Annotated in this window: 102 protein-coding genes and 2 pseudogenes; 46 read left to right on the top strand and 58 right to left on the bottom strand. The window is 70.2% G+C overall.

All coding sequences use genetic code 11. The features are described from left to right. Nucleotides 1–264 precede the first annotated feature (264 nt). A pseudogene (locus tag ACQP2E_RS23520) lies at nt 265–726 on the bottom strand (hypothetical protein); the annotation flags it as partial. On the opposite strand from ACQP2E_RS23520, the gene ACQP2E_RS23525 reads away from it, so the two are divergent. From ACQP2E_RS23525 to ACQP2E_RS23555, 7 genes are read left to right on the top strand one after another with little or no spacing between them, the layout of a single operon-like run. Continuing rightward, entirely contained in the window at nt 725–1,294 is a 570-nt protein-coding gene (locus ACQP2E_RS23525) for an RNA polymerase sigma factor (RefSeq protein ID WP_433825101.1), read from the top strand. The pseudogene ACQP2E_RS23520 and the gene ACQP2E_RS23525 overlap by 2 nt on opposite strands. Beyond that, complete coding sequence (locus ACQP2E_RS23530; RefSeq protein WP_433825102.1) at nt 1,291–1,860, top strand: hypothetical protein; 570 nt, start codon at nt 1,291–1,293, stop codon at nt 1,858–1,860. Before ACQP2E_RS23525 ends, ACQP2E_RS23530 begins: the two co-directional genes overlap by 4 nt. Nucleotides 1,861–1,907: 47 nt before the next feature. After that, the gene (locus ACQP2E_RS23535; RefSeq protein ID WP_433825103.1) at nt 1,908–2,396 is read left to right on the top strand and encodes a flavin reductase family protein; all 489 of its coding nucleotides are present in this window, start codon (nt 1,908–1,910) and stop codon (nt 2,394–2,396) included. 32 nt (nt 2,397–2,428) lie between these two features. Further along, nucleotides 2,429–2,827: a superoxide dismutase, Ni gene (gene sodN, locus ACQP2E_RS23540; RefSeq protein WP_433825104.1), complete on the top strand. Its 399-nt coding sequence runs from the start codon at nt 2,429–2,431 to the stop codon at nt 2,825–2,827. Between the two features lie 34 nt (nt 2,828–2,861). Next, a complete protein-coding gene (locus tag ACQP2E_RS23545; RefSeq protein ID WP_433825105.1) occupies nt 2,862–4,292 on the top strand; it encodes a type II secretion system protein in 1,431 nt (476 codons plus the stop codon). Further along, complete coding sequence (locus tag ACQP2E_RS23550) at nt 4,289–4,882, top strand: type II secretion system protein (RefSeq protein ID WP_433825106.1); 594 nt, start codon at nt 4,289–4,291, stop codon at nt 4,880–4,882. The genes ACQP2E_RS23545 and ACQP2E_RS23550 overlap by 4 nt, the downstream gene beginning before the upstream one ends. Continuing rightward, nucleotides 4,879–6,357 (top strand): ricin-type beta-trefoil lectin domain protein, encoded by a 1,479-nt coding sequence (locus tag ACQP2E_RS23555; RefSeq protein WP_433825107.1) that lies wholly within the window; start codon nt 4,879–4,881, stop codon nt 6,355–6,357. The genes ACQP2E_RS23550 and ACQP2E_RS23555 overlap by 4 nt, the downstream gene beginning before the upstream one ends. A 1-nt stretch (nt 6,358) precedes the next feature. On the opposite strand, the gene ACQP2E_RS23560 is transcribed toward ACQP2E_RS23555, so the two are convergent. Together ACQP2E_RS23560 and ACQP2E_RS23565 are read right to left on the bottom strand one after the other, a co-directional pair. Continuing rightward, entirely contained in the window at nt 6,359–6,736 is a 378-nt protein-coding gene (locus tag ACQP2E_RS23560) for a hypothetical protein (protein ID WP_433825108.1), read from the bottom strand. Beyond that, entirely contained in the window at nt 6,733–7,083 is a 351-nt protein-coding gene (locus tag ACQP2E_RS23565; RefSeq protein WP_433825109.1) for a hypothetical protein, read from the bottom strand. The genes ACQP2E_RS23560 and ACQP2E_RS23565 overlap by 4 nt, the downstream gene beginning before the upstream one ends. Nucleotides 7,084–7,251: 168 nt before the next feature. Between ACQP2E_RS23565 and ACQP2E_RS23570 the strand changes: the two genes are divergently transcribed. Then, a complete protein-coding gene (locus ACQP2E_RS23570) occupies nt 7,252–8,355 on the top strand; it encodes a hypothetical protein (RefSeq protein WP_433825110.1) in 1,104 nt (367 codons plus the stop codon). Between the two features lie 67 nt (nt 8,356–8,422). Then, entirely contained in the window at nt 8,423–9,850 is a 1,428-nt protein-coding gene (locus ACQP2E_RS23575) for an FAD-binding oxidoreductase (RefSeq protein WP_433825111.1), read from the top strand. 50 nt (nt 9,851–9,900) lie between these two features. Here ACQP2E_RS23575 and ACQP2E_RS23580 read toward each other — a convergent pair whose 3' ends face one another. Genes ACQP2E_RS23580 through ACQP2E_RS23595 form a run of 4 tightly spaced genes read right to left on the bottom strand, consistent with a single transcriptional unit; the run spans nt 9,901 to nt 13,204 of the window. Next, nucleotides 9,901–10,833 (bottom strand): glycine betaine ABC transporter substrate-binding protein, encoded by a 933-nt coding sequence (locus ACQP2E_RS23580; protein ID WP_433825112.1) that lies wholly within the window; start codon nt 10,831–10,833, stop codon nt 9,901–9,903. 27 nt (nt 10,834–10,860) lie between these two features. Further along, nucleotides 10,861–11,553: an ABC transporter permease gene (locus ACQP2E_RS23585; RefSeq protein ID WP_433825113.1), complete on the bottom strand. Its 693-nt coding sequence runs from the start codon at nt 11,551–11,553 to the stop codon at nt 10,861–10,863. Further along, nucleotides 11,550–12,203 (bottom strand): ABC transporter permease, encoded by a 654-nt coding sequence (locus ACQP2E_RS23590; protein WP_433825114.1) that lies wholly within the window; start codon nt 12,201–12,203, stop codon nt 11,550–11,552. Before ACQP2E_RS23590 ends, ACQP2E_RS23585 begins: the two co-directional genes overlap by 4 nt. Continuing rightward, the gene (locus ACQP2E_RS23595; RefSeq protein ID WP_433825115.1) at nt 12,200–13,204 is read right to left on the bottom strand and encodes an ABC transporter ATP-binding protein; all 1,005 of its coding nucleotides are present in this window, start codon (nt 13,202–13,204) and stop codon (nt 12,200–12,202) included. The genes ACQP2E_RS23590 and ACQP2E_RS23595 overlap by 4 nt, the downstream gene beginning before the upstream one ends. A 185-nt stretch (nt 13,205–13,389) precedes the next feature. Here ACQP2E_RS23595 and ACQP2E_RS23600 point away from each other — a divergent pair, with 185 nt between their 5' ends. Then, a complete protein-coding gene (locus tag ACQP2E_RS23600) occupies nt 13,390–14,760 on the top strand; it encodes an aromatic amino acid lyase (RefSeq protein ID WP_433825116.1) in 1,371 nt (456 codons plus the stop codon). Between the two features lie 3 nt (nt 14,761–14,763). Here ACQP2E_RS23600 and ACQP2E_RS23605 read toward each other — a convergent pair whose 3' ends face one another. Together ACQP2E_RS23605 and ACQP2E_RS23610 are read right to left on the bottom strand one after the other, a co-directional pair. Further along, on the bottom strand, nt 14,764–15,282 hold the full coding sequence (locus ACQP2E_RS23605) for a cysteine dioxygenase (RefSeq protein ID WP_433825117.1): 519 nt from the start codon (nt 15,280–15,282) through the stop codon (nt 14,764–14,766). A gap of 60 nt (nt 15,283–15,342) precedes the next feature. Further along, the gene (locus tag ACQP2E_RS23610; RefSeq protein ID WP_433825118.1) at nt 15,343–16,272 is read right to left on the bottom strand and encodes an amidohydrolase family protein; all 930 of its coding nucleotides are present in this window, start codon (nt 16,270–16,272) and stop codon (nt 15,343–15,345) included. 72 nt (nt 16,273–16,344) lie between these two features. Here ACQP2E_RS23610 and ACQP2E_RS23615 point away from each other — a divergent pair, with 72 nt between their 5' ends. Beyond that, complete coding sequence (locus ACQP2E_RS23615; RefSeq protein ID WP_433825119.1) at nt 16,345–17,334, top strand: LacI family DNA-binding transcriptional regulator; 990 nt, start codon at nt 16,345–16,347, stop codon at nt 17,332–17,334. 235 nt (nt 17,335–17,569) lie between these two features. Here the strand turns inward: ACQP2E_RS23615 and ACQP2E_RS23620 are convergent, their stop codons facing one another. Beyond that, a complete protein-coding gene (locus ACQP2E_RS23620; protein WP_433825120.1) occupies nt 17,570–19,099 on the bottom strand; it encodes an aromatic amino acid lyase in 1,530 nt (509 codons plus the stop codon). After that, nucleotides 19,096–20,103, bottom strand: a complete 1,008-nt coding sequence (locus ACQP2E_RS23625) for an ornithine cyclodeaminase family protein (protein ID WP_433825121.1) — start codon at nt 20,101–20,103, stop codon at nt 19,096–19,098. Before ACQP2E_RS23625 ends, ACQP2E_RS23620 begins: the two co-directional genes overlap by 4 nt. A gap of 76 nt (nt 20,104–20,179) precedes the next feature. On the opposite strand from ACQP2E_RS23625, the gene ACQP2E_RS23630 reads away from it, so the two are divergent. Beyond that, entirely contained in the window at nt 20,180–21,025 is an 846-nt protein-coding gene (locus tag ACQP2E_RS23630; protein ID WP_433825122.1) for a MurR/RpiR family transcriptional regulator, read from the top strand. Between the two features lie 171 nt (nt 21,026–21,196). On the opposite strand, the gene ACQP2E_RS23635 is transcribed toward ACQP2E_RS23630, so the two are convergent. Further along, nucleotides 21,197–21,841 carry a TetR/AcrR family transcriptional regulator gene (locus ACQP2E_RS23635; RefSeq protein WP_433825123.1) on the bottom strand — a complete coding sequence of 215 codons (645 nt, stop codon included), beginning with the start codon at nt 21,839–21,841 and terminating at the stop codon, nt 21,197–21,199. 86 nt (nt 21,842–21,927) lie between these two features. Here ACQP2E_RS23635 and ACQP2E_RS23640 point away from each other — a divergent pair, with 86 nt between their 5' ends. Beyond that, nucleotides 21,928–23,319: an NAD(P)/FAD-dependent oxidoreductase gene (locus tag ACQP2E_RS23640; RefSeq protein WP_433825124.1), complete on the top strand. Its 1,392-nt coding sequence runs from the start codon at nt 21,928–21,930 to the stop codon at nt 23,317–23,319. A gap of 126 nt (nt 23,320–23,445) precedes the next feature. On the opposite strand, the gene ACQP2E_RS23645 is transcribed toward ACQP2E_RS23640, so the two are convergent. Beyond that, nucleotides 23,446–24,054: an MBL fold metallo-hydrolase gene (locus ACQP2E_RS23645; RefSeq protein WP_433825125.1), complete on the bottom strand. Its 609-nt coding sequence runs from the start codon at nt 24,052–24,054 to the stop codon at nt 23,446–23,448. Continuing rightward, on the bottom strand, nt 24,051–25,163 hold the full coding sequence (locus tag ACQP2E_RS23650) for an S-(hydroxymethyl)mycothiol dehydrogenase (protein ID WP_433825126.1): 1,113 nt from the start codon (nt 25,161–25,163) through the stop codon (nt 24,051–24,053). Before ACQP2E_RS23650 ends, ACQP2E_RS23645 begins: the two co-directional genes overlap by 4 nt. 76 nt (nt 25,164–25,239) lie before the next feature. Here ACQP2E_RS23650 and ACQP2E_RS23655 point away from each other — a divergent pair, with 76 nt between their 5' ends. From ACQP2E_RS23655 to ACQP2E_RS23665, 3 genes are all read left to right on the top strand, one after another. Further along, nucleotides 25,240–25,380, top strand: coding sequence for a hypothetical protein (locus ACQP2E_RS23655; protein ID WP_433825127.1), 141 nt, complete (start codon nt 25,240–25,242; stop codon nt 25,378–25,380). A gap of 90 nt (nt 25,381–25,470) precedes the next feature. Continuing rightward, a complete protein-coding gene (locus tag ACQP2E_RS23660) occupies nt 25,471–25,833 on the top strand; it encodes a hypothetical protein (protein ID WP_433825128.1) in 363 nt (120 codons plus the stop codon). 565 nt (nt 25,834–26,398) lie between these two features. Continuing rightward, nucleotides 26,399–26,974: a TetR family transcriptional regulator gene (locus ACQP2E_RS23665; protein ID WP_433825129.1), complete on the top strand. Its 576-nt coding sequence runs from the start codon at nt 26,399–26,401 to the stop codon at nt 26,972–26,974. On the opposite strand, the gene purU is transcribed toward ACQP2E_RS23665, so the two are convergent. The 3 genes from purU to ACQP2E_RS23680 all read right to left on the bottom strand — a co-directional run bounded on the left by purU (nt 26,971) and on the right by ACQP2E_RS23680 (nt 30,408). Continuing rightward, nucleotides 26,971–27,876: a formyltetrahydrofolate deformylase gene (purU, locus tag ACQP2E_RS23670; RefSeq protein WP_433825130.1), complete on the bottom strand. Its 906-nt coding sequence runs from the start codon at nt 27,874–27,876 to the stop codon at nt 26,971–26,973. The two genes, ACQP2E_RS23665 and purU, sit on opposite strands and share 4 nt — an antisense overlap. Nucleotides 27,877–27,967: 91 nt before the next feature. Next, the gene (locus ACQP2E_RS23675) at nt 27,968–29,722 is read right to left on the bottom strand and encodes a sensor histidine kinase (protein WP_433825131.1); all 1,755 of its coding nucleotides are present in this window, start codon (nt 29,720–29,722) and stop codon (nt 27,968–27,970) included. Continuing rightward, nucleotides 29,719–30,408 (bottom strand): response regulator transcription factor, encoded by a 690-nt coding sequence (locus ACQP2E_RS23680; protein ID WP_433825132.1) that lies wholly within the window; start codon nt 30,406–30,408, stop codon nt 29,719–29,721. The genes ACQP2E_RS23675 and ACQP2E_RS23680 overlap by 4 nt, the downstream gene beginning before the upstream one ends. Nucleotides 30,409–30,562: 154 nt before the next feature. Between ACQP2E_RS23680 and asnB the strand changes: the two genes are divergently transcribed. Then, a complete protein-coding gene (gene asnB / locus ACQP2E_RS23685; protein ID WP_433825133.1) occupies nt 30,563–32,476 on the top strand; it encodes an asparagine synthase (glutamine-hydrolyzing) in 1,914 nt (637 codons plus the stop codon). A 4-nt stretch (nt 32,477–32,480) separates the two neighbouring features. On the opposite strand, the gene ACQP2E_RS23690 is transcribed toward asnB, so the two are convergent. Beyond that, nucleotides 32,481–35,822: an NACHT domain-containing protein gene (locus ACQP2E_RS23690; protein ID WP_433825134.1), complete on the bottom strand. Its 3,342-nt coding sequence runs from the start codon at nt 35,820–35,822 to the stop codon at nt 32,481–32,483. A 206-nt stretch (nt 35,823–36,028) separates the two neighbouring features. On the opposite strand from ACQP2E_RS23690, the gene ACQP2E_RS23695 reads away from it, so the two are divergent. Further along, nucleotides 36,029–36,325, top strand: coding sequence for a hypothetical protein (locus ACQP2E_RS23695; protein ID WP_433825135.1), 297 nt, complete (start codon nt 36,029–36,031; stop codon nt 36,323–36,325). Nucleotides 36,326–36,328: 3 nt separating this feature from the next. Here ACQP2E_RS23695 and ACQP2E_RS23700 read toward each other — a convergent pair whose 3' ends face one another. Further along, the gene (locus ACQP2E_RS23700; protein WP_433825136.1) at nt 36,329–37,285 is read right to left on the bottom strand and encodes a sigma-70 family RNA polymerase sigma factor; all 957 of its coding nucleotides are present in this window, start codon (nt 37,283–37,285) and stop codon (nt 36,329–36,331) included. A 104-nt stretch (nt 37,286–37,389) separates the two neighbouring features. On the opposite strand from ACQP2E_RS23700, the gene ACQP2E_RS23705 reads away from it, so the two are divergent. Beyond that, nucleotides 37,390–38,181 carry an alpha/beta fold hydrolase gene (locus ACQP2E_RS23705; RefSeq protein WP_433825137.1) on the top strand — a complete coding sequence of 264 codons (792 nt, stop codon included), beginning with the start codon at nt 37,390–37,392 and terminating at the stop codon, nt 38,179–38,181. Nucleotides 38,182–38,232: 51 nt separating this feature from the next. Beyond that, nucleotides 38,233–45,813 carry a DUF7507 domain-containing protein gene (locus ACQP2E_RS23710; RefSeq protein WP_433825138.1) on the top strand — a complete coding sequence of 2,527 codons (7,581 nt, stop codon included), beginning with the start codon at nt 38,233–38,235 and terminating at the stop codon, nt 45,811–45,813. Here ACQP2E_RS23710 and ACQP2E_RS23715 read toward each other — a convergent pair. The 10 genes from ACQP2E_RS23715 to ACQP2E_RS23760 all read right to left on the bottom strand — a co-directional run bounded on the left by ACQP2E_RS23715 (nt 45,737) and on the right by ACQP2E_RS23760 (nt 53,881). After that, nucleotides 45,737–47,974, bottom strand: coding sequence for an ATP-binding cassette domain-containing protein (locus ACQP2E_RS23715; protein WP_433825139.1), 2,238 nt, complete (start codon nt 47,972–47,974; stop codon nt 45,737–45,739). The genes ACQP2E_RS23710 and ACQP2E_RS23715 overlap by 77 nt on opposite strands. Before the next feature lie 39 nt (nt 47,975–48,013). Beyond that, complete coding sequence (locus tag ACQP2E_RS23720) at nt 48,014–48,559, bottom strand: MerR family transcriptional regulator (RefSeq protein ID WP_433825140.1); 546 nt, start codon at nt 48,557–48,559, stop codon at nt 48,014–48,016. 171 nt (nt 48,560–48,730) lie between these two features. Next, nucleotides 48,731–49,195, bottom strand: a complete 465-nt coding sequence (locus ACQP2E_RS23725; RefSeq protein ID WP_111653035.1) for a bifunctional nuclease family protein — start codon at nt 49,193–49,195, stop codon at nt 48,731–48,733. A 124-nt stretch (nt 49,196–49,319) separates the two neighbouring features. Further along, the gene (gene ftsR, locus ACQP2E_RS23730; protein WP_111653036.1) at nt 49,320–49,988 is read right to left on the bottom strand and encodes a transcriptional regulator FtsR; all 669 of its coding nucleotides are present in this window, start codon (nt 49,986–49,988) and stop codon (nt 49,320–49,322) included. A 68-nt stretch (nt 49,989–50,056) separates the two neighbouring features. Continuing rightward, nucleotides 50,057–50,509 carry an oxoglutarate dehydrogenase inhibitor Odhl gene (gene odhI, locus ACQP2E_RS23735; RefSeq protein WP_014445292.1) on the bottom strand — a complete coding sequence of 151 codons (453 nt, stop codon included), beginning with the start codon at nt 50,507–50,509 and terminating at the stop codon, nt 50,057–50,059. Between the two features lie 157 nt (nt 50,510–50,666). Then, complete coding sequence (gcvH, locus tag ACQP2E_RS23740) at nt 50,667–51,047, bottom strand: glycine cleavage system protein GcvH (protein ID WP_111653037.1); 381 nt, start codon at nt 51,045–51,047, stop codon at nt 50,667–50,669. A gap of 15 nt (nt 51,048–51,062) precedes the next feature. Next, nucleotides 51,063–51,962, bottom strand: coding sequence for a DUF881 domain-containing protein (locus ACQP2E_RS23745; RefSeq protein ID WP_433825141.1), 900 nt, complete (start codon nt 51,960–51,962; stop codon nt 51,063–51,065). Between the two features lie 34 nt (nt 51,963–51,996). Next, nucleotides 51,997–52,329, bottom strand: a complete 333-nt coding sequence (locus tag ACQP2E_RS23750) for a small basic family protein (RefSeq protein WP_433825142.1) — start codon at nt 52,327–52,329, stop codon at nt 51,997–51,999. Next, on the bottom strand, nt 52,326–53,246 hold the full coding sequence (locus ACQP2E_RS23755) for a DUF881 domain-containing protein (protein WP_433825143.1): 921 nt from the start codon (nt 53,244–53,246) through the stop codon (nt 52,326–52,328). The genes ACQP2E_RS23750 and ACQP2E_RS23755 overlap by 4 nt, the downstream gene beginning before the upstream one ends. Beyond that, nucleotides 53,243–53,881 (bottom strand): CDP-alcohol phosphatidyltransferase family protein, encoded by a 639-nt coding sequence (locus ACQP2E_RS23760; RefSeq protein ID WP_433825144.1) that lies wholly within the window; start codon nt 53,879–53,881, stop codon nt 53,243–53,245. The genes ACQP2E_RS23755 and ACQP2E_RS23760 overlap by 4 nt, the downstream gene beginning before the upstream one ends. A 366-nt stretch (nt 53,882–54,247) precedes the next feature. Between ACQP2E_RS23760 and ACQP2E_RS23765 the strand changes: the two genes are divergently transcribed. After that, nucleotides 54,248–55,204 carry an AraC family transcriptional regulator gene (locus ACQP2E_RS23765; protein ID WP_433825145.1) on the top strand — a complete coding sequence of 319 codons (957 nt, stop codon included), beginning with the start codon at nt 54,248–54,250 and terminating at the stop codon, nt 55,202–55,204. Nucleotides 55,205–56,014: 810 nt separating this feature from the next. Here ACQP2E_RS23765 and ACQP2E_RS23770 read toward each other — a convergent pair. Beyond that, nucleotides 56,015–57,964: a vWA domain-containing protein gene (locus ACQP2E_RS23770; RefSeq protein WP_433825146.1), complete on the bottom strand. Its 1,950-nt coding sequence runs from the start codon at nt 57,962–57,964 to the stop codon at nt 56,015–56,017. Nucleotides 57,965–57,966: 2 nt separating this feature from the next. Continuing rightward, nucleotides 57,967–59,391: a sigma 54-interacting transcriptional regulator gene (locus ACQP2E_RS23775; RefSeq protein WP_433825147.1), complete on the bottom strand. Its 1,425-nt coding sequence runs from the start codon at nt 59,389–59,391 to the stop codon at nt 57,967–57,969. A gap of 114 nt (nt 59,392–59,505) precedes the next feature. Here ACQP2E_RS23775 and ACQP2E_RS23780 point away from each other — a divergent pair, with 114 nt between their 5' ends. The 3 genes from ACQP2E_RS23780 to ACQP2E_RS23790 are packed head-to-tail and all read left to right on the top strand — an operon-like array spanning nt 59,506 to nt 62,452. Then, nucleotides 59,506–60,333, top strand: a complete 828-nt coding sequence (locus ACQP2E_RS23780; protein ID WP_433825148.1) for a PhzF family phenazine biosynthesis protein — start codon at nt 59,506–59,508, stop codon at nt 60,331–60,333. A gap of 28 nt (nt 60,334–60,361) precedes the next feature. Further along, a complete protein-coding gene (locus ACQP2E_RS23785; protein ID WP_433825149.1) occupies nt 60,362–60,793 on the top strand; it encodes a PPOX class F420-dependent oxidoreductase in 432 nt (143 codons plus the stop codon). Between the two features lie 36 nt (nt 60,794–60,829). Then, a complete protein-coding gene (locus ACQP2E_RS23790; protein WP_433825150.1) occupies nt 60,830–62,452 on the top strand; it encodes an ABC-F family ATP-binding cassette domain-containing protein in 1,623 nt (540 codons plus the stop codon). Nucleotides 62,453–62,722: 270 nt separating this feature from the next. Here the strand turns inward: ACQP2E_RS23790 and ACQP2E_RS23795 are convergent, their stop codons facing one another. Further along, nucleotides 62,723–63,325, bottom strand: a complete 603-nt coding sequence (locus ACQP2E_RS23795) for a fascin domain-containing protein (RefSeq protein ID WP_433834284.1) — start codon at nt 63,323–63,325, stop codon at nt 62,723–62,725. 132 nt (nt 63,326–63,457) lie between these two features. After that, nucleotides 63,458–63,701: pseudogene (locus ACQP2E_RS23800) on the bottom strand (helix-turn-helix domain-containing protein); the annotation flags it as partial. Nucleotides 63,702–63,806: 105 nt separating this feature from the next. On the opposite strand from ACQP2E_RS23800, the gene ACQP2E_RS23805 reads away from it, so the two are divergent. After that, on the top strand, nt 63,807–64,097 hold the full coding sequence (locus ACQP2E_RS23805) for a hypothetical protein (RefSeq protein ID WP_433825151.1): 291 nt from the start codon (nt 63,807–63,809) through the stop codon (nt 64,095–64,097). Next, nucleotides 64,081–64,248, top strand: a complete 168-nt coding sequence (locus ACQP2E_RS23810; RefSeq protein WP_433825152.1) for a hypothetical protein — start codon at nt 64,081–64,083, stop codon at nt 64,246–64,248. Before ACQP2E_RS23805 ends, ACQP2E_RS23810 begins: the two co-directional genes overlap by 17 nt. Before the next feature lie 60 nt (nt 64,249–64,308). Here the strand turns inward: ACQP2E_RS23810 and ACQP2E_RS23815 are convergent, their stop codons facing one another. Genes ACQP2E_RS23815 through glgA form a run of 3 tightly spaced genes read right to left on the bottom strand, consistent with a single transcriptional unit; the run spans nt 64,309 to nt 68,408 of the window. Next, entirely contained in the window at nt 64,309–65,568 is a 1,260-nt protein-coding gene (locus ACQP2E_RS23815) for an alpha/beta fold hydrolase (RefSeq protein ID WP_433825153.1), read from the bottom strand. A 21-nt stretch (nt 65,569–65,589) separates the two neighbouring features. Further along, nucleotides 65,590–67,209, bottom strand: coding sequence for a glycoside hydrolase family 10 protein (locus ACQP2E_RS23820; RefSeq protein ID WP_433825154.1), 1,620 nt, complete (start codon nt 67,207–67,209; stop codon nt 65,590–65,592). Continuing rightward, complete coding sequence (gene glgA, locus ACQP2E_RS23825; protein ID WP_433825155.1) at nt 67,209–68,408, bottom strand: glycogen synthase; 1,200 nt, start codon at nt 68,406–68,408, stop codon at nt 67,209–67,211. The genes ACQP2E_RS23820 and glgA overlap by 1 nt, the downstream gene beginning before the upstream one ends. 64 nt (nt 68,409–68,472) lie before the next feature. Here glgA and ACQP2E_RS23830 point away from each other — a divergent pair, with 64 nt between their 5' ends. The 4 genes from ACQP2E_RS23830 (at nt 68,473) to ACQP2E_RS23845 (ending at nt 74,941) form a co-directional block, all read left to right on the top strand. Beyond that, nucleotides 68,473–70,038, top strand: a complete 1,566-nt coding sequence (locus tag ACQP2E_RS23830; RefSeq protein WP_433825156.1) for a diguanylate cyclase domain-containing protein — start codon at nt 68,473–68,475, stop codon at nt 70,036–70,038. A gap of 3 nt (nt 70,039–70,041) precedes the next feature. Further along, nucleotides 70,042–72,327, top strand: a complete 2,286-nt coding sequence (locus ACQP2E_RS23835) for a putative bifunctional diguanylate cyclase/phosphodiesterase (protein WP_433825157.1) — start codon at nt 70,042–70,044, stop codon at nt 72,325–72,327. 87 nt (nt 72,328–72,414) lie between these two features. Continuing rightward, nucleotides 72,415–73,647, top strand: a complete 1,233-nt coding sequence (gene glgC, locus ACQP2E_RS23840) for a glucose-1-phosphate adenylyltransferase (protein WP_433825158.1) — start codon at nt 72,415–72,417, stop codon at nt 73,645–73,647. Between the two features lie 52 nt (nt 73,648–73,699). Then, entirely contained in the window at nt 73,700–74,941 is a 1,242-nt protein-coding gene (locus ACQP2E_RS23845) for a hypothetical protein (protein WP_433825159.1), read from the top strand. Between the two features lie 42 nt (nt 74,942–74,983). Here the strand turns inward: ACQP2E_RS23845 and ACQP2E_RS23850 are convergent, their stop codons facing one another. The 5 genes from ACQP2E_RS23850 to ACQP2E_RS23870 all read right to left on the bottom strand — a co-directional run bounded on the left by ACQP2E_RS23850 (nt 74,984) and on the right by ACQP2E_RS23870 (nt 79,034). Then, entirely contained in the window at nt 74,984–75,997 is a 1,014-nt protein-coding gene (locus ACQP2E_RS23850; RefSeq protein ID WP_433825160.1) for an AraC family transcriptional regulator, read from the bottom strand. Between the two features lie 10 nt (nt 75,998–76,007). Further along, a complete protein-coding gene (locus ACQP2E_RS23855; RefSeq protein WP_433825161.1) occupies nt 76,008–76,379 on the bottom strand; it encodes a phospholipase in 372 nt (123 codons plus the stop codon). Then, nucleotides 76,376–77,767: a DUF4331 domain-containing protein gene (locus tag ACQP2E_RS23860; RefSeq protein WP_433825162.1), complete on the bottom strand. Its 1,392-nt coding sequence runs from the start codon at nt 77,765–77,767 to the stop codon at nt 76,376–76,378. Before ACQP2E_RS23860 ends, ACQP2E_RS23855 begins: the two co-directional genes overlap by 4 nt. A gap of 21 nt (nt 77,768–77,788) precedes the next feature. Next, entirely contained in the window at nt 77,789–78,064 is a 276-nt protein-coding gene (locus ACQP2E_RS23865; protein WP_433825163.1) for a hypothetical protein, read from the bottom strand. A gap of 85 nt (nt 78,065–78,149) precedes the next feature. Further along, nucleotides 78,150–79,034, bottom strand: coding sequence for a lytic polysaccharide monooxygenase (locus ACQP2E_RS23870; protein ID WP_433825164.1), 885 nt, complete (start codon nt 79,032–79,034; stop codon nt 78,150–78,152). Between the two features lie 132 nt (nt 79,035–79,166). Between ACQP2E_RS23870 and ACQP2E_RS23875 the strand changes: the two genes are divergently transcribed. The 4 genes from ACQP2E_RS23875 (at nt 79,167) to ACQP2E_RS23890 (ending at nt 80,437) form a co-directional block, all read left to right on the top strand. After that, nucleotides 79,167–79,535 carry an FKBP-type peptidyl-prolyl cis-trans isomerase gene (locus ACQP2E_RS23875; protein WP_433825165.1) on the top strand — a complete coding sequence of 123 codons (369 nt, stop codon included), beginning with the start codon at nt 79,167–79,169 and terminating at the stop codon, nt 79,533–79,535. Nucleotides 79,536–79,616: 81 nt separating this feature from the next. Next, a complete protein-coding gene (locus tag ACQP2E_RS23880; RefSeq protein ID WP_111653062.1) occupies nt 79,617–79,886 on the top strand; it encodes a hypothetical protein in 270 nt (89 codons plus the stop codon). Next, nucleotides 79,883–80,206: a hypothetical protein gene (locus tag ACQP2E_RS23885; protein ID WP_111653130.1), complete on the top strand. Its 324-nt coding sequence runs from the start codon at nt 79,883–79,885 to the stop codon at nt 80,204–80,206. The genes ACQP2E_RS23880 and ACQP2E_RS23885 overlap by 4 nt, the downstream gene beginning before the upstream one ends. Nucleotides 80,207–80,266: 60 nt before the next feature. Continuing rightward, nucleotides 80,267–80,437 (top strand): hypothetical protein, encoded by a 171-nt coding sequence (locus tag ACQP2E_RS23890; RefSeq protein ID WP_433825166.1) that lies wholly within the window; start codon nt 80,267–80,269, stop codon nt 80,435–80,437. A gap of 51 nt (nt 80,438–80,488) precedes the next feature. Here ACQP2E_RS23890 and ACQP2E_RS23895 read toward each other — a convergent pair whose 3' ends face one another. The 3 genes from ACQP2E_RS23895 to ACQP2E_RS23905 all read right to left on the bottom strand — a co-directional run bounded on the left by ACQP2E_RS23895 (nt 80,489) and on the right by ACQP2E_RS23905 (nt 81,774). Beyond that, nucleotides 80,489–80,617 (bottom strand): hypothetical protein, encoded by a 129-nt coding sequence (locus tag ACQP2E_RS23895; protein ID WP_433825167.1) that lies wholly within the window; start codon nt 80,615–80,617, stop codon nt 80,489–80,491. Further along, nucleotides 80,614–81,489: a hypothetical protein gene (locus ACQP2E_RS23900; RefSeq protein ID WP_433825168.1), complete on the bottom strand. Its 876-nt coding sequence runs from the start codon at nt 81,487–81,489 to the stop codon at nt 80,614–80,616. Before ACQP2E_RS23900 ends, ACQP2E_RS23895 begins: the two co-directional genes overlap by 4 nt. A gap of 75 nt (nt 81,490–81,564) precedes the next feature. Continuing rightward, on the bottom strand, nt 81,565–81,774 hold the full coding sequence (locus ACQP2E_RS23905) for an RNA-binding S4 domain-containing protein (protein ID WP_433825169.1): 210 nt from the start codon (nt 81,772–81,774) through the stop codon (nt 81,565–81,567). A gap of 86 nt (nt 81,775–81,860) precedes the next feature. On the opposite strand from ACQP2E_RS23905, the gene ACQP2E_RS23910 reads away from it, so the two are divergent. Further along, complete coding sequence (locus tag ACQP2E_RS23910) at nt 81,861–82,700, top strand: DUF1775 domain-containing protein (protein ID WP_433825170.1); 840 nt, start codon at nt 81,861–81,863, stop codon at nt 82,698–82,700. Between the two features lie 185 nt (nt 82,701–82,885). On the opposite strand, the gene ACQP2E_RS23915 is transcribed toward ACQP2E_RS23910, so the two are convergent. After that, on the bottom strand, nt 82,886–83,824 hold the full coding sequence (locus ACQP2E_RS23915) for an exopolyphosphatase (RefSeq protein ID WP_433825171.1): 939 nt from the start codon (nt 83,822–83,824) through the stop codon (nt 82,886–82,888). A gap of 152 nt (nt 83,825–83,976) precedes the next feature. On the opposite strand from ACQP2E_RS23915, the gene zwf reads away from it, so the two are divergent. Further along, nucleotides 83,977–85,470, top strand: coding sequence for a glucose-6-phosphate dehydrogenase (gene zwf, locus ACQP2E_RS23920; RefSeq protein ID WP_433825172.1), 1,494 nt, complete (start codon nt 83,977–83,979; stop codon nt 85,468–85,470). Nucleotides 85,471–85,561: 91 nt separating this feature from the next. After that, nucleotides 85,562–85,906: an STAS domain-containing protein gene (locus ACQP2E_RS23925; protein ID WP_433825173.1), complete on the top strand. Its 345-nt coding sequence runs from the start codon at nt 85,562–85,564 to the stop codon at nt 85,904–85,906. A gap of 28 nt (nt 85,907–85,934) precedes the next feature. Here the strand turns inward: ACQP2E_RS23925 and ACQP2E_RS23930 are convergent, their stop codons facing one another. Beyond that, a complete protein-coding gene (locus ACQP2E_RS23930; RefSeq protein WP_433825174.1) occupies nt 85,935–86,984 on the bottom strand; it encodes an ROK family protein in 1,050 nt (349 codons plus the stop codon). A gap of 115 nt (nt 86,985–87,099) precedes the next feature. Between ACQP2E_RS23930 and ACQP2E_RS23935 the strand changes: the two genes are divergently transcribed. Further along, the gene (locus tag ACQP2E_RS23935; protein WP_433825175.1) at nt 87,100–88,599 is read left to right on the top strand and encodes a DUF1800 domain-containing protein; all 1,500 of its coding nucleotides are present in this window, start codon (nt 87,100–87,102) and stop codon (nt 88,597–88,599) included. Between the two features lie 2 nt (nt 88,600–88,601). Continuing rightward, a complete protein-coding gene (locus tag ACQP2E_RS23940; protein WP_433825176.1) occupies nt 88,602–89,828 on the top strand; it encodes a DUF1501 domain-containing protein in 1,227 nt (408 codons plus the stop codon). 109 nt (nt 89,829–89,937) lie between these two features. Here ACQP2E_RS23940 and mmsB read toward each other — a convergent pair whose 3' ends face one another. The 5 genes from mmsB to ACQP2E_RS23965 all read right to left on the bottom strand — a co-directional run bounded on the left by mmsB (nt 89,938) and on the right by ACQP2E_RS23965 (nt 96,604). Then, nucleotides 89,938–91,188, bottom strand: a complete 1,251-nt coding sequence (gene mmsB, locus ACQP2E_RS23945) for a multiple monosaccharide ABC transporter permease (protein WP_433825177.1) — start codon at nt 91,186–91,188, stop codon at nt 89,938–89,940. Beyond that, nucleotides 91,185–92,720 carry a multiple monosaccharide ABC transporter ATP-binding protein gene (gene mmsA / locus ACQP2E_RS23950; RefSeq protein WP_433825178.1) on the bottom strand — a complete coding sequence of 512 codons (1,536 nt, stop codon included), beginning with the start codon at nt 92,718–92,720 and terminating at the stop codon, nt 91,185–91,187. The genes mmsB and mmsA overlap by 4 nt, the downstream gene beginning before the upstream one ends. 83 nt (nt 92,721–92,803) lie before the next feature. Then, complete coding sequence (gene chvE / locus ACQP2E_RS23955) at nt 92,804–93,934, bottom strand: multiple monosaccharide ABC transporter substrate-binding protein (RefSeq protein ID WP_433825179.1); 1,131 nt, start codon at nt 93,932–93,934, stop codon at nt 92,804–92,806. A gap of 30 nt (nt 93,935–93,964) precedes the next feature. Next, a complete protein-coding gene (araA, locus tag ACQP2E_RS23960) occupies nt 93,965–95,449 on the bottom strand; it encodes an L-arabinose isomerase (protein ID WP_433825180.1) in 1,485 nt (494 codons plus the stop codon). A 171-nt stretch (nt 95,450–95,620) separates the two neighbouring features. Beyond that, a complete protein-coding gene (locus tag ACQP2E_RS23965) occupies nt 95,621–96,604 on the bottom strand; it encodes a LacI family DNA-binding transcriptional regulator (protein WP_433834022.1) in 984 nt (327 codons plus the stop codon). Nucleotides 96,605–96,772: 168 nt separating this feature from the next. On the opposite strand from ACQP2E_RS23965, the gene ACQP2E_RS23970 reads away from it, so the two are divergent. Both ACQP2E_RS23970 and ACQP2E_RS23975 read left to right on the top strand, forming a co-directional pair. Beyond that, a complete protein-coding gene (locus ACQP2E_RS23970) occupies nt 96,773–98,194 on the top strand; it encodes a DUF2252 domain-containing protein (RefSeq protein WP_433825181.1) in 1,422 nt (473 codons plus the stop codon). A 21-nt stretch (nt 98,195–98,215) separates the two neighbouring features. Beyond that, entirely contained in the window at nt 98,216–98,623 is a 408-nt protein-coding gene (locus tag ACQP2E_RS23975; RefSeq protein WP_433825182.1) for a PPOX class F420-dependent oxidoreductase, read from the top strand. On the opposite strand, the gene ACQP2E_RS23980 is transcribed toward ACQP2E_RS23975, so the two are convergent. Further along, entirely contained in the window at nt 98,610–99,650 is a 1,041-nt protein-coding gene (locus ACQP2E_RS23980) for a M12 family metallopeptidase (RefSeq protein WP_433825183.1), read from the bottom strand. The genes ACQP2E_RS23975 and ACQP2E_RS23980 overlap by 14 nt on opposite strands. Before the next feature lie 1,181 nt (nt 99,651–100,831). Continuing rightward, the gene (locus ACQP2E_RS23985; RefSeq protein WP_433824481.1) at nt 100,832–102,205 is read right to left on the bottom strand and encodes an IS701 family transposase; all 1,374 of its coding nucleotides are present in this window, start codon (nt 102,203–102,205) and stop codon (nt 100,832–100,834) included. Nucleotides 102,206–102,584: 379 nt separating this feature from the next. On the opposite strand from ACQP2E_RS23985, the gene ACQP2E_RS23990 reads away from it, so the two are divergent. From ACQP2E_RS23990 to ACQP2E_RS24010, 5 genes are all read left to right on the top strand, one after another. Further along, a complete protein-coding gene (locus ACQP2E_RS23990; protein WP_433825184.1) occupies nt 102,585–103,406 on the top strand; it encodes a pirin family protein in 822 nt (273 codons plus the stop codon). 30 nt (nt 103,407–103,436) lie between these two features. After that, nucleotides 103,437–103,943, top strand: coding sequence for a hypothetical protein (locus ACQP2E_RS23995; protein ID WP_433825185.1), 507 nt, complete (start codon nt 103,437–103,439; stop codon nt 103,941–103,943). 1 nt (nt 103,944) lies between these two features. Then, complete coding sequence (locus ACQP2E_RS24000; protein WP_433825186.1) at nt 103,945–104,304, top strand: hypothetical protein; 360 nt, start codon at nt 103,945–103,947, stop codon at nt 104,302–104,304. 45 nt (nt 104,305–104,349) lie between these two features. Next, nucleotides 104,350–104,685: a hypothetical protein gene (locus ACQP2E_RS24005; protein WP_433825187.1), complete on the top strand. Its 336-nt coding sequence runs from the start codon at nt 104,350–104,352 to the stop codon at nt 104,683–104,685. A gap of 743 nt (nt 104,686–105,428) precedes the next feature. Further along, nucleotides 105,429–109,736 carry a hypothetical protein gene (locus ACQP2E_RS24010; RefSeq protein ID WP_433825188.1) on the top strand — a complete coding sequence of 1,436 codons (4,308 nt, stop codon included), beginning with the start codon at nt 105,429–105,431 and terminating at the stop codon, nt 109,734–109,736. On the opposite strand, the gene ACQP2E_RS24015 is transcribed toward ACQP2E_RS24010, so the two are convergent. The 5 genes from ACQP2E_RS24015 to ACQP2E_RS24035 form a co-directional block, all read right to left on the bottom strand. Continuing rightward, nucleotides 109,723–110,778 carry a diguanylate cyclase gene (locus ACQP2E_RS24015; RefSeq protein ID WP_433825189.1) on the bottom strand — a complete coding sequence of 352 codons (1,056 nt, stop codon included), beginning with the start codon at nt 110,776–110,778 and terminating at the stop codon, nt 109,723–109,725. The genes ACQP2E_RS24010 and ACQP2E_RS24015 overlap by 14 nt on opposite strands. Before the next feature lie 90 nt (nt 110,779–110,868). Beyond that, nucleotides 110,869–112,053, bottom strand: a complete 1,185-nt coding sequence (locus ACQP2E_RS24020; RefSeq protein WP_433825190.1) for an ABC transporter permease — start codon at nt 112,051–112,053, stop codon at nt 110,869–110,871. After that, the gene (locus ACQP2E_RS24025; RefSeq protein WP_433825191.1) at nt 112,050–112,715 is read right to left on the bottom strand and encodes an ABC transporter ATP-binding protein; all 666 of its coding nucleotides are present in this window, start codon (nt 112,713–112,715) and stop codon (nt 112,050–112,052) included. Before ACQP2E_RS24025 ends, ACQP2E_RS24020 begins: the two co-directional genes overlap by 4 nt. Next, complete coding sequence (locus ACQP2E_RS24030) at nt 112,712–114,004, bottom strand: efflux RND transporter periplasmic adaptor subunit (RefSeq protein ID WP_433825192.1); 1,293 nt, start codon at nt 114,002–114,004, stop codon at nt 112,712–112,714. Before ACQP2E_RS24030 ends, ACQP2E_RS24025 begins: the two co-directional genes overlap by 4 nt. Before the next feature lie 59 nt (nt 114,005–114,063). After that, nucleotides 114,064–114,801, bottom strand: coding sequence for a L,D-transpeptidase family protein (locus ACQP2E_RS24035; protein WP_433825193.1), 738 nt, complete (start codon nt 114,799–114,801; stop codon nt 114,064–114,066). Between the last annotated feature and the right edge of the window lie 37 nt (nt 114,802–114,838).

Raw genomic sequence — 114,838 nt, forward strand, 5'->3', positions numbered from 1 at the left:
ATCCGGGGCAGCGACCGTGGTGACGCTGAGCGACACGTCGGCGGATGCCGCCGACACTTTGCGTGCCTGCTCGGAGGCGGTCGCGGCGCCCTCGCTGATCTGGTTGGCGATCACCGAGGTCTCCTCGGCGGCGGCCGCGAGGCTCTGTGCCGCGGCGCCGACCGACGCCACCACGTCCCGGGTCTGTGTCTGCGCCCGGGAGAGCATGTGCGCCATCTGCCCGACCTCGTCGCGGCCGGCCACGTCGACGGTGTCGGTCAGGTCACCCTCCGCCATCGAGGTCAGCGTCCGTTTGACCCGTTCCAGGCGTTTGACGATGTATCGGGCGACGGAGAGACCGATGACGACAGCGGCGAGCACCCCGACGATGAGTACCCCGATCTGCAGGCGCTTGGCGTCCGCGGCGGAGGTGGCGCTCGCCGCGGCCCGCGTCGCGGCCTGGTCCATCTGCGCGGTGTTCTCCTCCTCGATGGCGTCCGAAGCGGTGATCATCAGAGGCAGGATGGTGTCGCGGTACGCGGTGGCGAACGACCTTGGTCTTCCGCTCGTTGATCTCATCCACCAGGGTCTCGCGGACGGCGGCGGTGGCCACGCCGTACTCCAGGTACCGCGCCCGGATCCCCTGCAGGTTGCGGCAACGGAGAAAACATCTGGCCGACCGGAAAGGATCAGGCCGACCGGGAAAGGATCAGGCCGCTGCCGGACATGAGCGAGGGTGGACTTCATGAACGCGGAGGTGCGGCGGGCGCGGTTCGAGGCGGTGGCGCCTGCGGTGATCGATGCCGTGCGCCGTTACCTCGCACGGCGGACCGATCCGGCGACCGCTGACGACGTGCTCTCCGAGACCCTGCTGACCTGCTGGCGCCGTCTTGAGGACATGCCCGCCGAACACGTGCTCTGGGCGTACGGAATCGCTCGTCTGAGCCTGGCCAACGCGGAGCGTGCGCGGCGTCGCCAAGCGCGCCTGGCCGCCAAGATCGCGGTTTTGGATCCGCCGGTGACGGTGACCGGCGCGCCTGCCGAGACCGATGACGATCTTGCGGCGGCGCTGGCCGCGCTGCGTGCCGAGGACGCCGAGCTGCTGCGCCTGTGGGCGTGGGAGGACCTGTCGCCCGGGCAGATCGCGGTGGTGCTCGACGTCTCGGTGAACGCGGTGAACATCCGCCTGCACCGGGCGAAGAGCAGATTGAGGGATCAGCTCGGAAAGCTCGCCGCCCCCGAAAAGCTCGCCGGCCCCGGAAAGCTTGATGACGCGGCCGGACATGAGGAGTCGACGGAAGGGAGACGGCGATGACCGATAACGATCTGCGAGCCCGGCTACGCCAGGCGGATCCGGCCGCGTCGATGGCGGCGGCGTCTCCCGACGAGGTGACGCGACTCCTGGAGAAGACTGTGACAACGACGACCGTGGTGAACAAGCAGCGGCGGCACTACGCTCTCGCCGCGGCGGCCCTGATCCTGATCGTGGCAGGCGTCGCGGGCTGGGCTCTCACCAGGCCGGATACCGCGACAACGGTGCAGCTCACCGGGCCTGGGGCAATCGCGGCCAAGTGCGTGGAGCCCTCCGCGGAGCGCCTCGCGGCCTCCGCCGACTTCGCCTTCGCGGGTACGGTCGCCGCGCTCACCGGCACGACGGTGACCCTCGATGTGACGCGCGTCTATCACGGCGCCGCCGCCGACCGGGTCGAGGTGACGCAGACCGGTGAGACGTCCGAGCAGCTGATGGGCACCGGGAAGTTCGAGTCCGGAAAGGATTACCTGGTCGCGTCGTCGGCCGGCGCCGTGATGATCTGCGGGTACAGCGGCGAGGCGAGCACGCCCGGGCTGAAGGAACTCTACGAGCAGGCTTTCCCCGGCTGAAAAAGATGCCTTGACCTCAAGTCCGCTTGAGGTTTTAGGGTTTCCTCGTGTTCCGAACCGGCATCGATGTCTCCCAGCTGTTCAAGGCGGCCTTCCGCCGGTACCCGACCGGGGTCGCGGTCATCACCGCGACCGGACCGGGCGGACCGGTGGGCCTGACCGCCTCCAGCGTCGCGTCGGTGTCGGTGGAGCCGCCCGCGTTGTCATTTTCGGTCATGGGCACCCGGTCGGCCCGCGCCATCGTGGAGGCGCCGAGCTTCGTGGTGAACATGCTCGGGCCCGGCCACGCCACCCTGGCGCACGACTTCGCCCATGCCGGACGGCCGCGGTTCACACCCGAGCAGGGCTGGGACGTGCTGCCCACCGGCGAGCCGGTCCTGGCCGGCGCCCTGGCCACGCTGCGCGGCACCCCGTTGCACCTCGTCGAGGTCGGCGATTCGACAGTGGTCGTCGCGGAGGTGCTCGAGGTCGTTCTCGGCACCGGCGGCGGCCGGCTGGTTTATCACGACCGCGAGTTCATTGCCCACCATCCGTGAAGTGAAGGACGCACCAAGTGAAGGACGCACCGATGTTCAGATTCCTCACCCCGTCCATCACGGTCAGCGCGCACTGCGATCTGCCCTGCGGCGTCTACGACCCAGCTCAGGCCCGGATCGAGGCCGAGTCGGTCAAGGCGATCGCGGAGAAGTACCAGGCCAGCTCCGACCCGGAGTTCCGTACCCGCGCGCTGATCATCAAGGAGCAGCGGTCCGAGCTGGTCAAGCACCACCTCTGGGTGCTCTGGACCGACTACTTCAAGGCGCCGCACTTCGAGAAGTACCCGCAGCTGCACTCGCTGTTCAACGAGGCCACCAAGCTGGCGGGGGCGAGCGGCGCGAAGGGATCGGCCGACCCGGAGGTCGCGGAGAAGCTGCTCGGCAAGATCGAGGAGATCTCCAAGATCTTCTGGGAGACAAAGCAGGCCTGACAGCTCAGGTTCGGCCCCTTTCTGACGATTCAGCGTGAGAAGAATCGTTTGTGAAGGGGCTGATCCGGTGCGCCGCTCCGGCGATCAAGACGGGTTCACCCTCGTCGAGGTCATCGTCGCGATCGCGATGGTCAGCGCCGTGCTCGCCGCGACCACTGTCTTCTACGTCCGGAGCCTGTCGCTCGGCAACCACTACGCCGGCCGCGAGGACGCCGTACGCGTCGCCACCTCCGCCCTGGAGGTGGCGACCGGTCTCGGCGGGGAGAACGTGCTCACCCGCCGGGACAGGGCCGCCGTCGCCGGGCAGACCCTGGTCACCGGGGTCGACGCGTACCTGGCCGACTCGGTGCAGGTCTGGGACACCGACGCGGGTGCCGGCGCCGGCGCCACCGCCTCGCTGCCCACCACGGCGGTCGCGGTCGTGCTGAACGGTCTCACCTACCAGCAGCATTGGTACGTCGTGAAGTGCTGGCGTGCGACAGGCACCGCCGGCGCCTGCACGGGCAGCGGCACCGGGACCGAGTTCCTGCGCGTTGTCGTCGCCGTGCAGTGGAAAGACGTGCAGTGCCCGGGCAGCACCTGCACCTATTTCCTCGCAACACTGCTGAACGCGGCCGACGACCCGGTCTTCCCGACCGCGCCGACCGCCGGGGTGACCACCAGCCCCACCGCGTCGGCCTCGGCGTCGGCCACCGTGTCGGCGTCCGCATCCGCGTCGGCCTCGCCGTCCGTGACGGCCTCACCGTCACCCTCGCCGTCGGCGAGTGCGACCAGCGGCGGCACCGCGATCTGGGCGAACCGCAGCAGCGGGTACACGAACCCGGCCGCGCTCTGGCTCTCCTCGTCGGCACTGACCGTCACCGGCCTGGTGCACACCAATTCGGACCTGCGCATCGAGGGCTCCTCGGTGACCCTCTCGCCCCGGATCGAGTACGTCTCCGATCAGTACATCGCAGGCGCCACCGCGCCCACGCCGGTGCAGGTGAGCGCGTCCGTGCCGACCGGCACCCGGGTGGTCGCCGACTACGCGCCCGGCGGCGCCGCGGCGGCGGCCGCCGGCACCGGGTACTACGCGGTCGCAGCCTCCGCCTGTTCCTCCGGCACCTGGACGTACGCCGCCGGCTCGGTCGCGTCCACCGCCACCGTCGTCTACGTGCCGTGCGCCGTGAACGTCACCACCGACGTGACGCCGCTGCTGGTCGCCACCGGCACGATCACCGTCGCCACCTCCAAGGTGACCATCGGCAGCAAAACCAGCCCGGCGACGACCGGCCTGCTCAGCGGCTCCACGTCCACGTCGGCGATCACCATCTCGGGCTCGTACGCGACCGTCTACGGCACCGTTCAGGCCCTGGGCGGCGGCATTGCCCTGCTCGGGTCGTACAGCGTGTTCCAGTGCGGGATCATCGGCGACACCGTGCAGGTGGGCGGCGCCGACATCACGATCACCGGAACGTGCTCGTGAGACCTCCACCAAAGACGATCAGGGACGCCGGCGTCACCCTCGTCGAACTCGTCGTCGCCATGTCGATCATGGGCTTCTTCACGGCGATCGTCGCGACCGCCGTGGCGCAGATGTACACCACCGCCAACAAGGCCGAGGCCACCCAGGCGTTGCAGAGCCGGCTCAACATCATCTTCGAGCGCTTGGACGCGGAGATCCGGTACGCCTCAGCGATCAGCAAGGCCGGCACCGGCACCGACGGCGCCGACCAGTACGTCGAATACCTCAACGTCAACGGCAGCACCCAGCTCTGCACCGAGCTGCGGCTGCGCGGCGACATCCTGGCACGCCGTACCTGGACCAGCGGCAGCACACCGCGCGGCGGCTGGAGCACCCTGGCCGGCGGGATCTCCAGCGCCACGCCGTTCACGGTGACCAGCACGGTCGGCGTACGCCAGCAACTGAAGCTGAGCCTGACCGCCACGCTCGCCTCAGCGGGCCCAGCCGCCGGGAGCCACACCGCCGAGTTCCTGTTCACGGCACTGAACTCGGATGCCACCGCGACATCGTCGAACGCGACGGTGTGCCAGGAAGGGCGGGCCGGGACATGAGGACTGACCGTGGTTCCCTGCCGATCGCCGTCCTGATCTCCATCCTGGCGCTGTCGATCAGCGGCCTGCTCAGCTCCGCGCTGCTCAGCCAGGTCAAGGACGTACGCCGGGTGGCCGACCGCGGGATGGCCCTGGGATCCGCCGAGGCCGGGCTGCAGGTGGCGATGGGCCAGATCCGGGCGGCCGTCGGCGCCGACGGCAAGGGCAAACCGTCGGCGCTGCCCTGCGGTTCGTTGCAGGGGACGATCTCGTCGGCGGCGGGGAACGCGTACCGGGTCGACATCACGTACCTGAGCTCGACCGGCGGCCAGCTCAGCTGCCCGCCGCTGTACGCACCGGCGACCGCGAGCCTGAAGGCCTGGGACGTCACCGACGGCTCGGCCGGCGGGACCGCGCGTACGTCGACGGTGAAGTCCCGGGTCCTGGAGGCGACGTACACGTTCCGGGTGCCGAACGCGCAGGTGCCGATGGGACTGATCCACAACTATCCGGGTGGCGAACTCTGCATGGACTCGCTCAAGGATCAGCCGGAGGCCGGCGACGAGGTGTGGATGATGCCGTGCGACTCGCAACGGCCGCACACCCAGATGTTCGCGTACGTGAAAAGCATGGCCCTGACGCACCCGAAGCCCGCGCTCTCCTCGGGCAGCGACATGTGTCTCGACGCGACCAGGCCGTCCACCGGCACGTCGGTCGTGGTGACCTTCCAGCCGTGCGTCGTCGCGATCGACGACACCACCACCCAGTCACCGCCGCGCCAGCTGTGGACGCTGCACGCCAGCCACGCCAGCTTCGCCGGGACCGACGACGCCCTGACTCTGAACGGCTGGTGCATCAACCTGCAGAACCCGGGCGCCAAGCAGAGCCGGCTGATCTACGCGAAGTGCCCGAGCACCGTCTACAACTCGACGTCGACGATGCAGCCGGAACCGAGCGTCGGCGCGGGCGCGGCCGGCGAGAGCACCCAGCAGCTGGTGAACTACCAGCAGTTCGGCCGCTGCATGGACGTCACCGAGGGGAACGTGATCTACGGGTACCTGATCGCCTGGCCGTGCACCGCGAACCCGGTGCCCGCGAACATCTCCTGGAACCAGCGGTTCACCCTGCCCGCGGTCACCGACACGACCACCGGCGGCACCGGCCGGGTCACCGCGACGAAGGGCTCCGTCACGTACTGCCTGCGCAGCCCCCGCTCGGCCGCGACCGGCCAGTACGTCATCGTGGTCGCCTGCGCCACCTCGATCGCCGCCGAGGTGACCTGGACCCGGTACGTCGCGCACAAGGACACCACGAAGGCGTACACCGTTGTCGACTCGGCGGGGCTCTGCCTGTACCCGAGCGAGACCGAGCTCTACACCCGCCTCGGCGACAAGATCGGCCGCATCAAGGTCGGCGCATGCGACGGCAGCCTCCTGCAGAAATGGAACGCGATCGTCGCACCCTCGACCGGCCTCTCCAAAATTCAGGAAAAATAACTCAGCCTCCCGGGCACTGACGCCCGCCGCTGATCGGGATGCACCGGGTCACCTGCGGCGCCGGCTCCTGGTCGGCCGGCGGGCCGGGGCTCCCCGCGACGATCATCCATTGAAGAAACAGCAAACCGGCCATCCACCAGAGCGACCTGACGAACCGGGCCGTCCACTCCTGGTCGCGCCGCCGCCAGGCCACCGCCATCCCGATCAGCGGAACCGCGATGTTCAGCACCAGCGCCGCGATCAGGTAGCGCAGAGTGACCTCGCCGTACTGCGCGGCCTGCGCCGGATCACCGAACTCCGGCGACGACGCCCGCCGGACCCACCCGACGATCAGCAGAAACGGCACTCCGTAGAGCCACCCGTAGAAGAGCGGTTTCATCGGGCCGCCAGCGCGATCAGGGCGATCAGGACGAACACCACGCCCGCTGCCGCGGCCGCCGCGGTGCCCGCCACCGGCGCGGACAGGCCGGACCGGACCATCGGGCGGGATATCAGCGCGCTGATGCCGGTCATCACCGCGATAGCCGGCACAGCGAGAACCACGCCGATTCCCGCCAGCGCGGACGGGGTGAAGCACCACGACGTGGCGTCGTCGCAGGTTCGCCCGGTGTCGGTCTGCCGCAGCCCGAGGAGCAGGGCGCCGAGCACCGTGACGTACCAGCCGAGCGACACCAGCACGCTCTCCCCGTACGGCTCAGGCCCAGGCTCAGGCTCAGGCTCAGTCATGGTGATCAGTATGCGACGCGCGTGCAAATTCCCTTTAGCCCCAATGGAATAGTAGGAAATTGAATCCAGGTGACACCTGGATGAATCCATTTTCCCGATGCCTCCGCTCACAGCTGCCAACGGTGAGAATGTGTCACGCTGTCCGCCCGATCGATCTTGGGAGGCACCATGGCCCGACGCGTGTTTCTGCACGTCGGCGCCCCGAAAACGGGCAGCACCTACATCCAGAATGTGCTCTGGAACAACCAGGACGCATTGCGCGGCGCCGGCATTCTGATGCCCGGCTGGTCCTGGGCGCAGGACCAGGCGATGACTGATCTGCGCGAGGTCGAATGGCGCGACCCGCGGGCCACCTATACCTGGGAGAAGCTCGCCGAGGAAGCGCGCCGGTTCGACGGCGACGCGATCGTCACCAACGAGGCGCTCGGCGGCGCGACCCCGGAACAGGCGGCCCGGGGCGTCGCGGCGTTCGGGTCGGCCGAGGTGCACGTCATCGTCACCGGGCGGGACCTGTGGCGCACCCTCCCCTCGATGTGGCAGCAGAGCGTCCGGGCCCGCAACAAGTGGACCTTCTCGGAGTTCCTGACCGCGGTCGAGCAGGGCCGGTTCGAGACGTTCTGGGAGATGCACACGCCCAACCGGATGCTGCGGAAGTGGGGCGATCTGGTCCCGCCCGCCCAGCGTCACCTCGTCACGGTTCCCGGTCCGGGCGCGCCGCACGACACGCTGTGGCGGCGGTTCGCCGGGATCGCCGGCATCCCGGACGGTCTCTGCGACCTGGAGGACCCGACCGCGAACCCGTCGCTCGGCGCCGCCGAGATCGAGGTGCTGCGCCGGGTCAACGGCGCGCTCGGCGACCGTTTCCCGCACCGTACGCCCTACCAGCTGGTGGTGCAGCGGCACCTGGTGAACGCGGTGCTCAAGAACAGCGGCAACGAGGTGCGCTTCGGCGTCGGCCTGGACCGCGCCGGCTGGGTCGCCGAGATGGCCGAGCAGCAGATCAAGGAGCTGCGCGACTACCCGTGCCACATCGTCGGCGACCTCGACGAGCTGCGCCCGGTGAACATGAAGGAGTCGACCAGCCCGGACGACCTGGACGACTCCCGCATCCTGCAGGCCGCCATCGAGACCATCGTCGGCATGCTGGAACACGCCGACGAGCTGACCAAACAGCCCAACGTCGACGGCGTCCGCGCGCTCGACCTGCTCAAACTCCGCGCGACCGGCAAGATCCGCCGCACCCTCAAGCGGGTGGCGTCCACGCGACGCTGACCCGAGGATGATCAAGCTCCGGTTCAGTCCAGGTGACACATCCACCACCTGAATCGGAGCCACATCGATGGAGCACGTCAACCGCCGGACCGTCCTCGGCCTGGCGGGCGCGGCGACGATCGCCACGGCCGCCCCCGCGTCGAGCAAACCCCGACCCCAGCCCCACTTCCTCAAACCCGGCGACCCTGGGTACGCCGAAGAGCTCACCGTCTTCAACCTGGTACAGACTCCGAACCCGGGCCTGGTGGTGGCCGCCCGGACCGCCGGCGACGTCCGTGACGCGGTCCGGCACGCCGCCCGCCACGACGCGCCGGTTGCCGTCCTCGCCACCGGCCACCAGCCGTCCGTCCCGATCGGCCGCGACGCGGTCCTGGTCTCCACCCGGGCGATGCGCGGCGTCACCGTGGACGCGCGACGCCGGGTCGCCCGGGCCGAGGCGGGCGCCCTCTGGCAGGACGTCGTCGACAAGGCGGCCCGATCCGGCCTGGCCCCACTGGTCGGCTCGACCGGCATCGTCGGCGTGGTCGGCTACACCCTGGGCGGCGGCCTGAGCCCCACCCTCGGCCGGCAGTACGGCTGGGCCGCCGACCACGTCCGCAGCATCGACGTGGTGACCGCCGACGGCCGGTCGAGCACCGTGACCGCCGGCTCCGACCCGGAACTCTTCTTCGGCCTGCGCGGCGGCAAGAGCAACTTCGGCCTGGTGACGGCGATCGAGTTCGGCCTGTTCCCGGTCACCACGTTCTACGGCGGATCGATCGTGTTCGCGGGCGCCGACGCGGCGACGGTGCTTCACGCGTACCGTCGCTGGGTTTTGACCGTGCCGGAGGCGATGTCGTCATCGGTGGCGCTGATGCACTTCCCGGACCAGGACGGTTTTCCGCCGCCGCTGCGCGGCAAGGCGGTGGTGAGCCTGCGCGTCGCCTACACCGGTGACGCGGCGAAGGGTGCCGCGCTGGTGAAGCCACTGCGTGCGGTGGCGACCCCGATCATCGACGGGGTGGCTCAGCAGCCGTATACGGCGTTCGGGGCGATCCACGCCGATCCGGTCGATCCGGTGACCGCTCATGAACGCACCGGGCTGCTGCGTGAGCTGACCGCGGAGACCGTCGACGCGCTGGTCGCGATGGCCGGGCCGGACGCGCCCTTCCCGATCACCCTCACCGAGGTACGCCATCTCGGCGGCGCCCTGGCCCGGGAGCCCGAGGTGCCGAACGCGGTCTCCCAGCGGGATGCGGCGTTCACCGTGTTCATGGCCGCCATCACCGGCCCGGGCGGTGCGGCCCAGGCCCGGGCGGCGCAGGACGCGATCATCCGGCGGCTGCGACCGTGGAGCACCGGAGGGATGTACCTGAACTTCATGAGCGTGGACGAGGCGAGTGCCGATGCGGTGCGGCACGCCTACCAGCCCGGGGTCTACCAGCGGCTGCGCGAGCTGAAGCGAAGGGTCGATCCGTGCAATATTTTCCGGTTAAATCATAATATCCTGCGGTAATGGGCATAAAAAAGCCGGCCTGGTCGCCCAGGCCGGCTTTTCTCAGTGCGTCAGGATGCCAGACCGTTTTCGGTCAGGAACGCCTTGGCCACGGTCGCCGTGTCCTTCTTGTCCACCTGAACCTGCGCGAGGTAGCTCGTCAGGTTCTCGGTGGTCAGCTTCGCCGACACCGCGTTGAGCGCGCCGGACACCGTGTCGTTGTTCGCCTCGGTACGGATCAGCGGCAGGATGTTTTCCGCGAGGTACAGGCTCTTCGGGTCCTCGAGCACGACGAACTTGTTCGTCACGATCGACGAGTCGGTGGAGAAGATGTTCGCCACGTCGATCTGGCCGTCCTTGAGCGCGTTGACGGTCAGCGGGCCGCCGGCGTCGAGCGGCTTGAACTCCTTGAACTCGACCCCGTACACCTCCTTGAGACCCTTCAGACCCTGGTACCGCTCGCCCCACTCGGGACCGGCGCCGATCGTGAGCTGACCCGCGACCGCCTTGAGGTCCTCGATCGTCTTGAGGCTGTGCTTCGCCGCGGTCTCCGCGGTGACCGTCAGGGTGTCCTTGTCCTCGGCCGAGGACTGCTCCAGCACCTCGGTGCCGGCCGGCAGGACCTTCTTGAGCGCGCCGAGCACGTCCTCCGGCTTGCTGACGCCCTCCGGCGCGCCGCCGGTGGACAGAGCGGAGAGCAGCGCGCCGTTGTACTCCGGCAGCAGGTCGATCGAGCCGTCCTGCAGCGCCTTCAGGTACAGCTCACGGGCGCCGATGTTGAACGAGCGCTTGACCGTGACGCCCTTGGCCTCCAGGGCCTGCGAGTAGATCTCGGCGAGCAGCTCGGACTCGGCGAAGTTCGCCGAGCCGACGGTGACGGTCCCACCGGAGGACGCGGCTCCGGTCTCCTGGGCGAGCGGGTCCTCGTCCGCGCCACAGGCGGCGAGCGAGAGAGCGAGGGCGATGCCGGTGACGGCGGCGCCGACCATTCTTATGCGGGACATCAGGAACCTTCCATTGGTGGACGTGTTTCAGGTGGTGGCGGTGGTGACGGCGGCGCTCCGGACGCGCCGCCCGGACAGGCCGGGTGAGACCACCCAGCGCTGCACGAGCGCCAGAATCAGATCCAGTACGACGGCGAGCACGGCGACGACGACGGCGCCGGCCAGGACACGGGAGTAGTCGTTGACGGCCAGGCCGTCGATGAGCAGGCGGCCGAGGCCACCGAGCCCGACCGACGCGGCCACGGTCGCGGTGGCGATCACCTGGAGGGCCGCGCTGCGGAACCCGCCCATGATCACCGGCAGGGCCATCGGGAACTCGACCCGGGTGAGCACCTGCCAGGGGCGCATGCCCATGCCCTTGGCGGCGTCGACCACACCGTGATCGACGGCGCGCATCCCGGCGTAGGTCGAGGTGAGGATCGGCGGGACGACCAGCACGGTCAGCGCGATCAGCACCGGCAGCAGGCCCAGCCCGAGCAGGGTGACCATCAGCATCAGCAGACCGAGGGTGGGCAGCGACCGGCCCGCGTTGCCGGCGTTGATCGCCAGGAACGAGCCCCGCCCGGTGTGCCCGATGTACAGCCCGACCGGCAGCGCGATGATCACGCCGAGCAGCAGGCCGAGCGCCGAGTAACCGAGGTGGGACAGGATCAGCTGCGGGAAACCGCCAGGCGCGCCGAGATCCCAGTGCTCCGGATCGAAAAGGTACGAGAAGTTCACGCCGCGCCACCTCGCTGGAACCGGGCCCACGGAGTGACCGCCCGCTGGATGAGCACGATGACCAGGTCGGCGATGCCGGCCAGCAGCACCGACAGGATGATGCCGACCAGGATGGGCTCCAGGTAGAACAGCTGGAATCCGCGGGTGAACAGCTGGCCGAGGCCGCCGACACCGATCAGGGCGCCGACGCTGACCAGGCTGATGTTGGCGACCGTGGCGACCCGCAGGCCGGCCAGGATGACCGGGAGCGCCACCGGCAGCTCGACGTTGATGAGCCGGCCGAAGCGGCGGTAACCCATCGCCGTGGCGGCCTGGGTGATCAGCGGGTCGACCGAGCGCAGCCCGTCCGCGACGGTACGCGCCAGCAGCGCCACCGTGTAGATGGTCAGCGCCACCACGATGTTGATCGGTGAGAGCACCTTGGTGCCGAGCAGCACCGGCAGGAAGACGAAGAGCGCCAGCGACGGGATCGAGTACAGCACGCCGCACACGTTGACCAGTGGGTGGTACAGCCAGGTGAAGCGCACCGCGAGGTACCCGACCGGCAGCGCGATCGCGAACCCGAGCAGCACCGGAAGCAGCGCCAGCCAGATGTGCTGTTTCAGGGCGGTCAGTACGACCTCATGGTTGTTCTGCAGGTATTGGATCAACGCCGGCGCTCCAGCAGGTGATCCACCAGGTCGTGGTGCCGGACCACGCCGTCCGCCTTGCCCTGCTCGTCGACCCGGACCGCGATCCCGACCGGCGAGGTGATCGCCAGGTCGGTGACGACCCGCAGCGAGTCGGCAGCCGTGAAGACTCCACCGAGATCGCCGGCCGACCGCCACCGCACCGGCCGGCCCGCGTCGTCGAGCTCGAGGTCGGGCTGCGACGAGACCGGCTGCACCGGCAGGGCGGCGGCCGAGTCGAAGGACAGGCTGCGCAGACCCCGGTCCCGGCCGACGAACTCGGCGACGAAGTCGTCCGCCGGCTTCTCCAGCAGCTCCTGGGGCGTACCGAACTGCGCCAGGATGCCGCCCTGCCGGAAGACCGCGACCTTGTCGCCCAGCTTGATCGCCTCGTCGATGTCGTGGGTGACCATCGCGATGGTCTTGCCGAGGTCGTTCTGCAGGCGGAGGAACTCGGCGTGCAGCTGGCCGCGCACCACCGGGTCGACCGCGCTGAACGGCTCGTCCATCAGCATGATCGGCGGGTCGGCGGCGAGCGCCCGGGCCACGCCGACCCGCTGCTGCTGGCCGCCGGAGAGCTGCGCCGGATACCGCTTGGCGAACTCCGGGCTCAGCCCGACGCGGTCGAGCAGATCGAGCGCCGCGGTACGCGCCTCCCGGCGGGTCTTGCCGAGCAGCACCGGCACGGTGGCGACGTTGTCGAGCACGGTGCGGTGCGGGAAGAGGCCGGCGCTCTGGATGACGTATCCGATGCCCCGCCGCAGCTTGGCCTCATCCTGTTGCGAAACGTCCTGCCCGTCGATCAGCACACGGCCGGACGTCGGGTTCACCATGCGGTTGATCATGCGAAGCGACGTGGTCTTGCCGCAGCCGGACGGCCCGACCAGCGCGGTCAGCTTCCCGGTGGGCAGCTCGACAGTCAGGTGGTCGACTGCCGTGCTGCCACCGGGATAGACCTTCACGACGTCGTCGAATGTGATCATTACGCTCCTGGCGGTAGCTCTTGAATACTGCTATTCATACTTCCGGTGTAGTGAATAGGATGTCAACGGCAGAGGCCACGCCTTTACCGACCATTAACAGGTGCGTGAGGGCCGCTATGCAGGCAGAAGACGGTGTATCGAGCGTCCCACTCGATGGACACACCCTCTCCATCGAGGGTCTCGTGATGATCGCCACGGGCATGGCGCACGTCACCGTGGACCCGATCGCCCTGGCCCGGGTCGACGCCCGGCACGCGATCCTCCAGGCGGCGCGCGAGCACGGTGCGGTGTACGGCGCGAACACCGGCGTCGGCGCCAACCGGCACGAGAGCGCCGGTGCCGCCTCCGACCACGGCTTGCGGCTGCTGCGCAGCCACTGCGCGGGAGTGGGCCCGGTCGAGGACGCCGTCACCGCCCGGGCAGCAATGACGGTACGCCTGAACCAGATCCTGGCCGGTGGTTCCGGCGTCTCCCGTCGCATCGCCGAGGCCCTCGCCACCGCGGTGCGTGACGGCGCCGTGCCCACCCTGCACCCGTGGGGCGCGATCGGCACGGCCGACCTCTCCGCCCTGGCCGAGCTGGGCCTCACCCTCGCGGGCGAGCGTCCCTGGCGCAACGGCCCCGGACCGACCACCCGGATCGACGCGACCGACGCCCTCCCGATGATCAGCTCCAGTGCGCTGACCGTGGCGACCGCCGCGATCGCCCTCATCGATGTGCAGACCCAGCTGCGCGCGTCGATCGTGGTGGCCGCCCTGTCGTTCCTGGCGCTGCGCGGCAACCCCGAGGCGTACAACCCGATCGTGCACCAGGCGCGTGCCCACCCGCAGCAGGCCAAGGTCGCGGCGACGCTGCACGCGCTGGTCACCGGCTGCGGGCCGGCCGTGCGGATCCAGGACCCGTTCGGCCTGCGCGTCGTGCCTCAGGTCACGGCGCCGGCGATCCACGCGGCGCGCGAGCTGAACGGTGTGCTCACCGCCGAACTCAACGCGGCCGTCGAGAACCCCCTGGTGACCGACGACGGCGTCCTCCACCACGGCCAGTTCCACACCGCCACCCTAGCCACTGCCCTGGACAGCATGCGTGGCGCTTTCCTACCAGTTCTATCTCTTTCCTCGGCCAGGCTGGGCTTGCTGATGCGTCCCGACCTGACCGGCCTGCGCGCCTTCCTCGCCTCCGGCCCGCCCGGCAGCTCAGGCCTCATGATCAGCGAATACGTGGTCCAGGACCTGCTCACCCAGATCCGTGTCGGCATGCAGCCGACAGCGGCCGGCACCCTGTCCATCTCGCTGGGCCTGGAGGAACATGCGAGCTTCGCCACTCAGGGCGCCCGGTCGCTGCGCACCATGACCGAGCTGGCTCCGATGATGCTCGCCGCCGAGCTGGTTGCCGCGGTCCGCGCTCTGCGGATGGCGCCCGGCCGGCTGACCAGCGGGCTGGCGCTGCAGGCGTTCGAACTCGCCGACAAGTCGATGGACCCGGACGAGGACGACCGGCCGCTGGGCACCAGCCTGGAACGCGCGGCGGCCCTGCTCCCCCAGCTGGCCGACCTGTGAAGGTCAGGCGGGGTCCAGCGGCCGCAACTCGTCGGCGTAGCTCACGGCGTGCCGCCGGAGCACCCCGCTGGGACTGATCGAATACTGTCCCATCCGCCACAAGGGCGGCGAATAGGCATGAATCGACACGGAACCGTCCACGGCTCCGGCCATCCGGTGAATGTGGTCCGGTCCGAACGCGAACGCCCGGCCCTCCCCCACGACCCGGGTCACCGGATCACCGCCCATCCTCGGGTTGGCTTCGGAGACCGCGCCCCGGACCACGGCGACCGCCCCGGACGAGATGTCGTGGTCGTGCCAGCCGGTGTCGTCCTCGACGTTCCAGCACAGCACCCAGACGTCGATGTCACTGTCCCGGTACAGCGACGCGTAGTGCCGTTTCCCGGTGTCGTGGCGTACCAGGGACTCCCAGAGCTCGGGCCGGGCGGCCAGCGAGCTGACCCAGTTCTGCAGCTCTTTCGGGGTGAGGACGCGGCCGGGCAGCTCCGGCAGGTCGGTGACCGCGACGGTGTCAGTCGTCATCGTGACTCTCCAGTCCTTGTCACTGTGGTCATCGGAGCTCTCCGGTCCTTGTCACTGCGGTCATCGGAGCTCTCCGGTCAGCATCTGGTGAGGGTTCGCGGTGAACATCGCGTGGCTGAAAGCGTCGCCGAGGCCCGGGTCGCACGGCTGGGCGTAGGGCCGGTCCGAGCCGTGCACGATGCCGTCCACACCGACGACGCGGACCATCGCGTCGATCGCGCGGGTGCCGTACGAACTGGTCTCGTAGAAGACCCCCGGGTCGACGACGCCGAACGATCCGCCGCGGGCGGCGAGCCGTTCGTGGTGCAGCGGCGCCAGCCCGGCGAGGGCGACGAACCCGATCCGCAGCGCCGGATGCCGCTCCCGGCCGCAGACGTGCCAGGCCAGCCAGGACTGGTGCAACTGGGCGACGTACGGCACCAGCGCCGGCCACCACGAAGGCAGGTCCGGTGGGCAGGCAGGTGCCGGTCCAGGGTGCACGAGCAGCGGTTTCCCGGCGCGCTCCAGCTCGGCGAGCAGCGGCCCCATCGCCGCGATGCCGTCCGGATCGGCGAGCGCTGTGGCGGGCAGCTGAAGGCCCACGATCCGCTCCTCGGTGAGGATCTTCGCGAGCGCGATCGGATCAGGATCGGTCACCGAGGCGGCCGCCCAGACCCGGAACGGATCCGGCAGCTCGAGCGCGCTCTCGTGCCAGATGTCGATCAGCTCGGCACCCTCCGCCCCCGGCAGATGCTCGATCCCGAGCGGACTGGACAGCGAAACCAGCGCCAGGCCGGTGCCCTCGGCACGCTCGGTCGCGCGCCGCGCGCGCACGTCGTGGTCCATCGCCTCGACCGGGTACGGGTTCTCGCCCGCCAGATGCAACGTCCAGTCCCGCAGGTAGGGGTAGGTGTTACGGCGCCGTAGCGCGTCAAGGAAGCGCGACGGCCACAGGTGCTGGTGGCAGTCGGCCCGGCCCGTGAGGGGTTCGGGGGGAAGCGCTTCACTCATGCATGAAGTGAAGCGCTTCCGTGCCTATTCAGCAAGGTGATCTCAGACAACGGGCGGTGTTACTCTCTGTCGATGCCGCGGCGACGAACCCTGCAGGATCTGGCGGACGCCGCCGGCCTCTCGCTCGCCGCCACGTCGTACGCGCTCCGCGGCGTCCGCGGCTCCCCCGGCACGATCCGGCGGGTCCGGCAGCTCGCCAACGAGCTCGGTTACACGGTCGACCCGATCGCCCGTGCCCTGGCCAGCGGCCGTACCGGCTCGGTCGGCGTGAGCGGCTCGCTGCGCGACCTGTGGCAGCAGGACCTCTCGGTGATGCTCACCCAGGCCCTGCGCCGCCACGGCCGGTACGCGACGATCGCCGACGCCGACGCCGACCCCTCCCAGGAACGCCTCATCGTCGAACAGTTCGTCGCCCAGCGCGTCGACGGCGCCGTGGTCTCCCCGGTCGACCCGTCGGCGGCGTACTGGCGGCTGCTGGACCCGGCGGTCGCCGTTGTCGCGATAGGCGACGCGCTGACCAGCCGGCCCGGCACCGGCAGTGTGCTGTTCGACAATCGGTGGGGCGTACAGACCGCCCTGGCCCACCTGGCGTCCCTGGGCCACCGGCGGGTCGGCCTGCTGGCCCCGGCCCTGCCGTCCACCCCCGGCCGCCCGGCCGAGGTCCTGGCCGTCGAGGTGGCAGCCACCCTGGGCCTGAAACTGGTCCCGTTCTCCGCCCCGGCGGCAACCACCGAGGCGGTGACGGTGGCGGCCGGCCTGCTCTCCGATCCGGATCGGGTGACCGCGGTCTTCTGCCTGAGCGACTCGCTGGCCTTCGCGGTCTACCAGGCGGCCCGCGACGCCGGCGTCGGGGTCCCGGCCGACCTGTCCGTGATCGGCTACGACGACCACCAGCTGGCCGCTCTGGTGAACCCCGGCCTGACAACGATGGCCTGGGACGAGGACGCCATCGTCGAAGCAGCCGTGAGCCAGCTGATCGGCCTGCTCGCCGACGAGACTCCCCAGTCCCCGGTCTTCCGCCCCGAGCTGATCCTGAGAGCCTCCACCACCCACCCCTCCTGACCCCGCCAACAGCCAGCGCGAACGCCTCCGCCGAGACGACCAGATCTGGTGAGCTTGTGGCCGGCGGGGCGGCGCAAGCTCACAAGATCGGCAGGCCTGCGGCCGGGCGACCCCGCCAGCGCCAGACCGAAGCGAATCTTGAGCGATCCTCGCCCGCCCGGGGTTGAGAATCGCTCAAGATCGGCGGGATGGCACGCCTAGCGGCCCCGCGATGCGCTCGTGGGCCCGGGAAGGCTCAGGTGGGGGTGGGTCGGTGGGACTTCAGGTGCTTGTCGATGCGGTCGAGGTCTCGGCCGTAAGGGCGGTCGCGGGTCGACTGGGGCAATTGGCCGAATATTTCGCTCAAGTCGTCACTTGTTCCGATGGCCGCCGCCCCGCGCGCGATGCGAGGCGGTAGCGCGGCGCTGGACAGCAGCTCCGGACCTGCCCCGGACAGCAGTTGCGCCTGGTGGACGGTGAGGATTTCGCAGGCGAGGATCTCTCGCAGGCCGTCCGTCGCCTCGCCGAGGCACTCCGCCGCCTCGAAGCCGAAGGTCTGCACGTCCTCCTGGCCCGCTGACGTCTCCATCGGGCCGATCAGCGCCGCCCCCGCGAACCTCCTCAACCGATGTGCGACCCCCACCGCCCGTTTGTGCACGACTACCATTCCGGCGTCCACGCCGGGCGTGGCGGACAGCTGCCGGGTCAGCCCCGTGACCCCCGCGTCGAGCAGGCGGTGCAGACGCGCGGTGCCCAGCTCGGCCAGGTGGATCACGGCGGTGGTCAGGGAACCGGCCGCGGCGACCAGGTCGGTGCCGGCGAACCCCGCGCTGCCCACGAAGCGCCCGGACAGGAACGCCGGCGAGTCGGAGACGCACCGTAGGCTCCGGTCCACGGCCGCTTCCAGCCCCGCGGCCGCGCGTGTCGCGACGGCCAGGGCGGGCGCGCTCACCCGGAACGAGACGGGCGCCTGCAGCGCCCCCGGTGGTCCCTCACCGCGGTTCGCCGCCAGCTCGGCCATGACGGTACGCAGCTCCGCGTCCCCTTCCCCGAACGCCGGATGCCACGGGTCGATACTCGCGCGCGCGATCGTGTGTTCCGCCGCCACCACGGCCGTGACCTGCGCGATCAGGGTGCGCGCCGCCTGCGCCGCGAGCACCGCGAGCCCGGTCAGCCCGGGCACACCCTCCAGGAACGCGACGCCCTCCTTCGCCCCGAACGAATACGGTCGCAGCCCCGCCTCGGCGAGCGCCGGGCCGGCATCGGCGGCCCGCCCGGACGCATCGAGAACCTGTCCGGTTCCGATCAGCGCAGCCCCGGCGTGCGCGAGCGGAATGATCTCCCCGGCGGCCCCCGACCCGCGCGCCGGGATCGCCGGCGTCACGTCCGCGTCGAGCAGCGCGGCCAGCTGCAGCGCCAGCTCCGGCGAAGCGCCGGCGGCTGGTTGCAACAACGTTCGCAGGCGTACGCACAGAAGGGCTCGCGCCTGCTCCCGCCCCAGCCACGGCGCCGATCCGACGGACCGTCCGGCCATCAGGTTGTTCTGATGCCGCGCCTGTTCCTCGGCACCGAGCCGGATCCCGGAGAGCGCACCCATCCCGGTGTTGACGCCGTAAACGGGCCCGCCCCCGGCCAGCGCCGCCAGCATCGCGGCACGGGCGGCACCGACGTCGGCGAGCAGTTCCGGCGCCAGTGCGATGCGGGCATCCCCGCGGGCGACGGCAGCGATCAGTTCCGGCCCGAGTTCGTCGGCCTTGCCGATCAGCCGCACCGGGGGCCCGCTCATCGGTATTGCAGCATGGTGCCCGTGCCGGCGGCTTCGGCTCTCGTCAGGATCAGGTGGCCCAGGGCCACGTCCAGGATCGACAGGCCCCGGTGCCAGAACAGGATGCGTTCGTCCGCGCGTTCCCGGCCCGGTTTGCGGCCGCTGACGATCTCGCCCAGCTGGGCGTAGAGGGTTTGCTCGGTCAGCCGGCCGGTGTCGACGTGGGCGCGCAGGGCACCGAACCGGCCGGACTGCGACTCACGCCAGTCGTCGACCACGACCTTGTCCATGACGTCGAGCAGGTCCAGCTCGACGGCGCTGATCGTTCCGTACGGGACCACGAACGCGCCCGGCTTCACCGCGGCGGTACGCAGCAGCGGCTCGGGTTTCTCCAGACGGGACGCCTCGACCAGGATGTCGGCGTTGTCGTACGCCTCGGCGGCGGTGGCGACCGCGCGTACCCGAGTGGTGGTGACCTCGCGCAGGCGCGCCGCGAAGGCGTCCCGGGATTCGGGCCGGCGGCTGGTCACCCGGATCTCCTCCAGGGGGAACAGGCTGTCCAGCATGGTCACGTTGGCGAAGGCGGTGCCGCGTGCGCCGACGTGGCCGAGGATCTTCGCGTCCGGGCGGGCCAGGTGTTTCGCGCCGACGGCGGTCATCGCGCCGGTGCGGACCTCGGTGATCAGGGTCGCGTCGAGGATCGCCAGGGGTACGCCGGTGTGCGGGTCGAACAGGGTCAGCATGGCCATCTCGCTGGGCAGGCCCCGCAGGTAGTTCGGGACGAAGTCACCGACCACCTTCACTCCGCTGACGCCGCGTTCGCCGAGCGTGGAGACGTGCCCGCGCAGGATGTTGAAGTGGCCGGTGCCGCCGTTGTCCGGAACGAGATGGGTACGCGGCTCGAAGACGGTCTCACCACGCCCGTGCGCGGCCACGACCGACTCGACGGCTTCGATCACCTCGGCGTGCCCGATGTTCAGCTCGTCGATGTCGGCGCCGTTCAGGTACCGCAGCCAGATCGTCATACGACACCGCACTCCCCGCAGATCCGCTGAATCAACATATGCACCCTATCGGATTTGTGTTCTAGAATATTCAGTCATGGCGCCTGAGGACTGGCTGTTGAATCTGGCGAAGCAATATCGCCTCTCACCCACCCAGCGGCAGATCGTCCAGCGGATGCTCGGCATGTTCCCCGGGGTGGCGTTCCTCTCCACTGTCGAGATCGCCGAGCAGACCGGCGTCAGCCAGCCGACAGTGACCCGGCTCGCCACGGCGCTCGGGTTCGCCGGCTTCCCCGAGTTCCGCACCGCGCTGCGCGAGGTCGTGCTGTCCGCCGTACCGGAGCAACGGGGTCCCGAGCAACGGGCACCGGAGCGATTCGACGCCGGCGTGGTCGCGATCGAGCAGGAGTGCGCGAACGTCGGCAGCCTGCACCGGGTCGTCACCGGCGACCGGATGGCGGCGGCGGTGCGGCTGCTGGCCGCGTCACAGCCGCTCGGGGTCGTCGGCCTGCGGGCGTCCGCCGCGCTGGCCGAGCACTTCGGCTTCTTCGCCCGGCGGATCCTGCCGTCCGTGATCACCTGTACGAACGCCGGCACCCTGGCCGACACCGTGCTGCAGCTGAGCCAGCAGAACGCGTCGGCGCTGCTGATCTTCGCGATGCCCCGGTACCCGGCGGCCACGGTCGCGGCGATCCGGCGGGCCCGCAAGCTCGGGCTGTCCACGGTCGTGATCGCCGACAGCGCCCTGGCGCCGTTCGCCGGTGAGGCCGACGTGCTGCTGGTGGCGCCGGTCGGCACCGGGCTGGTCTTCGACTCGCACGCGGCGGCCGTGGTGCTGTCGATCAGCCTGCTCGACGCGATCGCCGCGACCGATCCGGAGCGGACCCAGCGGCGGCTCGAGGCGCACGAGTCCCTGGTCGACGACTGGATTCACGAAGCCTGACGATCGGTGGTCCGCGATGCCTCACCGAGGCTGGCGGGCCGAACATCTCATTTTGCCGGCGAGCGCTGTCACCCGTACCGAAAAGGCCTTGTCAAATGGTGTTGTCAACACCGCTGACAACTGCGATGCTTGGAGGGAGCACGGGGTCGGGCGGTCAGGGCGGGGGTGGTGTCAGTGCGCGGCGGCGGCCAGTTTCTCCACGCGGTCGAGCAGGGCGCTGACCAGTTCCAGCAGGACCGTCTCGTCCTCGATGCCGGCGAAGAACGGCGCGGCGGCGGCGATGTTCGGGTAACGACGGACCGGCAGCGCGCGGTACTCGCGAGCCCACGCCGACTCGTCACCCTCCCGGCTCGACTCGTCCATCGCGGTGTAGGCGCTGATCATCGCGGCGTAGGACATCACCGTGTCGTCGAAGACGCGGTGCTGCACGGCCGCGAGCTCGTCGGCGAGGCCGGCCTCCCGCAGAGCGCCGAGAATCTCCTCGGCGAGACGGAACTCACCCTGCCGGCGCGTGGTCCGCAACGCCAGGATCGGCGCGATCGCCGGGTGCGCCACGAACGACCGGACCATCTCCTGGGACAGCCACTCCAGGCGGGCCCGCCACGCAAGATCGTCGGGCAGGCCGTCGACGATCGCGCTCAGCAGGCGGTCGGCGACCTCCAGAACGATCTGGTCGCGGTCCCGGAAGTGCCGGTAGACCGCGGTCGGATCCACGCCGAGCTCCTTGCCGAGGGCCCGGATGCTGAGCGCGTCAGCGCCGGCATTCTCGGCCAGTCGCGTCGCCGCGTCGACGATCAGCTCAGGTGTCAGCGCCACTCGGGCTCGCAAATTTCCTCCAGTTCTCGGTCCAAGCAACCGACCAATGCTAGTGCTCCCCCTCCTTCCGCACCGAGGTGCAACCCATGAACCGACAGTCATTGACCGATGTGAGTTACTCCACCTACTGGTTGGCCGACCCCGGACGGCCCGCCGTTCGCGGACCGCTGACCGGAGAGCTCTCCACCGACCTGGCGGTCATCGGCGGCGGTTACACCGGGTTGTGGACCGCGATCATCGCGAAGGAGCGGGACCCGCAGCGTGACGTCGTCCTGATCGAGGGCGGCCGGATCGGGCACGCCGCCTCCGGGCGCAACGGCGGATTCGTCGCGGCAAGCCTCACCCACGGCTTCGCCAACGGGCACAGCCGCTGGCCGGAGGAGATCGCCACCCTCGAACAGCTCGGTCTGGAGAACCTGCAGGGCATCGAGGACACCATCAACCGGTACGGCATCGACTGCGACTGGGAACGCACCGGCGCCCTCGACGTGGCGACCGCGCCGCACGAGGTCGAGGCGCTGCGCCAGGGTGTCGAGCTGGCCCGCAGCCAGGGCGTGGACGTCGAGTTCATGGACCACGCAGCGGTGCAGGCCGAGGTCCGGTCACCGCGCTTCCTGGCCGGCGCGTGGGACCGCACCGGCACCGCCATGGTCAACCCGGCGAAGCTGGCCTGGGGCCTGGCCGAGGTGGCCGAGCGGCTCGGCGTGCACATCTTCGAGGGCACGTTCGCGACCGGCCTGACCCGGGACGGCGCCGGCATGGCGGTGCAGACCCCGCTCGGCCGGGTGCGCGCCCGTCACGTGGCCCTCGGCACCAACGTCTACCCGTCGCTGGTGAAGCGGACCCGGCTCTACACGATCCCGGTCTGGGACTACGCGCTGATGACCGAGCCGCTGTCCGCTTCGCAACGGGATGCCATCGGCTGGCAGAACCGGCAGGGGCTCGGTGACTCCGGCAACCAGTTCCACTACTTCCGGCAGACCGCCGACCACCGCATCCTCTGGGGCGGGTACGACGCGATCTACCACTACGGCGGGAAGATGGATCTCTCGCACGAGCACCGGCAGGAGACGTACCACCGGCTGTCGGACCACTTCTTCGACACGTTCCCGCAGCTCGACGGGCTTCGCTTCACCAACGCGTGGGGTGGTGCGATCGACACGTGCACCCGGTTCTCGGCGTTCTTCGGTTCTGCCTTCGGTGGCCGGGTCGCGTACGCCGCCGGCTACACCGGCCTCGGTGTGGCGGCAACCCGGTTCGGCGCCGACGTGATGCTGGACCTGCTGGCCGGGGAGCGGACGAAGCGCACGGCGACGCGGATGGTGCGGTCGAAGCCGCTGCCGTTCCCGCCGGAGCCGGTTCGCTGGGCGGGTGTGGAGCTGACGCGGCGGTCGCTGGCGCATGCCGATGCGAACGGTGGGCGGCGGAATCTGTGGCTCAAGGCGATGGACGCGGTGGGTTTCGGCTTCGACAGCTGACCGAACTGGGCTCCTGCGGTGACGTGGCAGGAGTACGACGGGTTCTCGAAGCGGATCCGCCGGCCGATCTTGAGTGATTCTGGCCCCCGGGGGTGGATAATCGCTCAAGATCGGCTTGACGGGCCCTTACGCCAGGCGGTCGCGCTCGGCGGCGATCGTGGTGTCGTCGCCGTGACCGGTGTGCACCACCGTCTCCCCCGGCAACGCGAACAGCTTCGCCTTGATCGAGTCGACGATCAGGCCGGCGTCCGAGTACGACCGCCCGGTCGCCCCCGGACCGCCCTGGAACAGCGTGTCACCGGTGAAGACACTGCCCAGTTCGGGTGCGTACAGACAGATCGCGCCCGGCGCGTGCCCCGGCGTGTGCAACACGGTCAGCGTGGTGCCGCCGACCGCGATCTCCGCGCCGTCGGCCAGGTCGGCGTCCCACACCTCGTCCTTGCCGTGGGTGAGCTCCCACAGCGGCCGGTCGTCCGGGTGCAGGAAGATCGGCGCGCCGGTCCGCTCGCGCAGCGCCGGCGCGACCCGGACATGATCGTCGTGGGCGTGCGTACAGACGATCGCCACGATCTTGCGGCCGCCGACCACAGCGAGGATCGCGTCCACGTCGTGCGGCGCGTCGATCACCACGCAGTCGTTGTCGTCGCCGACCACCCAGATGTTGTTGTCGACGTCGTAGGTCTGCCCGTCCAGGCTGAACGTGCCCGCCACGACGGCGTGATCGACCCGGCTCACAGGACGACCACCGACCGCAGCACCGGCGCGCCGCCGCTGTGGCCGTGCATCGCGGCGAACGCGGCCTCCACGTCCTCGATGCCGACCTCCTCGGTGACGAAGGCGTCCAGGTCGAGGCGGCCCTGCTGGTAGAGGTCGACAAGCATCGGGAAGTCGCGCGACGGCAGGCAGTCGCCGTACCACGACGACTTGAGCGCGCCACCGCGGCCGAACACGTCGATCAGCGGCAGGTCCGGCACCTTCATGTCCGGCGTCGGCACACCCACGAGCACCAGGACGCCGGCCAGGTCACGGGCGTAGAACGCCTGCTTCCAGGTCTCCGGCCGGCCGACCGCCTCGATCACCACATCAGCGCCGTCGGCACCCGGGTAGACCGAGGCGGAGATCCGCTTGATCTCCTCGACCGGGTCGGTCTTCGACGAGTCGACCAGGTGGGTGGCGCCGAGTTTGCGGGCCGCCTCCAGCTTCGCCGGGTCGATGTCAACCGCGATGATCGGGGAAGCGCCCGCGAGGGCCGCACCGGCGACCGCCGCGACACCCACGCCACCGCAGCCGATCACGGCGACCGACCTGCCCCGGGTCACCCCGCCGGTGTTGATCGCCGCGCCGATGCCGGCCATCACGCCGCAACCGAGCAGACCGACGGCGGCGGGACGTGCCGAGGGGTCGACCTTGGTGCACTGGCCGGCCGCGACCAGGGTCTTCTCGGCGAACGCGCCGATGCCCAGCGCCGGTGACAGCTCGGTGCCGTCCTCCAGCGTCATCTTCTGCTTCGCGTTGTGTGTGTTGAAGCAGTAGTGCAGGTCACCGCGCTTGCAGGCCCGGCACTCCCCGCAGACCGCACGCCAGTTCAGCACCACGAAATCGCCGGGCGCGACCCCGCTGACCCCCGCGCCGACCGACTCCACGATCCCGGCCGCCTCGTGCCCGAGCAGGAACGGGAACTCGTCGTTGATACCGCCCTCGCGGTAATGCAGGTCGGTGTGGCACACGCCGCACGACTGGATCTTCACCACGGCCTCGCCGGGCCCGGGATCCGGAACGTTGATCGTCACGAGCTCCACCGGCGCGCCCTTGGACCGTGCGATGACCGCTTTAACCTGCTGCATGGGTGCGAGGTCCCTTCTTTCATCGGTGTGCCAAAGCCTGCCACACTGTGGACCATCGATACTTCTAAGAGGTGAGATGCAACGCTGGGTGAGCGTCCCGCTGGTGGGCGCCGCCCTGGCCTTGGTGATCAATCTCGCCGCCCGGGTCACCGAGGACTGGTCGACGGAGGCGGTCCGCCGCGAGATCTCCCATCCCGACCCGGTCCTGGTCTCCTGATCCTCGACGGGCCGCCCCGCCGCCGGCCGATCCACCGTCCTCGGCTCGTCCACCTGGCAGGAGTTCCCGCTACGCGGGTCGACGGACGCCATGAACGAGGAGATCCTGACGGCCTTCCGGTGCCTGCGGCACCGTCAGCTCATGGTCCTGGGCGCGCCCGGCTCGGGAAAGTCCGGCTTCGCACTTCTGCTCACTCTCGCCCTCTTGGGTACGCGCGAAGCAGCCGGCCCGGTCCCGCTGCTGCTCGCCATCAGCGAGTGGGATCCGAACGAACCCGTGACCGCGTACGTGTCCCGGCGGCTGGCCGAGGATTACGCAGCGGTGCTGTCGCCGCACGGCGGCCCCGGTCTCCCGCAGCGCAATCGTGCTCACCAAGGCCGCCGTCGTGGAACTCGAGCCGGTGACCCCGGAGGCGGCGATCCGCTTCCTGTCGTACCCGGAGACGACATGTGACCGGTGGGCGGAGGTCTTCGATCATTTGCGCGCTCAGCCCGGCGGCCCGCTGGCCGGGTGCTCTCCACGCCGCTGCACCATCGCGTACGCGCTGGACCGAGGTTCCTGGCGTCCCGGGCGCTCTCGGTCGCCGGCTGCGCGGCCGTGACCGGGATGCTCACCGGAGCACGGGACGCGGCGCTGCTCGCCGGTGCCGCCGGCCTGGGCGCGACCGCCGTGTGGTCGGTGCTGCCGCCGATTCGCTCGTACCGGCCGGTACCCCACACACCTGCGTCTCGCCGTTCGCGGACGGCTGCCGTGGCGGCTGAATCGTTTCCTGGCCGACGCCCACCGACGCGGTGTGCTGCGCCGGGCCGGCGCTGTCTACCAGTTCCGGCACGTGCTGCTTCAGGAACATCTCGCGGCGCGGGTGGACGCGCCCCGAGGCCGGGCGCCGCGACCACGCGTCAGCCGCCGAGGGCCGCCGCCGAACCTCGCCGTCTACGAACCCGGCCACGCGGACCGCCGGTGGCCCCACTAGGTCAACGATTGTTTACCTGATCTTGGGGAGGGCTACGCTGGAAGCATGACATCACCCGTGCGCCGCCGGGACGCGGCCGCCACCCGGCGATTGCTGCTGGAGGCCGCCCGGCGGCGGTTCGCGGCCGATGGGTACGCGGCCACCTCGGTACGCGACATCGCCGCCGAGGCCGGGGTGAACGTGGCGCTGATCAGCCGCTACTTCGAGTCGAAGGAGGGGCTGTTCCGGGCCTGCCTGCGCGGGACCGTCGACGACCTCAAGCAGAGCGTCTTCGAGAACCTGCCGCTGGAGGACGCGCCGCGGATGCTCGCCGAGAAGATGGCGATCTCGCAGCCGAAGGAGACGAACCAGCTGCTGCTCCTGCTGCGATCCTCCGGTGACGAGACGGCCGAGCGGATCCGGCTGGACACCCTCGGTTCGCTCGCACGGCGCCTTGCCGCGGCGGCCGGCAGCGAGCCGGGCGATCCGAAGGTGCTGCTGAACGCGCAGATCGTGCTCGCCACCGCGCTGGGCGTGGTGATCCTGCGGTCGGCGGGGCTGCGACCACTCGCCACCGCCGACTCCGATCAGCTCGCCGAACCCCTGGAGAAAGTGATCGGCGCGCTCCTGCCGAAGCTCTAAGGGAAGACGATGGTGTGGTTGCCGTGCCGGATGACCCGGTCCTCGGCGTGCCAGTGGACGGCCCGCGACAGCACCGCCCGCTCCACGTCGGCGCCGTGCCGCTGCAGCTCGGCGACGGTGTGCGCGTGGTTCACCCGGACCACGTCCTGCTCGATGATCGGGCCCTCGTCCAGGTCCTCGGTCACGTAGTGCGCGGTCGCCCCGACCAGCTTCACGCCACGCTGCTTGGCTTTCGCGTACGGTCCCGCGCCGATGAACGCCGGCAGGAAACTGTGGTGGATGTTGATGATCGGCACACCGGCACGCTCGATGAAATCACCGGACAGAATCTGCATGTACCGCGCCAGAATGACGAAGTCGACGTTGCCGGCGAGCAGCCGCAGGTGCTGCGCCTCGGCCTCCGACTTGTCCGGCCCCTGCGACGGCACATGGAAGAACGGCACGCCGAACGAGCGCACCTCGTCAGCCAGGTCCGGGTGGTTGGAGACGACCATCGCCACGTTGATCGGCAGGTCGCCGCGCCGGTGCCGCCAGAGCAGATCAAGCAGACAGTGACCGTCCTTGGAAGCAAAGATCGCAACCCGCTTGGGTACCGAGAGATCCCGCAGCGTGTATTCCAGATCGAAACCGTCTTCGAGCTGCTCACGCAGGTCATTCTCGATCGCCGGCAGGGCCGCCTTGAGTCCGGGCCGGCTGAACACGGTCCGCTGGAAGAAGGCGCCGCCGTGCGGGTTGTCCGAGTGCTGGTCCAGCGACACGATGTTCGCGTCGTGCTTGCCGAGCACCGCGCTGATCGCCGCGACGATCCCGGTCCGGTCCTTGCCGTGCACGATCAGGACGGCCTGGTCAGCGGCGGCGGGCACCGAAGCCGGCGGTGCGGGGGCGTGCTGGGTCAGAGACACGATCGTCAGTTCCTTCCGGTGTTTCACGGGTCGCGACGATCGTGCCTGGTGACCATCCCGGCGACGGCAAGGGGGGTCGCGGTTTCCCAGATCAGATCGCCGGAAGACGCACGGTGAAGGTGGTGCCGAGGTCCGGGGTGCTCTCCGCCGACAGCGTGCCGCCCTGGTCGGCGACTATCCGGCGGGCGATCGTCAGCCCCAGCCCTGATCCGCCGGTGGCGCGCTGCCTGGCCGGATCGGCCCGCCAGAAACGGTCGAAGACCCGGGTCACCTCGTCCGGTGTCATGCCGACGCCGGTGTCGCGTACCCGGAGAAATGCGCCTTGCGCGTCTCGCCCCACCGAGATCTCCACGCGCCCGCCCGCGTCGGTGTACCGGATCGCGTTGCTCAGCAGGTTGCCGAGGACCTGGCGGGTGCGATCCGGATCGGCGCGGACCTCGACCGGTGACGGGGCGTCGACGACGAGGTCGACGCCGGCGTTGTCGGCCACCGCGCGGTGCACTGTCGCGGCCGTGGCGGCCAGTTCGGACAGGTCGGCCGGGACCGGGGTGTAGTCCAGGTCGCCGGCTTCGGCGAGGGCGAGCACCTGCAGGTCGTCGAGGATGCGGCGCTGCAGCAGGGTCTCCTCGTGCAGCGATGCGAAGATTTCCGGGCTCGGCTCGATCACGCCGTCGGCCAGGCCTTCGAGATATCCGCGCAGGTTGGACAGGGGCGTACGCAGCTCGTGGGCGACGTCGGCGATGAGCCGGCGCTGGCGTTCCTCGCTGCGTTGCAGCGCCTCGGCCATCGAGTTGAACGAGGCGGACAGCCGGTCCAGGTCGTCGCCGCCGCCCTGCGGCACCCGCACGTCCAGCCGGCCCGCCGCGAGCTGCAGCGACGCGCCGGTGAGCAGGTGCACCGGGCGGCTCACCCGGCGGGCGATCCAGGCGGTGCCCAGCGCCGCGACCACGACGACGCCGGCCACGCCGTAACCGGCCGGCCGGCCCAGCTGCGAGAGGTCGGGGTCGCCGGGCGCGCCGAAGAAGATCTCCACGGATTCGGCCGACGTGCTGGACGCGCCGTTGGCGAACATGCCGGCGAGACATTCGTCGAACGCGGTCATCATCAGCCGGCAGTTCACCATCTGCCCCCACGAGGTGGCGAGCCACGCGGTGTCACCGCGGACCCGGTTGTTCGCCGCGGCCGCGCAGGACGGTTCCGCCGTCAGCTGTTCGGTGTCCAGGTACGGCGACGTGATCATGGCCAGCTGCGGCGACCAGGCATCGTGCTCGGCCATGCACCGCACCTTCACGAGCGCGGCCCGGTACTGCGCGAGCTGGTACAGCGCCCGCGCGTCGGGTTCACCGGGTGGGAGGGGAGCGAACAGATCGGCGGGGAGGGCGGGCATCGCCGGCCGGGCCGCGGGCTCGCGTCTGCGCACGGCCGGGGCCAGCCCTTCGCCGGACAGCACCGCCGCCATCGACATCTGGTCGGCCGCGCTGACGATCAGCGGATCCAGCGCCGGCACCGGCTGGACCTGCCGGGACAGCAGCTGAACCGGCCCGGCGGCCCGGCCCTGCAGGTTGTCCGAATCGGTCAGCACCGTGTCGGCCTGGGTCACCACCCGGATGTGCAGCCCGGTGCTCCCGGACAGCTCCGCCACCACCGCGTCGATGCCGGCCCACTGCCCGCGCTGGATGCCGAACCGGCGGATCTCGTCGACGATCGCCGCCTCGTGCCGGTCCCGGGCCGCGTCGACCCTGGTCGCCTCGCGTGAGGTGAGGCTGATCGTCAGCCAGGCCGTCGCGCCGATCGCGGTCACCGCGACGACCAGCACGAGCAGGAAGATCCGGACCCGGAACGTCACTGCTCGGCCATCCGGTAACCACGGCCGTAGACGGTCTGCACGTACCGGGGGTCGGCCGGGTCTTTCTCGATCTTACGGCGGAGGTTGACCACGTGGGCGTCGACAGTGCGGTCGGAGACGTCGTTCTCGAAGCCGAACACCTTGTCCAGGATCTGCGCGCGGGTGAAGACGCGGCCCGGCTCGCGGGCGAGCAGCTCCAGGATCCCGAACTCCTTCGCGGTCAGCCGGGTGGGTCTGCCGGACACGCGTACCTCGAACCGGGGCCCGTCCACCTCCAGGTCGCCGGCGCGCAGCACGGCGCTGTCGCTGTTGTGCTTGACCCGGCGCAACAGCGCCCGGATCCGCGCGGTCAGCTCGCGCGGGCTCACCGGCTTCGCCAGGTAGTCGTCGGCACCGATGTCGAGGCCGAGCAGCATGTCGTTCTCCGCCGAGCGTGCGGTCACCATGACGATCGCGACCTCCGACTCGGCGCGCAGGATCCGGCACACGTCGAGGCCGTCGACAAGCGGCATCATCACGTCCAGCACGATCAGGTCCGGTTTGCGGGCCCGGGCCTGCTCCAGCGCCGCCCGGCCGTCACCGACCGTCAGCACCTGATGCCCGTCGCGCTCCAGATAGAGCCGGATCAGCTGGGCGTGCTTCGGGTCGTCGTCGGCAACGAGGATGCGGGCGGTCACGGCTCGCATTCTGGCTGGTTCTCGCCACCGGGCCCAAGAAATGTCAGGTTCTGATGAAGAACCTCAGCGGTTCCGGTGCGGGCGGGGATCCCAGCCGAAACCGCACAGGTTCTTCACAACAGCGCGTCTACGGTCGCCTTCCCTTTTACCTGTGGAGGCTTCCATGTGCGGACTGAGCGCTTTCGTCAGCAGCCGGCCCGACGCGGGGCCGCCGGACGCGGACACCGCCGCCGCCTTCAGCGCCGCGCTCGCGACGATGCGGCACCGGGGCCCCGACGACACCCGGATCGAGTACGGCGACGGGTACGCCTTCGGCTTCAACCGCCTCGCGATCATCGACCGTGAGTTGTCCGCGCAGCCGCTGCACTACGCCGGCCGCTGGACCGTCGTCTTCAACGGCGAGATCTACAACTACCGGGAGCTGCGCGCCGACCTGATCCGCTCGCACGGCGCCGCGTTCGAGACCGAGGGTGACTCCGAGGTCCTCGCCGCGGCCTTCCACTACTGGGGCGAGGCCGCTCTGCCCCGGCTGCGCGGGATGTTCGCCTTCGTGGCGTACGACCACCGCACCGGCACCCTGCACGCCGCCCGGGACGCGTTCGGGATCAAGCCGCTCTACCTGCTGGAGACGGCCGACGGCCTGCATCTGGCCAGCGAGCGCAAGGCACTCGACCCGTTCGCCGCACCGGCCGGCGGGGCGCTCGACACCGACGCGCTCGCCCACTATCTGACGTTCCAGTACGTACCCGACCCGCTCACCCTGCACCGGCACATCCGCCGGCTGCCGCCGGGCCACCGTCTGGTCTGGACACCGGGCGGCGGGGTACGCGTGCACCGCTGGTTCAAGCCGTCGCTGCGTCCGTTGCATGTTCAGCCCGAGGCCGCGTACCAGGCGATCCAGGACGCGCTGACCGCCAGCGTGCGCCGCCATCTGCACGCCGACGTGCCGGTCGGCGCGTTCCTCTCCAGCGGCGTGGACTCCTCGGCGATCGTCGCGCTCGCCGCCCGGGAACAACCGGACATCCACGCCTTCACCGCCGGCTTCGCCGCCGGTGGATACAGCGAGATCGAGGTCGCTGCCGACACCGCCGGCCAGTTGGGGGTACGCCTGACGCCCACCGTCGTCTCGGACACCGACGTCCTGGCCGCGCTGCCGCACATCGTGCAGCTGCTGGACGATCCGGTGGCCGACCCGTCGCTGATCCCGCTGTACTTCCTCGCGCGTACCGCGTCGCAGCACGTCACCGTGGTGCTCTCCGGTGAGGGCTCGGACGAGCTGTTCGGCGGGTACCGGATCTATCGGGAACCGCTGTCGCTGGCCGGCGTGGACAAGCTGCCGCCGGGCGTGAAACGCGGCCTGCGCCACCTCGCCGGCGTGCTGCCCGAGGGGGTGCGCGGCCGGTCGTTCCTGGAACGCGGAACCACCCCGATCGAGCAGCGATATTACGGAAATGCCAGGATTTTTGCCCCCGAGGAGAAGGCCCGCCTGCTCCGCTTCACCGCCCAGCCGCACACCGACATCACGACCCGCCTGTACGCCGAGACCGCCGACGTCGACGACGTGGCCTCGATGCAGTACGTCGACCTGCACACCTGGCTGCCCGGCGACATCCTGGTCAAGGCCGACCGGATGTCGATGGCGCACAGCCTGGAGCTGCGGGTGCCGTTCCTGGACCAGCAGGTCTACGCCTCCGCGGCCGGCCTGCCCACCGAGCTGAAACTCCCGGCGGGCTCCCGCACGACAAAACATGCCTTCCGCGAGGCGATGAAGGGCATCGTCCCGGAGTCGGTCCGCGACCGGGCGAAGCTGGGCTTCCCGACCCCGACACGACTGTGGCTCAAGGGCCAGATCGGCGACTGGGCCGACGACCTGATGGCCACGTCGCAGGCCGGCCACCTGCTCGACCTGAACTACGCCCGGGGCCTGCTCGCCGAGCACCGCCGCGGCGAGGCGGACCGCTCCCGCAAGGTCTGGACAGTGACGATGTTCTGCCTCTGGCACGCCATCGCCGTCGAGAAATCAATCACCGTCGAACCGGACCGTTCCCTGATGTCGACGCCAGCACCCGCATTATGACGCCTCAGCCTTCGTCCGGCGTTCTGAGTCCGGCCAGCAGGTCCTGAAGCCGGGCGAAGGCAACCGCGTCCTCCCCGTCGAGGACCCCCTCTCGATACCAGGTGACATAGCCGTCCAGATACGAGGAATACCGGGGCAGGTCGAATGCGGGGACATCGATGGCCGCAAGAAATTCGGCCGGCCGCAGATCTGCCCAATGTGGGCCGGCTTCTCGGCGGCACTTGCTCAAGATCTCGGCCACAACAGCGGGCTGATCCTGGAAGCCTGCGATCATCGACGGCACCGCGCCACTGAGCATCACCGTGTGCTCGGCGACCTGACGGACGACCTTCGCTCGCAGTGTGTCGATGATGGGATCGAGGACCTCAGGATCCTTGTCGCGAGACCTGCGGGCCCTCTCGAAAAGAAGAAGGAAGTCGCCGGATTGTTCGATGATCTCGACGAGAGCGCTGTTCTCGCGGATCAGATGAGGCCTGTGCAGCGCCAATGCCGCCGTCATAGCCGAAAGGCCGACATGGTCGGTAACGAGCAAAGCCGCGCGAACGACTTCGCTGACCAACGTCGGGGGTAAACCTTCGGAATCCTGAAGCAGGCACATCGCGAGCAGGAACCTGCTCTCGGCAGTCGAGGCAGCGTCAGGGTCGGAACCCGCCAACTCCCTGATCTGCTCATACTGGCCTGTCAGATATGACACCGGGCTTCCCACAATGACGGAGGACCACCGGTACATAGCAGTCTCCGAGACATGCTGATGGAAAATTCGCTGGACGTCGGTCATGGGCTTCGCCAGCGATCCGTCGCCGGTCCAGAGTGTGGACATGCCCGCATGCAAAACTGCCTCGAAATAGTTCTCCCCGGCCAGCCTCGCCTCGCTGACCTCTGGCGGACGAGAGCCCCTGCTCGCGACCAGATAGCGGGAATCCGTCCTATCGATCACGGCGAAGAGGCCCTCCTGCGCCTCGGCGTCCAATCCGCTCCGCCAGAGCCGCACAGTCGAATCGAGAGCCGGGGTGTCCGGCGTGCCGGAGAACTCCTCAATTGCGACTCCTTCGCCACCGCGAGCCAGGACCGCGAGAAGAATCAGGTTCGCGGTGTAGGCGGCGGTGCGGTTCACCACGTCGAACGGCGTCGGGCGGTACTCGTCGTCCTGGATCCGCCTCCGCGCCGACCGGAACAGCTCCAGCGCCACTTCGCTCACCGCGGCCTGCTCGTCCTCAACTAGCCCTTCGATCATCCTCAGCAGGAACGGCACGACCTGCTCGCCGTTCGTCAGCGGCTGGTGCGACAAGAATGCCCGCAACACACGATCGCTGAGGTCGACCTTGTAGGCCCTGCGCTGCGCCAGCTGCCAGTCGACGGCGAGATCCTTGATGAGCTCCAGGGTGTGCTCGGCAACCAGGTATTCGGCGAACGTGGCATGCAGGAATTCGTAGGACCGGCGGCCGGCGGTCCGCGCCTCGTCGCCGGTCTGCGCCACATGCACGAAGAAGAACGCCGCAACCGTGCGACGAGCCCGGCTCACCGGCTCACCGGCGACCACCTCCTGCTGCGTAGGAGAATCCGGGTGCAGGGCCTTCAGGTCGAGCCCCAGGTCCTCCTCGGTAACCCACTGCCGCTTGCGGTTGAACATCGCGAACGCCACCGCGGCGAGATCACGACGGCTGTCCCCCTCGGACTTGGCGAAGGCCGCCTCGGCGAGACGTTCCGTCGACTTCTCCCGGACCTGGCGCCGGATGAACGAGTCGAGCAGCCGGCGGTACAACTGATCGGTGGAGAGGTCGTCCGCGCCGAGTTCACCCGCCTCGGCCGCGTAGACCGCGAGCATGAGCAGCAGTAGCGGCTGGCTCGCCAGTTCCTGGTGCCGCCACAGCTCGGACCGGGTCAGCGGACGGAATCCGGCCTGATCGTGATTGACCGCGTTCCAGGCGTCGGCCCAACGGCCAACCTGGTCCTCGTCGAAGGCCTCCAGCTTGATGACAACGGTGCCCTCCCGGACCACAGTGCGGTCCATCACCAGGGTCCGAGAGGTGATCACCACGACGACAGGACGGCCCTGCACCCACTCCTCCTGCTGGAAGGTTGCCGCTGCCTCGACGTAGTGCGACTGGGTCACGCCAGTGGCTTGCACCAGCTCGTCGAAGCCGTCGAGCAGGATCACTTTCGTGGTGTCCGCTGCCCGGCACAGGTCGCCCCAGCTGATCCGTTCCTTGGTGACCTTCTCGACCGCCGCCTCGATCTGTTGATGAACGGCCGCATCGGGATCCACCCGTCGCAGCGGAACACGGATCGTCGTGAACGCCTCCGCAGGTACGCGGGCTGCCACGACTTCGGTCAGCAGGGACTTTCCGGCGCCCGGGTGTCCGAGAATGACCAGGGGGCGTTGTGTGCTGTCCGGCGCGGTGAAATACCCGGCGAGGAACGTCTCCAGGTCGTCCCGGGTTTTCTGTTTCCTCCACCAGTTCTCGTCGGAGAGGTGTGCCTCCTTATCACAGACCGCAAGCCGGAATGCCGGGCTGATGAAGCCCCTCTCCACGGTCGGAAAGGAAAGACCGTCCGGGGCCGGGGCGTCGGAGCGCCACAACGGCCGACGCAGCACGTCCGCGTATTGCAGTGCCAGCCCCTCGACGGCCGCCGGAGCCGCGCCGTCAACGATCCTCGCGAGCCTCTCGGCCAGGCCGGTGAGTGTTTCGGTCTGGCGGCGGACCTCAGCCCTGGTCGCGGCGTGTTCGGCCAGCTGGGACCAGATGCCGAACTCGGGTACGTCCACGCCGAGTCGCACATAGCGCTCCCGGTACAGCGACAACGCCACCCCGACGACCAGTTCGGCGGCCGGCATCGTCATCCCCTGCGCGGCCGCCAACCCCTCGGCGAAATCGCGGAATGCCGCGTGCATCGAGGACAGAGCACGCTCCACCGCCGGCAGGTTCTCGTCGAAGCCGGTCAGTGCGTCGGGCATCGAAACCGCGCTGTGGGTGCCCAGTGGCGCGCCGTTCAGAACTCGCGTCCGCTCCTCATCGGTCAGTTCCAGGGTCTTGAACCGGTCGCCGATGTGTTTCTGCAGCGCGTCGAAGAAGGAGGACACCACCAGCACCGTGTGGGCGGCCTCGATCAGCTCGTAGTGCCGCCTGCCGCGGGTCGACCGGATCCGGGCCGGCGCGCGTCCGAGTAGCTCGCGCAGGACGTTGTTCGCCTCGCCCTTGTAGTCGAACCAGCCGAGCAGCCCCTGCGCGAACGGGGCCGCGAGCAGCATCGCTCCCCCGGCGGCACGCCCCAGGAGTGTGATCGGGTCGTCGCCGCCGATGAGCAGCTTGACAGCATCCGGATAGGACAGTCGGGATCGGGCCACGGGCGCAGGTTATCGGCACCCCGATCCCTCGGCCATCCACCGTCCGGGGTAACAGGATCACGGCGACCGGTGCGAGTGCGGCGCTCGTGGCGCCACCGATGACTGCGTGTGCTCGTGCGCCAGGTCACAGCGGTGGTGAGATACCAGGCGTCGGGCCGAGGGCTCCGGACCGATGAGTTCGGGGTTCGCCGCTGGTCGTAGCGGTCATGGTGATGATTTTCCGGGTCGGGGCGGGGGTCGGCCGCGCGGAGATCCCGGCGCTCTGCGCCGATCTCGCGGTGCTGCTGCGCGGCCGGCCGCCGGGGGTGGTGATCTGCGAGGTCACCGGCCCGGACCGGCCCGGTCTCCCGGTGGTCGAGGCAGTCGCTCGCCTGCGGCTCACCACCATCGGGTACGGGTGGCAGCTGCACGTCCGCGACCCCGGCCCCGAGCTGCGCCGGCTGATCGCCCTGCTCGGCCTGACCGAGGCCCTGCTGAACCCCGGCGAGGCCGATCGGAGGTGAGGCTCAGTTCAGCCGCGCCGGCAGGTGGAAGAGGGGGAACAGGCCGGCCGTGTCGAGGAAGTTGTTGACGGCCGCGATCCGGCCGCCGGACAGCTCCAGGACGATCAGCGCCCACGGCTCGTGGCCCTCGCCGGAGGCGGCCGCCCGGTACTGCCCGAACGCCGGCATCCCGTTGGCGACAGTGGGCAGCAGGCGCGAGCCCCGGCAGCCGGAGCCGGTGCCGGACATCCACGCGGTGATGTCGTCGTGGCCGCGCAGCCAGAGCGGCAGCGGCGGCATCGACAGCGTGGCGTCCTCGTGCAGCAGCGACGTCAGCGCCGTCAGGTCGTACGCCTCGAAGGCCGTCACGTACCGCGCGAGCAGCGCCCGCTGGCCGGCGTCGAGCGGCTGGTACGCCGAGGCCGTCATGTCCGCCGCGGCGATCGTGGACCGGGCCCGCTGCAGGGCGCTGTTCACGCTGGCGACCGTGGTGTCGAGCAGGTCGGCCACCTCCTGTGCCGACCAGGCGAGCACCGCGCGGAGGATCAGCACCGCCCGCTGCCGTGGTGGCAGGTGTTGCAGTGCCGCCACGAACGCCAGCCGGACCGACTCCCGTGCGGCGATCAGGTGCGCGGGATCCGTACCCTCGAAGATCTTCTCGTCCGGGACCGGCCCCACCCAGATCTGGTCGGGCCGGGGCTCGCCGGGGTTGGTCGCGGAGCCGGAACCAGCCGGGCTCAGATCCATCGGGCGCACCCGCCGCTGCGCGCTGCCCAGCATGGTCAGGCAGACGTTCGTGGCGATCCGGTAGAGCCAGGAGCGCAGCGCCGAGCGGCCCTCGAAGCCGCTGAAGCCTTTCCAGGCGCGGATCATCGTGTCCTGCACCGCGTCCTCGGCCTCGAAGGAGGAGCCGAGCATCCGGTAGCAGTACCCGGTGAGCTCGGGCCGGAAGGTCTCGAGCTGCGTCTCGATGTCGGTCACGCTGCCGAACCTAGTCGAATTCGAAATTCCTCCGCCACCTCCGATGAGTTCACGCCACCCTGGCGGTCTACCCCGGCGTCACATATCAGCGAAGGGAACCGGTCATGGCTTACGCGGACGTCAACGGCATCAACCTCTACTACGAGATCCACGGCGAGGGACGCCCGCTGGTCCTGCTGCACGGCGGCCTCGGCTCCGGCGAGATGTTCGGCCCGATCCTGGACCTGTTCGCCGCGAACCACCAGGTGATCCTGCCCGACCTGCAGGGGCACGGCCGCACCGCGGACATCGACCGGCCGATCGACATCGCGACCATGGCCGACGACATCGGCGCGCTGATCACCCACCTGGGCCTGGAGAACCCCGACGTCGCCGGCTTCTCGCTCGGCGGCGGCGTGGCCCTGCAGGTCGCGATCCGGCACCCGGAGAAAGTCCGCCGGGCGGTCGTCGCCTCGGCCGGGATCCGGCGCGACGCCACCTACCCGGAGATCCTGGAGCAGCAGGGCCAGGTCACCGGCGCGGCCGCCGAGTTCATGAAGGAGACCCCGATGTACGAGCTGTACCAGCGGGTCGCGCCGCGTCCGGACGACTTCCCCCGGCTGCTCGACAAGATCGGCGAGGCGATGGCGAAGGACTTCGACTTCACCGAGGACGTCCGCGGCCTGCAGGTGCCGACGCTGATCATGGCGGCTGACGCGGACATGTGCCCGCCGAGCCACTTCGTCGAGGTCTTCGGCCTGCTCGACGGCGGCCTGCGCGACGGCGGCTGGATGGGCGAGGGCCGGCCCAAGGGCGGGCACGCCCTCGCGATCCTGCCGGGCCTGACCCATTACAACCTGGTCGACTCCCCGCTGTTCGCGTCCGCCTCGCTGGCGTTCCTGGCAAAACAGGACTGACCTTTGGCGTATCGGCCCGCTATTGCGAATTTTATTTCAGAATCAGCCGGTATGGCCGTCTCCGGATCCCTCCTGCGCCTGTCACCGGTGGCCCTGATCGTCATGATCATTGTGGTCGCCGGTGTGGTGCTGCCCGCACCCCGCCTGCCGGCCGGCGCCGCGCAGAGCACCTGCCCGACGCCGGTGGCGCTGACCAACGGCGACTTCGAGACACCGGTGATCGCCACCGGCGGCGTCAGCATCATGTCGCAGACCCTGGTGCCGGGCTGGCTGACCACGGCGACCGACAAGATGATCGAGCTGTGGCGCGGGTACGGCGGCGTCCCGGCCGGCTCCGGCAGCCAGCACGCCGAGCTGAACGCCAACCAGGTCTCCACGCTCTACCAGGACCTGCCGACCACACCCGGGCAGACCCTGCGGTGGGAGCTCAAGCACCGCGGGCGCACCGGCATCGACACCATGTCGGTGCTGATCGGAGCGCCCGCCGGGACACTGGTCCAGCAGGGCCCGGTGATCGCCGACGGCACCTCGGCCTGGGGCACGTACGCCGGCGTGTACTCGGTGCCGGCCGGGCAGACCACCACCCGGTTCGCGTTCCGGTCGGTCGCCTCGGCCAGCACCAGCCCCAGCATCGGCAACTTCCTCGACGCGATCTCGTTCGGCTCGGCGGCCTGCCTGGTCACCACCACGGCTGTGGCGGACGCGTCCGGCGCGGCCACCGCGTACCCGGGCGACGTGCTCACCTACACGGTCACGACGCGCAACGCCGGTGGCAACCCCGCGCGTCTCGTCACGATCAGTGACGACCTGCCGGCCAACGTCACGTACGTGCCGGGCTCGCTGCGCTCGATCACCGGGACCACGGTGGTGAAACCGACCGACGCGGCCGGCGACGACACCGGGGAGTACGACGCGGCAACCCGTACCGTGCGGATCCGGGCCGGCACCGGCGCCACCGCGACCGCAGGCGGCGTCATCGGGGCGGCCGACGCCCGCACCATGACCTATCAGGTCACGGCCGGCACCGCGGCCGCCGCCACCACGATCTCCGACGACGCCGTCGCCGGGTACACCGACGCGCTCTCCGGCAACACGCTGACCTCGGCCTCCGACACCGCCGCCATCCCGGTGGCCGCCGCCGCGAACCTCGGTGTCACCGCCGCGATGACCGGTTCGCTGGTGGCCGGCCGGGCCACCGAGTACACCGTCACCGCCACCAACTCAGGGCCCTCCGCTGCGGCCTCGGTGCAGCTCAGCGCCGCCGTCCCGGCCGCGCTCACCGGTGTGGCCGCGACGTCGCCCGGCGGCACGTGCTCGGTCGGTGGCGGTGGTGCCGTCTGTGCGTACCCGAGCGTGGCGGCCGGCGCCACCCGGACCGTCCGGATCACCGGGACGGTCCCGGCAGCGGCCACGGCGGGCACCCGGTACGCGCTGACCGCGACCGCCACCGACACCACGTTCGATTTGGACACCACGGACAACGCGGCGACGGTCAGCAACACCGTCACCACCAGCGCGGACCTGGCGGTGACCCTGACCGCGCCGGTCAACCCGGTGGCCGGGGCACCGGCCCGGTACACCGCGACGGTCACCAACACCGGGCCCTCGTACGCACGCGACATCGTGCTGACCAACCCGGTGCCGCAGGGCGCCACCTATCCGTCCGCGTCGTCGGCGGGCGGCGTGTGCTCGTACGCCGCTGCCGCGCACACCCTGGAGTGCGACCTCGCCGACCTCGCACCCGGTGCCGGCGCCACCGCGACCCTGGACGTCACGCTGCCGCCGAACGGTGGCGCCGAGATCGACAGCGCGGTCGCGGTGACCGCGTCCACACCGGACCCGGTGCTCACCAACAACAGCGCCGAGGTGCAGTCGCACGACGTCGAGGTCGCCGACCTCGGTGTGGGCCTGCACCTGGACTCCGCCACCGCCCGGCCCGGCGACGAGGTCGGGTACACCCTGACCGTCCGCAATCACGGGCCGTCCGACGCGCACGCCGTCGCCGTGAACGTCACCGCGCCGGCCGGGCTCACCATCGTGCCCGGCTCCGGAGCCGGCTGCACCCTGGCCGGATGCACCATCCCCACGCTGACCGGCAACAACGTGCCGGTCGTGCTGACCGGCACGGTACGGATCGAGTCCTGGGCGGCGGCCGGGCTCGCCCACGCCATCACCACTGTCGTGTCGCCCACCGCCGACAGCAACGCCGCCAACGACACCGACACCAGCGCGCTCACCATCGAGCTCTCCGCCGACCTGGAGATTGCCCACAGCGTCACCGGCCCGGCGGTGGCGGGCGAGCGCCTTGTCGAGTCACTGACCGTCACCAACCGGGGGCCGACCCGCGCCGAGGGCCTGGTGCTGACCGAGCACATCCCGGCCGGTGACGTCGTGCCCGCCGCGGCGGCCGGCGCCGGTTCCTGCCGGTTCCAGGGTGCGGGCGGCACCGGTTCGGTGACCGCCGACGGCGGTGTCCTGCTCTGCACCCTGCACGACCTCGCCGCGGCCGGGACCTGGCAGGTCACCTTCACCGGCACGGTGGCGGCCGGCTATCCCGGCACCCGGCTGATCCGCGACGCCGAGGTCAGCGCCGTCTCGGCCGACCCGGATCCCGGCGACAACAGCGAGACCGACACGATCGCCGTGGCGCACCGCGCCGACCTCGCCGTCACACAGACCACCAGCACGCCCGCGGTGGTGCAGACCGACCCGGTGCGGTTCCGGGCCACGGTACGCAACGCCGGCCCGTCCGACGCCCGCAACGTGATCCTGCGTGCCGAGCCCGGCACCGGTCTGATCCTCAACGGCGGCAGCACCGACCACGGCGGGTACGACGACACCGACCACGCCTGGCACCTCAGCGAACTGGACGCCGGCGACACGGCCGAACTGGATCTGACCGGCACCGCCCACGACGCCGGCACGATCGTCAGCACTGTCCGGGTCACCCACGCGGACAGCACCGACCCGGCCGGCGGCAACGACAGCGGTACCGCGAGCGTCACGGTCACCCCGGAAGCCGAGTCCCTCGCGGTCACCATCAGCCCGGTCGTGGTGCCCGCCGCGCACCGCGGCGCCGTCCGCGCCGGCGACACCGTCGGCTTCGACTACCCGGTCACCAACACCGGCAACGTCGCCATCAGCCAGATCGCGGTGACCACCGGCATCGGCGGATCCGCGGTCTGCCCGTCGGCCACCCTGGCCGCCGGGGCATCGATGACCTGCCGGGCCGGCACGCCGTACCCGGTGACCCAGGCGGACGTCGACGCCGGCCATCCGATCACCAACACCGCTGTGGTCGCGGGTTTCGGTCCCGGTGACACGGCGGCCACCACCTTCCGGGCGGCGCTCGCCGACGTTCCCGTGGTGGCGGCCGCCCCGGCGCTGACCGTCGCGGTGGCAGCGACCGTCGACCCGCCGGCCCGGCAGAACGCGGCGGCGGCCGGGGACACCATCAGCTACCGGTACACGATCGCCAACACCGGCAACGTCACCGTGGCCGACCCGTCCGTGCAGGCCACCACCGGCGGGACCGTCACCTGCCCGTCCGGGCCGGTCGCCACCGGCGCCACTGTCGTCTGCGCCGGCACGCCGTACACGGTCAGCCGCGCCGACCTCGACGCCGGCCAGCCGATCACCGAGACCGCCACCGCGCGGGCCGCCACCCCGGCCGACGGCGTCGTCACGTCGCTCTCGCCCGGCACGGCCACGGTGGCCGTCACCGCGCCGGTGCCCGCCCTGTCGATGGCCGTCACCGCGACCGTGAATCCGGCGGCCCGGCAGAACGCCGCCCAGGCCGGCGACACCGTCACCTACCAGTACTCGGTCACCAACACGGGCAACGTGACGATGGACCAGATCACCGCGGCCGGCTCCCTCGGCGGCGCTCTGACCTGCACCCCCGGCCGGCTGGCCGCCGGGGCGTCGGCGACCTGCACCGGTGCGCCGTACACGGTCACCCGGGCCGACCTGGACGCCGGGCTGCCGGTCACCGAGACCGCCACCGTCACCGGCCGCAGCCCGGCCGGGGTCAGCGCCGCGTTCCCACCCCGCTCGGTCGCGGTCCCGGTCGCGCCGGCCGTTCCGGCACTGACGATCACCATCACGACCGCGCTGTCGCCGGCGGCCGGCCAGCACGCCGCCCGGGACGGCGACACGATCGATTACGCGTACACGGTCACCAACACCGGCAACGTCACGATCACCGGTGTCGCGGTCACCGCCTCGGCCGGCGGCCCGGTCACCTGCGACACCGCCGTCCTGGCCGCCGGGAACTCGGCCACCTGCGGCAACGCGTCCTACCCGGTGACCGCCACGGACATCCTGGGCGGGGGGCCGATCACCCGTACCGCGACCGCTTCCGGCACCGGGCCGGGCGCCACCGGAACCGTCACCTCACCGCAGGCACGCAGCAACGTCGCCCTGGTGGTCGCCACGGCCTCCCTCGCGATCACCGTCACGCCGGAGGTGTCCCCGGCCGCCCGGCAGAACGCCGCCCGGGCCGGTGACACCATCGACTACCGGTACACCGTCACCAACAACGGCACCGTGACGATGGACCAGATCACCGTGGCGGGCACTCTCGGCGGCGCGATCACCTGCGGCTCGGCCCTGCTCCACCCCGGCCAGGCCACGCCGTGCACCCGCGTCGCGTACCTGATCAGCCAGGCCGACATCGACGCCGGACAGGCGATCACCGAGACCGCCACGGTGACCGGGCACACCGGCGGCATCACCGCGTCGTTCCCCGCGCACGCCGCGGACGTGCACCTGGCACCCGCCGCGCCGGCGCTGAACGTCACGGTCGCCGCCGCCGTCTCGCCGGTCGCCCGGCAGAACGCCGCCCAGGCCGGCGACACCGTCACCTACCGGTACACGGTCACCAACACCGGCAACGTCACCCTCGACCAGCTCGCCGTCACCGATGCCCCGGCCGGACCGGTCACCTGTGACACCGCCGCTCTCGCCGTCGGCGGCACCGCGACCTGCGTCGCCGCGAGGGGATACCCGGTCACCCCGGCCGACCTCGACGCGCAGGTCCCGGTCGGCGGCGCCGCGTACGCGACGGCCCGGACGCCATCGGGTGGCCCGCTCGCGATCGGGCCGTTCGCCGCACCGGTGATGGTCGCCCGCGCCGCCCCGGAGCTGACCGTGGCCGTGCTGCCGGCCGTCTCCCCCGCCGCCCGGCAGAACGCGGCCGAGGCCGGCGACACGGTGACCTACCGGTACGCGCTCGGCAACACCGGCAACGTCACCCTCGACCAGATCAGCGTCATCGCCGACCTCGGCGGCGCGGTGACCTGCCCGCAGCCCGCCCTCGCCGCCGGGACGAGCATGACCTGCACGGCAGCGCGGGTCCACACTGTCACCCAGGCCGATGTGGACGCCGGCGCGGTGCCCGCCGAGACCGCGACGGCCGCGGCCCGCGCGCCCGGAGCGGCGAGCCCGGACACCCACGCGCCCGTCTCGGCCACCGTCGGCGTCGTCACCGCTGCCCCGGCGCTCCAGGTGGACGCCGCCGCGACCGTCGACCCGCCCGCGCGGCAGAACGCCGCCGAGGCCGGCGACACGGTGACCTACCGGTACACCGCGACAAACACCGGCAACGTGACGACGACCGCGCTCGTCGTCACCGACTCCACCGGCGGCCTCGCCGTCTGCCCCATCCAGGTCCTCGCCCCGGACGCCAGTGTCACCTGTGACGCCGTCACCTCCCACGTGGTCGGCCAGGACGAGGTGGACGCGGGTGCGCCGCTGACGCGTACCGCGACGGCGACCGCGCGCGGCCCCGGCCAGGCGGTCGTCGCCGGGTCCGCCCCGGCCACCGCCGTGGTCCCGGTCGCCGCTGCCGCCCCTGGGCTCACGCTCACCGTGACACCCACGGTGTCCCCGCCGGCCCGGCAGAACGCGGCCGCGACCGGCGACCTGGTCAGGTACCGGTACACGGTGGCCAATTCCGGCAACGTCACGATGAGGGCGATCACCGTCGCCGGCACCCGGCTCGGCGCCGCGCCCTGCGCCGACACCACGCTGCCGGTCGGTGCCACCACCACGTGCCGCCCGCCGGAGGAGTACCGGGTCACCGCCGCCGACGTGGACGCCGGAACCCCGATCGGTGACAGCGTGAGCGTCTCCGGCAGCGCTCCCGGCGCCGCCGCCACGACGTTCGGGCCGGTCACCTCGGCGGTCCCGGTCGCCGCCGCGGCTCCGGCGCTGCGGCTGGCGGTCACCGCCGTGGTCAGCCCGGCCGCCCGGCAAGCGGCGGCACAGCCCGGCGACACCATCACCTACCGGTACGCGGTCATCAACGAGGGCAACGTCACCATGAGCGCGATAACGATCGGTGACGCCCCCGTCGGCCCCGCCGGCTGCCCGTCCGACATCCTCGCGGCCGGCGCCGGGATGACCTGCCTCTCCACCCGGTCGTACCGGGTCACCCCGGACGACGCCGCTGCCGGCACCCCGGTCCGCAACGCCGCGTACGTCTCCGGCCGCCCGCCCGGCACGACCACCGCTCTCACGTCCGGCCCGTTCAGCGACCCCGTCGAGGTCACCGAGGGCACGCCGTCCCTGGCGGTCGAGGTCCTCGCCGACGTGGACCCGCCCGAGCACCACGGCGCGGTCCGGGCCGGCGACCGGGTCACCTACCGGTACCTGGTGACCAACGACGGCACGCTGACGATGACCGGCGTGACGGTCACCGACACCACCGCGGCGTCCGGCATCCGCACCGCGATCACGGCCGGCACCACCGCGGCGTCCGGCATCCGCACCGCGATCACGGCGGACACCGCAGCGCAGGCCGCCATCTCCTGTCCCTCGTCGTCGCTGGCCGAGGGCGAGACGATGACCTGCACCGGCGCCGGCGTCCACGTGATCACCCAGGAGGAGATCGACTCGGGACGGGCGGTGGCCCGGACCGCCGCGGTCGCCGGTGTGGCGCCGGGAGCGGACGCCCCGGCCACCTTCGACAACGACGAGGCCGACGTGACGGTGGTGCCGGCCGCGCCCGCTGTCGCGGCCGAGCAGCACGCCCGCTGGCAGGACAACGACGGGGACGGCGAACTCAGCGCGTTCGAGCCGGTGGTGTCGACCGTCGTGGTGGACAACACCGGCAACGTCACCCTCTCCGGCCTGACCGTCACCGGCCTGCCCGCGGCGGTCACCTGCGACCGCACGGTGCTGCCGCCGGCCGCCGAGGCCATCTGCCACTCCGGGATCTTCCACCTCACCGAGGCGGAGATCGCATCCGGCCGGCACCAGGACGTCGCCCGGATCGCCATGTTCGCTCCGGGCGGCGCCGACGAGGTCGACGTGGACGCGCCCTCGGTGATCGTGGTGCCGGGTCACACGCCGTCACCGGGGATCAGCAGCAGCCCCACCGCCAGCCCGGGACCCGGCGGCGGCAACCCGGGCGCGACCACGGCACCGTCACGACCCGCCACGCCGGGCGCGCCGATGCCGATCACCGGCGGGGACCTGTCGCCACTCGGCCTGGCCGGCGCCGGCTCGATCGCTGCCGGCCTGGTGCTGATGCTGCTGGCACGCCGCCCGATCAGGCCACGTACGCCCGCAGGTGACGAGCCGTCAGAGTGTCCGCCGAACCCACCAGATCGGCGGGTGTGCCGGTGAAGACCACCTGACCGCCGTCGTGGCCGGCGCCCGGGCCCAGATCGACGATCCAGTCGGCGTGCGCCATCACGGCCAGGTGGTGCTCGATCACCACCACCGTGTTGCCGGCGTCGACCAGCCGGTCCAGGAGCGCGAGAAGCTTGTCGACGTCGGCCAGGTGCAGGCCGCTTGTCGGCTCGTCCAGCAGGTAGGTGGCGGTGCCGCCGGCCATGTGCACGGCCAGTTTGAGGCGTTGCCGCTCGCCGCCGGAGAGCGTGTTGAGCGGCTGGCCCAGGGTGATGTACCCGAGGCCGACAGCGGCGAGCCGGTCCAGGATCACCCGGGCCGGCCTCTCGGTGAAGAACTCCAGCGCGTCGCTCACCGGCATGGCGAGGACCTCGCTGATGTCCCGGCCGCGCAGCTTGTAACCGAGCACCTCGGCGGTGAACCGTTTGCCCTCGCACTCCTCGCAGACCGTCGCCACACCGGCCATCATGGCGAGGTCCATGTAGACCAGGCCGATGCCCTTGCAGTTCGGGCAGGCGCCCTCCGAGTTCGCACTGAACAGCGCCGGCTTCACCTTGTTGGCCTTGGCGAACGCGGTACGCACCCCGTCGAGCAGCCCGGTGTAGGTGGCCGGGTTGCTGCGCCGCGAACCCCGGATCGCCGACTGGTCCACCACGATCACGCCCTCGCGCCGCGGCAGCGATCCGTAGATCAGTGAGCTCTTCCCGGAGCCGGCCACCCCGGTCACCACGGTCAGCACCCCGGCCGGGATGTCGACCGACACGTCCCGCAGGTTGTGTGTCCTGGCGTCGCGGATCGGCAGCGTTCCGGACGCGGCGCGGACCGCGTCCTTGAGACCGACCCGGTGCCCGAGGTATCGCCCAGTGACCGAATCTGATGCCCGCAGCCCGTCGACGGTCCCCTCGAACTGGATGCGCCCGCCGGCCGGACCGGCGCCCGGGCCGAGGTCGACCACGTGGTCGGCGATCGCGATCGTCTCCGGTTTGTGCTCCACCACCAGGACCGTGTTGCCCTTGTCCCGCAGGCGCCGGAGCAGGCCGTTCATCCGCTCGATGTCGTGCGGGTGCAGGCCGACGGTGGGCTCGTCGAAGACGTACGTGATGTCGGTCAGCGGTGAGCCGAGGTGGCGCACCATCTTGACCCGCTGAGCCTCACCGCCGGAGAGGGTGCCCGACTCGCGGTCCAGCGACAGGTAACCGAGTCCGATCTCGACCAGTGAGTCGAGGGTCTGCCGCAGGTTCGCCAGCACCGGCGCGACCGACGGTGCGGTGATCCCGTCGAGGAACGCCGCCAGGTCGCTGACCTGCATGGCGGAGCACTCGGCGATGTTGCGCCCGTCGATCCGGGAGGCGAGCACCTCGGCGCGCAGCCGCGCTCCCCCGCACTCGGGGCACTCCTGGAAGGTCACCGCGCGGTCGATGAAGGCGCGGATGTGCGGCTGCTGCGCCTCCCGATCCTTGCTCAAGAACGACCGCTGAACCTTGACGACCAGGCCCTCGTAGGTGGTGTTGATGCCGGCGATCCGCATCTTCGTGGCCGGTTTGTGGAGGAAGTCCTGCAGCTCCCGCTCACTGAACGCGCTGATCGGTTTGTCCGGGTCGAAGAGGCCCGACTCGGCGAACCCGCGCACGTACCACCCGTCGACCGTGAAGTTCGGGACGGTGATCGCACCCTCGTTGATCGACTTGGACCGGTCGACCAACTGGTCGACGTCGATCGTGGAGACCTTGCCGAGGCCCTCGCAGCCGGGACACATGCCCTCGGCGTTGAACGAATACGCCAGGGCGCTGCCCACCCCCGGCTCGCCGAGCCGGGAGAACACGATCCGGAGCATGGTGTACGCGTCGGTCGCGGTGCCGAGAGTGGACCGGGCGTTGGCGCCCATCCGCTCCTGGTCGACCACGATCGCGGCGCTCAGATGGTGCAGCGCGTCGACGTCGGGCCGGGCCGGGCTGCCCATGAACGACTGCAGGAACGCCGAGTACGTCTCGTTGATCAGCCGCTGGGACTCGGCAGCGATGGTGCCGAACACCAGCGACGACTTACCGGATCCGGAGACGCCGGTGAAGACGGTCAGTTGCCGTTTCGGGATGTCGACGGAGACATCGAGAAGGTTGTTCTCCCGGGCACCGCGAACCTGGATGGCTTCAGTCACCCGGCGACGCTATCGCGCACTCCGGTCAGAAGCTGTCCGCTATCCGGCGCGGCGCCTGGCCCGGCGGGCCGCCAGCTCGTCGTTCCCGCTGGGCTCCGGGACGGCGTCCAGCGGCTGCGGCATCGCCGGCTCGGCCGGCAGGTGCGACAGCGAACCCTGGATCTCCTTGAAGGCGCCGCCAATCGCGATGCCGAACACACCCTGCCCGCCCTGGAGCAGGTCGACGACCTCCTCCGGGGAACGGCACTCGTACACCGTCGTGCCGTCCGAGATCAGGGTGATCTCCGCGAGGTCGTCCACGCCGCGTGAGCGCAGCGTCTCGATCGCCCGGCGGATGTTCTGCAGGGAGACGCCCGCGTCCAGCAGCCGTTTCACCACTTTGAGGACCACCAGGTCCCGGAAGGAGTAGAGCCGCTGAGTGCCGGAGCCGGTGGCGTCCCGCACGCTCGGCACCACCAGCGTGGTGCGAGCCCAGTAGTCGAGTTGCCGGTAACTGATACCCACGGCCTGACACGCCGTGACCCCGCGGTACCCGACCGAGCCGTCCTCGCCGACGAGAGGGCCTTCAAGGGGCTGCTCGTGCACGCGATTACCTCCCCTGCCCATGAACGAATCTAGGCGATGTGCCGGTTCACCTGGACTTCACGAGCGTATATCTCAGTCATGGCGGAAACATGGAGGTAACCGCACGACACGCCGCGTGCGAGCGAGGTAATCCGTCGGCGAGCTTCGATCGGTCGGCCGGGGCGGACCTGCTCAGCCCGCGAAGTCCTCCGGGCGGACCTGGTCGAGGAACTCGCGGAATTTTTCCACCTCGTCCTCCTGCTCGTCCGGGATGACGATGCCGGCCTCGGTGAGCACCTCGTCCGCGCAGCGGATCGGCGCGCCCACGCGCAGCGCCAGGGCGATCGAATCACTCGGCCGGGCCGACACACGCAGGTCCTCGCCGATCAGCAGATCGGCGTAGAAGACGTTGTCCTTCAGCTCGGTGATCTCGACAGCCTTCAGCGGCGCGTCCAGCGCGGCGAGGATGTCCCGCAGCAGGTCGTGGGTCAGCGGACGAGCCGGCTTGACCCCCTGCTGCTCGTACGCGATAGCGGTCGCCTCGACCGCACCGATCCAGATCGGAAGGTAACGGTCGCCGTCGACCTCCCGCAGCAGAACGATCGGCTGGTTGCTGGGCAGCTCCACCCGGACCCCGACCACGCTCAGCTCGCGCACCGCCGCCTCCGTGTCGTTGTTTTGTTGCCGCTGTGGTTCCAGCCGCCCCTCATCTGCACGGTACACGCACACCCCTGGTATCCGAGGAGTGCGGGACACCCCGCAAAGGGTAGGCCGAACCGGGTCAACGACCCAGTTCGCCGCGCAGGCCGGAGCGAACCAGAGCCGCGTGCAACCGCTGCGAGAGCGCTTGCAGGTCACGTGCCGTCTCGGCGGCCCGAGCCCGGGCTGCCGGGTCCTGCTGACGCGCCATCGGCGCCAGCAGTTGTGTGAACAGGCCCACTTCCCGGTCCGCGGCGTTGCGGAACGCGCGCAGATGACGCGCTTCCAGCCCGTAGCGGCCGAGCCCGACCACAGCCTCCACGATGATCACCGCGTCGGCGTCGTACCAGCCCGGGGGGCGGGCCGTGACCAGACCGATCTGCTCCAGCTCGGCCAGCACCGCCTCGTCGACACCGGTGCGTTCGATCAGGTCGTCCTTGGGGATCCGGGTGTCCGCCGGGTCGGCCGGGCGCTGGGTGCCCACCGCCACCAGCGTGGGCCGCTGCGGCACCGCCGGCTCCTGCTCCAGACGGTCCAGCTGTTCGCGGATGACGCGCAGCGGCAGATATTGGTCCCGCTGCGCGGTCAGCACGAAACGCAGCCGGGCCACGTCGTTCCAGGAGTACTTGCGGTACCCGGAGGCGGTGCGTTGCGGGTCGACAAGACCCTCCGCCTCCAGGAACCGCAACTTCGAGATCGTGGTGTCGGGGAACTCGGTGCGCAAATGTGCCAGCACCTCCCCGATGCTCATCAGCGCACCCTCACGCCCGCCCGCGGGGCCCGAAGCCCCGGGGTCACGCGCGGCCGCCCCCGACGGGTTCACGCCCGGCCGCCCTCGCCCTCCGGTCGCGGGCCGGCGATGAAGACCAGCCGGAACTTGCCGATCTGGACCTCGTCCCCGTTGCTCAGCGTCGCGGCCTCGACGCGCTCACGGTTGACGTACGTGCCGTTGAGCGAGCCGACGTCGCGCACGGTGAACGTGCCGCCGTCACGGTGGAACTCGGCGTGGCGGCGCGAAACCGTCACGTCGTCGAGGAAGATGTCACTGTCCGGGTGCCGTCCACTGGTCGTCACGTCGTGATCCAGCAGGAACCGGGCACCCGCGTTCGGGCCACGGCGGACCACCAGCAGCGCCATACCGGGCGGCAGCGAACCGGACATCCGGCTCGGCACCACGTCGGTCTCGGGTCCCTCGAGCACCTCGTCAAGGGCGCCAAGGTTCAGCGTGGACGTGACGTCGAGTGGGGGAAACTCGTCGTCTGGGCGCGTCATCGGACCACCTCACGGATCAGTTGGTCGCCGCGGCCGATTACAGCCCGACGCACGACTATCGGTTTCAAAGGAATAACAGTTCTTCGTGTGCTTGGCGAGCCTAGTCAGCGCCAATATCGCGAGGCAACAAGACTCGCGGAGGCCGATATACGCTTTATCAGCTCTCGGTCAACGCCCGGTACGCCGCCGCGTCGAGAAGCGAATCGAGCACCGCCGGGTCATCCGGGGCGATCTCCACCAGCCAGCCCGCCGCGTACGGCTCGCCGTTGATGATTTCCGGCTCGTCGGCGAGAGTCGCGTTCTTGGCCACGACGGTTCCCGCTATCGGCGCGTAGATCTCCGAGACGCTCTTCGTCGACTCGATCTCACCGAGCGAGTCACCCGCCTGCACCACCGTGCCCTCGTCGGGCAGCTGCACGAAGACGATGTCACCGAGCGCGTCCTGCGCGAAATGGGTGATGCCCACCCGCACAGGGCCACTGCCGTCACCGGCGACCCACTCGTGCTCCGCGGTGTACCGCAGATCCTCAGGAATCAACGCTTCCTCCGTTAATCACGAAACCGGACGCGCGTACTGCAAGGCTGTCGCCTTACGCACCTCGGTCACTTCGACCATGGAGCGCGAGTCCATGGTCACGCTACCGCCGTCGTTCTTCACCGACGCCACCACCCCGCCCGGGATCTGCAGCGCGGTACTCATCGTTCCGGCGGGACCGATCACCAGAAGACGGAACGTACCCGTCAGATGCACACCGTCGGCGAGGATTCCACCACCTTGGGCGTCCACGAAATAGGTCGCCGCGACGACGCGCACAGCTGCGCCGTTATCGCCGTTCAGCTGCATCACCTCACCGCCGGAACCACGCAGCTCCTGAACGGTGTTGAGAATGTCGGACGCTTTCACCTTGGTCAGGGTGATCTCCAGCCCGGCGCCCTGCCCCGGCACGGTCCCGGCCAGCAGGCCCAGCTCCTCGCTGCGCTTGCTCGCCTCCGCCAGGGCCGCCTCCCGGCCCTGCACGCCCGACGAGAGCTGCTGCCGGGTCGTCTCCAGGGCCTGGATCTCGGAGAGCAGCCGGCTGTCCTGCGCCTCCAGATCGCTGAGGATGCGGACCAGGTCCTCCTGCCGCGCCGTGGCCAGCCCGTGGTCCGCGTCGTTGCTGCGCAGCTGCACCACCAGGCTGAACCCGAGCAGCGCGAGCAACACCCAGATCAGGGTCCCGGCGGGTGCGGGGCGGCGCGAGGAGCGTTTCGCTTCCGGCGTACCCACAGGATCTGGATCTTGACCGTTGGTCGCGCCTTCGGGGGGATCAAGATCACTTTTGGGTACGCCGGGAGAAGGCTCAGCTGCTTTCTCCGGAAGGTTCACAGCTTCACCCGATCGAGTCAGGTCGACTGTCGGCTCGGCGGCCAGCGGCTCAGCCGAGTCCTTCAGCTCTTCCTCGTGGTCGGTCATCGCAGTCCCACAGTCGTCTCAGCCCACAGTCGTCTCAGGCCCGGAACAGGTGCCGGCGAATTGCCGCGACATTACCGAAGATCCGCACGCCGAGCACGACCACAACACCGGTGGACAGCTGACCACCGACGCCGAGCTGGTCACCGACGTAGACGATGAACGCGGACACCAGCACGTTGGAGATGAACGACACGACGAACTGCTTGTCGTCGAAGATCCCGTCCAGCTTGGCGCGCACCCCGCCGAAGACCGCGTCCAGCGCCGCCACCACCGCGATCGGCAGATAGGGCACCAGCTCCGGCGGCACCGCCGGGTGGAAGACGATGCCCAGCAGGACACCGGCGAGCAGGGCAAGTACGGCGATCATCGGCCGCCTTCCGACGCGGAGCCCGACGGCGCGGGCACGGGGGTGCTGGGGGAAGGTGTGCTGGGGGTCGATCTACTCGGGGTCGCGGCCCGCAGTTTCAGCTCGGTCGCCGCGTCCAGCGTCACGTTTTTCACCGCGGTCGCGTCGAACGACATGCCGTACCGCGCGACCAGGGTCTCGAAGAAGTGCCCGGCGTAACCGGACCTGAAATCACCGGCCAGGTCACCCGGCCCGATCGCCACCACTTCGTACGGTGTGGCGACCGGCTGCACGTTCACCAGGATCGCTTCACCGGCCTGACGGATCGTCGACGTGGCGGTGAGCCGCTGACCGTTGATCGAGATCGCCTCGGCGCCGGCGCTCCACAGCGCGTTCGTCGCGAGCTGCAGGTCGGTGTCCTTCACCCGGCTCTCGGTGCGGCGCTCCCCGGTCACCGGGTCCACCGTCGTCGGGCCGTCCGCCAGGGTGATCTTCGCGCCGTTGCCGTGCACCGCGGCGAAGCCGGTGGCCGCCTCCAGGTCACGCAGCTGCGCCAGGGCCTCACCACTGAGTTTCTGCTCGCGCAGCGTGGCGACCTTCGCCGCCAGCTCGTCGGCGCGGCCCTGCAGCTCGGCGGTCTCGTCGCGCCGGTTCTCCACCTGCTCGATCAGCTCGTCGCGGGCCACCGTGCGGGCCGGCTCCTCGGCGACCGTCTGCCGATAGGCCACCACCAGCAGGAAACCGATCACCAGCAGCATCAGGGCGGTCGAGCCACCGGCCAGTTTCGCCGCGGTGCCGGTACGCCCGCGCCCCTCGGCCCGGCGTGCCGCGGCATCCGCGTAACCGGGGTCGAGCGGGTTCTGGAACAGGGCGGTCAGGAAGTCGGGGCCGTAGGTCCGTTTGCCCGCCGAGGCGCCGTCCGGATCCGGAACCGTCACGACTGCACCGTGTCGGGGCGCGGATTTTCGTCGGCGCGCGGATTTTCCCGGTCAGCGCGCAACAGGCGCGCCGCCTGGATCAGATAGAGAGCCGCAGCCGCCCAGTACAACCCGAGCGCCCACCAGGCCAGGCCCCAGCCGGTCGGGTACGCCCACGACTCCCAGGACGGCACCGCTTTGGCCAGCAGAATGATCGGGAACGCGGCGAGCAGCAGGAACGTGCCGGTCTTGCCGACGTAGTGAACCGGCGGCGGGCCGTGACCGTGGCGGCGCAGCACCAGCAGCGCGACGGCCAGCACCACCTCGCGGGCCAGCAGCGCGGCGGTCAGCCAGAGCGGGACGACCTCGCGAACCGTGAACCCGACGAGCGTGGCCAGGATGTAGAGCCGGTCCGCGAACGGGTCGAGCAGCTCACCGAGGCGGCTCACCGAGTTCATCCGGCGGGCCAGGTAACCGTCGACCCAGTCGGTCGAGCCGCCGATCGCCAGCACGATCACCGCGGCGACGTCGTGCTCCGCGACGAGCAGCAGGTAGAGGAAGAGCGGCACGCCGAGCAGCCGCAGGAAGCTGATCACGTTGGGCAGGGTGAAAATGCGGTTGGAGGTCTCGATGGACGGCGCAGGCTGCTGCGACATCACGCCATCCCCCTTCAACGTGGCCCTCCCCCTCGGCCCGGGCCCCCGCTCGGCGCCTGGCTCGTGACCGCGCTGTCACATCCGCTCCCCCGCGGATGGATGCGCCTGATTCCCGGCCACTCGCCGAGCAACTATAACCAGCCGCGTTCCCGCCGCCGACGCGCCGTCACAGTGCCCACACCCCCTAGTTCATCCTAGGAGGCTAGGCCATCGCCGTGTCCAGGCGTTGTACGGGTGGTCACACGTGTCAGCATTCACAGCGACCCTCTTCGATCTTCGTTTCCTGAGGCCAGGTGCCGGATGAGGCGATCACGGCCGGTTACACCCGGTTGGCAAGGCGTCAATTGAAACGTCAAGCTGTACGTCGTGTTACCCGTGACTCACGCCATCCGCGACGTCGACCAGGCACATCAGGTGCTGAATCGCTACTTCTACACCATGGACGTCGACGTCCTCTCCCCCCGGCCAGGGTGGACCGCGTCCTTCGCGGTCGGCGGCGACGACGTGGTGACGGTCGGCGACCTGCACTTCGGCGTCGACGTGCGGATCCGGGCCGGTGAACTTGGCTCGTACCACGTCAACATGCCCCTGCACGGTGGGCTCGCCTTCCACCAGGGCAGTGCCGCTTCGCAGCTGGCCACTCCGGCCTGCGCCGGTGTCTACCAGCCCACCGGCGACACAGTGATCGACCGCTGGGAGGGCGACTGCCGGATCATCGCCGTGAAGATCGGGCGGGCCGAGCTGGAGAACCAGCTCGCCCGGATGCTCGACGCCCCGATCCGCGGGCCGATCGACCTGGCCCCGATGCTCGATCTGACCAACGGCGCCGGCGCCGCCTGGGCACGCCTGGCCCGGATGATCGCCGCCGACACCAGCGAGGCCGGACTCACCCGGCACCCGGTGATCGGCGCACGCCTGCGGGAAACCCTGGTGAGCGGGCTGCTGACGGCGAGCGGCCACCGTTACCGCGACGCCATGGAACGCCACCGGCCGGTCCTGGCCGCCCCGGGCGCGATCCGGCGGGTGGTCGAGGCGATGCGCGCGCAGCCGGGCCGCCCGTTCACGGTGGCCGACCTGGCGGTGATCGCCGGCGTCGGCGTGCGGTCCCTGCAGCAGAGCTTCCAGCGGTACGTCGGCATGCCGCCGATGACATACCTGCGTCAGCTCCGGCTGGGGCTGGTCCACGAGGAGTTGCGCCAGGCCCGCCCGGGCACGACGGTCGCCCAGGTCGCCTACCGCTACGGCTTCACCCACCCGAGCCGCTTCGCCGCCGCATACCGCGAACGGTACGGCGTCACCCCCTCCGACACCCTGCGTACGTAACACCACCAGCACCGTTGTCGCCGTCAACGAGAATGCCGTCACTGCCGCCGCCCGAACACCGCCGCCGCCGCACGAGCGGCCAAGCCAACGTCGCTGATTCGACGACGGTGTGCGGTTGCGCCGTCGAACCGGCCCGAAACTCACAAGATCAGAGCGCGGGCCGTCGTCGGCGCGGTGTCGCGGCCGTTCCACCAATTTCACGGCATGCGTCGCCCGCGACTCCCCCGGCGGCGCACCGGACGCTGCTGCCGGTTTCGTCCAGCACTGCCGGCGTCACCATCGCCGCGATCAACGATTGGCTATGGCTTCGATACACGCCCTAGGGCTCAGTGTGTTGAATTAGGGTGCAATCCGCACCCAATGTCCACACGCAGGCTACGAAACGGCCGGTCGTGTCGGCTTCAGGTTCGAATCGCACCCTAAATCCACACGCATCGAGGCCACGGCAGAGCCGCCCGACAGAGCCCGCCCGACAGAGCCCGCCCGACAGAGCCCGCCCGGCAGAGCGGCCGGACGCCGGGCAGAGCCGCCGGACGCCGCGTTGCTAGGAGCGGCGGCTTATTCAGCCAGCGACCGTCCGATTCGTCGGCGATGACGTCACGGTTGTTCAGCGGTGAGAGTGATGACGACCCGGGTTTGCTCCTGCGGATATTGGTCTCGGGACCTCACACCCGTTGCGGATGTGGCTACACCCGCAACGGGTGTCGGGGCTGCCAGCGACCATTGCCCGGCACGACGGCAGCCCCCGCGGCCATCCGCGATCTTCGCCGGTGGTCGCGGCTCGTGAGTGATCACGAGCAAGCGCCTACGTCAGCGGCGGCCTCGGCGGGCTCGGACGTAGTCGTCGATGACGTAGCGGCCCAGCTCGCCCGGCTCCGGGCTGAAGACGCGGCCGCCGTTGCGTTCGGCGACCTTGCCGACGAAGCGTTGCAGGCCCGGGTCCTCGCCGAGCATGAAGACGTTCAGGGTGGCGCCGTATCGGGTGAGCAGGTCGACCTCGCGGACCGTGGCCCGGACGGTCTCCGGCATTGGCGGCCACCAGAACAGCGCCTCGCCGTCGTCCTCCAGGTGCGCGGTGGGCTCGCCGTCGGTCACCACCAGCACCACCGGCTCGGCACCGGGGTGCCGGCGCAGGTGCCGGCCGGCCAGTTTGAGCGCGTGCTGCAGGTTGGTGCCCTTTTCCATCGTCGGCTCGATCGCGGCCAGTTCGCCCTGGCTGAGCGTCTGCGCGTACTTGCCGAAGCCGACGATCTGCAGGGCGTCCTGCGGGTATTTCGTGGCGACCAGGTGGGACAGGGCCAGGGCGGTCTGTTTCATCGGGCCCCAGCGGCCGTCGGCGTACATCGAGTAGGACAGGTCGACGCAGAGGGCCACCACGGCGGAGGCGCGCCGTTCGGTTTCGGCCACCTCGAAGTCGTCGGGCTCCAGGCGTACCGGAAGGGTCTGAAGGTCTCGGGAACCGGCCCGGCGGCGGACCGCGTTGCCGAGGGTCCGGACCACGTCGAGCGGCTGGTCGTCGCCGAACTCCCAGCGCCGGGAGGAGCCGATCAGGTCGCCGGCGGCTCCGGCGTCGCGCATGTCGTGCTCGCCGCGTTTGCCGCCGGTGATGTCCTTGAAAATCGCGGACAGCGCGGTATGGCCGAGCCGTCGCAGCGCTTTCGGGGAGAGGGTCAGTCCCTCGTCGTCGCGCTGCACCCAGCCCTGCCGGCGCAGCTCACGCTCCAGCTCCCGCAGCCGCCGCAGATCGTCGGCGGCGCCCCGGCCCAGTTGCCGTTCGACGGCTTCGACGTCCACGTCGTCGAGCGTCGCGCCAGGGTGTTCCTGGCCGAGCTGGTCGATCAGCTCGTCCAGGTCGGCGATCTCGCCCAGGGCGGACGCCGCGTCGCCATACCCCAGATCGTTCGGCCCTCGCATCTTCTCGCCGCGGCCCCAGTTGAGGCCGGGACGCAGCGACTTGAGGTTGTCGGTGAGCTCGGACAACTGGCCTTGCAGAGGCCCATCCCCGATGGCCTGGGCCATCAGGTTCTGCAGTTCTTCGCGCTGCTGCGGGCTGAGCGAGCGCATCAGGCGCTCGGCAGCGGCGGCCTGCCGGGCCAGCGAGTCGATCAGCTCGTCGACGTTGCGCGGGTTGTCCGGGAAGAACTGACCGTGCTTGTCCATGAAGTCCCGGAACTGGTCCTCGGTGTTCTCCCCGCGGGCGTGCCGGTCGAGCAGCCGGTTGAGGTCACCCACCATCTCGGAGATGTCCGAGAGATCACCCTGCTGCAACGCCTGCTTCATCCCGGCGAAGCGCTGCGACACGACCTCCTGCCGCAGCCCCTCGAGAATCTGCTGGTAGATCTGCCGCGCCTCGGACGACGCCCAGTCGTAGGAGGACAACTCCGAAACAGCCTGGGAGACCGACCGGGGCAGGTTGTCGAGCTGCGCCTCGGCGAACCGCGCGTCCATGTCGTCCCGGGCCGCAAGAGCGTCCCGCTCCGCGGCCAGGGCCTGGTCGAGCTGCTGCCGGGCCCGGGTGACAGCGCCGTCCAGGTTGCCCCGGCGCAGCGCGTCCCGGCGCAGCCGCTGCGCGCGGGCCCGCAGGTCGTCGAGACCCCGGCCGTCACGCGGGCCACGCCGGATCAGGTCGCGCAGGGCGTCCCGCAGGCTGTCACCCTCGAGAACCCGCTCGCCCATCTCGTCGACGGCGGCCCGCACGTCGTACGGCGGGGCGAGCGGGTCCGGCCCGTCCTGCCATTGGCCATATCGGAAGACGGACACGGTCAGCTCCCGTACAGGGTGCGGCCGTCGTCGGTCAGCTCCTTGGCCAGCCGCCGGGTCAGGTGCAGGCCCTCCAGGACGAACTCCACACCGGAGGCGGCCTGTCCCGGACTCGGCGCGTCGCCGAGACCGAGCCGGTCGAGCACCTTGGCCAGGCCCGGCACCGTGGTGATCTGCGCCAGCAGGTCCTCCGCGCTGACCAGGTCACCGGTCTGGATGATCGCGCCGTCGGCGACCAGGTCGGTGAAGCCGGACAGGTCGAGCCCGGCGAGCCGGTCCCGGAACGTCTCGGCCGTCGCGACCCGCAGCAGGTGCGCCAGGATCTCGGTCTCCCGGCCCTCCTCGCCGCTCTCGAACTCGACCTTGCCGCGCAGCGTGGACGTGACCGAGGTGGCGTCGCAGATGCGGGCCACCGCCTCCCGCTCGCCGCGCAGGCCGGCCCGGCGCAGCGCGGACGCCGCCACCGTCTCGGCGGCCGCGATCGCGAACCGGGCCGAGACGCCGGAACGGCTGTCCACCGACGGCGACTCGCGCACCGCGCGGGTGTACCGCCCCAGGACGTCGATGAGGTGCTCCGGAACGGACGCGACCAGGGACGCCTCCTGCCGGATCAGGGCGGTCTCCAGCTCCAGGCCGACCGGGTAGTGGGTGCGGATCTCCGCGCCGAACCGATCCTTGAGCGGGGTGATGATCCGGCCCCGGTTCGTGTAGTCCTCCGGGTTCGCGGACGCCACGAGCAGCAGGTCGAGCGGGAGCCGCAGCTGGTAGCCACGGACCTGGATGTCGCGTTCCTCCAGCACGTTGAGCAGCGACACCTGGATGCGCTCGGCGAGGTCGGGGAGTTCGTTAACCGCGAAGATGCCCCGGTTCGTCCGGGGCACCAGACCGAAGTGGATCGTCTCCGGGTCACCGAGGGCACGGCCCTCGGCCACCTTGATCGGGTCGACGTCGCCGACCAGGTCACCGACGCTGGTGTCCGGGGTGGCGAGCTTCTCGCCGTACCGCTCGGAGCGGTGCAGCCAGGACACCGGCAGCAGGTCGCCGGCCTCGGTGGCGAGCCTGCGGCTCGCCGGGGTGAGCGGAAGGTACGGATGTTCGTGCAGCTCCGAGCCGGTGATGAACGGGGTCCACTCGTCGAGCAGCCCGGTCAGCGACCGGATCAGGCGGGTCTTGCCCTGGCCGCGCTCGCCGAGCAGCACCATGTCGTGCCCGGCGAGCAGCGCCCGCTCCACCTCCGGCAGGACGGTGTCGTCGTAACCGACGATGCCGGGGAAACGCGGCTGCCCGGAACGCAGGCGATCGAGCAGATTGTCGCGCAACTCCTCTTTCACGGTGCGGAACTCGTGCCCGCTGGCACGCAGCTCGCCCAGGGTGCGCGGCAGGTCGGCGGGAGGAATGGGTGTGATCGCGGAAGGAGCCTCTGTCACCGCAAGAACGCTACTCCCCTCACCCCGACATGCCAGGACTGTGACGTGGGACGCATCCAGGGCCGCGAGATTGGCTCTCGCCCACCCGCACTGCCGCGGCGCACGCTGTGCGTCATGACAGACATCCAGCGGTACGTGGCATTCAGCTCGGATCCCAGCGGCGGCAACCCGGCCGGTGTGGTCCTCGACGCGGCGGGACTCGACGACGACCAGATGCAGAAGATCGCGGCCGAGGTCGGCTACTCGGAGACCGCCTTCGTGACCGGGCCGGCAGGTGCGGGCCTGCGGGTGCGGTACTTCAGCCCGCTCGCCGAAATCCCGTTCTGCGGGCACGCCACGGTCGCCACGGCGATCGCGCTCGGCCCGGGCTCGCATCTGTTCGTGACCAACGCGGGCGAGGTGCCGGTCGTCGTCGCGTCGTCGTCGGGCACTCTCGAAGCGACGCTGACCAGCGTGGACCCGCACGTGACCGGCATCGCGGCCGACGATCTGGCGGCTCTGCTCGCGGCGCTGCGGTGGGACGCCGCCGATCTGGACGAGCAGTTGCCGGCCCGGGTCGCGTACGCCGGGGCGTACCATCCGATCGTGGCCGTGACCAGCCGGAAGCGCCTCGCTGAGCTGAACTACGACGTGGCGGCGCTGAAAGCGCTGATGACCTCGCGCGGATGGACGACCATCCAGCTGGTGCACCGTGCGGCGGCGGACACCTTCGACGTGCGCAACCCGTTCCCGATCGGCGGCGTCTACGAGGATCCGGCGACCGGCGCGGCGGCAGCGGCATTCGGCGGTTACCTGCGCGCGCTTGGCCTGGTCCCGGCGGACGCGACCGTGCACCTGCGCCAGGGCGACGACATGGGCCGGCCGAGCCGTCTCACCGTCCGGCTGGCGCCGGACGTCACCGGTGTGCGGGTCAGCGGAACCGGTGTCCCGATCACGGAATAACCCGCGCGCGGGTGAGGCTGGACCTCTCATGACGGCAACCCTGTTCGACCCGCGCACCCTGCTCGCGGAGAGCCGGATCGGTGTCCTCGCCACGATCAAGGCGGACGGCCGGCCGCAGCTCTCCCCCGTGACGCCCTATTACGACACCGAGGCCGGGGTCATCCTGGTCTCGATGACCGAGGGACGCGCCAAGACTGTCAACCTGCGCCGCGACCCCCGCGCCACCATCGAGGTGACCAGTGCCGACGGCTGGTCCTGGGCCACCGCCGAGGGGATCGCCACCCTGACCGGGCCGGGCACCGAGCCGGACGGTCCCGAGGTGGAGGCGCTCGTCGACTACTACCGGCGGGCCGCCGGGGAGCATCCGGACTGGGCTGAGTACCGGTCGGTGATGGTCTCCGACCGGCGGGTCCTGATGACGATGACGGTTGACCACGTCTACGGAGCCGCACTGCGCTGACCTGTCAGGTCGGGGCGGAACTTAGGATGGCGTTCGATGAGCGCCACCATGATCGCCCGGGAACTCGCCGCAGGGCACGGCGACCGCACACTCTTCGCAGGGCTCGACCTCGTCGTCGCGCCCGGGGACGTGATCGGTCTGGTCGGGGTCAACGGGGCGGGCAAGACGACGCTTCTGCGTACCCTCGCGGGGTTGATCCCCACCGAGAGCGGAAGCGTCTCGCTCAGCCCGCCCACCGCCAATGTCGGATATCTCCCGCAGGAGCGGGAGCGCCGGGCCGGTGAGACCGTGCTGGCGTTCCTCGGCCGGCGCACCGGCGTCACCGCCGCGCTGGACGCGATGGAGACCGCCGCCGCTGACCTGGCCATTGAGGCGCCGGGTGCCGACGACCGGTACGCGGCCGCGCTGGAACGGTGGCTCGACCTCGGTGGGGCCGACCTGGACGAGCGCGCGGCCGCCCTGGACATGGACCTGGACACCGACGCGCTGATGACGTCGCTGTCCGGTGGCCAGGCGGCACGCGCCGGGCTGGCGTCGTTGCTGCTCAGCCGCTACGACATCTACCTGCTGGACGAGCCGACGAACGACCTCGACCTGGCGGGTCTTGCGCAGATCGAGGCGTTCGTCGACGGGCTGCGCGCCGGGGCCGTGGTGGTGAGTCACGACCGTGAGTTCCTGATCCGGACCGTCACCAAGGTCCTCGAGCTGGACCTCGCGCAGCAGCAGGTCAACCTGTTCGGCGGCGGGTACGAGTCGTACCTGTCCGAGCGCGAGCGGGCCCGGCGGCACGCGCGCGAGGAGTTCGAGGAGTACTCCGACAAGAAGGAGGATCTCCTCGAACGCGCGCGGATGCAGCGGGCCTGGATGGACAAGGGTGTGCGCAACGCCCGGCGCAAGGCTCCGGACAACGACAAGATCGCGAAGAGCCAGCGGGGCGAGAGCAGCGAGAAGCAGGCCGCGAAGGCCCGGCAGACCGAGAAGATGATCGAACGCCTCGACGTCGTCGAAGAGCCCCGCAAGGAGTGGGAACTCCGGATGGAGATCGCGGCGGCGCCCCGGGCCGGCGCGGTTGTGGGGACGCTGCGCGACGCCGTGGTGTCGCACGGGTCGTTCGTTCTCGGGCCGGTGACGCTGCAGATCGACTGGGCCGACCGGGTCGCGATCACCGGCGCGAACGGCGCCGGGAAGTCGACGCTGCTCGCAGCACTGCTGGGGCGGGTGCCGCTGGAGTCCGGCACCCAGCATCTCGGGCCGGGCGTGGTGGTCGGCGAGGTCGACCAGGCGCGGGGGTTGTTCCTGTCCGGGACGCCGCTGATGCGGGCGTTCGGCGAGGCGGTGCCGGCGTGGAGTGACGCTGACGTGCGGACGTTGCTCGCGAAGTTCGGGCTGCGGTCGGCTCATGTGATGCGGCCGGCCGGGACGTTGTCCCCTGGGGAGCGGACCCGGGCGGCGCTCGCGCTGTTGCAGGCTCGTGGGGTGAATCTGCTGGTGCTCGACGAGCCGACGAACCATTTGGACCTGCCGGCGATCGAGCAGCTGGAGTCGGCGCTGGAGAGTTATACGGGCACGTTGCTGCTGGTCACCCACGACAGGCGGATGTTGTCAGCGGTGTCGACGAACCGCCACCTCGAGGTGGCGGGCGGCAAGGTGACCGGCTGACGCTTCTGCCGGCTGTACGTCGCGGGGACCGTGGTGTACAGCCGGGGGCGGGCTTAACGCCACGGCTGCCGGCTGCACGGTGCGGCGACCGTGGCGTACAGCCGAGGACCGTGGCGTACAGCCGGGGGCGGGCTTAACGCCACGGCTGCCGGCTGCACGGTGCGGTGACCGTGGCGTTAAGCCGGGGACCGTGGTGTTCAGCCGAGGACCGGCTTAACGGTACGGTCCCCGGCTGCACGGCATGGCGACCCTGGTGTTCAGCCGGACGGGTCAGCAGGCGAGTTTGAAGCGCTCGTCGGGGCCGATCTTCTTGGCGTCGGAGCGGACCACGTCGGCGCGGCGGCCGCCACCGCCCACCGCGGTGAGGAAGTTGCCGCTCGGGGTACGGATCGCGGACCAGCCGTCGGCGGAGAGCGGAACCACGGACAGCTTCTCGTTGGCGCCCACGGTCTTGGCGTTCGAGCGGATCACGTCGGCTTTGCGGCCTCCGCCGCCGACGACGCTGATGTAGCTCTTGTTGGCGGTCCGCACGGCGAAGGTGCTCGCGCTCAGGGCGATCAGCTGGAAGCGCTCGGTGGCGCCGACCGTCGTGGCGTCGGTACGCACGGCGTTGGCGGCCTGTCCACCTCCGCCGACCGCCGTCACGTAGTGGCCGCTCCGGGTCTGGATGCTGCAGATCATGGACGCGGGCGGCGCAGCGTGCACGGAGATTCCCGCCCGGCCGGCGCCAGCCGCCGGGGACGCCGGGGAGGCCGGAGTGGCCGGGGAAACCGGAGTGGCCGGGGACGCCGGGGAGGCGGCGAGGGCAGCGGCGGCGGGTAGAGCCAGGCAGGCTGCTGCGGAGATGGCGGCGATGTACCGGATGCGAGACATCTGGGGGACCCCTTCGAGCGATATGCCGGATTTGTCGTGGAATCTTATGACTCGTCCGGTGTAAAAGGGTGGCTGGAACACGCCGCCGTGCCGGTTCTCTTCGGCCGCCGGCGAGCGCACTGCCCGAATGCGGCGGTACTCGCGCGGGGAACTGCCGGTCACCCGTTTGAAAGCGTTGCCCAGGGCGCTTTCCGAGCCGTACCCGATGGCACGGGCGATGGCCGCGACCGTTCCGTCGCCGCGCCGGAGCCTGGCGGCGGAGACCGCGGAGATCTGGGCCAGCTCGGGCAACGGTCCAGGCTCGCTCCGGGCGGGCGTGCAACGCGCGCAACGCCGGCCCCACCACCGGATCGGCCAGCCCGGCGAGCAGGCCGGCCCCACCACCGGATCGGCCAGCCCGGCGAGCAGGCCGGTCGCCCTGCCTGCCACGTTCAGCGGCTGGACCGGCCCGCTGCACGCGATCGTCGCCAACGCCGGGATCATGGCGCTGCCGGAGCTGACCCGCGCCCGCAACGGCTGGGAGATGCAGCTCGCCACCAACTTCCTCGGCCACTTCGCGCTGATCACCGGCCTGCTCGAGCACCTGACCGCGGACGCCCGGATCGTGATGGTCAGCTCCGGCGCGCAGCTCAATGCCGGTGTGGATTTCGACGACCCGCAAGTGGGGTGTGACCGCGAACGCGCTCGCACCCGGGCGCGTCCACACCAGTCTGCAGCGGCACCTCTCGGACGCGACGATGCAGGCCAGGGGCGCCATGGACGAGACCGGTGAGCTGATCCACCCGGACACCTTCAAGACTCCCGAGCAGGGCGCGACGGCGTCCGTGCCGCTCGCCGCGTCACCGCTGATCGAGGGGGTGACCGGGTGTTACTTCGACAAGGACGTGCAGCCGGCCGAGGTGGTGCCGGGCGGTGCGGCCTGAACGCGGGCGTCTCCGATTGGTCGGTCGACGCCGCGAACGCCGACCGGCTGGGGGACCTGGCTACCGGAGCCCTGCGGCCATCTCGATGAGGTGCCCGAGCACGGCGTCCCCGGCGGTCCGGAGGCCGTCATGCTCGTACTCATTCGTCACCCAAGTCCTGACATTTCCGACAAATGAGGCGGTTGCCAGCGACAACTCCGCGTCCACGTACATGTCGTCGGCATACACCGCCGCCAGCACCGGGACAGAATTGCCCGCGAGACGATCCAGGTCGAAGAGATCCGGCCAGTCCTCAGTGGCGGCGAGCAGATCAGCAGCACCGGCGAACGGCCGCAAAGAGGCGATCTCGGAGAACATCCAGGGGTACATCATCTCCCCGGTGAACAGCAGCGGATCCGCTTTCTCCGCAAATTCCGGATATTTCGTGATGAGGCGTGACGCGGCCCACCCGGAAGCCACTCCCTGCCGCCCGTAGCAGTACTCCTGCAAGGCGAACAACGGCGTGTCAACGAACCCCGTCAACCGCATGACCTCGTGCAGGAACGTGTCCGACAACCACGAACCGTGCCACGCCTCCTCGAAAAGCCAGTGCATCTGCGCGTACCCGTAACTCATCCCGAAAACATTTCCGAGAAGCCGCATCCGCCGTGCCGTGAGCCGATCCCCGTCCGGCAGCCGCACATCGGCCGCGTCCAGGTGATCGGCGACCGCGCGCACCCCGGCCACGTCCTCCGGAAACGCCCGGTAGAACTCGGCGTTCTTGGCGGCAACCCGCGGATAGGTCCGGGCATAAACGTCGTCGGCCGTGGCGGTCAGACCCGGCAGCCCACCTGTCACATAACAATTCCGCAGGCCCTGCGGCGCCATCGACAGATAGGTCATCGTCACGAAACCGCCGTAACTCTGCCCGAGCGTGTCCCATTTCGACCCGCCGGCCAGCCGTTCCCGCAGCATCTCCGCGTCCGCGACGATGCTGTCCGCGCGGAACAGGGTGAGAAACGCCGCGAGCCGGTCGGCCGGCATGTCCCGCACGGTCCGCGCGGTGATCGGCGTACTGCGCCCGGTCCCCCGCTGGTCCAGCAACAGGACCCGATGGGTACGCGTGGCGCGCGCCAGCCAGCTGTCCGACCGCAGCGGCCGCGGCGATTTCCCGCCCGGACCGCCCTGCAGGTAGAGCAGCCACGGCAGGTCGTCGCCCACCCGGTCGGCCGCCACCACCTCACGGGCGAAGATCTCGATACCGGCCACACCGGGTTTCCGGTGGTCGAGCGGCACGGTGACGGTGTGGTCGGTGAAACGAAGCCCCGGATGAGCGATCACCCACTCACCCTAGGCGCAGCGTCAGGAACCCGCGACCGTGAACGGAGCGCTGGCCGCCCCCTCGTTGGCCGACCGGTCCAGCGAGGTGAGGCAGTACGTCCCACCGGCGGCCGGCGGTTTCGGATCGGTCACCGCTGTCCCGGAGCGTCCGGTGGCGACAAGCGTGGCCTCCTTCTCCCCGGTCCGGTACAGCGCCCAGCTCACCCCGTCAGCGGCAGCCGCGAAGACGAGCTCACCGTTCGCGCCCCGGGTCGCCCCGGTGATCTGCGGCGCCGCGGGTGGCGCGGCCGGAAGGCGTGCCATCCGGGGCAGCAGCGCCGGCGACGCGTAGTGCTTGTCGCGGTAACGGGTCACCGAGCCCAGCCGGTTCGACCGGACCTTCTTGGCGCTGTAGTGCACCTGGCCCTGAACGCCGTACTTGTCGTTGAGGGCCATCTGCCTGTCGAGTTCGGCCGGATCGCTCCAGTCGCCTTTCTCGCCGACCCGGTAGTCGGCCATCCCGATGTAGAGCTGCACGCCGGTGCCCTTGACCGTCTTCGCCCACCAGGGCAGCACTTTCGCGTAATCGGCTTTGCCGATACCGATCGTCCAGTACAGCTGCGGCACGATGTAGTCGAGCCAGCCCTCGCGTACCCATTTACGGGTGTCGGCGTAGATGGCGTCGTAGCTCTCCAGGCCGCTGGTGTCCGAGCCCTCGCCGCCGTTGCGCCAGATGCCGAACGGGCTGATCCCGAATTTCACCCACGGTTTCAGCGCGGCGAGTCGTTCGTGCATCTCCCGGACGAGGGTGTTCACATTGTCACGCCGCCAGTCGGCCCGCGATTTCCCGCCGCCGTGTTTCGCGAACGAGGCGTTGTCCGGGAAGTCCTGGCCGGCTTCCGGATAGGGATAGAAGAAGTCGTCGAAATGGACGCCGTCGAGGTCGTACTTCTCGACCGCCTCCAGCATCGCGTCCTCGACGAAACGGCGGGCCTCGGGCACTCCGGGATCGAAGTACAGCCGGCCGTTCTTGCCGGTCGGGTACGAGATCCGCCACTCCGGGTGGGTGAGCAGCGGATGGTTCGGCGCGAGCTTCTTCAGATCGGTCCCGGCTCCACCGCCGGGCGCCGGCTGGGTTCCCCGGTACGGGTTGAACCAGCCGTGGAACTCCAGGTTCCGCGCGTGCGCCTCGTCGATCATGAACGCCATCGGGTCCCAGCCGGGATCGGTGCCGTCCAGCTTGCCGGTCAGCCAGTTCGACCAGGGCGCGTACGCCGACGGCCAGAACGCGTCACCGCTGGGCCGCACGTGCACGAAGATCGCGTTGTGGTTCTGCGCCTCGGCGAGGTCGAGCCACTTCAGGTACTCCGCCTTGACCTGCGCCTGGGACAGCCCCGGCTTCGACGGGAAGTCGATGTTGTAGACCGTGGTGAGCCACATGCCGCGCAGCTCACGGGCGGGCGCCCGGACCGGGACCACTCCGCACCGGCCGTCGTTCGCGGCGGCCGGCGCGGCCACCGCCGGCACCGCCGCACCGGTCACCGCCGCGCGTCCGAGCGGCTGGTAGAACGCTGCGCGGACCAGGCCGGCACCGAGGACAGCGACGCCGAACAGGACGACGGCGAGCAGCAGGACGAGACGAATCGGGGGGTTTCGTAACATCAGAGGACCGAACGATAGACCTCGAGGGTGTCCTCGGCGATCCGGGCCCAGCTGAAGTGCTCCACCGCGCGGCGGCGGCCGGCCTTGCCCATCGTGGCGGCGAGCGCGGGGTCACGCAGCACACGGGACAGGGTGGCGGACAGGTCGGCCACGAACTTCTCCGGGTTCACCGGCGTTCCCGTACCGTCCTGGACCTGCTCGATCGGCACCAGCAGGCCGGTCTCGCCGTCCTTGACCACCTCGGGGATGCCGCCGGTCGCGGTGGCGACCACCGCGGTCTCGCAGGCCATCGCCTCCAGGTTCACGATGCCCATCGGCTCGTAGATCGACGGGCAGACGAAGACCGTGGCGTGCGTGAGCACCTGGATGACGTCCTGTTTCGGCAGCATCTCCTGCACCCAGATGACGCCCTCCGGGTCGCGGGCCTCGCGCAGCTCGCGGGCCAGCGCCTCGACCTCGGCGGCGATCTCCGGGGTGTCCGGCGCACCGGCGAGCAGGATGATCTGCGCCTCGGCCGGAAGGTCGTGACAGGCCCGCATCAGGTACGGCAGCCCTTTCTGCCGGGTGATCCGGCCGACGAACACGACGCTGGGCCGGTTGCGGTCGATGCCGAGCCGGTCGACCACCTCGGTGCCCTGGTCCGGCGAGTACAGCTCGGTGTCGATCCCGTTGTAGACCACCTGGATCCGGTCGGGGTCCACCGACGGGTACGCCTGGAGCACGTCACGCCGCATCCCGCCGGAGACCGCGATGATCGCGTCGGCGTTTTCCACCGCGGTCCGCTCGCAGAACGAGGAGAGCGCGTAACCGCCGCCGAGCTGCTCGGCTTTCCACGGGCGCAGCGGTTCGAGGCTGTGCGTGGTCATCACGTGCGGGATGCCGTGCAGCAGTTTCGCCGTGTGGCCGGCGAAGTTCGCGTACCAGGTGTGGCTGTGCACGATGTCGGCGCCGGCTGCGCCGTGCGCCATCCTGAGATTGACCCCCATGGTGCGCAAGGCCGGGTTCGCGCCCGCCAGCTCGGCGATCTCCGGGTACGCCGTGACGCCCTCCTCGTCGCGCGGAGCACCGAAGCAGTGCACCCGCACGTCGGCGAGACGCCGCAGGTCACGGCTCAGGTACTCCAGATGCACCCCGGCGCCGCCGTAGACCTCCGGCGGGTATTCGCGGGTGATCAGGTCGGCGCGCAGTCGTGAGGTCACGGTTCGCAGGATAGCGGGCCGCCGACAGCTCAGCCCGGTCCCGGCCCCGGACGATGGAACTGACGTGAGCCGGCTGTGGTCCGTTTACCTGCTGATCGGTGCGCTGCTGGTGGTGGTCGCGGCCGCCACCCGGCAGCCGTGGGGCGAGGTGGTGCTGACCGGCGCGGAGATTTCCGCCGGTCTGGTGGTGATCGCCGCGATCCGCCGGCGCCGGCCGCCCGCCGCCGCCTCCTGGTGGCTGCTCGCCGCCGCGCTGCTCGCCTTCGCCGCCACCCACGTGACCGACCGGATCGGGTCCGGCCCGGTGGTCGATCTGGTCGCCGTGGCCGGCGCGTTCACGCTCTTCACCGCGTCGATGCTGGCCCGGGTCGGTCAGGTGAGCCGCCCCGGGCAGCACCGGGCGAACCTGGTCGACGGCCTGATCGTGGTGCTCTGCCTGCTGGCCGGCGTCTGGGCGTTCATCACCGGGCCGTTCCTGGCCGACCGGTGGGGAAACCTGCCGGCCCTGCTGACGTTCGTCCTGTTCACCCTGCTCGGCCTGGTGCGTACCGCGGCGGTCGCGGTGCTGCTGCTGGCCGGCGATCCCCGCGACCGGGTCAACCAGCTGCTGATGGCGAGCGTGGCGCTCCAGCTGGCCGGCGACACCGCGTACGCCAGCGGGCTGACCTCCGGGGATGGCACCGAGTCCTGGCAGCTGGCCTGCTGGGTGTTCGGCCATCTGATCGCGGCGAGTGCCGCGCTGCATCCGGGCATGGCCCGGATCGAGCCGGCGCGGGACACCCGGGTGATCTCGCGTACCCGGCTCTGGCTCTTCTCGGTGCTCTCCGCGCTCAACCCGCTGATGACCGGCCTGGCCGCCGCGCTGCGGCCGCACGAGGGTCCGCCGCCGCCCGGCGACCACGAGCTGAGCCTGCTGATGGCGCTCAACACGTTCCTGATCCCGCTGCTGCTCAGCGTCGCGGTGAGCGTCCTGCTGCTGTTGCGGATGGGTGGGCTCGGCAACCTGGCGCAGCGCCGCGCCGATGCCCTGGACGCGGCCCTGCGTGAGCAGGACGAGCTGCGCGCCGAGCTGGAGCACCGGGCCACCCACGACCCGCTCACCGGGCTCGGCAACCGGGCCGCGTTCACCGACGGCCTGGCCGCCGCGATGGCGACGCCGCTCGGCGGCCGGGGCTGGCTGATCCTGGTCGACCTGGACGGTTTCAAGGAGGTCAACGACACCTTCGGGCATCCGGTCGGCGATGAGCTGCTGGTGGCGCTCGGCGGCGAGTTCCGGGCCGCCGTGCCGTCCGGCGCGGTGGCGCGCCTCGGCGGCGACGAGTTCGCGGTCCTGATCCCGGGCGAGGCCGGCACGGCACAGCCCGCCCCCGCGGACGGCGATCTGATCGGCCGGGACGCTGTCGCGGCGGCGAGCGTCCTGCTCGACGTGGCCGGGCGCGAGCGCCTGCTCAGCGGCAACCGGGTACGCGTCTCGGCCAGCATCGGCCTGCTCGACCTGAACGACGCGGCCGGGCCCTCGGAGGCCCTTCGCGACGCCGACGTGGCGCTGTACGCGGCGAAGACCGCCGGCCGGGCCTGTTCGGCGATCTACAACCCGGCGGCAACCGGCGCCGCAACCCCGGCGAGATGAGATGTGAGCGTGCGCCTCCCGTCGATCACCCGCCTCGCGGCCTGGCAGTACACCCTGGTCGCAGGTCTTGCGGTGGTCTTCGCCGTGCAGCTGGTGGCGGGCAGTTCGGGCGGACCGGCCTGGCTCCTGGTGCAGGCCGCCGGGGTCGTGGTGACGGTGACGGCGGTGCTCCGGCGCGATGTGGGCGCGCCGCTCGGCTGGTGGCTCCTGGCCGCCGCGCAGATCGCCGCGATCGCGGTGAACGGCTGGTGGATGCTCCAGGGGGCGCTCGGCGCGCCGGCACCCGGCAACGCGCCGCTGGGCATGTCGCTGACCGTCGTCTGGGGGCTGTACGCGGCCGCCGGTTACGTGGTCACCCGCAAGCCCCGCCGGGGACGCTCGGCGACCGAGAGCGGCGCCGAGTTCGGCACCGTGGTGCTGTTCCTGGCGATGCTCGCCTGGTCGACGGTGATCGTGCCGTACCTCGACGCCCCCGGGTACCGCCAGGTCGACGACGCGATGGCGGCGTTCTACGCGGGGCTCGACATCGCGATCCTGATCGTCGTGCTGCGCGGGCTGAACTGCTCCCGCCTGGTCTCCGCGGCCGGCGTGACGCTGCTGGCGCCGCACCTGGTCTACGCGGCCGTCGGCGGGTCCGGCACCGGGCCGTTCCTGCCGGGCGGGTTCGGCTTCCTGGCGATCGGGGTGTGGAGCGTCCTGGTGAGCGCGGCCGTGCTGCATCCGAACGCCGGCTGGCAGGGCACCTGCCAGGTCACCGGCGACAAGCTGATCGGCCGGCCCCGGCTGATCGGCCTGGTCGCCATGGCGGTGGCCAGCCCGCTCCTGCCGGTGGCCGGCGGCTATCTGACCGGTTCCGGCAGCACCGCCGCGGTGATCGTCCCGGCGGCGATCACCGCGGTGCTCTGCGGGCTGCTGCTGGCCCGGATCGCGATCCTGCTCCGCCTCGGGGAGGGCCGCGCCGCCCAGCTGGCGGCCGCGCTCGCCGAACAGCAGGAGCTGCAGCAGCGGCTCGCGTACCGGGCCGGGCACGACGCGCTGACCGGGATCGCCAACCGGGACCTGCTGATGGAGCGGCTCACCGCCACGGCGGCCGGTGACCGGCCGTACGCGCTGCTGCTCTGCGGGCTGGACGGCTTCAAGGCGGTCAACGACACCTACGGCCACCCGGTCGGCGACACCGTACTGCGCCAGCTGGCCGGGCGGTTGTCGCGGTTCGCCCCGGAAGTGGACCTGGTGGCGCGGCTGGGCGGCGACGAGTTCGCTCTCCTCGCCGAGGACCCGGAGCGCACCGACGACCTGGCAGCGCGGGTTCTGGCCGCCGTGGCGGACGCACCTTTCGTCGCCGGCGAGCGGCGGATCCATCTGACGATGAGCGCGGGGGCCGCCATCGGCGTACCCACGTCGGGGCCGGCGGCGACGCTCGGCGATGGTGACCTGGCTCTTCGGGCTGCGAAGCAGGCCGGAGGCGCGCGGCTGAGCTGGTTCGACGACTCGCTGCGCGCCGAGCAGAGCGAACGCGCGAGGATCGCGGCGGGCCTGCGGCAGGCGCTCGCGGAGGGGACGCTGCTGATGCATTACCAGCCGGTGGTGGACACCGCCACCGGCCGCACGCTCGGGGTGGAGGCGCTGATGCGCTGGCGCCGCGACGGCGAGACGATCCCGCCCGGCGTGTTCATCCCGGTGGCCGAGCAGACCGGCCTGATCGTCGCACTCGGTATCCGGGCGCTGCGGCTGGCCTGCGCGCAAGCGGCCCGGTGGCACGCGGAGTACGGCCTGTACGTGACCGTCAACGTCTCCACCCATCAGCTGCGCGACCCCGGGTTCGCCGGTGACGTCCGGACGATCCTGGCCGAGACCGGTCTGCCGGCCCGGGCCCTGGTGCTGGAGATCACCGAATCGGTGCTCATCGACGCGACGGACACCGGTGTGCTGGACGCGCTGCGGGCCGGGGGCATCCGGATCGCGATCGACGACTTCGGTACGGGTTACTCGTCCCTCGCATATCTGCACCAACTGCCCGTCGACATCCTGAAGATCGACCAGTCGTTCATCAGCCGCCTGCAGGATCCGCCGCGGCCCCAGGACGTGAGTCTGACCAGGGCGATCCTGGAGCTGGCCGGCAGCCAGGACCTGATCGCCGTTGCCGAGGGCGTGGAGACCGCCGCGCAGGCCGTGCTGTTACGCGAACTGCACTGCCCGCTGTCACAGGGTTACCATTTCGGCCGCCCGATGGAGCCCGAGATGATCGAGGCCCGGATGCGGGAGGCGAATCCCGCGCCGGTACGCTGAATCGCAAGTCCACAGCAGCTGACGCAAGATATTTCGGACCGCCCTTTCGGGTGGCGAACGAGCGGCCGGAACATTAGCGTCCTTCCCATGGCTGTCAAGGTGCTTGCGATCGTTCTGGCTGGTGGAGAAGGCAAGCGCCTGATGCCCTTGACGGCTGACCGGGCCAAACCCGGCGTGCCATTCGGCGGCATCTATCGCATGATCGATTTCGTTCTGTCGAACCTCGCGAACGCGGGGTACCTCAAGATCGTCGTTCTGACGCAGTACAAATCCCACTCGCTCGACCGGCACATCTCCAAGACGTGGCGCATGTCCACGCTTCTCGGCAATTACGTCACCCCGGTGCCCGCGCAGCAGCGGCTCGGCCCGCGCTGGTTCGCCGGCTCGGCCGACGCGATCTACCAGAGCCTCAACCTGATCAACGACGAGGCTCCGGACTACGTGATCGTCTTCGGCGCCGACCACATCTACCGCATGGACCCGAAGCAGATGGTCAGCGACCACATCGCCTCGGGCGCCGCGGTGACCGTCGCCGGCATCCGGCAGCCACTCTCCCAGGCCGACCAGTTCGGCGTGATCGACGTGGCCGAGGACGGCAAGCGGATCAAGGCGTTCCGGGAGAAGCCGAAGGACGCGACCGGCCTGCCCGACTCCCCCGACGAGGTCTACGCCTCGATGGGCAACTACGTCTTCACCACCCGGGCGCTCTGCGAGGCGGTCTCCCGCGACGCGCAGGACCCGGACAGCAAGCACGACATGGGCGGCAACATCATCCCGATGCTGGTGGAGCGCGGCGAGGCCAACGTCTACGACTTCCGTGACAACGACGTGCCCGGCAGCACCGATCGGGACCGCGGTTACTGGCGCGACGTGGGCACGCTCGACTCGTTCTACGAGGCCCACATGGACCTCAACGCCACGCTGCCGATCTTCAACCTCTACAACCACGACTGGCCGATCTTCACGAACTACGGTTCGTGGCCCCCGGCGAAATTCGTGCACGGTTACGACGACCGCCAGGGCCGCGCCATCGACTCGATGATCTCGCCCGGTGTGGTGATCTCCGGCGCTCTGGTCGAGCGCTCGGTCATCTCACCGAACGTGCGGGTCAACTCGTGGGCGCACGTGGACGGCGCCGTGATCATGGAGGGCGTCTCGGTGGGCCGCCGCGCGGTGATCCGCAACGCGATCATCGACAAGAACGTGGTGATCCCCGAGGACGCGCAGATCGGCGTCGATCTGGAGAAGGACCGCAAGCTCTACACGGTCAGCGACAACGGCATCGTGGTGATCGGCAAGGGACAGCGGATCGAGCTCTAGTCACTCGTTCGCCGCATTTACGAAGTCCTCTGGATCTTCGTAATCTGAAGGCGTGTCGCACTCGGAGGACCCCACCACCGCCACGCGACACCTGTGCGCGGGCGCGTACCTCGACGAGGACTTCCGCGACGCCGCGCTGAATCAGGTCTACCGGCAGCCGCACCTGGCCGTGGCGCCGTCGTACGGGTTCACCCTCGGCCCGGTGCTCGGGCACTGCCTGCGGGCCCGGGCCGTCGCCCTGGCCCGCGACGGCGTGATCGTGGCCGCCCTGGCCGGCGCGGTGCTCGGCCGCGTACTGCCCTTGGTGCTGCTGGCCGTGGGCTGCTCGGTCGGCTGGACCTTCTGGTGCCGCGCCCAGCTGCGGAGCTTCCGGCCCGGCCGTGCGCCCACCTCCCCGGCCGACACGCCCCGGCTGCGAGAGATCGAGAGACTTCAGTACGGCAACACCGTCATCCACGGCTTCCACCCGTACGTCGGGGCCGGCGAGGTGATCGGCACCTGGGGTTTCGCGCAACGGCTGCTGCGCCCCGCCGACCCGGCCGGTCCGCCGCGCGCCGCGAGCGAACGCGAGTTCGCCCGGCCGCCGTTCGCCGCCGACGACCTCGTCACCCACCTCGGCCGGCACCTCGGCTCGCTGGTCGGCGGCCCGGGCGCCGTCCCCGGCCAGTCGATCGCCGGGCTCACCGTCACCGACCGGGTCTTCCTGGCCGGCACCGAGGCGCGGCGGCTGCGCCCGATGACATCACCGCACGAGATCGGCCGGATCATCAGGCATCCCGCCTCGCCGGCCCGGCACCAGCTCGCCTGCCAGGTCGTCTCCGGCGGCGGTGAGGTGATCACCACGGTCCACGTGCACGTGGCGGTGCAGGGGCGCTCGCTCTATCTGGAGGTCACCACGACGGCGCTGCTGCCGTGCGCTGACGCGTACCGGGTGGTGGACCGGGAGAAACCGCCGACCTGGTGGCAGACGCTCGGCGAGGGTGCGGCGCGGACACCGGGGGTCGTCCTGCGGGCGCCGGCCCGGCTGTTCCGGGCGCTGCCGGCCGGCCGCGTCCCGGCCGGCCTCGACGAACGTCTCACCCGCGGCTTCGATCACGGCGCCCGGGTCGGGGTACGCGAACTCGGCTCCATGCCTGCCGATCTGGACCGGCACCCGGACGTGCGCAAACATCAGCGCCTCATCGAGCAGCAGGCGGTGGCGGCGGTGCGCGACTTCCTCGACGCACGAGGATTGGACCTTGTTGATTTCGACCGCACCGTTTCCGGGGAACTCAACAAGATCGCGGCAGGTTGATGTCAGCCGCGGCGGGTTGATGTCAGCCGCGGCGGGTTGATGTCAGCCGCGGCCGCGCAGGGTGTGTGACGGGGAAACCCCGAACCGCTCGCGGTACGCGCCGGCGAACCGGCCCAGATGGGTGAAACCCCATCGGTACGCGATCTCGCTGACGCTGGACTGCCCCGGATCGGACCGGGACAGCTCGGCGTGCACCCCGTCGAGGCGCAGCCGCCGCAGGTAGGTGAGCGGCGGCATCCCGACGTGCTGCCGGAACGACTCCTGGAGCACCCGGACGCCGACACCGGCCACCGTCGCGAGGTCCCCGATCGTGTACGGCCGCCACGGCTCGGCGTGCATCACGTCGAGGGCCCGTTTCACCGTGCGGGGACGGTACGGGCCCTGCAGGCCGGCCGGCTCCTCGCCGTACGGGTGCTCGACGCTCAGCGCGAGCCCGCTGACCACCATGTCCCGCCACCGGGCCGCCATCCGGGGGCGGCTGGCCAGGGCGTCCGGGCCGCGCAGCTCGCTGAGCAGCAGCCGGACCAGCGCCGCCCAGGTCCGCCCCGGGCCGTCCACCAGGTCGAAACTGGCGCCGAGCGGGAGCGGCGAGACCACCCGCTGGTCGAGTGCCGCGTCCAGTTCCCGTTCCAGCGCGGACCGGTCCACCTTGACGCTGAGCAGCCGGCAGGTGCCCGGCCAGTCCAGCTCGATGTCGCCGGTCGGCCGGTAGACAGCGGCACGGGTCGGGTCGGCGTAGACCACCGTGCCCCGATGCCGCGACCGGAGCATCCCGGTCAGCGGCATCAGCACGTGGTACGACGTCTCCAGCGCACCGATCGACAGCCTGATGTCGGTGCCGTAACCGACCTCGCCGAGCGTGATCGGGCCGAGCAGCACCACGTCCGCGCTGAACAGGAACGTGGACGCGTCGCCGACCGGCTCGATCCGCAGCGGGCCGTAGTAGAGCTTGCGGCAGAACGCCCGCGCCTCGTCCACGTCGGTCGTGCGCAACCTGACGTGAACCGGGATGTCCGCCCCGGGCCCCGCGGGACCCCAGGGCCGGCCGCCTGCCATACCGTCCAGACTAGACCGGAACCGGCGTCCGCCCGGGGACGGCCGTCACCGGCCAGGTGTACTCGGCGACCGAGCCGCCGCGTACCTCGACCTCGGCGAGCGGCGTGTCACCCTGCTGCCAGATCAGGTAACGGCCCTGCGGAAGGGCGTCGATGACCACACAGAAGGTGACTCCGCCGCGGACGTAACGGGCCCGGACGGCGGCGTGCGTACGCCGATCCGGCTTGCCGGCCGGGCTCACCTCGATCTCGTGGCCGTGCAGGTGGCCCGGCGTCGAGATGATCAGCGCGCCGATGTCGCCACCGATGTTCAGCATCACGGTGCCCTGCCCGGAGGGGGCGAGGGTGTGGTGGTGATGCGGGTGACCGTGTGCGTGAGTCACGAGGGGTTTCCGAATCCGTCGAAGGGGGTGCCGAGGAACGGGAACTTCTTCAGCAGTCCGGCGCTGGCGTCCTTGATGCTCAGTCCCTGCTCGACCAGGGCTGCCGCGGCGTCCGGCTCGAAGTCGGCGTTCACCAGCGGCACCGTGACACCGGCGATGGCCCGCAGCGAGATCGAGACGACGTCGTCGGCGATCCGGCGGCCGTTCGGGAAACCGGCCAGATCACCGCCGACCACGCCGAACTTGTTCTCCTTGTCGGCCGGCGGGATGGCGGTGTTGAGCCGCAGCATGTCGGCCTGCAGCTTGCCGGTGTTGTTCTGGAAGCCGTCGATGATCCCGTCCGGGATGCCGGTCAGCAGGATCGCCAGCAGGTCGGCGCGCGGCTCCTTGGTCTTGTTCAGCGCGTCCAGCTTGTCGAACAGACCCGGGTAGAGCACCGGCAGCAGCGCGCCGAGCTCCGGGGTCGCGACGAACTCGGCGAAGCGCTTGTCCTCGCTCGGCGGCAGGCTGTTCCACTTGTCCTTCTCCGCCATCGGGACGATGACCTCGTTGAACAGCGGGTTGCCGAGCCGGGACACCTGGACCTGCGGGCCGACCACGACGTCGGCGCCCTCGGAGTCGCCGCGTACCTCGACCTGGCGGCGGCTGGCCGACGTCCACACGCCGATGACCGCGCCGGCGTCGCGTCCGCGTACCCGCTTCTTGCCGTCCCGGCGGACCATGTGCAGCGGGATCTGGACCGCGATGCTGTGCACGTTGGTCTTGTCGGTGGCGTTGACCGCCTTGCCGGCGTAGTTGAACAGGTTCTGGCCGACCAGGTGCTTGTCCTGGAACGGGCGCAGCGTGCCCAGGTCGAAGATCGAGCCCAGGTCGACGAAGAACGCGTCGGCGCGCTGGCCGGCGAAGACCTTCTCGCCGGACTTCAGCTTGTGCACCGCGTCCTCGGCCAGCTTCTCGTAATCGGGGATCGAGAGCGGTCCGACGTTGCAGGGCGGGCAGGGCAGGCTCTTCGCCAGGACCGTGCTCTTGCCGTGCGAGTCGACCTTGGTGACCGAGTAGAACTGCCGCCGGTTCCAGTTCTCGCTGTCGAGAGACTCGATCGGGCCGGTGTTGTACAGGAAGGTCCGGTCGTTGCGCAGCTCGGTACGGAAACGGAACTGGTACGTGACGTCCGGGCGGGCGTCCCCGTTCGCATCGATGTGGATCTCGTAGAGGACGTCGTCGCCGAACTCGAAGAAGTTCGGTCCGCTCGCCGGGAGCTGCAGCGGGACGTAGTTCGCGATCAGCGTCACCGTGTCGGGGTCGTCCGGGCTGACGAAGGCGTACAGGTCGGAGCTGTCGGCCACCGGGTCTTTGCTGATCTCCGGCGCTTCGCGGTGTGAAGACATGGTCGGGTACTCCTCTCTGCGTTAGCGGCCGGCTGCTTTGAGCAGCTGGGCGGCGAGCTTCTTGTCGGTGATGGTCAGCCGCTTCTCGCCGGAGAAGACGTCGAAGGTGCCCTTGTTCGCGTCGCGGAGGGATAGCACCAGTGGCTTACCCTTCTCCTTGTCGTCGCCGTTCTCTCCGGCGAGGCTCAGTCCGGCCACGGACACTGCCGAGACACCGACGCCGGTCGCGGCGAGGGCGAGGACCCGGCGGCGGGAGAGCCAGGGGCTCCTCGGGGCGCGGTAACGAACACGACTCATGCTGGGCCTTTCGTCGTCAATTCGGGGGGCCTGACGGGCGGTGCATTGTCGACGCCCGTCAGTACGAGATCCACACACCGGCGGTTCAACCGTTTTTGCGACGACGTGCTCGATTCAGTCCCGCACCGGCCGCGACCAGGGCAGCTGCTGTGAGCGCTCCCAAAATCAGCCAGTGACCGATATTCACCATGGTGGTGTCCGCGCTCGCCGGGGCCGCGCCGATCACGGCCGGTTCTTCCGACGGCGCTGCCTCCGCCGGAGTCGTCTCCTGCACCGGCGCCGGCGCCGCTGTGGTCTTCTTCACCACCGGCGGTGCTGTCGTCTTCTTCACGGCCGCCTTCTTCACGGCCGGCTCCGGGAACACCAGATCGGAACAGGAGTAGTAGGTGTCCGGCGTGCTGGACGTCTCCCAGACCACATAGAGGATCTGCCGCCCGGTCCGTTCCGGCAGCTTCACCCTCATCCGGTACGCGCCGCCGGTCAGCGGCGGGTCCTTGATGTCCGCGAGCGGCTCCGTCCCGAGGTCGTCCCACGTCAGTTTCTTCGCCGGGTCGTAACCCGCCCGGGTCAGGTAGATCCGGAAACTGCCCTCGTGCGGGATCGTCCCCCGATAGGAGACGGACAGCCGCTGACCGGATTCCACCTCGGTCGACGGGAAGTCCTCCCGGGCCAGGTCGAGGCCCTTGTACAGCGCGATCCCGCCGCTGCACAGCTCACCGTCCGGCACCCGCTCGCGGTCGTTGCCGTTCACGTTCGCGAGGCGCAGATTGTCGTACGCCCCCAATCGCCCACCGGTGGCCTTGCGCGCCGCGACGCAGGCCGCCGCGCTGGTCTTGCTGCCGTTGCCGCCGCAGGCGGCGGTCCGGCTGATCGGGGTGACCGGCGAGCCGTGCGCGAGCGCGGCGGCAGGCAGGGCAGGCACTGACGCGAGGGCGAGCAGCCCGGCGGCGGTGAGGAGGCGGACGTACACGAGGACTCTCCTGGGCAGACTCCAGCCGGGGATTCCCGGCCACCCGGGGGTACGTACTTCGGGCACCGCTCGTTCAGCCGGGGCAAAGCTGTGATTGCATGGCCGATGTCCGGTAAGAACTCAGGAGGATTCATGAACAAGCCTGACGTCGGCCCCATCCCCGACGCCCCCGCCAGCGAACTGCTGATCGAGGACATCGTCGAGGGCGAGGGCCAGGAGGCGAAGGCCGGCGATTTCGTCAGCGTCCACTACGTCGGCGTCGCCCAGTCCACCGGCAAGGAGTTCGACGCCTCCTACAACCGCGGCGAGGCCTTCGGCTTCCGGGTCGCCGGCCAGCAGGTCATCCAGGGCTGGGACGAGGGCGTGGCCGGCATGAAGGTCGGCGGCCGCCGCCGCCTCGTCATCCCGCCGCACCTGGGTTACGGAGAGCGCGGAGCGGCCGGCGCCATCAAGCCGAACGAGACCCTGGTCTTCGTGGTGGACCTGCTCGAAGTCCACTGACCCGCTGTCTCATCCTCGGGGCCCGGCCGGTTCGTCCGACCGGGCCTCGACGCTGTCTGACGAACGTTTTACGCTGGGGGTGTGGGGTACGAGTGGCTGACAGCGGCACTGGCTGCCCTGCGTGACGTCGAGACGTGGGAAGTGACCCAGGTTCTCTCCGCGAAACAGCGGCTTCCGCTGGCCGCGGAGAGCGCCGGAGTTCACTTCCTGACGATCAGCGGCCGGACCGAGACCGGCCGGGCTCTGGTCGTCGCGGTGCGACTTCTCGGCGGGCACCAGCAGCAGATCATCGGCGCCCGCGAGATGACACCGGACGAGTTGGCTCGGTTCGAGGCGTGGGAGGCATCATGACCAGGCAGTACACCGACGAACAGCTCAGCGCGGCGGCGGTCGCCTTCGCCGCCGGCACGGTCACCTACGACCCGGCGGCCCGGGTGAGCCTGCCCCCGGTTCCGGAGGCCGAGCCGATGGTGCCGCTCGGCGTGCGGGTGCCGCCGGCTCTCGCCCAGCGGGTGCGTGCCGCCGCCGATCAGGCCGGAGTGCCGTACTCGCAGCTGGTCCGCGAGTGGATCGAACTGGGCCTCACCGACATGGCCGGCGACCTCACTGTCTCCGTCGCGGTGCTGCGGCGGGCCATCGCGCACGCGGCCCAGAGCGGCCAGGCTGCGTAAAACCCGCAACAGGCTGCTTAAAACCAGAAAATCGCAACCCTGTGGGTCGACCATGAGCCCATGGCTGAAGAACACCACACCGAGCCGCCCCTGAAGGTGCACGGCGACAAGCTGGCCGAAGCCTTCATCCAGGCACATCTCGTCAACGCGCCGGCGCTGCCCGATCACCCGAGCGTCAAACTGCCGGACCGGCACCCGGCGGCACCCCAACCGGCCCACCATGCGGTGTGACCGCGATGTCGTCCTCCGGGGCGACCCGGGCCCCGGAGGACGACAGCACGTCTAACGGCGCGGCCTGCGGCGGCCGCGGACCGTGAACCAGCGGCTGCGGCAGCGCGGCCGGGCTGGAGCCGGCTCCGGCCCGGCCGCGTCGAACGCCTCGAACTCGAACGGGTCGTCGAAAGGGCTCACTCAGCGCTCCGCAGGGACTCGCAGCCTGACTCGTCGGGCAGCAGCGGCCGGAAGGTCACCGACCACTGTTTGCCGCCGGACGCCCACGGCGTCTGCTGGTTCGCCTTCTCGGCGGCGGCCAGGACCGCGTCCTTCTCCGCGCCGGTGACGGCCAGGCAGCGGATCGCGACGGTCTTGTTCAGGTACTCCCCCGGCAGCTGCGGGCCGGGCCAGGTCACCGGCTTGCCGGCAAGGCCGTCACCCGGGTCGGTCCAGGCCTGGGCGATCGCGGCGATCTCCTCCGGGGCGTACGGCTGTGACTCGGCGCCGAGGCTGGTGAGCTTGTCGACGAAGGTCTTCAGCTTCTTGCGTGCCGCCTGGTTCGCCGCGGTGAGCGAGCTGTCGTCGGGCTGCGCCTCGTTGAGCGCCACCACGTCGACGCTCTGGGTGCCGTACCCGGTCACCACGCTGACGCGGGTGCTCGGGATGTCGGCGACGTTGGGCGTACCGAAATCGGCGCCGGTCTCCACGCCCGCACCGGCCGCCTCGGCGGCCAGCTGCTTGACCTCCTCCGGCGTGATCCGGGCGACCTGGAGGTTGGGCAGCGCCGGGCCCGGATAGATCAGCGTGGTCGGGCCCTCGGTGATCACCCGGCCGTCGGCGTAGACGCTGACCAGCGGGAGCCGGCCGATCAGGAACTGCGGGGGGACGAAGCCGCCCCGGTACTGCACGCGCAGCACCAGGTCGTCGGCGGAGGGTGCGGTGACGCTCTCGGTCACCGGATCGGACTTGCCCGGTGCGCCGGCGTCACCGGCGGCACCGGGCTGGGCGCAGGCGCCCAGCATCAGCATGGGGATGGCGGCGGCGGTCAGGAGGCCGCGGGTTCGGGTCATGCTGGGTACGACGAGACGACCGTCACGCCGGTTCCGTCCCGCTTCGGATTTTCCCCTGAACGAGCCCTGGAACCGTCAGACGGCGACCCTGGCCTCGCGTCCCAGGACCTCGACCACGTCGCCGGGGTGCAGCTGGCGGCCCCGGCGGACGTCGACCTCGCCGTTCACCGTCACATCGCCGGAGGCAATGACGATCTTGGCCTCGCCTCCGGTCTCGATGAGATCGGCCAGTTTGAGGAACTGGCCCAGCCGGATCATGTCGCTACCGATGGAAACGTCTCGCATACGTCCATCATCGGGTACGAGAAACGATCTCGAAAACTTCCGGGCCGTCGTTGAACCATCCTGGCCGGTGATCCGAACTACATGTCGTGAGGCATCTGGGGATCGCCCGCCGTGCGGGCGCGTTGACCGCGGTGACCGCTGCCGCCGTACTCTCGACCGCCGGCCCGGCCGTGGCCGACGTGACGGTGAGTCCGGCGAGCGTGCCGCAGGGAAGCGGACAGAACCTGACCTTCAAGGTCACCAACGAGGGCGACGCGCCGATCACCGAGGTGACGCTGCGGATCCCGGCGGACACGCCGATCGCGGAGGTCTATCCGCTGTCGGTGGACGACTGGGCGCCCAAGATCGTGTGGCAGAAGCTGAGCCAGCCGCTCACCTCGATCCACAACGGGACGCCTGTCGACGAGGCGCCGAGCGCGATCACCTGGATCGCGGTCGGCGGAAAGTCGATCGCTCCGGGCGGCTCGGCCGATCTGACAGTGGCGGTCGGCCCGCTGCCGACGCTGAGCTCGGTGCGTTTCGCCGTGGACGCGAAGCTCGCCGACGGCTCGGCCGCCCCGGCGATGCCGCCGGCCTCGCTGACGCTGACGCCGTCCGACGGCACGGCCACCACCACCCACCACGGGGCTGCCGCACCGGCCGATCCCGCTGCGCTCACCGCGCAGGAGCAGGCCGCGTTCAACGAGATCCTCGAGGAGCAGAACGGCCCCTCGGTGATGTCGATCGCCGGCTGGGTGGTCGCCGCGCTCGCCCTGCTCGGCTGCGGCTGGGTCATGCTCCGCAACCGGCACGACGGCGGGAGCAACCGGCACCGTGCCGAGGAGGAGCCGGACTCACCCTCCGAGCCTGATGAGAACGAGCTCGGGACCGGCACCGGCAAAGAACCGGTCGGCGCCGGCACCAGCAAGTGGGCCTTCAAGGGCTGACAGAGACTCCGACGCAGGCCGGGCCTGCGAGCGGGAAACCTCACGCGGGTGGGCGTGAGGGTGTCGTGGGTAAGCGCGTGGGGCGCGAACCACGACCGGCGGGTGGGGCCCCGGGCAAGGCCCGTGATCCGCGCGCAGGGCGGGCGGGGGCAACCCCGTCCGCCCTTCACCAATCGGAGGCCGGATCAGACGCTGACGACCCGCTCGGTGCGCAGCGCATCGATGATCTCGCGCTCCACCCGGTCGGACACGTCGTGCGGGACCTGGCAGGTGCCGGCCGCGATGTGCCCGCCGCCGCCGTAACCCAGCATCACCTCGCCGATATCCACCGGCGAGCTGCGGTCGAGGATCGACTTCCCGCAGGCGAACACCGTGTTCAGCTTCTGCCGGCCCCAGATGATGTGCACCGAGACCCGGGCCTCCGGGAACAGCGCGTACACCATGAAGCGGTTGCCGGCCTCGATCAGCTCCTCGTCGCGCAGATCGACAACGACCACGTCGCCGTCGAGCCGGCAGACCCGGTGCAGCTGCTCCACGAACCGCGCCGAGCAGTCGTGGAAGAGCTGGGCGCGCTCCGCGACGTCCGGCAGGGAGAGGATCTCGTGGACGTCCTGGTGCTCGATGCAGGCGTCGATGAGCTGCATCATCAGCTGGTAGTTCGAGATCCGGAAGTTGCGGAACCGGCCCAGCCCGGTCCGGCTGTCCATCAGGAAGTTGAGCAGCGTCCAGCCGGTCGGGCTGAGGATGTCGGTGAGCGAGTAATCCGCCGAGTCGGCCTGGTCGACGGCGCGCATCAGGTCGTCGGAGACCAGCGGGAAGCGCTGTTTCCCCCCGAAGTGCTCGTAGATCACCCGGGCTGCCGACGGCGCGTCCGCGTCGATGATGTGGTTCGGCAGGTTGCCCTCGTTACGCAGCGTCTCCGAGTGGTGGTGATCGAAGACCATGTGCGCGCCGGGGGCGTACGGAAGGTTGGTGAGAATGTCCCGTTCGGTGATCTCCTCGACCCCGTCCTGCACGTCCTTCGGGTGCACGAACTTGATGTCGTCGATGAGGTCCAGCAACCGCAGCAAAACAGCGCAGACCAGACCGTCGAAGTCGCTACGGGTCACGAGCCGGTACTTCACGGGTCCCCCTCGGATGCCAGACCTTTGAGCCCAGTTTGCCACTTTTTTCGCTATGGCCCTGGTCGCATCGCGACATGGATGTGAACCTCGGCCCCGGCAGCGCCGTAAGGTTCAAACGGACGGTAACGACCCGGTCGGAGGACACGCAGACCATGGACCACGCACCGCAGCTCATCCAGGAGCGCAGCGCCCCACCAGCCACGTTGGTGATCTTCGGCGCCTCTGGTGACCTGACCCGCCGTAAGCTGCTCCCGGCCGTCGAGAGCCTTGCCCGGCACAACCGGCTTCCCGACCAGTTCGCCCTGGTCGGCGTCGCCCGGACGCCGATGAGCGACGACCAGTTCGCGGAAAGCGCGCTGGCCGGACGCAGCCTGGCCGAGAAGCGCCAGCTGCAAGGTGGCATCCGCTACGTCGCGGGTGGCTACGACGACCCGGAGACCTTCAAGCGCCTCGCCGAGACGCTTGACGAATTGGACGCGCAGCGTGGCACGTCCGGGAACCGTTTGTTCTACCTCTCCACCCCGGCCGGCGCCTTCGAGCCGGTGATCAACGGTCTGGCCGGCGCCGGTCTCAACCTGGAGCGGGAGAACACCTTCTCCCGCCTGGTGATCGAGAAGCCGTACGGGCGGGACCTCGCCACGGCTCGCGAACTCGACGGTGTCGTGCACAGCGCGTTCGACGAGAGCCAGGTCTTCCGCATCGACCACTACCTGGGCAAGGACACCGTCCAGAACGTGCTGGCCCTGCGCTTCGCCAACTCGATCTTCCAGCCGATCTGGGACCGCTCCTGGGTCGACCACGTGCAGATCACGGTCGCCGAGACCCTCGGTGTCGGCACCCGCGGCGGCTTCTACGAGGGCGCCGGCGCGATGCGCGACATCGTGCAGAACCACGTGCTCCAGGTCCTCGCCCTCGCCCTGATGGAGCCGCCGGTCTCGTTCGGCGGGGAAAACCTGCGCAACGAGAAGGTGAAACTGCTCCAGGCGATCCGGCTGCCCACCGACCGGGACATCGCCGACGCGGCGGTCCGCGGTCAGTACACCCGTGGCGGCACCCGTCAGGAGCTGATGGCCGGTTACCGCGAGGAGGTCGGCGTCGACCCGCTGTCGCGGACCGAGACGTTCGCCGCGATGCGGCTGAACGTGGACAACTGGCGCTGGGCCGGCGTGCCGTTCTACGTGCGTACCGGTAAGCGTCTGCCGGCCCGGGTCACCGAGGTGGCGCTGCAGTTCCAGCGGCCGCCGCACCTGCCGATCCCGGCCGACCAGCTCACCGAGCTGGACGCCGACGCGCTGATCCTGCGGATCCAGCCGAACGAGGGCATCTCGCTGCGGTTCGGCGCGAAGGTGCCGGGCCACTCGTTCCGGGTACGCACCGCGAGCATGGACTTCTCCTACGAGCAGACGTTCCAGGAGGAGTCGCCGGAGGCGTACGAGCGACTGCTGCTCGACGCCCTGATCGGTGACGCGTCGCTGTTCATCCGCAGTGACGAGGTTCAGCACAGCTGGGGAATCGTCGACCCGATCATCGAGCACTGGGCGAAGGACAACTCGCCGATCCCGACGTACGAGGCCGCTTCGTGGGGTCCGACCGACGCCGATCGGCTGATCGGGCGCAACGGGCGTAAGTGGCGCAACGCCGTCTGACAAACGAGCGACACCGGTCGGGCTCGCATAGGGTGGTCATCACCCTCGATCCCCGCGAGCCCGTCCGGTTCCGTTCCAGAAAGTCACTTATATGCAGGTTTCGGTAGCACACCACCCACCGAACACCGCAGTTCTCGTGCTGCGCGGCTCTCTCGACATCGACACGGCGCCCGCGCTCAAGGCCAACCTCAGCCGGCTCGTCGAGCGCGCCTCACCGCGCGTCGTCGTCGACGTCGCCGGCCTCGACTTCTGTGACTCGATGGGCGTCGGCGTGCTGGTCACCGCGCACGGCCGGGCCTCCGAGCGCGGCGGCTGGGTCCGGCTCGCCGCGCCGTCCGGATTTCTGCGGCGGCTGTTCGCCACCCTCGGCCTCAGCGATTACCTGCCGATGTTCCCGGACGTGGCGGCCGCTCTGAAGGACGAGACGGCCGCCTGACGGCGTACCGGAAAAAGCGTACCGACAATCAGCGCGCACCCGCGGCGACCGCGTCGAGTGCGGCGACCGCCGCGCCTCGCGCGCCGGCCATGTCCAGGTCCGGGACCAGGGCGAACGTGGCCGCCCGGGCCTGCTCGTCGCGCAGCTGGGTGCTCTCCCGGACGGTGTTGAGGAACCACTGCCGGAAGTGCGGCGCGGCCTCGACGACCCCGCCGCCGAGGAAGTAGGCGTCCGGGTCGGTGAAGTTCGCGGCAATGGTGAAGAGCTTGCCGATCGCGCGGGCCTGCTGACCGAAAACGGCCAGTGCGAGCGGGTCGTCCTTCTCGCCGTAACCGCGCAGCAGCTTGGCGGCTTTCTCGACCGGCTCGGCCGCCAGCGGGTGATCCGGGAAGCGAGTCAGCCAGTAGGGCAGCAGGTTCTTCTTGATGCCGGTCAGTGACGCGATGCTCTCCACGTCGCCCTCGAAGCCGCAGTTGCAGACCGGGACGGGCTGGCCGTCCTCCAGGACGCCGTGCAGCGGGATCTGGACGTGACCGAGTTCGCCCGCCATGCCCGCGGCGCCGCGAATGACCTTGCCGCTCTCCACGACGCCGCCGCCGAGGCCGGTGCCGACGATCGCCGAGACCGAGCTCTTCTCCAGCGCGGACGCCCCGAAATGCCGGTGATGCGCGTAGAGCGCGGCAGCGTTGGCGTCGTTGTTGTAGACGACAGGCATGCCGAGCCGCGCCTCGAGGGCTCCGCGGATGTCGAATCCGTGCCAGGAGACCTGGTTGAAGTTGGTCGCGCCTTTCGAGGAGATCACCCCGTGGGCGCTGGCCGGGCCGGGTGTGTCCAGGCCGATCGCCCGCACCAGCGACAGCGGCGTCTGCGTCAGCTCCAGAATCGCGGTGAACGCGGCCGCGAGGGAATCGACGGCCAGCTCCGGACCGTCGGTGACCCGGCTCGGGTTCTCCACCAGAGTGCTGACGAGAAACTGCCCGGTCGCATCGAGCACCGTAGCGTTGTTGCAGGTGCCGCCGTTGTCGAGCCCGACGACGACCCAGGAGGACGGGGTACGTACCGATTCAGCCTGATCCACGCTTTTGAGCGTACGACGACAGGCCTGCCGGGGTCACGGGTGCGCGCGGATTGCGGATCGGTTAGTCCTCGGTTCGCGGGTGCGGAAACCTCATGTCCGGGCCGAAGCGTCTGGCATGACCAGCCGCCGCACCGTCCTCGCCGCTACCGCTCTTGTTGCCACCGGCCTGGCGGTCCCGGCGGTCGCGCAGGCCGCTCCGGCCGCTCCGGCAGCTGTTCAGCTCCTGGACGACGACCCGATCGCGCACCTGCTGCGGCGCGCCACCTTCGGCGCCACGCCCGCTGACCTCGCCGCGGCGCGCAAGCTCGGCGTGAACGGCTGGCTGGATCGTCAGCTCAACCCCGCGAAGATCGCGGACCCCGCCTCCGACCGGCTTCTGCAGCGCCTTCCGCTCGCCGGCGCCACCCCTTCTTCGGTACGCGCGAAGCTCTCCAGCCACTCGTACGAGGCGTTCGGTCAACTGGGCCGTGCCGCGATCGCCCGCGCCGCCTGGAGCAACCGGCAGCTGTTCGAGTCCACGGTGATGTTCTGGTCGAACCACCTGCACGTGGCGGCCCCGTCCAGCGGCGTCTGGGACACCCGCAGCGACTACGACACCGAGGTGATCCGCAAGCACGCCTTCGGCCGGTTCGCCGACATGCTCAAGGCCAGCGCCCGCCACCCGGCGATGCTGACCTATCTCGATCAGCGGTCGTCGACGAAGGCCCACCCGAACGAGAACTACGCGCGCGAGCTGATGGAGCTGCACACCGTCGGCCTGGAGTACTCCGAGGCGGACGTGAAGGCGGCGTCCCGGCTGCTCACCGGCATGACGGTGGGCGCGGCGGGCGGGTACGCGTACGACGCCTCGCAGCACGCCACCGGAGCCGTCTCGATCGTCGGTTTCCGCCACGCCAACACGAAGGCCGACGGCGAGGCGGCCGTGCTGGCGCTCCTCGACCACCTGGCCCGGCACCGCGCCACGGCGAAGCGGATCGCCACCAAGCTGTGCGTCCGGTTCGTCGCCGACGTGCCGCCGGCCGCGCTTGTCGACCGGCTCGCCGACGTCTACCTGGCGAACGACACCGCGATCGTCCCGGTGCTGCGCGCCCTCTTCACGTCGCCGGAGTTCGCTGCCTCGATCGGCCAGAAGACCCGTACCCCGTTCGAGGACATGATCGCGTCGATCCGGGTGCTCGGACTCGGTCCGTCCTCCGAGGCACTGGACGCGCTCTACAACCTGATGGTGAACGCCGGGAACGCGCCGTTCCGGTGGGCGCCGCCGAACGGGTACCCCGACGTCGCCGCGGCCTGGTCGTCGCCGTCCGGATTCGTCCAGCGGTGCAACCTGCACCTGAACCTGGCCACCGGGTGGTACCCGACGCAGCTGACCCGCCCCGCCGACCTGCTGAAGTCGCTGGTCCCGGTGCTGCCGGCCACCTGGGGCGCGCTGATCGACGCGCTCGCCGTCGCGCTGATCGGCGCTCGTCTGCCGGCCACGCACACCGAGGCCGTGCTCAGTGTCGCCGCGAAGCTGCCGAACTCTGTTCTGACCAGCAAGGACAAGTCGCTCGCCGGTGCCGCGCCGTACCTGATCGCGCTCGTCCTGGACTCACCGTCGTTCCAGTTGAGGTGATCATGCCGTCCTGTGCCGAGCACGCCAATCTGGTCAGCCGTCGTTCGGTGCTGGGCGGGGTGGCGGCCGGGGTCGCCGGTGCTGCCGGTCTGTCCGTCGATCTCGCCTTCGCTGCCGAGAAGTACTCCGGCGACACGCTCGTCGTGGTCTCGCTGCACGGCGGATTCGACGGTCTGTCGGCCGTCGCGCCGATCGGCGATCAGGACTACTACCGCGCCCGGCCCACCATCGCGGTTCCGAAGAACCAGGTCATCGCCGGTGACGGCACGTTCGGCCTGCACCCGGCGCTCGCCCCGCTGCTGCCGCACTGGAAGGCCGGCAAGCTGGCGGCCGTGCACGCGGTCGGCCAGCCCAACCCGACCCGCTCGCACTTCGCCGCGATGGACGCCATGGAGAACGCCGCGCCCGGCACCTCGGTCCGCAGCGGCTGGCTGGACCGGATGCTCGGCGGCACCGGAGCGACCGCTCCGCTGGCCGGTGTCTCGGTGGGTGACGTCATGCCGGCCCGCTTGTTCTCCGGTCCCGGCGGCGACGTCTCGATGCGGTCCGTCGACGAGCTGACCCTGGCCGGCGACGGCAAACGCCCTATCGCCGCGGCGCTGCGCGCCATGTACGCCGATGCCCCCGCGCACCTCGCCGCCCCGGCCCGGGCCGCCGACCGGGCACTTGCCGCCATGGGCAAACCCCGCGCGGTGGCGGCCGGAGCCGGTTATCCGAAGACCGATCTGGGCGGCGCGCTGCGCGACGTCGCCCGGCTGATCAAGTCGAATGCCGGGCTGGTCACCGCGACAGTGGACTGCGGCGACTGGGACATGCACGAGGCGCTCGGCCCGGCGGTCAAGGGCCGGCGCATGTACGACAACCTGGCCGACCTGGCCGCGGCACTCGCCGCCTTCGCCGCCGATCTCGGCCCTGCCCTGATGAACCGGGTGACCATCCTGACGATCAGCGAGTTCGGCCGCCGCGTCGCGGAGAACGGCTCGCACGGCGTGGATCACGGCCACGGCAACGCGATGCTCCTGCTGGGCGGCGGCATCCGGGGCGGCAAGGTGTACACCCGCTGGCCGACGCTCGCCACGGCGGCCCTGGTGGACGGCGACCTGGCGGCGACGACGGACTATCGCTCGGTGATCGGCGAGCTCCTCCAGAAACGCTGCGGCTTCGGCGACCTGTCCACGGTCTTCCCTGGCGTCAAGCCGTCCTCGTTCGGCCTCGCCGCCGCCCGCTGAGTGCACAAAAAAATAGGGCCGGCGCTTCTCACGAAGCGCCGGCCCTGTTGCACCGTCCCGCCAAGGCCCTGTCAGGACGGCACGTCTTTTACTGCGGGTGGCACGGTGGTCAGCGGGTGCTTGCAGTGCGCCGCTTGGACCAGACGTCGAAGGCGACGGCGGCGAGCAGTACCGCGCCCTTGACCAGCATGACCTGCTCCGACTGTGCGCCGAGAAGACCCATGCCGTTGTTGATGACACCCATGATCAGACCGCCGGTGATGGCGCCGACGACCTTGCCGACGCCGCCCTGGACGGCCGCGCCACCGATGAACGCGGCGGCGATGGCGTCGAGTTCGAAGCTGTTGCCGGCGGTCGGGTTCGCCTGGTTGAGGCGGCCGGCGAAGATGATGCCGGCGAGCGCGGAGAGCACGCCCATGTTGACGAACAGCCAGAACACGACCGACTTGACCTTGACGCCGGACAACGTGGCGGCCTGCAGGTTGCCGCCGACGGCGTAGATCTGGCGGCCGAAGACGGCCCGGTTGGTGACCACGGTGTACCCGACGACCAGGACCGCGAGGAGCACGAGGACCCAGGGCAGGTTACGGAACCGGGCCAGCTGCACGATCACGAACAGGATCAGGATCGCCGGGACGGCGACCTTGGTGATGAACAGCCACAGCGGGTCGACGACCTGGTTGTATTTGATCCGGGCCGTGCGGGTGCGCCACTGCACGAACGCCATCGCCACCACGACGGCGACACCGACGATGATGGAGAACAGGTCGGCGCCGCCCAGCGGGCCGAGCGCGATGTTGCCGAGGAAGCCGTCGGTGAAGCCGTTCGCGAGGGTCCGGACCTCTTCGGGGAACGGGCCGATGCCCTTGTTGCCCAGGATCATCAGGGTGATCGCGCGGAACAGCAGCATGCCGGCGAGGGTGACGATGAAGGCCGGGATGCCGAAGTAGGCGACCCAGTACCCCTGCCAGGCGCCGATGATCGCGCCGAAGACCAGGGTGCCGATGACCGCGACCGGCCAGGGCAGGTCCCAGTTGACCATCATGACCGCGGCGAACGCGCCACACGCGGCCACCACCGAGCCGACCGAGAGGTCGATGTGCCCGGCGATGATGATCAGGATCATGCCGATCGCCAGAACCAGGATGTACGAGTTCTGCACGATGATGTTGCTGATGTTCTGCGGGGCGAGCATGTCGCCGCCGGTCAGAACGGTGAACAGCGCCACGATCAACGCGAACGCGATGTAGATCCCGGACTGCTTCAGGTTGAAATTGAACTTCAAGGGCGCCTTGCCACCAGTGGCTGCGGCCGGCCCCTTGCCAACGGAAAGGTCGGCGTTGGTAGGTGCGACCGTCACGGCGCGACCTCCTGTTCTTCCTTCGTCATGAGGGTCATCAGACCCTCCTGCGTCGCCTCGGCACGAGACACCTCACCGGTGATCCGCCCGGCTGAGAGGGTGTAGATGCGGTCACAGATACCGAGCAGCTCGGGCAACTCGGAACTGATGACCAGAACGGCTTTGCCCTCGTCGGCAAGCCGGTTGATGATCGTGTAGATCTCGTACTTGGCACCCACGTCGATGCCGCGGGTCGGCTCGTCGAGGATCAGCACGTCCGGGTCCGTGAAGATCCACTTCGACAGGACGACCTTCTGCTGGTTACCGCCGGACAGCTTGCCGACAACGGATTCGACGGTCGGGGCCTTGATGTTCATGCTGGCCCGGAACTCGTCGGCGACCTTGTGCTCCTCGTTGCCGTCGACCCAGCCGCCCTTGGCGAGCTTGCCGAGCGCGGCAGCGGAGATGTTGCGCTTGATGTCCTCGATCAGGTTCAAGCCGTACCGCTTGCGGTCCTCGGTCGCATAGGCGAGACCGTTGTCGATCGCCTCGGCGACGTTGCGCGCCCGGATTTCTTTACCGTCCTTGATCAGCTTGCCGGAGATGTTCACGCCGTACGAGCGGCCGAACACACTCATCGCCAGCTCGGTACGACCGGCGCCCATCAGCCCGGCCAGACCGACGATCTCACCACGGCGCAGCGTCATGTTGACGCCACGAACCAGAGCCCGATCCGCCTGGATGGGACTGTAAACGGTCCAGTCCTCGATCCGCAGAGCCTCCTCGCCGATGTTCGGCGTGTGCTCCGGGTACCGGTGCTCCAGATCGCGGCCCACCATGCCGGAAATGACCTTGTCCTCGGTCAGGTCCGCGGTCTCCTGCGTCCAGATCGTCTTGCCGTCGCGCAGAATCGTGACCCGGTCCGAGATGCTCATGACCTCGTTGAGCTTGTGCGAGATGATCACGCAGGTGATGCCCTCGTCACGCAGCCCGCGCAGCAGGCCGAGCAGATGCTCGGAATCCTCGTCATTGAGAGCGGCGGTGGGCTCGTCGAGGATCAGCAGCTTCACCTTCTTGGAGAGCGCCTTCGCGATCTCCACCAGCTGCTGCTTACCGACACCCAGATCGATGACCGGTGTCACCGCGCTCTCACCCAGACCGACCCGGCGCAGCAGCTCGTCCGCCGCGTGGTTGGTCCGGTTCCAGTCGATGAAACCCCGCTTGGCCTGCTCGTTACCGAGGAAGATGTTCTCCGCGATCGACAGGTTCGACGCGAGCGCCAGCTCCTGGTGGATGATGACGATGCCGCGGTGCTCACTGTCCCGGATACCGGAGAACTCGCAGGCCTCACCGTCGAACTCGATGTCACCCTCGTACGTGCCGTGCGGGTAGACGCCGGAGAGCACCTTCATCAGGGTCGATTTACCGGCCCCGTTCTCGCCGCAGATCGAGTGGATCTCACCTCTACGGACTTCCAGGTTCACATCCTGCAACGCCTTGACGCCCGGGAACGTCTTGGTGATGCCACTCATCCGCAGGATCGTGTCGGTCATGGACCCTCCTATGGGCCGTCTTGCTGGTCAGCCGTCCAGACCGCGCCCCGCCCGCTGGGGACGGGCAGGGCGCGGAGCCCGGATTACTTCAGCTGGTCGGCCGTGTAGTAGCCGGTGTCGACGAGCTGAGCCTGGTAGTTCGACTTGTCGACGATGATCGACTCAAGGAGCTGCGCCGGAACGACCTTGTTGCCGTTGTCGTAGTCCTTGGTGTTGTTGGTGGTCGGGGTCTGGCCCTTGAGCACCGCGTCGGCCATCTCGCCGGCAACCTTCGCCAGCTGGCGGGTGTCCTTGTAGATGGTCGAGTACTGCTCACCCGCGACGATCGACTTGACCGAGGCAACCTCGGCGTCCTGACCGGTCACGATCGGGTACGCCTGAGCGGCGGTGCCGTAACCGTTCGACTTGAGCGCCGAGAGGATACCGATCGAGATGCCGTCGTACGGCGACAGAACGCCGTCGACCTTCGCGCCACCCTTGTAGGTGGAGGTCAGCACGTTCTCCATGCGCTTCTGCGCGGTGGCCGGGTCCCAGCGAAGGGTCGCGACCGTCTCGAACTTGGTCTGACCGCTCTTGACGTTGATGATCTTCTTGTCGATGTACGGCTGCAGGATGCTCATCGCGCCGTTGAAGAAGAAGGTCGCGTTGTTGTCGTCCGGCGAACCGGCGAACAGCTCGACGTTCAGCGGGCCCTTGGCGCCGGCGTCGCTGCCGTCGGCGTTGAGGACCTTCAGACCGGTCAGCAGCGAGGTCGCCTGCTGCACACCGACCTTGAAGTTGTCGAAGGTGGCGTAGTAGTCCACGTTCGGGCTGTTACGGATCAGCCGGTCGTACGCGATGACCGGGATGTTGTTGGCCTTCGCGTTCTCCAGCTGCGTCGTGATCGCGGTGCCGTCGATCGACGCGATGATCAGGACCTTGGCGCCCTTGGTGATCTGGTTGTCCAGCTGCTGCGTCTGCGTCGGGATGTTGTCCTCGGCGTACTGCAGGTCAACCTTGTAACCAAGACCCTCGAGCTGCTTCTTCAGGTTGTCGCCGTCAGCGATCCACCGCTCCGAGGAACGGGTCGGCATGGTGATACCGACCAGGGCGCCGGCGTTGTCGCCGCCGCCGGCAGCTTCCTTGTCGACGTCCTTCTCAGCAGAACCGCAGGCGGCCATCGTGGCGACCAGGGTGGCAGCGGTCAGGACCGCCGCGAGCCGGGGGTATTTCACTTTGGATCTCCTCTTTGAGAGCGGTGCGTGTTACAGAGGCCGGTTGAGGCGGTAGTACGCCTGGTTCCAGCGCACCCGGTCTGCGAAGTCGGCCGGGGTGGTGCGGTTGTCGATCAGCAGTAGCTCGGTCTGAGCCATTTCAGCGAAGTCACGAAGAGTTTCCGCGCCGACCGCCTGGGTCAGGACCGTGTGATGCGGTCCACCCGCGGTGATCCAGCACTCGGCCGAAGTGGACAGCGTCGGTGCGGGCTTCCAGACCGCCCGGGCCACGGGCAGGTTCGGCAGCGGCTCGTCCGGCGGAATCACCTCGATCTCGTTCGCGACCAAGCGGAAGCGGTCGCCCATGTCGGCCATGCCCATGACCACGGCGGGCCCGGACGCGGCGTCGAAGACCAGCCGGACCGGGTCCTCACGGCCGCCGATGCCCAGCGGGTGAATCTCGGCGCGCGGCTTTGCGGACGCGATGGACGGGCACACCTCGAGCATGTGCGCGCCGAGGATCTTAGGCTCGCCCGGGCCGAAGTGGTAGGTGTAATCCTCCATGAATGAGGTACCACGCCCGGTTCCGGAACCCATCGCCTTGACGGTGGCGACCAGAACCGAGGTCTTCCAGTCACCCTCGCCGCCGAAGCCGTAGCCGTCGGCCATCAGCCGCTGCACGGCCAGGCCGGGCAGCTGGCGCAGGCCGCCGAGGTCCTCGAAGTTCGAGGTGAACGCGCCGAAGCCGCCCTCGGTCAGGAAGCGGCGCAGGCCGGCCTCGATCTTGACGGCGTACCGGAGCGAGTCGTTCCGCTCGGCCAGCAGCTCACTCGAGATCTCGTAGACGTCGGCGATCTCGGAGACCAGTTTGTCGATCTCGGATTCTTCCGTCGCGTCGACGAACTCCACGAGGTCGTTCACGCCGTACGTGTTGACCGAGACGCCGAACTTCAGCTCGGCCTCAACCTTGTCACCCTCGGTCACCGCGACGTCGCGCATGTTGTCGCCGAAGCGCGCAACCCGCAGTGTCCGCATGTGCTGCCAGCCGAGCGCGGCCCGCGTCCACGACTCGACCCGCGCCACCACGACCGGGTCGGAGGCGTGGCCGGCGACGACCTTGCGGGGCACGCCGAGCCGGGCCTGGATGAAACCGAACTCGCGGTCGCCGTGCGCCGCCTGGTTCAGGTTCATGAAGTCCATGTCGATGGTCGACCACGGCAGCGACGCGTTGTGCTGGGTGTGCAGGTGCAGCAGCGGCTTGCGCAGCGCGTCGAGACCGCCGATCCACATCTTGGCCGGCGAGAACGTGTGCATCCAGGCGATGATGCCGATGCAGTCCGGGTCGGCGTTCGCCTCCAGCATCAGGCGCTTGATGGCGCCGCTGTCGGTCAGAACCGGCTTGCCGATAATCTCGGCGGGCAGTCCGCCCTGTGCCAGGGTCCGCTGGATCTCGGCGGACTGGTCGGCCACCTGCTGGAGCGTCTCCGGGCCATAGAGGTGCTGGCTGCCGGTGAGAAACCAGATCTGGGGTTTCATCTGGGGGTGTACCTCCGAAGGGGGGCCGGGATGGTGGCGGGGGCCACACTCCGGCGGAGCGAGGCCTAGTGTTATCGCTAACAAAACCCGTGTCAACAGCCCTTGGCAACAACGAGGTAACGGCTGATTAACCGAGTACTAGTAAGGCCCGCACATCCCCCACAAAAATTCTCAAGCAGGCGGTCCCACACTCTGCCGGACCACCAGCTGCGGCGGCACCACGATGTGGTCGGCAGTGCCGGAGTCGTCCCGCATCTGCCCCAGGAGAAGGCCCAGGGCCGCCCGGGCCACGTCACCGAAGGCCTGCCGGACGGTGGTCAGCGGCGGAATGAAGTACGCCGCCTCGGGCACGTCGTCGAAACCGATCACGCTCACGTCGTGCGGCACCCGGCGGCCCCGCTCGCTCAGCGCGCGCAGGATGCCGAGCGCCAGGTGATCGTTCGCCGTGAAGACCGCCGTGACCTCGGGCATCCGGGCCAGCATCTGACCGGCCCGATAGCCCTCGGCGGCCGACCAGTCGGCGGAGAGCAGCGGCGGAACCTCGGCGCCGGCCTCCTCGAGGGTCTGCCGCCAGCCCTGGATGCGACCGGCCGAGTCGAACCAGTCGATCGGCCCGGAGACGTGCCAGACCGTCTCGTGCCCGGCGTCGAGCAGATGCTGCGTCGCCGCCCGGGCGCCGGCCACCTGATCCACCGTCACCAGCGGCCGCCCGCTGGCCGGGTCGCCGTCGATGAAGACCACCGGCAGCTCGGACGGGATCTCGGAGAGCGCCTCGGCCGCCGACGCCACGTTGGCGATGACGACCAGGCCGGCCACCCGCTGATCCAGATGACGGTCCACCACCGAGGAGATCGAGGAGCGGTCCAGCTCGCGGACGCTGCCCACGCTCACCGCGAAACCGGCGTCCGCGGCGGCCTGCTCGAACTCGGTGAGCATCGAGGCCGGGCCGTACAGCGTGCTGTTGCGGGCGACCACGCCGATCAGCTGGGAACGGCCGGTGACCAGGGCTCGCGCCGCCCGGTTCGGCCGGTAGTTGAGCTCGGCGATCGCGGCGCGGACCCGGATCCGGGTCTGCTCCTTGACGTTCGGATGATCGTTGAGGACACGGGACACCGTCTGGTGGGAGACACCGGCCAAGCGGGCCACATCGGTCATCGCCGGGCTACGGGATACCTTGTCCACTTGCGCACCTCGTCCGGTCCGGTTGCAATGAGGGTGTGGCAACTCTTCGAGATCGCCACGTAACCGGGATGTTATCGATAACACCCTCGATTTAACGAGCCCTGTACACGCCCGATTAATGAGGACGTACCCTCGGCAGCGATGGAAGGGTCACCAACACTGAACGGCCAGGTCGTGCTCGGCAGCGTAAACGACGAGGGCTTCACTTCGCTGCGCCGCGCCGCCGCGCCCCGCGCCGAGCGGTACGAGGTGGGGCGGTCGCTGCGTGACCACTCCCCGCGGTCCGACATGGCGCACTGGCGGCCGCCGGCCGACCGGCCCGATCCGGTCGCTCAGGTTACCGCGTCGCACTTCGGCCGGGTGCCGCACCTCATCCCGGTCCGGGTCGGCCGCATGATCGCGTCTCCGTACGCATTCCTGCGCGGCACCTCCCAGCTGATGGCCGACGACTTCGCGATGCTGCCGCTCACCGGGATCACGCCGGTGATCTGCGGCGATGCGCACCTCGGCAACTTCGGCTTCTACGCCTCCCCGGAACGCGAGCTGGTCTTCGACCTCAACGACTTCGACGAGGCGCACCCCGGACCGTGGGAGTGGGACCTGCGCCGGCTCGTCGTCAGCGTCTACGTCGCCGGCCGGGTCAACGGGTTCCGGGAGAGCGAGTGCGCCCACGCCGTCAAGCACTGTGTCGAGGAGTACCGCGAACAGATCCGCTTCCTCGCCGACCAGCCGCTGCTGGCCCGCTCCTTCGACCAGCTCAACGTCGAGGCGATGCAGTCGGCGACCAGCCGGGACAGTTTCCGCGACCAGATCGAACGGGCGGCGAAACGGGCCCGGCGGCGTACCAGTGACCGGGCGCTGCCCCGGTTCACCGAGCGTCACGACGGCACCGCCCGGCTCGTCGAGCAGCCGCCGCTGATCACCCGGATCGAGCCGCAGGAGCGCGAGCAGCTCTCTGAGGCTCTCGACGGCTATCTCAACACCCTCAAACCGCACTGGTCACGGATCCTCGGCGGTTACCGGATCGTCGACATCGCGCACAAGGTGGTCGGTGTCGGGTCGGTGGGGCTGCGGGCGTACGTCGCGCTCTGCGAGGGCAGCAGCTCCGACGATGTGCTGTTCCTGCAGCTCAAGCAGGCCCGCCGCTCGGTCGTCGCGAAACACCAGCACGGCGCCGTCGCCTGGCACCGGCATCAGGGCCAGCGCGTGGTGGAGTACCAGCAGGCCCTGCAGACCGTGAGCGACCCGCTGCTCGGCTGGACGACCGTCGGCGACCAGCAGTTCTACGTGCGCCAGTTCCGCGACATGAAGGGCGCGATCATCGTCGACGACCTCGACGCGGGCGCGCTGGCCGATTACGCCGGCATCTGCGGCTATCTCACTGCCAAGTCGCACGCCCGGACCAGCGGCGCCTCGATGATCGCGGGATACGTCGGCGGCAGCGACAAGATGGACGAGTCACTCGCCCGGTTCGCCCGCGCATACGCCGACCAGGTGGAGAAGGACCACGCGTCGCTGGTCTCCGCGGTCCGGCGCGGCGAGCTGCCGGCCGAGCCGGCCTGAGACCCTTCTAGGGTACGGAGTATGAGCGGCACGATTGAGATCCATTCCCCGGCACTGGGCGAGTTCTGGACCGAGCGTCATCTCTGCACGCTGACCACGTTACGGGCGGACGGTTCGCCGCACGTGGTCGCCGTCGGCGCCACCCTGGACCCGGAGTCCGGCCTGGCCCGGATCATCTCGTCGGCTACCTCGGCGCACGTCCGGCACATCCGCCGGGGCCAGCAGCGGGTCGCGATCTGCCAGGTGGACGGCCCTCGCTGGAGCACCGTCGAGGGCGTCGCGACCGTTTCCGATCAGAGCGACGCGGTGACCGAGGCGGAGCAGCGGTACGCCAGGCGTTACCGCACGCCCCGCCCCAACCCGGCCCGGGTGGTCATCGAGGTGACGATCACCCGGGTCCTGGGATCCGCGTCACTCACCAGTACATGACGGCCGTCGTGCCGGCCTGCCAGGCGTGGTACATCCGGGTGCGCAGCACGTACCGGCGGCCGGCCTGCAGCTCCGCCTCGACCTGAGCGTTGCGGTCCTCTCCGCTGTCGTCGTCGGCGGCGACCTGACGCAGCTCGCCGTCGACGTCCTCGAAGAGCACCAGCACCATGTCGGACGCGCCGAACGAGCCCACCCGGTACGTCCGCGTCTCCTCGGGCAGCACCTCCGCGTCGTACTGCTGGCCGGGCGTGAGGCTCAGGGAGCGTGACTCGAACGCGGTCAGCTGCGGCAGGCGTTCCTCCAGCGGCGGGTACCAGATCAGCACCTGCTCGGCGTCCAGCTTGGAGATCTTCCCGGGCGGCCGGATGCCGTTCCGGTACTCCTCCGGCCGGATCACCAGGCCGGCCGGGAAGCTGTACTCCATGATCGAGTCCGGGTCCCAGCGGCTGCCCTCGACCTCGGCCGGGTCAAGCTTGCGCAGAATGTTGTGGAAGGTCGTGTCCGGGTCCCAGTGGTTCGGCGGGCCGGCCATGTGCCGGTAGACCGCGTCCTCGTTCCAGACGATGCCGGCGTTCGGGTTCTGGTGCTCGTGCGCCAGCCCGAGCGTGTGCCCGATCTCGTGCAGCGCGGTGGCCCGGCCGTGGTCGTCGCGCAGGTCCCAGCCGAGGTTCATGGTCGCCTCGTGGCGCGGGCGGCGCAGCACGTCCCGGCCGATCCAGGACCACGACCGGCCAGGCTCGAACCCGATCCGCACCTGCGCCTCACGCGGGTCCCGGACCTCCCAGAAGTCCAGGCCGATCCCGAGGTCCTTCCACTCGTCGAACGACTCCCGGACGACCTCCTCCTGCGCGTGGTTCCGGGTCTGCGGCATGAACGCGTACCGCAGGGGCGTGCCGTTCACCCATTTGCTGCGACCCACGATGATCGCGTGCTGCCGGTCCAGCGGCATCTCGGGCGGCAGTACGGGCACAGGACTGATCGGCTGGGAGCAATACGGCAGCGGGCTCATCAACTCGGCATCGGTCATACCAGGCTCCTTTGTGCGAAATCGGGCATGTTTAAGATCGCAGAAGCGGGGAACGCGCGACCCCCAATACGCAAACAGAGCACCCGTTCAGTGGACCCCACCAGCAACAACCGCCCTCTACGCGCGCCTGCACGCCCGCCGGGACAGATCTTGTGAGGTTTCGCCAGCCCAGCGGCCACAACCTCACAAGGTCCGCACAACGCCTCGCAGCGGCAGCGGCAGCGGCAGCGGCAGCGGCAGCGGCAGCGGCAGCTACATCCGACCCCGACCCCGAACCCGCCCCCGCCCCCGGCGATCTTGAGCGATTGTCTACACTCGAGTTTCGCCGTTTGCGGTCTCACCCGGCGACCGGCTCATCGCGTAACAACTGGTGGCCCTGCGGATCCGCGAGGCCGACCCGGTTTCCCGACAGAGACCGCGATCAGCCACGACGCAACATCCACTGCCATGCCGGGCACCGACGCCCTCCGCCGCGCCGGCGCCCTCCGCCGCAGGCACCCCACCCCGCGCTCCGCCCCGCCACGCACCCTCTTCCGCCCCGCGCGCGCCGCTCTGCCCGCGCGTATGCTCCGCCCGCGCGTATGCTCCGCCCGCGCGTTCCGCTCCGCCCGCGCGTTCCGCTCCGCCCGCGCGTTCCGCTCCGCCCGCGCGTTCCGCTCCGCCCGCGCGTTCCGCTCCGCCCGCGCGTTCCGCTCCGCCCGCGCGTTCCGCTCTGCCCGCGCCGCTCTGCCCACGCGTTCCGCTCTGCCCGCGCCGCTCTGCCCGCGACCCTCTGCCCGCGACCCTCTGCCCACGCGGCCCTGCTCGGCCTGGATCTTGTGGACTTCCCCGCAGACGTGTCCGCACAACTCCGCAAGATCGAACAAGCCGAGCCGATCTTGCGGAATTACGCGCAAACGGCTCGCCGAACTCCACAAGATCGGCGAAGCACCACGCTCACCACGTCGAAACGGTCAACCACCGCGCTCACCACGTCGGACCAAAGCACTGCGACGCCACGGATGGCCGTCTCGCAAACTCGTGCACTCGTGGCCGATCAGCCGGCCGAACCGCACAAGATCTCCGAGCGGCACCTCGCACCAAGGAAACCGCCACGACGTCCCGAAGCCGCTACCGCTCCACAAATGGCGAAACCCACGTCTACAGCTGGGCGTCAACTTGAGTTTCGCCATCTTGGTGATCTAGGCGGTGGCTTGTTCCCAGGCCAGACAGACGTCGTGGATTTGTTGGGGTGTTGGCTGGCCACGGTTGTGTCCAAGAATCCTGGCGGCGATCATCACGCGGCGTAGCTGGACGATCATGTCGAGGTAGGCGGGCCGGGTTTTGGTGCGGTACCAGGGTGCTTCGGCGCGGCGGGCGGTGACGGTGTCGGTGCCGTGTAGGTGGTACCAGACGATGATCAGGCTTTGGGTGATCAGGCCGAGCGGGACAGTGCGGTCGATCGCGGTGCGGGTGCGGTTGCGGGCTTCGCCGACGCCGGTGAGCTGTTTGGCGTCGGCGAACGCGACTTCGATGCTCCACCGAGCGGCGTAGCGGCTGATGATCCGTTCGGCGCTGGTGTGTAGGTCGGTGGTGAACACGGCGATGCCGTAGCCGCTGGTCATGGCGTGGTCGCGGAGCAGGATGACCCGGATGGCGCGGGAGCGGTAAACGCCGTACCACAGGCAGACGGTGTCGGCGAGGGTGACCGTGTCGGTGCGTCCGTAGCGGGCCACGGTGGCCTCGCGCCAATGGGTGTCGGGGTGGGTGGCCAGCTGTGTCGGGGTGCCGATGCGCTCGCCGATGCGTTTCGGGCGCCCGCTGCGTCCGGGGACCGGGGTGGCGATCCAGTGCAGTGCGGTGTTGGCGCGTAGCCGGGAGGTCAGGGTGACATCGTCGGGCAGGCCACGGTGCTTGGCCGCGCCGAGGGTCGCGCCGGACGCGCCGTCGGCGCCGGCGTACCAGCAGTCGGCGACCACGTCGAGGTGCCGGCCGGGACACGCCTGGGCGATCATCGTGACCAGGCGGCCGGCCAGGGCCTGTTTCGACTGCTCGGCCGCTGTCGAGCCGGGGGTGTGCAGCCAGAGGGCGAACGCGATGGGCAGGCAGACCGGCCGATCCAGTAGCGGCAGCTCCAGCACGATTCCGGCGACGACCCAGCAGTGTCCCCACCGCTGCCGGCTGTCTTTGGCGCCCTTGGTCTTGGTCGCGGCGTCGTGATGCCAGCCCGCCCCGGCCACCCGGCGACCCGAACGGGTGAACAAGGTGTCATCGACCGCGATCAGCAGCTCGGCCTGCGGCGGCACGAGTAACCGCACGACCAGCGTCAGCAACACCATCGACACCTGATCCACCGACCACACCGCCCGGGAGAAGAAGCGGTGTGCTCTGCAGTGATGCCAGGCCTGGGACAGGCCCGCACCGATCAGCATCCCGGTCACCGTCCGCCGCTGGGGCCGGGCGACCATCCCGGACACCAGCATCGTGAACGTGGCAAACGTCGGCGCAGTGAAGCACGCCCGGAAGTGGCACAGCAACCAGAACCAGGAGCCGGGTAACGTCGTAATCGGGAGCATCAACGAACAGCCTTTTTAGCGGAGGGCACGTTCGTTGATGCTCCTTCCTGTCGATCCGCCTACCGCCCGCCCCGGCGGACACCCTGTCCGCCGCCACCCGAACGATCCCCAAAATGGCGAAAGTCGAGGGCGTCAACAATCACTCAAGATCCGGGTCGGCAACCGGCGGGACGACGGCGCACGGTGGGACGACGACGCGGCGGCGCGCGGTGGGGACGACGGCGCACGGTGGGACGACGACGCGGCGGCGGGGGTGGGTCTTTAGGGTTGGGGGGTGGGTGCTGAGGGTGTGGTTGGCAGTGTGTTGCTGGCGGGGCATGACGTGCCGCTCGGGCGGTATACGACTGTGCGGCGGCTGCTGCCTCATCGGGAGCGCCGGATGGTTGGGGCCTGGTGTTTTGTCGATCATTTCGGGCCGGATGATGTTCGGGGGCGGCCGGGGATGCGGGTGCCGCCTCATCCGCACACCGGGCTGCAGACCGTCACGTGGCTCGTCGACGGGGTCATCGAGCATCGGGACAGCCTGGGCAGTCATCAGTTCATCGCTCCGGGGGAGCTCAACCTGATGACCTCCGGGCGGGGCATCGCGCACTCGGAGTACACCCCGCCGGATCATCCGGACGGGATGCACGGGCTTCAGCTCTGGCTCGCGCTTCCCGGCTCGGCGCGCGACGGGGCGGCGAGCTTCGAGCATCACGCCGGGCTGCCGGCCTATACCGCTGGCAGCGTGACCGTCACGGTCGTTGTCGGACAGTTCGGTGAGCTGCGGTCGCCGGCCACCGTGTTCACGCCGCTGGCCGGGGTGGAGTTGCTCTTCGGCGAAGCCTCGCGGATCTCGCTGCCATTGGATAAGGGCTTCGAGTACGGGATTCTGGCGATGTCCGGCTCAGCGATCGTCGGCGGGACCGCGCTGGAGCCGGGGTCGCTGCTCTACCTCGGCGACGGGCAGGAGACGGTGACCGTCACGAGCGACGGGGAGGCGCGGCTGTTCCTCGTCGGTGGTGAGCCGTTCGACGAGCCGCTCGTCATGTGGTGGAACTTCGTCGGACGGTCGCACGAGGACATCGCCGAGGCGCGTACCCAATGGATGGCGGGTGAGAGGTTCGGGACCGTCGGCGGTGGTGAGGCGGCGCCGCTGCCCGCCCCGGAGCTGCCTACCGTGCGTCTCAAAGCCCGCGACCGGTACGGCCGCACCTTCTGAGCCGGGCTCACCGTGTGCCATCATCTCCCGATGATCAACGGCGGTCTGCTCGGTGTCCTGGGTGGTGTGCCGGGTCTGTTCCCGCGCGCCGAGCAACGGATGCCGCCGATCGTGACCTGGGACGACGGGCCCTGTGGCGGCACCGCCGCGGACGCGCTGGCCGCCGCCGGCTGGCAGGTGGCCGAGCCGTTCTGGGGTGGCGCCCTGGTCGACCTGCCGGACGACGAGCCGTGCGTGTTCCAGCGGGTGCTGCGCCCCGAGACGGCCGCCCTGCTCTATCTGCACGCCGGCGAGGACGACTCCCCCGCCGGTGACGCCCGGGTCGCGCGGCGGGTGTTCGGCACCGACCTGCCGCCCGGTGGATATCTGCCGTCGACCGGGTTGGACCGGCTCGCCGTGCACCTGCTCACCGGCGAGGTGGGTGCGGCGTGTGACTTCGGCGGGGAGAACGTGTTCGCCACGATGGGTACGGCGGTACGGTCCACGTTCGGCGGGCGGGCCGGGCTGTTCACCATCGCCCGCGGCGCAGCCATCTGACATGGCCGAAGAGCCGGCACGGCCATCTGACATGACCGCCGGGCACTACGGATACATCCGGGCCGTCGCGGACGCGCTGGAGAGCGCCGGGATTCCGGTGGCTGATTTCCGGGCTGACGACCGGGTGCTGCGGGACGGCTGGATCGCGTTCGACCTGGCCCGGCAGGTCGCGCTGCACGGCCGGCTCGTCTGGGACTGCGAACAGGCGGGCGTCGCGTGGGCCGAGGACCAGGGCTGGGTACTCGTGACGGTGGGCTTTGCGCGTACCCAAGAAGGGCTGGACGTGGCGTCTGAGGCCGCGCCGCAGGAGGTTGTCCGCGCTGTGGCGCGGAAAGCGGGAATCGTGCTTGACGGCCTCTGAGGAGGCGGCGCATCGTCAGGGGCAGACCTGGTCGTGAGGTGTGCCATGATCCGCTGGTGGCGCCGGGGGCCCGAGGTGCGACCTGCCGGGCTTCCGATCGAGAGACTCGCCGCTGATCTGCGCCGGCTGCTCCGTCTTCATGGAGAGCTCGCGGCGTCGGCGCATGCCGCCCTGTGCGCGCATCGGCTGTGGGCGGTCGAGGCGGCGATCGGTACGCGAGCCGTCGAGGCCGCGGAGGCGCTCGGTGTACGGCATCCGGACGCGTCCCGGGCCGAGTCGCTGACCGTCACCGAGCTGTCGGTGCTGCTGGCCGAGCTGGCGTCGGCGGGGCTGGCGCTGCCGGGCCGGTTCGGGCAGTTCACCACCGACGGCCGTCTGTGATGTGGCGCGTGACCGCTGATGGAACGGCGGCGGGTTGGGGTCCCGCCGCCGTCCCTCGTCCCGGCATCGCGCCGTACTCCGCCCACCCGCGGGGAATCTCTGGGGGGCATCAAAACCCCGCGGGTCGTCTCGGGCGCTCGGTAGCCGCTTGACTGGGGGGCGGCGGCCACCGGCCGGGGAGTCGTGGCGCCCTCATCGGGCGCCTCGACAACCGTGCCAGGACGACCCCCCTTGATCCGTGCGAAACGTGAGTGTCCTTCGACACGCCCGGGAGTCACCTGTTCAGGGTCGCCCGCAAGTCCTTAGGTCTCCTGAAGGGACCCTTAAAACGCGCTTAACTCGTAACCTGCCCCGTGACCATCAGTCAGTGATCATCGTTGATGGTGTGTACCGGATTCGCGACCTGCTCGACACCGCCGGATCCACGGCGTTATCACTGCTGAGGAAGTTGAACCGAGAGCGCCCGGCAGACGTATACCCCGATGATCGACGACTCTCGGCGGGCTGCGGCGCGGGGAAGGTCGGTCCCCGTGGGTCTTCCACGGGTTCCCTGGCAGAGGTCCGCAGCGCGGTGGCGCACCACGCAAATCCATGATTACCCTTCCACATCCACCACGTGGCAGGCATCAATCCGGGGCGCGAGGGGCGGGCACCGGAGTGCGGAGGTGGGACAGCGTGAGGACGGTGGCGCGAATGCGGCGTGGGGGCAGAGGGACAACCCCGGGCCTGTTCGGGGCCTCCTCATGAGCTACGAGGACGACGAATACTGGGCGGACGAGTACGACGAGTACTCGCTCATGCCGCAGTCAGCGGTCAAGCAGGAGAAGCACTACGCCCGGCGTACCGCGCCCGATCCGGTGATTCCGACCCGGCGGACGCGGGGGGACGAAGCGCCTCAGGTGCGGCGCAACGCGTTCGACGACCAGCGCCCCAGCTGGCTGAACGACCCGGATTTCGTGCCGATCGACACCTCGAAGCCGAACCTGGCCGGTCATGAGTTCGACGATGTCGACTTCAACCGGCCCGAGCTCGGTGTCGATTTCGACAAACCCGACTTCCCGATCCAGGATCCGGACGCGCGCCCGGAGTTCCGGCGCAGCGCTCCGGCGGGCCAGGATCGATATGCGGCCCGGCAGGTTCGCGAGGACGAGGTCCCGGCGGTTCGCCGGGATGAGGTTCGCCGTGACGACGTTCGGCGCGACGATGTTCGCCGGGACGATGTTCGCCGGGACGATGTTCGCCGTGACGATGTGCCGGCTGTGCGTCGTTCGGTGCGGCAGGAGGAGGCTCCCGGTCGTGAGGCTCCCGGTCGTGAGGCTCCCGGTCGTGAGGCTCCCGGTCGTGAGGCTCCCGGTCGTAAGGCTCCCGGTCGGGACGGTGCGGGGCGTCGGCCCCGCCGGGACGAGCGCTGGGACGACAACGATCGCCGTGTGCCGCCGGACGGCCGGACCATCGAACTGCGCTCCGACGAATACTGGGAGGACGACCGCCGCCGCACCACCGACGATCGCGTCATCGATCTCGACGCGGCGCGACGCCGGGCCGTCGATCCCGAGCGCCGCGACGCGCGTCGCGCTCCTGCCTTCCAGGACGAGCCCGATGGGTACGCCCGGCGGGGTGGCCGTCCCGAGGAGGACGAACGTTTCGACAGCCGCGGCCGTGCCTGGGAGGACGACGACTTCGGCCCGATCCGGCCGGCCGGTGGGCGGCGCCCGCGGCGGGACGAGGTTCCCGGCCCGGTCCGGCGCGACGATCTGTCGGTGGCGGGGCGGGCTTCGGTCCCGGACCCGTACGAGACGTACCGCCCGGAGACGGATCGCCGCGGCGTGGCCGCGTCATACGACCGACACGAGGGCGCAGTTCCGGCCGAGGGCCGCGCGACCGTCGAGGGCCGCGTCCCGGTTGAAGGCCGCGTCCCGGTTGAAGGCCGCGTCCCGGTTGAAGGCCGTGTTCCGGTCGAAGGCCGCGTCCCGGTCGAAGGGCGCGTTCCCGTTGAAGGGCGCGTTCCCGTTGAAGGGCGTGCTTCTGTCGAGCGGGATGAGGAGCTCACCCGGCAGCTGGATGACGAGCGGGAATCGCGCGGGTCGGAGTCGGTCCGGCCGGCGGCTGACGCGGGCGAGACGTCTGACGCTGCCGCGGGTGTCCAGGAGAGCGGGTCCGGTGACGGGCCGCGGGTGGTTCGGCGGGCCGAGGCGCCCGTGCCCCCGAAGGTTCTCGGGCGGACCACCCCGCCGCCTGCTCCGCGTGTGATCAAGGCGGACCCGCCGGTGGCGCCGCGGGTTCTGGCCGCGCCGGCGCCGGTACCCCCGGCCCGGGTCATCGGCCCGAACAGCACGCCTGCCGAAAGCATCCGCCCGGCGGCAGTGCCGGACCCGGCTACCGGCCGCCCCGCCGCCGCCGCGGAACCGGCGCACAGCCGCCCCGCCGCCGCTGCGGAACCGGTGCACAGCCGCCCCGCCCCCGCTGCGCGGCTGGCCTCGCCGGCGCCGTCCGTTGCACCTGTTTCTGCTGGTGAACGGCCGGTGGCTGCCTCCGGGGAGCGTCCGGTCCCGCCGGCTGCTCCGGGAGGCCACGACCGGCCGGTGTCGCCGGCCGGGCCGGCTGGTCACGAGCGGCCGGTTTCTCCGTCGGGAACGGTGGCTCCGTTGTCGCCGGGTTCGCCGATGGGGCCGGTCGCGCGGGCCGGGTCGGCTGCTCCGGCGGCACCGTCCGCTGCCGGGCGGCCGACCGTTCCGGCGCCGTACCCGGGTCCGGACGTGGAGGTGCCTCAGCAGCGTTCGCGCCGGTCGCCGCGGACGGCGCACGTGGTTCTGTCCGACGGCGACGGGCCGTGGTCGATCGTTCCGGACGAGGCGCATCAGCCGCCGAGCGGTTCGCGTCCGGTCTCCCCCGCGAGCTGGGGACGTCCGCAGGATGCGCCCGCCGCGATACCCGCGATGCCCGCAGCGCCCGCGATACCTACGATGCCCGCAGCGCCCGCGATACCTGCGATGCCTGCGATGCCCCCGGCCTCCGCGACGCCCGCGGCTGCCGCGATGCCCCCGGCTCCCCCGATGCCTGGGACGCCGCCTGTGATGCCTGCGGCGGCTAGCGCGTGGCCGCCGCCGGTTCGACCGCAGCCCGAGACCACCGCCGCGGCCACTCCGGCCCGCCCCGACGTGCAGCCGGGTGAGGTCATGGCGCCGGCAGTTGCTTGGCCTCCGGCCATGCGACAGCCCGAGGCCAGTCCGGCCCAGCCGGCTCAGGCGGCGGTGCATCCGCAGCTTGTCGGGCGGCAAGCGCCTGCGGCGCGGCATACGCCTGCGGTCGCGCAGCCGGTTCCGCCGGGTTGGAGGCCGCCGGTTGCATCGGCCGGGAGCGTTCCGGTTCAGGAGCCGGTCAGGAACGTGCCGGTGCAGGAGCCGGTTGGGAACGTGCCGCTGCATGAGCCCGTTGGGAAGGCTCCGGCGCAGGAGCCCGTTGGGAAGGCTCCGGCGCAGGGTTCTCTGGTGAGTATTCCGGCGCCGGGGGCGGTTACGGACGCCACGGCTCAGGAAGCGGCGCCTCAGGGTTCGGCCTGGGACCTGGGCGGCGGCGGCGGGAGTATCGCGGCGCAGAGTGGGGCCTGGCAGGAGGAGCGGCAGGTCGGGTCCACGACCGGTGGCATTCCCCATCAGGGGGGTGTTCCCCGTCGGGGCGGCACCTCGGACGGCAACCAGGGCGGGAGTCACAGCGAGCCGGCACAGAGCGCGGTTACTCCGCCGCCGAGTGCGGCGATTCCGCAGCAGAACACCGGCATTCCGCAGCAGAGCACCGGGCCGGAACGCCCCGTGGATCCGTGGCCTGTTGCGGGACGGCCGCTGGTGCCGCCGACGCCGGCGCCACAGACGCCGGTGCCGGCGCCGCTGGTGGAGGATCAGGGTGGCGAGGAGGCCACTGTCTCGCTGAGCAAGCGGCGGCTCGCGGTTCCGATTCAGCCCGGGGTCCGGGACAAGAGGCATGCTCGGCCGGAGGACACCACTACGGACGGCGCGGCGGCGAGCGGCGGTGCGGGCGAGCGTGCTCCGGACGGCCCCGCCGACGGTGGGATTGCGATGCCTGACCGGGACGGGGTGGGCGGAGAGCCGGAAAATGACGGTTCCTCGGCGCCCGGCGTACCAAAAACCGGCGTATCAGAAAAGGGTGAGGAAGACCGGCCCGCGGACGCGCCCTACATGGACGCGGAGGGGACCTGGCACAACCTGAAGCCGATAGCGGTGCTGGAGGTCAGCGGGCCGGACCAGGAGCCGCGGCGGTATACCGACACGGCGTTCGGTGGTGGGTGGTTCGTGGCCAAGACCACCGCGGAGGCGGACGAGGCGGATCAGGCGCAGGGGGCGGAGCCGGAGCCTGAGCTGGCGGCTCACCTTCCGCTGACCGCGGCTGATCTGTCGGCGATCCGGTGGCGTCTCGACGGGGCTTCGCTGCGGGAGGTGGTCGACGACCGGGACGCGCTGCGGGCGCTGGGTGAGCGGCTCGACGGGCCGCTCGCTGACGAGGCCGACAACATCGTCAAGGCGGGGCTGCTCAGTGTGCGGGCCGAGGTCTACCGGCTGCTCGGTGAGCTGGGGATGGCGGCGGCGGCGAGCCGGCTGGCGCTGGCGCACGCGGAGTCGGCGAAGGACCTTCAGTCGATCGTGATCGCGCAGGCGGAGCTGGCACACGTCCTGCGGCTGCGCGGCGACTTCATGGAGGCGGACCGGCTGTTCCAGCGGGCTGTCGACGCGGACGTGCCGGCCGCGGTACGCAGCGTCGTGCACGAGAACGCCGGGCGGTGCTGCTTCGATCAGGGGCGGTTGATGGAGGCGCTCGACCACTTCGCACGAGCGGTACGCCTCGGCGCGCCCGAGGACACCGACCTGGTGGAGCGGATCGGGGTGTGCCTCGAGTCGGTCTACATCCACGTGATCCGCGACGGGTGGGGTCCCTACCCGCGCAACGGCGCCGAGATAGAGAGCGTGCTGAAGAAGAGCGCCGGCCCGGACGCGTTCACCGAGACGACCGCCGAGCAGGCGACCGTCACGCCACGGTGAACGGGTCCGGTTCCGGCACCTGATCGACGTTGTGCCGAGGTGGCCGGCCCGATGCCAGGGCGCTGCGGCCACGGCCACCGGCTTTCGCCTGGTAGAGGGCGGTGTCGGCGACGCGCTGGAGCTCTTCGGCCGATCCGGCGTGGTCGGGCAGGACGGCGACGCCGATGCTGAGCTGCGGTGGACCGCCGGGCAGGCCGGCGGTGGCGCCGAGCAGGGTGCGGGCCTCTTCGGTGTACGCGAGCGCCTCACCCGGCCCGGCCCGCAGCAGCACCGCGAACTCGTCGCCGCCGAGCCGGGCCACCAGGCTGGTGCCGTCCGGCGCGGCCGTTCGCAGCGCGTCGGCCACGGCCCGGAGCGCGCGGTCACCGACGGCGTGCCCCCAGGTGTCGTTGATCGTCTTGAAGTGGTCGACGTCGACCATGACCAGGGCGACCGGGCCACCGAATCGCACCGCCTTGGTCAGCGACTCGTCGAAGGCGCGCCGGTTCGCCGCGCCGGTCAGCGAGTCCGAGGCTGCCTGGGCCTCCAGCACCTCGCGCAGCCGGTCGTTGCGTTCCCGCAGGTTGGCGACGACGAACGCGGTCATCGCCATCGCCACGGAGAGCGCGATCCAGTCGCTCATGGCTCGGGAGGTGTCCGAGAACGAGTACGCCACCAGGGCGTGACCTCCGGAGATGGTGATCACCGTCGCGGCGATCACCCAGCGGCTCAGGAACGACGCGGCGAACAGCAGCGGCCAGAGGTAGAAGAGTTGCGCGCCGACAGTGGTGTCCCCGGTCGCGTAGTTCAGCCCGGTCACCGCGAAGCCCGACAGCAGCGGCACCGCGATCCAGAACCCGTGCGGCAGCGCCGCCGGCCGGCGCAGGCAGACCACGCCGATGATCACGAACGCGACGGCGGCGACGCTGACCGCGATCAGCTCGGGGACCGGATCGCCGAGCTTCATCAGGACACCGGTGATGCCGTTGTACGCGCCGGCGGCCAGCATCAGGTAGGCGACGGCACGGGCGGCGCCGTGCCGATCGCGTATCTGAAACGGCAAGTAAGTCTCCTCCTGGCTCGCTTGTTTCATTCGGCGCGGAGGTGGCGGACCTGAGCGGTCACTCGGCGCGGAGGTGGCGGACCTGGGCGGTCACTCGGTGCGCAGCGCCACGACCGGGTCGAGGCGGCCGGCTCGCTGGGCCGGTACCACGCCGAAGACGATGCCGACGACGGCTGACACCCCGAACGCGAGCGCCATCGACCACCAGGTCAGCGCGGCCGGCACCGGGGAGAGCCGGTCGACCAGGATTGCGGCCGAGCCGCCCAGCAGCATGCCGAGGATCCCGCCCGTCGTGGTCAGCAGCACCGCTTCGAGCAGGAACTGGGTGCCGATGTCGCGCGGACGGGCGCCGACCGCCTTGCGCAGGCCGATCTCCTTGGTGCGTTCGCGGACCGACACCAGCATGATGTTGGAGACGCCGACGCCGCCGACGAGCAGGCTGATCCCGGCGATCGCGGCGAGCACCCCGGTCAGCACGCCGAGGATGTCGCCGAGCACACCGAGGATCTGCTCCTGGGTGACGGCGGAGAAGTCGGTGTCCGGGTGCTCCTCGGTCAGCACGTTCAGGATGTTCGCGCTGAGTTCGTCGATCCGGTCCCGGTCCGGGGCGCGGATCGCCAGGCCGTCGATGCGCTCGGTGCCGAGCAGCCGCTGCGCGGCGGTCACGGGTACGTGCACCTCGCCGTCCCGGTCCACGCCGAGGCTCTGCCCGAGCGGCTCGAACGTGCCGATCACCCGGAACCGGACACCGCCGATGGTGATCTGCCGCCCGATCGGGTCCCGTTCGCCGAAGAGGGTTCTCGCGGTGCCGGCGCCGAGGACCGCCACCCGCCGTCCGGTGCTCACGTCGGTCCTGGTCAGGTACGCGCCCCGGTCCAGCCTGCGGACGAAGACGTCCGGGGTGGTCTCCAGGACACCCTGCATGCTGGCGAAACCGGTGTTGCGGCCGGCGCGTACCGTCTCGCCGGAGCTGATCGTGACGGCGACCCGGCCGCGGTCACCGACGATGCGCGTGACCGCCTCCACGTCGTCGAGCGTCAGCGGCGAGGACGTGGGCGCGGCGCCGGCTTCGAGCCTTCCGGGTACGACGATCAGCAGGTTGCTGCCGAGCCCCTCGACCTGCTGCTCGATCTGTTGTTTCGTGCCGGTGCCGATGCCGACCAGCGCCACGACGGCGGCCACGCCGATCACGACGCCGAGCATGGTGAGCAGGCTGCGGAGGCGGTTGGCCCGGAGAGCTTCGAGGGCGACCCGCCAGGCCTCGGCGAGCCTCACTGTATTTTCCCGTCCCTCATCACGATCTGCCGGGCGGCCCGGGCCGCCACCTCGCGGTCGTGGGTGACCAGGACGACCGCCACTCCCTCGGCGTTGAGCGACTCCAGCAGGGTGAGCACCGACTGGCCGGTCGCCGAGTCGAGGTTGCCGGTCGGCTCGTCGGCGAGCAGCACCGACGGGCCGGTGACCAGGGCACGGGCGATCGCCACCCGTTGCTGCTCGCCGCCGGACATCTGGTTGGGGCGGTGCGTCATCCGGTGCGCGAGGCCGACCCGGTCCAGCATCTCGGCGGCCCGGGCCCGGCGCTCCTTGCGGCCGGCGCCCCGGTAGACCAGCGGCAGCCCGACGTTGTCCTGAGCGGTGGTCCGGGACAGCAGGTGGAACGACTGGAAGACGAAGCCGATCGTGGTGTTCCGGAGTTCGGCCATCTCGTTCGGCGACAAGCGCGAGACGTCGCGGCCGCCGATCAGCAGGGTGCCGCCGGTCGGCCGGTCCAGGCCGCCGAGCAGGTGCATCAGGGTCGACTTGCCGGAGCCGGAGGTGCCGACGATCGCCACGTAGTCACCGGCCTCGACAGTCAGCGAGACGCCGCGCAGCGCCGGGACCTCGAAGCCGTCGAGCTGGTAGGTGCGGCTCACGTTGTCGGCCACGATCGCGCTCATGGTGTCTCTTCGCCCTCGGTGACCTGATCGGCGCCGGCGATCACGATCCGCTCGCCGGCGTCCACCCCGTCGACCACCTGCACGGAATCCTCGCCCTGGACGCCGAGGGTGACCGGAACTGATCGGAAGCGGCCGTCGCGGACCGTCCAGACGGTGTCCCTGCCGTCGACGCTGAGCACCGCCGACGCGGGGACGGTCACGGCGTCGTCCGCCTGGCGCACCTTCAACCGGACCACGGCGCTCATCCCGGGGCGCGGGGCGGGATCGGCCTTCGCCAGATCAAGGCGGATTTTGTACGACACACCGCCGCGCGCCGAGGTGGTCGGGAGCAGATCGGCGGAGCGGACGGTGGCGCTGTAGGGAACGCCGGGGGCTGCGTCCAGCTCGACCTCGGCCTCGATGCCCGGTTCGACCAGGAGGACGTCGGTCTCGTCGACGTCGGCGGTGAGGCCGAGCGTGCTGGTGTCGACGATGGTGAGCACCGGGGTGCCGGCGGAGACATAGCCGCCTTCGCTGACCTCGGTGTCGACACCGGTCGCTGTGGTGTTGCTGGTGTTGTTTTGGAGTATGTCGGAAATATCAGGAACTGCGGCCTGCGGGGCCGGCCCGCCGGCCTGGACCACCCCGGCGACCGGTGCTCGCAGCGACAGCGCCTCCACTGCCGCGTCGGCCAGCTCGTACGCCTGCTCGGCCTGGAGCCGTTGCGCCGCACTCAGCGCGCCCACCGCCCGGCCGAGCGAGCTCACGCCGCGCTGGACCGAGCGGACCGCTGCGGCGGCCGCGCCGGACGCCGCTTCGTACTGCTCCTGGGCCGCCGTGATCTGGTGCTTCAGCGCCTTCTTCAGCTCCGGGTCGGCGATCTTGTCGGCGGCCTCGCCGGCCTGCTCGAAGGCCTCGGTGGCCTGGCGGTCGGTGCGTTTGCGGACTGCGACGAACTCGGAGGTGCCGCTGCTGACGGTGACCTCTTGGCTCTCGTCGAGGGCGCGGGCCGCCGATTCCCGGCGGCGTTCCAGCTCGGGCGAGTCGATGACGACGAGCAGGTCGCCCTTGTCGACATGGTCGCCGGGCTCGGCGCGCAGCTCGGTGAGGGTGCCGGAGGCGGGCGCGGTCAGGGTGGCGGCGGCGCGCGCGGTGACCGTCCCGGGGGCCTCGACGATCTCGTCGACGGCACCGACGGCGGCCGAGCCGAGGAGGATCCCGGTGGGTTCGTCGTCGCAGGAAGCGGCGGTCATGGGAAGCAGCACGAGGGCGGCCGCTGCGATGATCACGATCCGTGGTCGTCGAGACACAGAGGCCACTCTATGCCTTGGGGGCCGCCCCCTCTTCCGAGAGGACGGCCCTTCGCGGATCAGGTGCCGGAACGCCGTCCGTACACCTTCACGGTGGAACCGATCTTGCCGAGGCTGTAGTACTTCTTCGCATCCTGCGGGAGCAGGTTGACGCAGCCGTGCGAACCCCGCCACATGTCGTGGATGTAGGTGGTGGTCTGGTGGAAGCCACGTCCGCCGATGAAACGCTGCCAGTACGGCAGCCACACCTCGTACGGGTCCGACCATTCCTTCTTGGTCCGCTTATTGATCTTGAAGGTGCCGGCCGGGGTCCGGTAGTTCTTCATGCCGGTGCGGGTGACCGTCGGCTTGACGAGGACCTTGCCGTTCTTCATCACGTACGTCGTCTGGTTGGTCAGATCGACGCAGAAGGTGATGCCCTTCTTCTTCGCCTTGCAGGCCGACGTCTTCGTCGACGCCAGACGCTTGGCGACGTTGAAGGTGGTCGGGCCGGCGAGACCCTTGGCCGGCTGGATGCCGAACCGCTTCTGGAACTTGACGATCGCGGCGCAGTCGGCGGCTGATTGCTTGCCGTCGACCGTAACCGTTCCGTAGCCGCCCAGTTTCTTGAGGTAGCCCTCGACCTGCTTCTGGTACTTGCCGGTCGCGCACGACGCGGCAGCCGCCTTGGAGACCACCGTGGTGGTCACCGGCACCGCTGCGCCAGCGCTCGCCGGCGTCAGCCCGATCGCGCCGAGACCACCGCCCACCAGCACCGCCATAACGGCGCCGGCGAGGCGGGCGGAAACCCGTCTCACTGCCAAATCTGCATCCTCCCCAGGAGTTTCTGTCCGC

Source organism: Actinoplanes sp. CA-015351 (assembly GCF_050955685.1).
Classification (GTDB): Bacteria; Actinomycetota; Actinomycetes; order Mycobacteriales; family Micromonosporaceae; genus Actinoplanes.

Coding starts and splice junctions, on each gene's coding strand:
- ACQP2E_RS23525 (WP_433825101.1), top strand. CDS start 725: ATGAACGCGGAGGTGCGGCGGGCGCGGTTCGAGGCGGTGGCGCCTGCG.
- ACQP2E_RS23530 (WP_433825102.1), top strand. CDS start 1,291: ATGACCGATAACGATCTGCGAGCCCGGCTACGCCAGGCGGATCCGGCC.
- sodN (WP_433825104.1), top strand. CDS start 2,429: ATGTTCAGATTCCTCACCCCGTCCATCACGGTCAGCGCGCACTGCGAT.
- ACQP2E_RS23555 (WP_433825107.1), top strand. CDS start 4,879: ATGAGGACTGACCGTGGTTCCCTGCCGATCGCCGTCCTGATCTCCATC.
- ACQP2E_RS23560 (WP_433825108.1), bottom strand. CDS start 6,736: ATGAAACCGCTCTTCTACGGGTGGCTCTACGGAGTGCCGTTTCTGCTG.
- ACQP2E_RS23565 (WP_433825109.1), bottom strand. CDS start 7,083: ATGACTGAGCCTGAGCCTGAGCCTGGGCCTGAGCCGTACGGGGAGAGC.
- ACQP2E_RS23570 (WP_433825110.1), top strand. CDS start 7,252: ATGGCCCGACGCGTGTTTCTGCACGTCGGCGCCCCGAAAACGGGCAGC.
- ACQP2E_RS23575 (WP_433825111.1), top strand. CDS start 8,423: ATGGAGCACGTCAACCGCCGGACCGTCCTCGGCCTGGCGGGCGCGGCG.
- ACQP2E_RS23580 (WP_433825112.1), bottom strand. CDS start 10,833: ATGTCCCGCATAAGAATGGTCGGCGCCGCCGTCACCGGCATCGCCCTC.
- ACQP2E_RS23595 (WP_433825115.1), bottom strand. CDS start 13,204: ATGATCACATTCGACGACGTCGTGAAGGTCTATCCCGGTGGCAGCACG.
- ACQP2E_RS23600 (WP_433825116.1), top strand. CDS start 13,390: ATGATCGCCACGGGCATGGCGCACGTCACCGTGGACCCGATCGCCCTG.
- ACQP2E_RS23605 (WP_433825117.1), bottom strand. CDS start 15,282: ATGACGACTGACACCGTCGCGGTCACCGACCTGCCGGAGCTGCCCGGC.
- ACQP2E_RS23610 (WP_433825118.1), bottom strand. CDS start 16,272: ATGAGTGAAGCGCTTCCCCCCGAACCCCTCACGGGCCGGGCCGACTGC.
- ACQP2E_RS23615 (WP_433825119.1), top strand. CDS start 16,345: ATGCCGCGGCGACGAACCCTGCAGGATCTGGCGGACGCCGCCGGCCTC.
- ACQP2E_RS23620 (WP_433825120.1), bottom strand. CDS start 19,099: ATGAGCGGGCCCCCGGTGCGGCTGATCGGCAAGGCCGACGAACTCGGG.
- ACQP2E_RS23625 (WP_433825121.1), bottom strand. CDS start 20,103: ATGACGATCTGGCTGCGGTACCTGAACGGCGCCGACATCGACGAGCTG.
- ACQP2E_RS23630 (WP_433825122.1), top strand. CDS start 20,180: ATGGCGCCTGAGGACTGGCTGTTGAATCTGGCGAAGCAATATCGCCTC.
- ACQP2E_RS23640 (WP_433825124.1), top strand. CDS start 21,928: ATGAACCGACAGTCATTGACCGATGTGAGTTACTCCACCTACTGGTTG.
- ACQP2E_RS23650 (WP_433825126.1), bottom strand. CDS start 25,163: ATGCAGCAGGTTAAAGCGGTCATCGCACGGTCCAAGGGCGCGCCGGTG.
- ACQP2E_RS23655 (WP_433825127.1), top strand. CDS start 25,240: ATGCAACGCTGGGTGAGCGTCCCGCTGGTGGGCGCCGCCCTGGCCTTG.
- ACQP2E_RS23660 (WP_433825128.1), top strand. CDS start 25,471: ATGAACGAGGAGATCCTGACGGCCTTCCGGTGCCTGCGGCACCGTCAG.
- ACQP2E_RS23665 (WP_433825129.1), top strand. CDS start 26,399: ATGACATCACCCGTGCGCCGCCGGGACGCGGCCGCCACCCGGCGATTG.
- ACQP2E_RS23680 (WP_433825132.1), bottom strand. CDS start 30,408: ATGCGAGCCGTGACCGCCCGCATCCTCGTTGCCGACGACGACCCGAAG.
- asnB (WP_433825133.1), top strand. CDS start 30,563: ATGTGCGGACTGAGCGCTTTCGTCAGCAGCCGGCCCGACGCGGGGCCG.
- ACQP2E_RS23695 (WP_433825135.1), top strand. CDS start 36,029: ATGGTGATGATTTTCCGGGTCGGGGCGGGGGTCGGCCGCGCGGAGATC.
- ACQP2E_RS23705 (WP_433825137.1), top strand. CDS start 37,390: ATGGCTTACGCGGACGTCAACGGCATCAACCTCTACTACGAGATCCAC.
- ACQP2E_RS23710 (WP_433825138.1), top strand. CDS start 38,233: ATGGCCGTCTCCGGATCCCTCCTGCGCCTGTCACCGGTGGCCCTGATC.
- ftsR (WP_111653036.1), bottom strand. CDS start 49,988: ATGAGCATCGGGGAGGTGCTGGCACATTTGCGCACCGAGTTCCCCGAC.
- odhI (WP_014445292.1), bottom strand. CDS start 50,509: ATGACGCGCCCAGACGACGAGTTTCCCCCACTCGACGTCACGTCCACG.
- ACQP2E_RS23745 (WP_433825141.1), bottom strand. CDS start 51,962: ATGACCGACCACGAGGAAGAGCTGAAGGACTCGGCTGAGCCGCTGGCC.
- ACQP2E_RS23750 (WP_433825142.1), bottom strand. CDS start 52,329: ATGATCGCCGTACTTGCCCTGCTCGCCGGTGTCCTGCTGGGCATCGTC.
- ACQP2E_RS23760 (WP_433825144.1), bottom strand. CDS start 53,881: ATGTCGCAGCAGCCTGCGCCGTCCATCGAGACCTCCAACCGCATTTTC.
- ACQP2E_RS23780 (WP_433825148.1), top strand. CDS start 59,506: ATGACAGACATCCAGCGGTACGTGGCATTCAGCTCGGATCCCAGCGGC.
- ACQP2E_RS23785 (WP_433825149.1), top strand. CDS start 60,362: ATGACGGCAACCCTGTTCGACCCGCGCACCCTGCTCGCGGAGAGCCGG.
- ACQP2E_RS23790 (WP_433825150.1), top strand. CDS start 60,830: ATGAGCGCCACCATGATCGCCCGGGAACTCGCCGCAGGGCACGGCGAC.
- ACQP2E_RS23795 (WP_433834284.1), bottom strand. CDS start 63,325: ATGTCTCGCATCCGGTACATCGCCGCCATCTCCGCAGCAGCCTGCCTG.
- ACQP2E_RS23805 (WP_433825151.1), top strand. CDS start 63,807: ATGGCGCTGCCGGAGCTGACCCGCGCCCGCAACGGCTGGGAGATGCAG.
- ACQP2E_RS23810 (WP_433825152.1), top strand. CDS start 64,081: ATGGACGAGACCGGTGAGCTGATCCACCCGGACACCTTCAAGACTCCC.
- ACQP2E_RS23820 (WP_433825154.1), bottom strand. CDS start 67,209: ATGTTACGAAACCCCCCGATTCGTCTCGTCCTGCTGCTCGCCGTCGTC.
- glgC (WP_433825158.1), top strand. CDS start 72,415: ATGGCTGTCAAGGTGCTTGCGATCGTTCTGGCTGGTGGAGAAGGCAAG.
- ACQP2E_RS23850 (WP_433825160.1), bottom strand. CDS start 75,997: ATGGCAGGCGGCCGGCCCTGGGGTCCCGCGGGGCCCGGGGCGGACATC.
- ACQP2E_RS23860 (WP_433825162.1), bottom strand. CDS start 77,767: ATGTCTTCACACCGCGAAGCGCCGGAGATCAGCAAAGACCCGGTGGCC.
- ACQP2E_RS23865 (WP_433825163.1), bottom strand. CDS start 78,064: ATGAGTCGTGTTCGTTACCGCGCCCCGAGGAGCCCCTGGCTCTCCCGC.
- ACQP2E_RS23875 (WP_433825165.1), top strand. CDS start 79,167: ATGAACAAGCCTGACGTCGGCCCCATCCCCGACGCCCCCGCCAGCGAA.
- ACQP2E_RS23885 (WP_111653130.1), top strand. CDS start 79,883: ATGACCAGGCAGTACACCGACGAACAGCTCAGCGCGGCGGCGGTCGCC.
- ACQP2E_RS23890 (WP_433825166.1), top strand. CDS start 80,267: ATGGCTGAAGAACACCACACCGAGCCGCCCCTGAAGGTGCACGGCGAC.
- ACQP2E_RS23900 (WP_433825168.1), bottom strand. CDS start 81,489: ATGACCCGAACCCGCGGCCTCCTGACCGCCGCCGCCATCCCCATGCTG.
- ACQP2E_RS23905 (WP_433825169.1), bottom strand. CDS start 81,774: ATGCGAGACGTTTCCATCGGTAGCGACATGATCCGGCTGGGCCAGTTC.
- zwf (WP_433825172.1), top strand. CDS start 83,977: ATGGACCACGCACCGCAGCTCATCCAGGAGCGCAGCGCCCCACCAGCC.
- ACQP2E_RS23925 (WP_433825173.1), top strand. CDS start 85,562: ATGCAGGTTTCGGTAGCACACCACCCACCGAACACCGCAGTTCTCGTG.
- ACQP2E_RS23935 (WP_433825175.1), top strand. CDS start 87,100: ATGACCAGCCGCCGCACCGTCCTCGCCGCTACCGCTCTTGTTGCCACC.
- ACQP2E_RS23940 (WP_433825176.1), top strand. CDS start 88,602: ATGCCGTCCTGTGCCGAGCACGCCAATCTGGTCAGCCGTCGTTCGGTG.
- mmsA (WP_433825178.1), bottom strand. CDS start 92,720: ATGACCGACACGATCCTGCGGATGAGTGGCATCACCAAGACGTTCCCG.
- araA (WP_433825180.1), bottom strand. CDS start 95,449: ATGAAACCCCAGATCTGGTTTCTCACCGGCAGCCAGCACCTCTATGGC.
- ACQP2E_RS23965 (WP_433834022.1), bottom strand. CDS start 96,604: ATGACCGATGTGGCCCGCTTGGCCGGTGTCTCCCACCAGACGGTGTCC.
- ACQP2E_RS23970 (WP_433825181.1), top strand. CDS start 96,773: ATGGAAGGGTCACCAACACTGAACGGCCAGGTCGTGCTCGGCAGCGTA.
- ACQP2E_RS23975 (WP_433825182.1), top strand. CDS start 98,216: ATGAGCGGCACGATTGAGATCCATTCCCCGGCACTGGGCGAGTTCTGG.
- ACQP2E_RS23980 (WP_433825183.1), bottom strand. CDS start 99,650: ATGACCGATGCCGAGTTGATGAGCCCGCTGCCGTATTGCTCCCAGCCG.
- ACQP2E_RS23985 (WP_433824481.1), bottom strand. CDS start 102,205: ATGCTCCCGATTACGACGTTACCCGGCTCCTGGTTCTGGTTGCTGTGC.
- ACQP2E_RS23990 (WP_433825184.1), top strand. CDS start 102,585: ATGGTTGGGGCCTGGTGTTTTGTCGATCATTTCGGGCCGGATGATGTT.
- ACQP2E_RS23995 (WP_433825185.1), top strand. CDS start 103,437: ATGATCAACGGCGGTCTGCTCGGTGTCCTGGGTGGTGTGCCGGGTCTG.
- ACQP2E_RS24000 (WP_433825186.1), top strand. CDS start 103,945: ATGGCCGAAGAGCCGGCACGGCCATCTGACATGACCGCCGGGCACTAC.
- ACQP2E_RS24005 (WP_433825187.1), top strand. CDS start 104,350: ATGATCCGCTGGTGGCGCCGGGGGCCCGAGGTGCGACCTGCCGGGCTT.
- ACQP2E_RS24010 (WP_433825188.1), top strand. CDS start 105,429: ATGAGCTACGAGGACGACGAATACTGGGCGGACGAGTACGACGAGTAC.
- ACQP2E_RS24025 (WP_433825191.1), bottom strand. CDS start 112,715: ATGAGCGCGATCGTGGCCGACAACGTGAGCCGCACCTACCAGCTCGAC.